Origin of the sequence: Lysinibacillus fusiformis (genome assembly GCF_003049525.1) — a bacterium.
GTDB classification, from domain to species: domain Bacteria; phylum Bacillota; class Bacilli; order Bacillales_A; family Planococcaceae; genus Lysinibacillus; species Lysinibacillus fusiformis.
The window spans coordinates 115,344-230,686 of record NZ_PYWL01000002.1 but is presented as its reverse complement, the minus strand read 5'-3'; the positions used below and the strand labels follow the sequence as shown (position 1 = coordinate 230,686).

Annotated in this window: 104 protein-coding genes, 1 pseudogene and 2 riboswitches (2 of these 107 cut by a window edge); of the genes and pseudogenes, 27 read left to right on the top strand and 78 right to left on the bottom strand. The window is 38.7% G+C overall.

The features are described from left to right. Positions 1 to 145 carry the final stretch of a multicopper oxidase family protein gene (locus C9J29_RS06020; protein ID WP_107921787.1) on the top strand. 1,715 nt of this gene lie to the left of the window's left edge, so the window shows 145 of its 1,860 coding nt (coding positions 1,716-1,860); its start codon lies off the left edge, out of view; its stop codon occupies positions 143 to 145. Between the two features lie 51 nt (positions 146 to 196). On the opposite strand, the gene C9J29_RS06015 is transcribed toward C9J29_RS06020, so the two are convergent. Further along, positions 197 to 1,444, bottom strand: a complete 1,248-nt coding sequence (locus C9J29_RS06015; protein WP_008176514.1) for an MFS transporter — start codon at positions 1,442 to 1,444, stop codon at positions 197 to 199. 190 nt (positions 1,445 to 1,634) lie between these two features. Beyond that, positions 1,635 to 2,513, bottom strand: coding sequence for a LysR family transcriptional regulator (locus tag C9J29_RS06010; RefSeq protein WP_089985128.1), 879 nt, complete (start codon positions 2,511 to 2,513; stop codon positions 1,635 to 1,637). A 127-nt stretch (positions 2,514 to 2,640) separates the two neighbouring features. On the opposite strand from C9J29_RS06010, the gene C9J29_RS06005 reads away from it, so the two are divergent. Then, the gene (locus tag C9J29_RS06005) at positions 2,641 to 3,813 is read left to right on the top strand and encodes an MFS transporter (RefSeq protein ID WP_089985130.1); all 1,173 of its coding nucleotides are present in this window, start codon (positions 2,641 to 2,643) and stop codon (positions 3,811 to 3,813) included. A gap of 240 nt (positions 3,814 to 4,053) precedes the next feature. On the opposite strand, the gene C9J29_RS06000 is transcribed toward C9J29_RS06005, so the two are convergent. The 8 genes from C9J29_RS06000 to C9J29_RS05965 form a co-directional block, all read right to left on the bottom strand. Next, on the bottom strand, positions 4,054 to 5,289 hold the full coding sequence (locus tag C9J29_RS06000; protein ID WP_089985131.1) for a M20 family metallo-hydrolase: 1,236 nt from the start codon (positions 5,287 to 5,289) through the stop codon (positions 4,054 to 4,056). 163 nt (positions 5,290 to 5,452) lie between these two features. Then, on the bottom strand, positions 5,453 to 5,911 hold the full coding sequence (locus C9J29_RS05995) for a nucleoside deaminase (protein ID WP_008176521.1): 459 nt from the start codon (positions 5,909 to 5,911) through the stop codon (positions 5,453 to 5,455). An 18-nt stretch (positions 5,912 to 5,929) separates the two neighbouring features. Further along, positions 5,930 to 6,880 (bottom strand): carbamate kinase, encoded by a 951-nt coding sequence (gene arcC, locus C9J29_RS05990; RefSeq protein WP_008176523.1) that lies wholly within the window; start codon positions 6,878 to 6,880, stop codon positions 5,930 to 5,932. A 2-nt stretch (positions 6,881 to 6,882) separates the two neighbouring features. Continuing rightward, positions 6,883 to 8,361 (bottom strand): cytosine permease, encoded by a 1,479-nt coding sequence (locus tag C9J29_RS05985; protein ID WP_107921786.1) that lies wholly within the window; start codon positions 8,359 to 8,361, stop codon positions 6,883 to 6,885. 31 nt (positions 8,362 to 8,392) lie between these two features. Next, positions 8,393 to 9,820 carry a YlbE family protein gene (locus tag C9J29_RS05980; RefSeq protein ID WP_107921785.1) on the bottom strand — a complete coding sequence of 476 codons (1,428 nt, stop codon included), beginning with the start codon at positions 9,818 to 9,820 and terminating at the stop codon, positions 8,393 to 8,395. Continuing rightward, positions 9,813 to 11,366: an acyl-CoA synthetase FdrA gene (gene fdrA / locus C9J29_RS05975; protein ID WP_107921784.1), complete on the bottom strand. Its 1,554-nt coding sequence runs from the start codon at positions 11,364 to 11,366 to the stop codon at positions 9,813 to 9,815. The genes C9J29_RS05980 and fdrA overlap by 8 nt, the downstream gene beginning before the upstream one ends. Before the next feature lie 2 nt (positions 11,367 to 11,368). Continuing rightward, complete coding sequence (locus tag C9J29_RS05970) at positions 11,369 to 12,247, bottom strand: oxamate carbamoyltransferase subunit AllH family protein (RefSeq protein WP_107921783.1); 879 nt, start codon at positions 12,245 to 12,247, stop codon at positions 11,369 to 11,371. A 31-nt stretch (positions 12,248 to 12,278) separates the two neighbouring features. Further along, the gene (locus tag C9J29_RS05965; RefSeq protein ID WP_008176532.1) at positions 12,279 to 12,887 is read right to left on the bottom strand and encodes an ankyrin repeat domain-containing protein; all 609 of its coding nucleotides are present in this window, start codon (positions 12,885 to 12,887) and stop codon (positions 12,279 to 12,281) included. Positions 12,888 to 13,105: 218 nt separating this feature from the next. On the opposite strand from C9J29_RS05965, the gene C9J29_RS05960 reads away from it, so the two are divergent. The 4 genes from C9J29_RS05960 (at position 13,106) to C9J29_RS05945 (ending at position 18,478) form a co-directional block, all read left to right on the top strand. Further along, on the top strand, positions 13,106 to 14,824 hold the full coding sequence (locus C9J29_RS05960; RefSeq protein WP_008176534.1) for a PucR family transcriptional regulator: 1,719 nt from the start codon (positions 13,106 to 13,108) through the stop codon (positions 14,822 to 14,824). A 134-nt stretch (positions 14,825 to 14,958) separates the two neighbouring features. Further along, positions 14,959 to 16,713, top strand: coding sequence for an ABC transporter ATP-binding protein (locus C9J29_RS05955; protein WP_089985138.1), 1,755 nt, complete (start codon positions 14,959 to 14,961; stop codon positions 16,711 to 16,713). A 17-nt stretch (positions 16,714 to 16,730) separates the two neighbouring features. Then, the gene (locus tag C9J29_RS05950; protein WP_008176538.1) at positions 16,731 to 17,408 is read left to right on the top strand and encodes a response regulator transcription factor; all 678 of its coding nucleotides are present in this window, start codon (positions 16,731 to 16,733) and stop codon (positions 17,406 to 17,408) included. Then, positions 17,405 to 18,478: a sensor histidine kinase gene (locus C9J29_RS05945; protein ID WP_008176540.1), complete on the top strand. Its 1,074-nt coding sequence runs from the start codon at positions 17,405 to 17,407 to the stop codon at positions 18,476 to 18,478. Before C9J29_RS05950 ends, C9J29_RS05945 begins: the two co-directional genes overlap by 4 nt. Before the next feature lie 23 nt (positions 18,479 to 18,501). Here the strand turns inward: C9J29_RS05945 and C9J29_RS05940 are convergent, their stop codons facing one another. Next, positions 18,502 to 19,089 (bottom strand): NAD(P)H-dependent oxidoreductase, encoded by a 588-nt coding sequence (locus C9J29_RS05940; protein ID WP_090001738.1) that lies wholly within the window; start codon positions 19,087 to 19,089, stop codon positions 18,502 to 18,504. A gap of 119 nt (positions 19,090 to 19,208) precedes the next feature. Between C9J29_RS05940 and C9J29_RS05935 the strand changes: the two genes are divergently transcribed. Further along, positions 19,209 to 19,646 (top strand): MarR family winged helix-turn-helix transcriptional regulator, encoded by a 438-nt coding sequence (locus tag C9J29_RS05935; RefSeq protein ID WP_043990151.1) that lies wholly within the window; start codon positions 19,209 to 19,211, stop codon positions 19,644 to 19,646. A 222-nt stretch (positions 19,647 to 19,868) separates the two neighbouring features. Further along, positions 19,869 to 20,615 carry a YqcI/YcgG family protein gene (locus C9J29_RS05930; RefSeq protein WP_107921782.1) on the top strand — a complete coding sequence of 249 codons (747 nt, stop codon included), beginning with the start codon at positions 19,869 to 19,871 and terminating at the stop codon, positions 20,613 to 20,615. 6 nt (positions 20,616 to 20,621) lie between these two features. Here C9J29_RS05930 and C9J29_RS05925 read toward each other — a convergent pair whose 3' ends face one another. The 4 genes from C9J29_RS05925 to C9J29_RS05910 all read right to left on the bottom strand — a co-directional run bounded on the left by C9J29_RS05925 (position 20,622) and on the right by C9J29_RS05910 (position 24,299). Then, positions 20,622 to 21,938 carry an amino acid permease gene (locus C9J29_RS05925; RefSeq protein WP_043990153.1) on the bottom strand — a complete coding sequence of 439 codons (1,317 nt, stop codon included), beginning with the start codon at positions 21,936 to 21,938 and terminating at the stop codon, positions 20,622 to 20,624. 15 nt (positions 21,939 to 21,953) lie between these two features. Beyond that, on the bottom strand, positions 21,954 to 22,889 hold the full coding sequence (locus tag C9J29_RS05920; RefSeq protein ID WP_107921781.1) for an arginine deiminase family protein: 936 nt from the start codon (positions 22,887 to 22,889) through the stop codon (positions 21,954 to 21,956). 144 nt (positions 22,890 to 23,033) lie between these two features. Continuing rightward, the gene (splB, locus tag C9J29_RS05915) at positions 23,034 to 24,062 is read right to left on the bottom strand and encodes a spore photoproduct lyase (RefSeq protein WP_012293725.1); all 1,029 of its coding nucleotides are present in this window, start codon (positions 24,060 to 24,062) and stop codon (positions 23,034 to 23,036) included. Between the two features lie 12 nt (positions 24,063 to 24,074). Then, entirely contained in the window at positions 24,075 to 24,299 is a 225-nt protein-coding gene (locus tag C9J29_RS05910) for a transcriptional regulator SplA domain-containing protein (protein ID WP_008176555.1), read from the bottom strand. Between the two features lie 176 nt (positions 24,300 to 24,475). Between C9J29_RS05910 and C9J29_RS05905 the strand changes: the two genes are divergently transcribed. The 3 genes from C9J29_RS05905 (at position 24,476) to C9J29_RS05895 (ending at position 30,599) form a co-directional block, all read left to right on the top strand. Further along, the gene (locus C9J29_RS05905) at positions 24,476 to 25,864 is read left to right on the top strand and encodes a TldD/PmbA family protein (protein ID WP_008176557.1); all 1,389 of its coding nucleotides are present in this window, start codon (positions 24,476 to 24,478) and stop codon (positions 25,862 to 25,864) included. 3 nt (positions 25,865 to 25,867) lie between these two features. Beyond that, positions 25,868 to 27,211 carry a TldD/PmbA family protein gene (locus C9J29_RS05900; RefSeq protein ID WP_043990154.1) on the top strand — a complete coding sequence of 448 codons (1,344 nt, stop codon included), beginning with the start codon at positions 25,868 to 25,870 and terminating at the stop codon, positions 27,209 to 27,211. A 286-nt stretch (positions 27,212 to 27,497) separates the two neighbouring features. After that, positions 27,498 to 30,599 carry a copper amine oxidase N-terminal domain-containing protein gene (locus C9J29_RS05895; protein ID WP_090001732.1) on the top strand — a complete coding sequence of 1,034 codons (3,102 nt, stop codon included), beginning with the start codon at positions 27,498 to 27,500 and terminating at the stop codon, positions 30,597 to 30,599. Between the two features lie 84 nt (positions 30,600 to 30,683). Here the strand turns inward: C9J29_RS05895 and C9J29_RS05890 are convergent, their stop codons facing one another. The 5 genes from C9J29_RS05890 to C9J29_RS05870 form a co-directional block, all read right to left on the bottom strand. Then, entirely contained in the window at positions 30,684 to 31,193 is a 510-nt protein-coding gene (locus C9J29_RS05890; RefSeq protein WP_301337913.1) for a QueT transporter family protein, read from the bottom strand. Positions 31,194 to 31,342: 149 nt separating this feature from the next. Continuing rightward, entirely contained in the window at positions 31,343 to 32,098 is a 756-nt protein-coding gene (locus tag C9J29_RS05885; RefSeq protein ID WP_008176563.1) for a 3-oxoacyl-ACP reductase, read from the bottom strand. 56 nt (positions 32,099 to 32,154) lie between these two features. Beyond that, on the bottom strand, positions 32,155 to 32,376 hold the full coding sequence (locus tag C9J29_RS05880) for a DUF2829 domain-containing protein (RefSeq protein WP_043990157.1): 222 nt from the start codon (positions 32,374 to 32,376) through the stop codon (positions 32,155 to 32,157). A 33-nt stretch (positions 32,377 to 32,409) separates the two neighbouring features. Continuing rightward, positions 32,410 to 33,291: a GNAT family N-acetyltransferase gene (locus C9J29_RS05875; protein WP_043990158.1), complete on the bottom strand. Its 882-nt coding sequence runs from the start codon at positions 33,289 to 33,291 to the stop codon at positions 32,410 to 32,412. Positions 33,292 to 33,304: 13 nt separating this feature from the next. Continuing rightward, positions 33,305 to 33,853, bottom strand: coding sequence for a histidine phosphatase family protein (locus C9J29_RS05870; protein WP_043990160.1), 549 nt, complete (start codon positions 33,851 to 33,853; stop codon positions 33,305 to 33,307). Positions 33,854 to 34,317: 464 nt separating this feature from the next. On the opposite strand from C9J29_RS05870, the gene C9J29_RS05865 reads away from it, so the two are divergent. Continuing rightward, on the top strand, positions 34,318 to 35,625 hold the full coding sequence (locus C9J29_RS05865) for a Spo0B domain-containing protein (RefSeq protein WP_107921780.1): 1,308 nt from the start codon (positions 34,318 to 34,320) through the stop codon (positions 35,623 to 35,625). Positions 35,626 to 35,855: 230 nt separating this feature from the next. Here C9J29_RS05865 and C9J29_RS05860 read toward each other — a convergent pair whose 3' ends face one another. From C9J29_RS05860 to C9J29_RS24225, 6 genes are all read right to left on the bottom strand, one after another. Further along, the gene (locus tag C9J29_RS05860; RefSeq protein ID WP_090001336.1) at positions 35,856 to 37,319 is read right to left on the bottom strand and encodes a spore germination protein; all 1,464 of its coding nucleotides are present in this window, start codon (positions 37,317 to 37,319) and stop codon (positions 35,856 to 35,858) included. A gap of 150 nt (positions 37,320 to 37,469) precedes the next feature. Next, positions 37,470 to 37,937: a 6,7-dimethyl-8-ribityllumazine synthase gene (ribH, locus tag C9J29_RS05855; protein WP_008176574.1), complete on the bottom strand. Its 468-nt coding sequence runs from the start codon at positions 37,935 to 37,937 to the stop codon at positions 37,470 to 37,472. Between the two features lie 21 nt (positions 37,938 to 37,958). Then, positions 37,959 to 38,573 (bottom strand): 3,4-dihydroxy-2-butanone-4-phosphate synthase, encoded by a 615-nt coding sequence (gene ribB / locus C9J29_RS05850; protein WP_107921779.1) that lies wholly within the window; start codon positions 38,571 to 38,573, stop codon positions 37,959 to 37,961. A 27-nt stretch (positions 38,574 to 38,600) separates the two neighbouring features. Further along, positions 38,601 to 39,239, bottom strand: a complete 639-nt coding sequence (gene ribE, locus C9J29_RS05845; RefSeq protein WP_107921778.1) for a riboflavin synthase — start codon at positions 39,237 to 39,239, stop codon at positions 38,601 to 38,603. Positions 39,240 to 39,486: 247 nt separating this feature from the next. Beyond that, positions 39,487 to 39,612, bottom strand: a riboswitch (FMN riboswitch). Between the two features lie 118 nt (positions 39,613 to 39,730). Next, positions 39,731 to 39,856: riboswitch (FMN riboswitch) on the bottom strand. A gap of 111 nt (positions 39,857 to 39,967) precedes the next feature. Beyond that, on the bottom strand, positions 39,968 to 41,593 hold the full coding sequence (locus tag C9J29_RS05840; protein ID WP_237068758.1) for an ABC-F family ATP-binding cassette domain-containing protein: 1,626 nt from the start codon (positions 41,591 to 41,593) through the stop codon (positions 39,968 to 39,970). Positions 41,594 to 41,838: 245 nt separating this feature from the next. Beyond that, the gene (locus C9J29_RS24225) at positions 41,839 to 42,000 is read right to left on the bottom strand and encodes a hypothetical protein (protein ID WP_008176578.1); all 162 of its coding nucleotides are present in this window, start codon (positions 41,998 to 42,000) and stop codon (positions 41,839 to 41,841) included. A 207-nt stretch (positions 42,001 to 42,207) separates the two neighbouring features. On the opposite strand from C9J29_RS24225, the gene C9J29_RS05835 reads away from it, so the two are divergent. The 3 genes from C9J29_RS05835 (at position 42,208) to C9J29_RS05825 (ending at position 45,411) form a co-directional block, all read left to right on the top strand. Further along, positions 42,208 to 43,332 (top strand): YibE/F family protein, encoded by a 1,125-nt coding sequence (locus C9J29_RS05835; protein WP_089986562.1) that lies wholly within the window; start codon positions 42,208 to 42,210, stop codon positions 43,330 to 43,332. Beyond that, positions 43,329 to 44,093, top strand: a complete 765-nt coding sequence (locus C9J29_RS05830) for a YibE/F family protein (RefSeq protein WP_090001330.1) — start codon at positions 43,329 to 43,331, stop codon at positions 44,091 to 44,093. Before C9J29_RS05835 ends, C9J29_RS05830 begins: the two co-directional genes overlap by 4 nt. A 700-nt stretch (positions 44,094 to 44,793) precedes the next feature. Continuing rightward, a complete protein-coding gene (locus C9J29_RS05825) occupies positions 44,794 to 45,411 on the top strand; it encodes an HAD-IA family hydrolase (RefSeq protein WP_008176581.1) in 618 nt (205 codons plus the stop codon). Positions 45,412 to 45,454: 43 nt separating this feature from the next. On the opposite strand, the gene C9J29_RS05820 is transcribed toward C9J29_RS05825, so the two are convergent. The 3 genes and pseudogenes from C9J29_RS05820 to C9J29_RS05810 all read right to left on the bottom strand — a co-directional run. Beyond that, positions 45,455 to 46,279: a methyl-accepting chemotaxis protein gene (locus C9J29_RS05820; protein WP_008176582.1), complete on the bottom strand. Its 825-nt coding sequence runs from the start codon at positions 46,277 to 46,279 to the stop codon at positions 45,455 to 45,457. Between the two features lie 100 nt (positions 46,280 to 46,379). Further along, on the bottom strand, positions 46,380 to 47,336 hold the full coding sequence (locus C9J29_RS05815; protein ID WP_171365175.1) for a VanW family protein: 957 nt from the start codon (positions 47,334 to 47,336) through the stop codon (positions 46,380 to 46,382). 405 nt (positions 47,337 to 47,741) lie between these two features. Further along, a pseudogene (locus C9J29_RS05810) lies at positions 47,742 to 48,680 on the bottom strand (beta-propeller fold lactonase family protein); the annotation flags it as partial. A 442-nt stretch (positions 48,681 to 49,122) separates the two neighbouring features. Here C9J29_RS05810 and C9J29_RS05805 point away from each other — a divergent pair. Continuing rightward, positions 49,123 to 51,615: a winged helix-turn-helix domain-containing protein gene (locus C9J29_RS05805; RefSeq protein ID WP_089986565.1), complete on the top strand. Its 2,493-nt coding sequence runs from the start codon at positions 49,123 to 49,125 to the stop codon at positions 51,613 to 51,615. Positions 51,616 to 51,775: 160 nt separating this feature from the next. Here C9J29_RS05805 and C9J29_RS05800 read toward each other — a convergent pair whose 3' ends face one another. Continuing rightward, the gene (locus tag C9J29_RS05800; protein WP_043990164.1) at positions 51,776 to 52,384 is read right to left on the bottom strand and encodes a CAP domain-containing protein; all 609 of its coding nucleotides are present in this window, start codon (positions 52,382 to 52,384) and stop codon (positions 51,776 to 51,778) included. Between the two features lie 231 nt (positions 52,385 to 52,615). Continuing rightward, positions 52,616 to 53,242 carry a transmembrane-type terpene cyclase gene (locus C9J29_RS05795; protein WP_008176587.1) on the bottom strand — a complete coding sequence of 209 codons (627 nt, stop codon included), beginning with the start codon at positions 53,240 to 53,242 and terminating at the stop codon, positions 52,616 to 52,618. Between the two features lie 168 nt (positions 53,243 to 53,410). Between C9J29_RS05795 and pgeF the strand changes: the two genes are divergently transcribed. Beyond that, on the top strand, positions 53,411 to 54,172 hold the full coding sequence (gene pgeF / locus C9J29_RS05790) for a peptidoglycan editing factor PgeF (protein ID WP_008176588.1): 762 nt from the start codon (positions 53,411 to 53,413) through the stop codon (positions 54,170 to 54,172). Positions 54,173 to 54,216: 44 nt separating this feature from the next. Here the strand turns inward: pgeF and C9J29_RS05785 are convergent, their stop codons facing one another. From C9J29_RS05785 to C9J29_RS05770, 4 genes are all read right to left on the bottom strand, one after another. Next, positions 54,217 to 55,329, bottom strand: coding sequence for a Ger(x)C family spore germination protein (locus C9J29_RS05785; RefSeq protein WP_008176589.1), 1,113 nt, complete (start codon positions 55,327 to 55,329; stop codon positions 54,217 to 54,219). Beyond that, positions 55,326 to 56,405: a GerAB/ArcD/ProY family transporter gene (locus C9J29_RS05780; protein ID WP_237068757.1), complete on the bottom strand. Its 1,080-nt coding sequence runs from the start codon at positions 56,403 to 56,405 to the stop codon at positions 55,326 to 55,328. The genes C9J29_RS05785 and C9J29_RS05780 overlap by 4 nt, the downstream gene beginning before the upstream one ends. A 10-nt stretch (positions 56,406 to 56,415) precedes the next feature. Continuing rightward, positions 56,416 to 57,825, bottom strand: a complete 1,410-nt coding sequence (locus tag C9J29_RS05775) for a spore germination protein (protein WP_089986566.1) — start codon at positions 57,823 to 57,825, stop codon at positions 56,416 to 56,418. 147 nt (positions 57,826 to 57,972) lie between these two features. Next, positions 57,973 to 59,346 carry an amino acid permease gene (locus C9J29_RS05770; protein ID WP_008176592.1) on the bottom strand — a complete coding sequence of 458 codons (1,374 nt, stop codon included), beginning with the start codon at positions 59,344 to 59,346 and terminating at the stop codon, positions 57,973 to 57,975. A gap of 270 nt (positions 59,347 to 59,616) precedes the next feature. Between C9J29_RS05770 and C9J29_RS05765 the strand changes: the two genes are divergently transcribed. After that, positions 59,617 to 61,008, top strand: coding sequence for a branched-chain amino acid transporter BcaP (locus tag C9J29_RS05765; protein WP_107921777.1), 1,392 nt, complete (start codon positions 59,617 to 59,619; stop codon positions 61,006 to 61,008). Between the two features lie 150 nt (positions 61,009 to 61,158). On the opposite strand, the gene C9J29_RS05760 is transcribed toward C9J29_RS05765, so the two are convergent. The 6 genes from C9J29_RS05760 to C9J29_RS05735 all read right to left on the bottom strand — a co-directional run bounded on the left by C9J29_RS05760 (position 61,159) and on the right by C9J29_RS05735 (position 68,545). Further along, the gene (locus tag C9J29_RS05760; protein ID WP_089986569.1) at positions 61,159 to 61,365 is read right to left on the bottom strand and encodes a hypothetical protein; all 207 of its coding nucleotides are present in this window, start codon (positions 61,363 to 61,365) and stop codon (positions 61,159 to 61,161) included. A gap of 45 nt (positions 61,366 to 61,410) precedes the next feature. After that, the gene (locus C9J29_RS05755; RefSeq protein ID WP_107921776.1) at positions 61,411 to 62,928 is read right to left on the bottom strand and encodes an NCS1 family transporter; all 1,518 of its coding nucleotides are present in this window, start codon (positions 62,926 to 62,928) and stop codon (positions 61,411 to 61,413) included. A 183-nt stretch (positions 62,929 to 63,111) separates the two neighbouring features. Beyond that, entirely contained in the window at positions 63,112 to 64,374 is a 1,263-nt protein-coding gene (gene preA / locus C9J29_RS05750) for an NAD-dependent dihydropyrimidine dehydrogenase subunit PreA (protein ID WP_043990168.1), read from the bottom strand. A 13-nt stretch (positions 64,375 to 64,387) separates the two neighbouring features. Then, positions 64,388 to 65,755, bottom strand: coding sequence for an NAD(P)-dependent oxidoreductase (locus C9J29_RS05745; protein ID WP_089986570.1), 1,368 nt, complete (start codon positions 65,753 to 65,755; stop codon positions 64,388 to 64,390). Positions 65,756 to 65,852: 97 nt separating this feature from the next. After that, positions 65,853 to 67,256: a dihydropyrimidinase gene (gene hydA / locus C9J29_RS05740; protein WP_043990169.1), complete on the bottom strand. Its 1,404-nt coding sequence runs from the start codon at positions 67,254 to 67,256 to the stop codon at positions 65,853 to 65,855. Between the two features lie 44 nt (positions 67,257 to 67,300). After that, positions 67,301 to 68,545: a Zn-dependent hydrolase gene (locus tag C9J29_RS05735; RefSeq protein ID WP_089986571.1), complete on the bottom strand. Its 1,245-nt coding sequence runs from the start codon at positions 68,543 to 68,545 to the stop codon at positions 67,301 to 67,303. A gap of 140 nt (positions 68,546 to 68,685) precedes the next feature. Here C9J29_RS05735 and C9J29_RS05730 point away from each other — a divergent pair, with 140 nt between their 5' ends. The 3 genes from C9J29_RS05730 to C9J29_RS05720 all read left to right on the top strand — a co-directional run bounded on the left by C9J29_RS05730 (position 68,686) and on the right by C9J29_RS05720 (position 72,920). Continuing rightward, the gene (locus tag C9J29_RS05730; RefSeq protein WP_089986572.1) at positions 68,686 to 69,852 is read left to right on the top strand and encodes a PucR family transcriptional regulator; all 1,167 of its coding nucleotides are present in this window, start codon (positions 68,686 to 68,688) and stop codon (positions 69,850 to 69,852) included. 173 nt (positions 69,853 to 70,025) lie between these two features. Continuing rightward, positions 70,026 to 71,387, top strand: coding sequence for an aspartate aminotransferase family protein (locus C9J29_RS05725; protein ID WP_089986573.1), 1,362 nt, complete (start codon positions 70,026 to 70,028; stop codon positions 71,385 to 71,387). A 12-nt stretch (positions 71,388 to 71,399) separates the two neighbouring features. Then, positions 71,400 to 72,920 (top strand): CoA-acylating methylmalonate-semialdehyde dehydrogenase, encoded by a 1,521-nt coding sequence (locus C9J29_RS05720; RefSeq protein WP_107921775.1) that lies wholly within the window; start codon positions 71,400 to 71,402, stop codon positions 72,918 to 72,920. Between the two features lie 97 nt (positions 72,921 to 73,017). On the opposite strand, the gene C9J29_RS05715 is transcribed toward C9J29_RS05720, so the two are convergent. From C9J29_RS05715 to C9J29_RS05695, 5 genes are all read right to left on the bottom strand, one after another. Continuing rightward, complete coding sequence (locus C9J29_RS05715; protein ID WP_008176610.1) at positions 73,018 to 73,350, bottom strand: DUF378 domain-containing protein; 333 nt, start codon at positions 73,348 to 73,350, stop codon at positions 73,018 to 73,020. 172 nt (positions 73,351 to 73,522) lie between these two features. Further along, positions 73,523 to 74,020, bottom strand: a complete 498-nt coding sequence (locus C9J29_RS05710) for a methylated-DNA--[protein]-cysteine S-methyltransferase (RefSeq protein ID WP_089986575.1) — start codon at positions 74,018 to 74,020, stop codon at positions 73,523 to 73,525. Next, the gene (locus tag C9J29_RS05705; RefSeq protein ID WP_089986576.1) at positions 74,007 to 74,921 is read right to left on the bottom strand and encodes a DNA-3-methyladenine glycosylase family protein; all 915 of its coding nucleotides are present in this window, start codon (positions 74,919 to 74,921) and stop codon (positions 74,007 to 74,009) included. Before C9J29_RS05705 ends, C9J29_RS05710 begins: the two co-directional genes overlap by 14 nt. Positions 74,922 to 74,934: 13 nt before the next feature. Continuing rightward, the gene (locus tag C9J29_RS05700) at positions 74,935 to 75,492 is read right to left on the bottom strand and encodes a bifunctional transcriptional activator/DNA repair enzyme AdaA (protein ID WP_008176615.1); all 558 of its coding nucleotides are present in this window, start codon (positions 75,490 to 75,492) and stop codon (positions 74,935 to 74,937) included. A gap of 25 nt (positions 75,493 to 75,517) precedes the next feature. After that, positions 75,518 to 76,285 (bottom strand): isocitrate lyase/PEP mutase family protein, encoded by a 768-nt coding sequence (locus C9J29_RS05695; protein WP_107921774.1) that lies wholly within the window; start codon positions 76,283 to 76,285, stop codon positions 75,518 to 75,520. Positions 76,286 to 76,480: 195 nt separating this feature from the next. On the opposite strand from C9J29_RS05695, the gene C9J29_RS05690 reads away from it, so the two are divergent. After that, a complete protein-coding gene (locus C9J29_RS05690; protein ID WP_237068756.1) occupies positions 76,481 to 78,301 on the top strand; it encodes a sensor domain-containing diguanylate cyclase in 1,821 nt (606 codons plus the stop codon). Positions 78,302 to 78,392: 91 nt separating this feature from the next. Here C9J29_RS05690 and C9J29_RS05685 read toward each other — a convergent pair whose 3' ends face one another. Next, positions 78,393 to 79,691 (bottom strand): MFS transporter, encoded by a 1,299-nt coding sequence (locus C9J29_RS05685; protein ID WP_008176621.1) that lies wholly within the window; start codon positions 79,689 to 79,691, stop codon positions 78,393 to 78,395. A gap of 22 nt (positions 79,692 to 79,713) precedes the next feature. Next, the gene (locus C9J29_RS05680) at positions 79,714 to 81,747 is read right to left on the bottom strand and encodes a CocE/NonD family hydrolase (protein ID WP_096363966.1); all 2,034 of its coding nucleotides are present in this window, start codon (positions 81,745 to 81,747) and stop codon (positions 79,714 to 79,716) included. A 255-nt stretch (positions 81,748 to 82,002) separates the two neighbouring features. On the opposite strand from C9J29_RS05680, the gene C9J29_RS05675 reads away from it, so the two are divergent. Next, complete coding sequence (locus C9J29_RS05675) at positions 82,003 to 82,716, top strand: TetR/AcrR family transcriptional regulator (protein ID WP_008176624.1); 714 nt, start codon at positions 82,003 to 82,005, stop codon at positions 82,714 to 82,716. Positions 82,717 to 82,786: 70 nt separating this feature from the next. Here C9J29_RS05675 and dinG read toward each other — a convergent pair whose 3' ends face one another. From dinG to panB, 5 genes are all read right to left on the bottom strand, one after another. Next, entirely contained in the window at positions 82,787 to 85,558 is a 2,772-nt protein-coding gene (gene dinG, locus C9J29_RS05670; protein ID WP_089986580.1) for an ATP-dependent DNA helicase DinG, read from the bottom strand. A 214-nt stretch (positions 85,559 to 85,772) separates the two neighbouring features. Then, a complete protein-coding gene (locus C9J29_RS05665) occupies positions 85,773 to 87,896 on the bottom strand; it encodes a 5'-nucleotidase C-terminal domain-containing protein (RefSeq protein ID WP_089986581.1) in 2,124 nt (707 codons plus the stop codon). A 272-nt stretch (positions 87,897 to 88,168) separates the two neighbouring features. Beyond that, positions 88,169 to 88,552 carry an aspartate 1-decarboxylase gene (gene panD / locus C9J29_RS05660; RefSeq protein WP_107921773.1) on the bottom strand — a complete coding sequence of 128 codons (384 nt, stop codon included), beginning with the start codon at positions 88,550 to 88,552 and terminating at the stop codon, positions 88,169 to 88,171. Positions 88,553 to 88,554: 2 nt separating this feature from the next. Continuing rightward, the gene (gene panC, locus C9J29_RS05655) at positions 88,555 to 89,409 is read right to left on the bottom strand and encodes a pantoate--beta-alanine ligase (RefSeq protein ID WP_090001312.1); all 855 of its coding nucleotides are present in this window, start codon (positions 89,407 to 89,409) and stop codon (positions 88,555 to 88,557) included. Then, entirely contained in the window at positions 89,406 to 90,245 is an 840-nt protein-coding gene (gene panB, locus C9J29_RS05650; RefSeq protein WP_107921772.1) for a 3-methyl-2-oxobutanoate hydroxymethyltransferase, read from the bottom strand. The genes panC and panB overlap by 4 nt, the downstream gene beginning before the upstream one ends. A 419-nt stretch (positions 90,246 to 90,664) precedes the next feature. On the opposite strand from panB, the gene C9J29_RS05645 reads away from it, so the two are divergent. Genes C9J29_RS05645 through C9J29_RS05635 form a run of 3 tightly spaced genes read left to right on the top strand, consistent with a single transcriptional unit; the run spans position 90,665 to position 92,417 of the window. Beyond that, positions 90,665 to 90,985: a PadR family transcriptional regulator gene (locus tag C9J29_RS05645; protein WP_008181900.1), complete on the top strand. Its 321-nt coding sequence runs from the start codon at positions 90,665 to 90,667 to the stop codon at positions 90,983 to 90,985. Continuing rightward, on the top strand, positions 90,978 to 91,580 hold the full coding sequence (locus C9J29_RS05640; protein WP_089986585.1) for a DUF1700 domain-containing protein: 603 nt from the start codon (positions 90,978 to 90,980) through the stop codon (positions 91,578 to 91,580). Before C9J29_RS05645 ends, C9J29_RS05640 begins: the two co-directional genes overlap by 8 nt. Continuing rightward, positions 91,581 to 92,417 (top strand): DUF4097 family beta strand repeat-containing protein, encoded by an 837-nt coding sequence (locus C9J29_RS05635; protein WP_089986586.1) that lies wholly within the window; start codon positions 91,581 to 91,583, stop codon positions 92,415 to 92,417. Between the two features lie 57 nt (positions 92,418 to 92,474). On the opposite strand, the gene C9J29_RS05630 is transcribed toward C9J29_RS05635, so the two are convergent. The 6 genes from C9J29_RS05630 to C9J29_RS05605 all read right to left on the bottom strand — a co-directional run bounded on the left by C9J29_RS05630 (position 92,475) and on the right by C9J29_RS05605 (position 97,502). Next, positions 92,475 to 93,458: a biotin--[acetyl-CoA-carboxylase] ligase gene (locus C9J29_RS05630; protein WP_008181552.1), complete on the bottom strand. Its 984-nt coding sequence runs from the start codon at positions 93,456 to 93,458 to the stop codon at positions 92,475 to 92,477. Positions 93,459 to 93,601: 143 nt separating this feature from the next. Then, on the bottom strand, positions 93,602 to 94,780 hold the full coding sequence (locus tag C9J29_RS05625) for a CCA tRNA nucleotidyltransferase (RefSeq protein WP_107921771.1): 1,179 nt from the start codon (positions 94,778 to 94,780) through the stop codon (positions 93,602 to 93,604). Beyond that, a complete protein-coding gene (gene bshA, locus C9J29_RS05620; protein ID WP_008181556.1) occupies positions 94,767 to 95,912 on the bottom strand; it encodes an N-acetyl-alpha-D-glucosaminyl L-malate synthase BshA in 1,146 nt (381 codons plus the stop codon). The genes C9J29_RS05625 and bshA overlap by 14 nt, the downstream gene beginning before the upstream one ends. A 33-nt stretch (positions 95,913 to 95,945) precedes the next feature. Continuing rightward, on the bottom strand, positions 95,946 to 96,350 hold the full coding sequence (mgsA, locus tag C9J29_RS05615; RefSeq protein WP_008181558.1) for a methylglyoxal synthase: 405 nt from the start codon (positions 96,348 to 96,350) through the stop codon (positions 95,946 to 95,948). Positions 96,351 to 96,369: 19 nt separating this feature from the next. Further along, the gene (gene dapB / locus C9J29_RS05610) at positions 96,370 to 97,167 is read right to left on the bottom strand and encodes a 4-hydroxy-tetrahydrodipicolinate reductase (protein WP_090001307.1); all 798 of its coding nucleotides are present in this window, start codon (positions 97,165 to 97,167) and stop codon (positions 96,370 to 96,372) included. After that, positions 97,167 to 97,502, bottom strand: a complete 336-nt coding sequence (locus C9J29_RS05605; RefSeq protein WP_008181563.1) for a nucleotide pyrophosphohydrolase — start codon at positions 97,500 to 97,502, stop codon at positions 97,167 to 97,169. The genes dapB and C9J29_RS05605 overlap by 1 nt, the downstream gene beginning before the upstream one ends. 115 nt (positions 97,503 to 97,617) lie before the next feature. On the opposite strand from C9J29_RS05605, the gene C9J29_RS05600 reads away from it, so the two are divergent. Beyond that, complete coding sequence (locus C9J29_RS05600) at positions 97,618 to 98,487, top strand: YitT family protein (protein ID WP_008181565.1); 870 nt, start codon at positions 97,618 to 97,620, stop codon at positions 98,485 to 98,487. Between the two features lie 56 nt (positions 98,488 to 98,543). On the opposite strand, the gene C9J29_RS05595 is transcribed toward C9J29_RS05600, so the two are convergent. From C9J29_RS05595 to C9J29_RS05505, 19 genes are all read right to left on the bottom strand, one after another. Next, the gene (locus C9J29_RS05595) at positions 98,544 to 99,218 is read right to left on the bottom strand and encodes a zinc metallopeptidase (RefSeq protein WP_008181566.1); all 675 of its coding nucleotides are present in this window, start codon (positions 99,216 to 99,218) and stop codon (positions 98,544 to 98,546) included. Between the two features lie 60 nt (positions 99,219 to 99,278). Continuing rightward, positions 99,279 to 99,875 (bottom strand): lipoprotein heptaprenylglyceryl N-acetyltransferase LhaT, encoded by a 597-nt coding sequence (lhaT, locus tag C9J29_RS05590; protein WP_008181568.1) that lies wholly within the window; start codon positions 99,873 to 99,875, stop codon positions 99,279 to 99,281. A gap of 242 nt (positions 99,876 to 100,117) precedes the next feature. Continuing rightward, a complete protein-coding gene (locus C9J29_RS05585) occupies positions 100,118 to 100,885 on the bottom strand; it encodes a menaquinol-cytochrome c reductase cytochrome b/c subunit (protein WP_004232669.1) in 768 nt (255 codons plus the stop codon). Positions 100,886 to 100,926: 41 nt separating this feature from the next. Next, positions 100,927 to 101,601: a menaquinol-cytochrome c reductase cytochrome b subunit gene (qcrB, locus tag C9J29_RS05580; protein WP_008181573.1), complete on the bottom strand. Its 675-nt coding sequence runs from the start codon at positions 101,599 to 101,601 to the stop codon at positions 100,927 to 100,929. A 19-nt stretch (positions 101,602 to 101,620) separates the two neighbouring features. Beyond that, positions 101,621 to 102,127 carry a QcrA and Rieske domain-containing protein gene (locus tag C9J29_RS05575; RefSeq protein WP_025114703.1) on the bottom strand — a complete coding sequence of 169 codons (507 nt, stop codon included), beginning with the start codon at positions 102,125 to 102,127 and terminating at the stop codon, positions 101,621 to 101,623. A 154-nt stretch (positions 102,128 to 102,281) separates the two neighbouring features. After that, on the bottom strand, positions 102,282 to 102,731 hold the full coding sequence (locus C9J29_RS05570) for a DUF2487 family protein (protein WP_008181955.1): 450 nt from the start codon (positions 102,729 to 102,731) through the stop codon (positions 102,282 to 102,284). Between the two features lie 146 nt (positions 102,732 to 102,877). Continuing rightward, positions 102,878 to 103,435 carry a ReoY family proteolytic degradation factor gene (locus tag C9J29_RS05565; protein WP_008181956.1) on the bottom strand — a complete coding sequence of 186 codons (558 nt, stop codon included), beginning with the start codon at positions 103,433 to 103,435 and terminating at the stop codon, positions 102,878 to 102,880. A 14-nt stretch (positions 103,436 to 103,449) separates the two neighbouring features. Continuing rightward, a complete protein-coding gene (locus tag C9J29_RS05560; protein ID WP_107921770.1) occupies positions 103,450 to 104,718 on the bottom strand; it encodes a tetratricopeptide repeat protein in 1,269 nt (422 codons plus the stop codon). Between the two features lie 96 nt (positions 104,719 to 104,814). Further along, positions 104,815 to 106,101, bottom strand: coding sequence for a 3-phosphoshikimate 1-carboxyvinyltransferase (gene aroA / locus C9J29_RS05555; RefSeq protein ID WP_008180386.1), 1,287 nt, complete (start codon positions 106,099 to 106,101; stop codon positions 104,815 to 104,817). Between the two features lie 57 nt (positions 106,102 to 106,158). Beyond that, the gene (locus C9J29_RS05550) at positions 106,159 to 107,256 is read right to left on the bottom strand and encodes a prephenate dehydrogenase (RefSeq protein WP_089986589.1); all 1,098 of its coding nucleotides are present in this window, start codon (positions 107,254 to 107,256) and stop codon (positions 106,159 to 106,161) included. Continuing rightward, complete coding sequence (gene hisC / locus C9J29_RS05545; RefSeq protein WP_089986590.1) at positions 107,253 to 108,353, bottom strand: histidinol-phosphate transaminase; 1,101 nt, start codon at positions 108,351 to 108,353, stop codon at positions 107,253 to 107,255. Before hisC ends, C9J29_RS05550 begins: the two co-directional genes overlap by 4 nt. 18 nt (positions 108,354 to 108,371) lie before the next feature. Beyond that, on the bottom strand, positions 108,372 to 108,740 hold the full coding sequence (aroH, locus tag C9J29_RS05540; protein WP_008180391.1) for a chorismate mutase: 369 nt from the start codon (positions 108,738 to 108,740) through the stop codon (positions 108,372 to 108,374). Then, on the bottom strand, positions 108,737 to 109,828 hold the full coding sequence (gene aroB, locus C9J29_RS05535) for a 3-dehydroquinate synthase (RefSeq protein ID WP_090001296.1): 1,092 nt from the start codon (positions 109,826 to 109,828) through the stop codon (positions 108,737 to 108,739). The genes aroH and aroB overlap by 4 nt, the downstream gene beginning before the upstream one ends. 3 nt (positions 109,829 to 109,831) lie before the next feature. Then, the gene (gene aroC / locus C9J29_RS05530) at positions 109,832 to 111,013 is read right to left on the bottom strand and encodes a chorismate synthase (protein WP_008180396.1); all 1,182 of its coding nucleotides are present in this window, start codon (positions 111,011 to 111,013) and stop codon (positions 109,832 to 109,834) included. A 302-nt stretch (positions 111,014 to 111,315) separates the two neighbouring features. Beyond that, positions 111,316 to 112,089, bottom strand: coding sequence for a CheR family methyltransferase (locus C9J29_RS05525; RefSeq protein WP_008180397.1), 774 nt, complete (start codon positions 112,087 to 112,089; stop codon positions 111,316 to 111,318). A gap of 84 nt (positions 112,090 to 112,173) precedes the next feature. Beyond that, positions 112,174 to 112,404 (bottom strand): hypothetical protein, encoded by a 231-nt coding sequence (locus C9J29_RS05520; protein ID WP_008180398.1) that lies wholly within the window; start codon positions 112,402 to 112,404, stop codon positions 112,174 to 112,176. A gap of 125 nt (positions 112,405 to 112,529) precedes the next feature. Then, positions 112,530 to 114,155, bottom strand: coding sequence for a long-chain fatty acid--CoA ligase (locus C9J29_RS05515; protein ID WP_008180399.1), 1,626 nt, complete (start codon positions 114,153 to 114,155; stop codon positions 112,530 to 112,532). 69 nt (positions 114,156 to 114,224) lie between these two features. Further along, positions 114,225 to 114,992: a 3-hydroxyacyl-CoA dehydrogenase gene (locus tag C9J29_RS05510; RefSeq protein WP_089986592.1), complete on the bottom strand. Its 768-nt coding sequence runs from the start codon at positions 114,990 to 114,992 to the stop codon at positions 114,225 to 114,227. A 15-nt stretch (positions 114,993 to 115,007) separates the two neighbouring features. After that, on the bottom strand, positions 115,008 to 115,343 hold the 3' portion of the coding sequence (locus tag C9J29_RS05505; RefSeq protein WP_107921769.1) for a thiolase family protein. The gene runs 813 nt beyond the window's last position; 336 of the gene's 1,149 nt are visible here — the last part of the coding sequence; its start codon lies beyond the right edge, outside the window; its stop codon occupies positions 115,008 to 115,010.

Sequence of the window (115,343 nt, the reverse complement as noted above, 5' to 3'; positions counted from 1 at the left end):
GGAAGAAGAAATTGTGGATTCACTAGCAGAGGAGACTACACATATAGGAAATAATGATCAACATAGGCCCATCCTGCTTTTCCCAACTCCATCTACACGCACTGATACAAATAGACCTAGACCTCGTAGACCTAGAAGATTTTAGCAAGCCAATCACACAAAGAAAACTACCGTTTAAGTGGTAGTTTTTTTGTGTTCAAGCATGTATACGCCATAATCTATGCGTGAGTAGCGCCAAAAGCAGCATCATAACACAAATCATTAAAATCGGTATAAAGAGGTTGGCACGAAAGATCTCGAACAACAGTCCATAGCCCATTTGCCCAAGAGGTGCCATGCATTGTGAAACAGCCATCATGATCGCCATGACTTTCCCTAAATTTTCATTGGGTGTTTCCTTTTGCACAAGTGTCATTACGTAGATTGAAATGATCGTCATCATCATCGCCATCACAAGCGCACAACCGGTAAATAATAAGTATGAAGCATAATAGCCTATTTGAAGCATGGGCTGAATGACAGCAATGGCCATAGGAATCACCAAAAAAGCAGTCACCAATACCCAAATATATAGCCTGTTAATTTGGAGCTTTTTTGCGAAATAGCCCATCGATAATGCACCAAGTATGGTTGCAAAATCAATAATGCCCATCCCTATTCCGTACAACGAATCACTTACTTCTAACGTGACACGAAGGACGATCGGTACTCCTACGATAAAGAGCGGCGTAAATAATAAATTTAATAAGGCGGCCAGTACCGTACATTTTAAAATAAAGGATTGCTTCACAACATATGTAAATCCTTCTTTTATATCCTTGAATAACGTCATAACTAATTGTCCATCATCATCTCGTTTTACAAATGGAATAGTCATATACATTTCTACGATGGCTGTAACGAAAAATAATAGACCACTTACAAGGACCAGAATTTTGATGCCTAGTAACCCATAAAGAATTCCACCTAGTACTGGTGCAGCAACACCAGCCAAAGCCTGCACCCCATTCACGATTCCATTTGCCTGCTCAAGATGCTGTTCTCTTACTAATAACGGAATACTAGCCATGACTGCAGGTGAATACATAGCGCTAATGATGGACAGGAGCACCATAACTACGCCTATCCCTAACACTGAATGATATTCAGTCCATAATGTGAGATAGAATATCAAGACAACGACACTATTAATAACATCAAATAACACCATTAAATGCCGTCGATTAAAACGATCGGCAAGGGCACCACCGAATGGCGTAAGAAGAATAGGTATGCTTGAAATGGCAAATAGCACGGCAAAAAGATCGGCCCTGCCCGTCATATCTAAAACAAAAAGTGATAGCGCAAACCTTAATAAGGCAGAACCTAAAATAGAAATAATCTGACCAAATACAAGAATTTTAAAATCTTTCGAAAATCCTTTTTCCTTTACGAATGTGTCCATGTACTGTCTCCCCTTTAATAGACCGACTGTCGGTCATTATTTTTGTATAAAAAAAGTGTAGCAATAAGTTTGGATGTTCGTTGTGACTAAAACTTATACCACACTCTTTAGACCGTCTGTCGGTTTATAATTAGTATATGGGAACTCCCCCAAAAAAGGAACTTATATTTTTAGGAAGTTTTCAAAATCCTTATTCTTTTAAATATGCTTTTATTTGTTCTATAAAAGCTGTGGTGGCGTGACTTACATAGCGATCCACTCGGTAAATAATTGACAAACTTCGACTAGGAATAGCGTCTGTTAGACGAATGATACGTAAATCTGAATCATTCATTTGCTGAATTAATGGATAGGGCTGCACCGTAGCTCCTATATTTGCGCGTACTAGATTCATAATTGACGTAACAGAGCTTGTTTCAAGAATAGTATGGAGCTGGAAACCATGCTTTTTCACTGTCTCTTCGACTATTTCTCTTCCTAAAAAGCCTTCAGGATACATGACCAATGGAAGGTCTTTTAATTCAGCAATAGTGACCGCTTCTCGATGCGCCCATGGATGCTCCTTTGAAACCGTTACAACGTACTCCTCCTTTCGTAAAGGAATAATGACTAAACGATCATGGGGCTCAACATTCGTCCCAATACCTATATCCACTTCATTTTCAAGAACTTGCCTCATAATATCGATAGAAGCAAGGATTGTAAGCTTTACCCTAGGGAATTTTTGATGAAAATCAATGACAAGTTGTGTAATTCGATAGTCTAAATCAGATGGCATAATACCAACACGTATTTGACCACCTTGAACCTCTTGTAAATCTTTAATAGCACCTTTGACATTTTGTAGTGTATTAAGCATTGCAGTAGCATAGGTAAACAATAAGGCACCAGCCTCCGTCACCACTATTTTTTTGCCAATACGATCAAATAACGGCATTCCTAGCTCATCCTCAAGCACCCGTATTTGCTGGCTTAACGTTGGTTGAGAAATACCTAGCTTTTCAGCCGCTTTTGTAAAATGTAGCTCCTCACAGACTGCCATAAAATAGTGTAGATGACGTATTTCCATATGAATCACAACCAATCATAGTTTGTATCTATCATTGTAATAGTAATAATAGTATTGTCCAATCATTTATGTTGTTATAGACTTCAACTTAGGATTTATTTATTCAAACTTACGGAGTTGATATAGCATGAAAATGAAGCAAACGATTTTACCTATCATGGCCATTATTTTGGCTTCTTTAAATTTAAGACCTGTCATTACTTCCGTTTCACCTTTGTTAGGAACTATCCGAGAATCATTGCATATGAGTGCGGCAAGCGCTAGTTTATTAACGTCATTAGCTGTCTTATGTATGGGGTTATTTGCACCGATCGCGCTCAAGCTCGCTAATCGTTGGAGTATTGAACGAGCGATTGCCTATTCCCTCATATTAATTGGGCTTGCAACCACTTCAAGGTACTTTGCTTACTCTGCCTGGGTCATGCACGTTACAGCCCTATTTGCGGGTATTGGTATTGCCATTGTTGGTCCATTACTATCAGGTTTTATTAAAGCAAAGTTTGCAAACCCTTCTCGTATCGTCGGTATTTATTCACTCGCTTTAGTTGTAGGGGCTGCCTTAGGTTCAGGTCTATCCATCCCATTAAGCACCATTTTTCATTCTTGGCAAATCTCTGCAGCTTCCTGGGCTTTACTTGCGATCATCGCTTTGTTTTTTTGGTGGAAGCCTATCGAGCGGAAAACACACTCGACAAGTACTACAGGTAATAAAAATACCATCTCTATCAAGCAAATTTTAACAAGTGAAAAAGCTTGGCTATTAACAGGTTTTTTTGGTTTAATGGCCTTCATGTTTTATACGATTATGGCCTGGTTACCACCAATAGCTGAGCAAATGGGCTATAGCAAACATGATGCCGGAATGATGCTCACCCTATTAACGGTTGCCCAAATGCCTGCAACGTTTTTAGTCCCTATTTTAAATAACCGCTTCCAGCATCGAGCTGTTTGGCTAGTAGCTTGTTCATTACTTGAATTAATCGGTTTATCAATGCTGCTATTTTCCATTAACCCTTGGCTAAGCAGTGTCCTTATTGGCATTGGGGCAGGTGGCTTATTCTCATTAGGATTAACTTTACCAATAGATGAAGCCGAAGATATCCAAGAAGCTAGTTTCTTAGCGGCTATGACCCAATCTGTCGGCTTCGTATTTGCTGCTCTTGGCCCCCTATTTGTGGGCCTTGTAAGAGATTACACAGGGAACTTTACAGCTGCCATTATAGGCATGATGATAATCGTAATCGTCATGATCATGATCCAATTAAAAATTGGTAATCAGAAGCCCCATGCTACCCATTAAATTCATACGAAAAAGACGACTACATAATTAAAAGTCGTCTTTCTTCGAATGACCTCATTTCCTTCATTCCTAGAATCTTGTCCAGTCATTTTAAGGTGTGTCGCTTTAGTATTCGTTCTTTTACCCGAGTTTCTACTGACGATTAGCTGTCACCGCATACGCATCAGCTTAGGAAATTAAATAGGTATTACATGCCTGAACGACAAACCATGCTCCCGCTATTGTCTATCACGCATCATGCTAGATAATTATAGCGGATCTTAAAACCGCTTCTTCTAAAACTTCTATGCCTAATAAAATATCTTCAAGGTCTGTATGTTCATCAGGATGGTGACTTAAGCCGTCCACTGATGGGATAAAAATAAGGCCAACTGGTCCGAGTCTAATCATGTTCATTGAATCGTGTCCCGCACCACTTTGCATATATTGATAGGAGAGATTTTTATCTATACAAATACTTTCCAACCCTTTCATTAGACTATGTGAAAGTAGGACAGGCTCCTCCGAGCTAATGACTTTATAGTCAATAGCAAGCAGTCGCTTTTGTTGGACATTTGCGATGGCAGTATAGAATTGCTGAAGAACTCGATCCCTTGATTGTACTGAGGAGGAACGAATGTCGACTGTAAGCTCCACCTGTCCTGGGACAACGTTCATGGATCCTGCAACAACGTCTAAAATACCTACTGTTGCCACTGTTCCAAACTCTTGCTCGGCTATCGCTGCTTTCTCCAATTCTAATGCCAATTCTGATGCCCCTAAAAGTGCGTCCTTCCTCATATTCATCGGTGTTGTACCTGAATGGGAGGCTTTCCCGTTTAATGTCATTAATAAACGGACTGGTGCCGCCACCCCCGTAACAATTCCAATTTTTTTCTCATAGCTAATTAGCATTGGACCTTGCTCAATATGTAACTCAAAAAAGGCATGGAAACCTTCCCCTGCTCTATTTGCCTGATCCACACTACTAAAATCTAGCCCACAGTGGGCAAAAGCCTGTTCCATGGAAATGCCATCGCGATCTACGAGATGACGATATTTTTCTTTATCTATAAGCCCTGCCATTGCTTTACTGCCGACCGTTGATACACCAAAACGAGAAGACTCCTCACAGGCAAATGCAATAATTTCAATTGGATGCTTGGTCACGATTGACTTCTCATTTAATCGTTTGATTACTTCTAGGGCTGCCGTTACGCCAACAACTCCATCATACTTTCCACCTTGATAAACTGTGTCTAAATGAGAGCCCATGACTACAGGCTGTAATCCTGGTACTTTACCTTCTCTTCGAGCAATAAGATTTCCACATGGGTCAATATGAATTTGAAGATGTTCATCTTTACATAAACGAATGAAGGCATGTAAACAAGCCTGCTCTTCATTTGTATAAGCAACTCTCGTAATTCCTTTCTCACCTGAATTATATTGATTCATTTTATTTAGTAATTGTTGATAACGTTCTTTGCCAACCATGTAAACAACTCCTTCTTAAGAATTACGAAGATGAAAATCAAACCAAATTTGCTTTTGCCCTGTATCTATTTTAATTGTACCAATTATTTCATGCTTATTGGATGAAAAGTAGAAAAGGGATTCTCGAAAACGAGATCCCTACTCTAATCTTGATCATAGGCTATTATTTGCTATTAGCCATTTTGTTATTGAAATGATGGAATAGTGCATCACATTCTTCTGGCGTCTCCATTTTATGCATGTTTAGCACACTTTTATCTTTTCCAGTTAAGTAATCACGTATATGCATATCAGAGAAGCCATGTACATGAGCATCTTCTGCTGTATTGCAATAATGCACTTCTTTAATTCCTGACCAAATGATTGCTGAAACACACATCGGACATGGTTCACATGTTGCGTAGATGACACAATCGGATAAATCCATTGTGCCAAGCTTTTTAGAAGCTTCGCGAATAGCTACTATTTCTGCATGTGCAGTTATGTCTGTATCACGCATCATCGTATTTCCGACAACAGCGATGATTTCATCACCTCTTACAATCGTTGCACCAAAAGGTCCACCAATATTTTGATCGATACCGTCTTTAGTTTTGTCAACTGCTAATTGAATATAATCCATACCGTGATTCCCCCTATGTTAATTTATAATATGAGTACCCGCCTGATTATTGATTGCCTCTTTTAGACTCTCAGGATTTGTAATAATAACTCGGTGACCACCATTTTCTAAGAAGCTCAAACTTGCTTCGATTTTTGGTAGCATACTTCCTGGTGGGAATTGATTGTCTAAAACATGTTTCTTTGTTTCTTCAATTGTAATTTCTTCAAGTGCTTGTTGTTCTGGCTTCCCAAAGTTAATGAATACTCGTGGAACGCCTGTTGTAATAATTAATGAATCCGCATTTACTTGAGCTGCTAACAGACTTGTTGCAAAGTCTTTGTCAATAACAGCATCTACACCTTCGTAGATATTGTTTTCTTTTCTAATCACTGGGATACCGCCTCCGCCTACCGCGATGACTACATAGTCATTGTCAATAAGTGATTTGATTGCATCCTTTTCCACAATATCAATTGGTAGTGGTGAAGGCACCACACGACGATAACCGCGTCCTGAATCTTCTATCATTTTCCAATCTGGATGTTCCACTAACATAGCGTCCGCTTGCTCTTTCGTAAAGAATGAACCTACTGGCTTAGTAGGATTAACAAAGTTCGGATCATTTTCATTGATTTCCACTTGTGTAATCACACTAACTACCTTTTTATTAATTTGACGCTTCGCCAGTTCATTGATTAGGGCTTGTTGAATTAAATAGCCAATTCCGCCTTGTGTATCGGCAACACAGTTCACTAAAGGTACCGCTGGCATGCCAGATATTTCATTAGCAATTTCACTTCTTTGTAGCGTAAAACCTACTTGAGGACCATTGCCATGAGTGACAACCACTTTATAGCCTTCTTGAATCATATCTGCAATATGTTCGACAGTTTGAGCAACAGCTTCCTGCTGGCTATGAATAGATTCACTACCGCTATCTTTTACTAACGAGTTGCCTCCGATTGCTACAATTACTAATTTACTCACAACTACACCCCTACTTCATTTTCCACATTATTTTGAATTTTTTGGTTATTAAATCGATATAACACTGTATATAAAATGAACGATACGATTAGTCCGCTAAAGAAGGCGAAATCATTTAGCTTCACTAGGAAAGGCACACCTTTAAGGAAAGCACCTGACATTGGTAGCATAAAACTAATCAATAGCACGACACATGCTACGATGTTATAGCCAGATTTATAAGCCCCATTGTTACCGTCTTCCACATAAATTGTAGATAACTCAATTCGACGTTTACGTTCGATATAAAAACTAGACAACATAATGCCTGCAATTGGACCAAACATAGAGCCGATAAAACTATAGAAGAAGAATAAAGTTTCTGTACTAGATACTAGTTTCCAAGGCAAAATCATTGTTCCAACAATGGCTGTTAAAATTCCTGCTGTTTTTACTGTAAATACTTTAGGGAATAACGTTGTCATTTGTAATCCTGATGGTAGTAAATTACCGAATACGACAAATGAAGTTGCCCCAACATTTAATGCTAAAATTAATACAATAACAGAAAATGGATTTTGGATTTTATCGATTGCATCGACAATATTAAAAATTGGTTGTCCGAATGCAATTTCTGTCCCAGCTATTAAACTAATACAAGTGATGGCAAATAGTAGATACGAACCGATCATGCCAATAGATAAACCATAGACCATAGCTTTTGGTGACTTAGCTCTATTTGTAAAATCTGCAATATTAACAATTGGACCAGCCCAATTGGATACCAATGCGCTGACACAAGCAATAAATACTAGCGGACTTTCCATTTTTGTTGCCGGTGTGTATTCTAAAATTGGACCGATACCACCAGCAATATTGATTGCCCAAATCGCTGCGCCAATGATGAAAATATAAACGATTGGTGAAGAATATTTCCCAAAAACAGTGAGCATATTCATACCGCCTAAAAATAGTAAAACTGTAACTACCCATAAAATACTATAAGAAATCATTGTCGGAACATCTAAGCCAAAAAGAGTAAAGTCCCCACCAATAGACATATAGTTCGGAATAAATCTAGTGAATAAAACATTTAGAGATTGAGCCCCCACTACTGTGGTTGTACCAAAGAAAACAACCCCAGCAATTAATCCACGACATAACGCTGGAATAATGGAACCCTTTACTCCGAATGTATCTCTCAATAATATGGCAAATGGTATACCATATTTAGAGGCAGAATATCCATTTAAGGCGTAGCCTGCAGAAACAATCACTGCTGATAGCATGATGGCTAAGAAAACTTGATTAACAGATAATCCCAAGATAAAAAATCCTGCAACCGTCATATAAGACATAATATTGTGAACTGCACCCATCCAAACTGTGATGTAGTTAGTGATTCCCCAGTCTCTTTCCTGAGGACCCTTTGGTAATAGTTCTTCCGAATAGCCTAGTGCTCTATAGTCTTGATAGGACTGTTCAATTTTTGCATGTTCCATCTAAAGCTCCTCCTACTTATAGGAAGCGGGCTTAAGCCCACTTCTCACTAATTGTGATTAATGCTTTCTCAAAAGCTTCCATTGGAGGGTGAGTAATACCGGCACCAATCATACCAATACCCGCGTCTTTGTGTGCGATCGCTGTATTAATAATTGGAAGAATGCCAGTTTGAATTACTTTACGGATATCAATACCAGTAGCAATTCCCATGAAGTTTAATAATGGAATAGTAATGTTTTGGTTTTCAGTTGTCGTAATTTCTTTCATTTGGCGTGAATAACCAATTGCCTCATCCACTGTTCCACCTACTAAAGCAACGATTGCTGGTGCAGTAGCCATAGCGAAACCACCGATACCGTATGTTTCAGTAATTGCACTATCTCCAATGTCTAGACCTGAATCTTCTGGCTTATAACCAGCAAACATTGGTCCGATAACCTGTTGTGCAGGGCCAGTGAACCATGTGTTACCTGCCATCCCACTAATACGAACACCAAATTCTACACCGTTACGTGCCATTGTTGTCACAACCGTACTGTGCTCAATACCGTGTGCAGCATCTAATGCACATTTACAACAAGCCATCCATGTAGGACCTGAGAAATACTCACTACTTGCTACAAAATCAAATACTTCACGTTTCTGTTCAACAGGGTAATCTGTTTCTAAAATATAAGGTGTTAAAGCTTGAATGAGTAAAGCAGTACCTGCATTGTTACGGTTATGACACTCATCCCCCATATGAAGTGCTTGTGCGAGCATTAAACGAAGGTCGATCCCCTCTTTATTGAGCTTCATAGCGTCACGTAAAATTGGTCCTAAAACATCGCGCATCCATACTAAACGATCAATAACGCTGTCATCGTTTGCACCCATACGTAAAACTTTAGCCATTTGCTCACTTAAGTTTGTAAATGCACGATTACCGTATGTTTTATTTTCAACAATGTGCACAAACATGGAGGCAGATGTAACACCAGCCATAGATCCTACAGCGTTATGCTCATGACATGGTGAGAATACAATCTCTCCTGATGCTGCAACTTCCGCCGCTTCCTCAAGATCCTTTGCCAAGCCTTCGAAAATGATAGCTCCCATAACGGCACCTTTCATTGGACCATTCATGTTTTCCCATGTAATTGGAGGGCCAGCGTGTAAAATTGTTTTCTTCGTCATGCCTGGTACTACATTAATTGCTTGGTCGAAACCAATTAGAACCGGTTGAGAGTTAACAATTTTTTCGACTGCAAGACGGTTTGCTGCTTCAATTTTTTCAGCCAATTCAGTTTTATCGATTTTGTTTAGTGCCGAGATTATTTCTGGTTTCCCTCCACCTGGTGGTGACCATTCTAAGTGTGTAGCACTCGCATTTTGCGCTAAAATATCATTGTTAAAAAGTTCAATACCTACGTTAATTACGTTGATTTTACTAGTAAAAAGTTCATTAATCTTACTCATGATGATCTCCTTTCAAAACCATTTCTCTAGCCAGTAAGCCTGCATTTGTACTGCTGCTTGCATGTGTCACACCTGCATGGACTAATTTTTTCACTTGCTCTTCTAAACTTGGTTTATCTAAATCTGTTCCTAGAACATATCCAATAATCTCTAAGTGTCTGCCTTCTTTTTCTGCCAATTGTTTAGCCTCAACAATAGCCGGAAGCATAACACCAACTGGATCTTCATGTGAACCGAAGCCTAAAACGAAGTCCATTACAATGACACCAACCGATGGATCTTTTGCTTCTTGTAAGAAACGCTCAATACGAGAAGATGGGTCAATCATTGGGTGCGGTTTACCGTTAGTAAAGTCATCATCCCCAAAGTCTATGAAAGTATGTTCCTGGCTCACATTAATATCTCTTAATAGGAAGTCAGGATTTTTTTGGATATTGCTATATACATGATCGAATTTTTCCATTGCTAGATACATAGATTCATCACAAAGCGTTCCACCACAGAATAATCCACGGATATATTTTTGCTCTGGTGATAATTTAGCACGAACTTCTTCAATTAATGGAAGGTTCAGTGCACGTTTGTTAATGCCTGCTTCATCAATACCAGCAAGTAATACCGCTTGTAACGCTGCTTCTTTAGACGTTTTAGCGAAATGTCCGCCAGCTGCTATTACTGCTTCTTCATTACCACCGATAAAGTAAACAACTACAGGTTTGCTACACTCTTTAATTTGTGCTAATACTTTTTTCTCTACGCTAGCTTCAGGTGGCTTTGATACTAGAACGATTACTTTTGTCGCTTCATCGGCATCAAGAGCTTGGATACCATCCAGCATCATAATTCCGCCTACTTCTTTACTTAAATCACGGCCACCCGTACCGATAAGTTGAGTAATCCCACCACCGAAGTCATGAATACGAACGCTCACCTCTTGGCTACCAGTACCAGATGCTGCAACGATACCGATACTGCCTTTTCTTACAGCGTTTGCAAAGGCAAGCCCTATATTACTGATGATTGCTGTACCACAGTCTGGACCCATCATTAATAAGCCTTTGTCATGTGCTAATGTTTTTAATTCCACTTCGTCTTCGACGCTTACATTATCGCTGAATAACATAACATGTAAGTCATTCTCAAGAGCCTTGCGTGCTTCACGAACCGCAAAAGCACCATTCACAGAAATGACAGCAAAGTTTGCATCTGGGATACCTTGTGCAGCCGAATCAATCGTTGCATATTTAATATCGCTTTTTACTTGTGCTGAATTTTTATTTGTAAATAATTCCTCTACCGCTAAGTAAGCGCTTTCTGTTTCATCCGCATTAGCAGTTTTTACAATAATCATTAAGTCCCCTGCTGTTGCTTCTTCTACTTCAGGAGTCATTAAACCAACGTTGCGAATAACTCCCTTGTTCATTTCTGTACCCATACCAATAATGGCTTGCTCGACGCCTTCAATTTGATTCGCTTTTGTTGAAAGTGACATCAATGATACTGAATCAAAATATGTGTTTCGCTTAATTACGACTTTAATACTCATTATTATCCTCCTAATTTTATATTGGCTTCAAAGCCACATATAAGCCCTAAGGCGATATCTGTACCTGATGAAGAGCCGATGGCAAGTACCTTTTTCAGTGCTTCGATCGCTTCACCTTCCGTGCCAGATAGCATGGCAGAGACAAATGCTTGAATAGATTCCCTAACCTGTCCATATGCAGCCTTGTTCAATGTTGTGTAACTAATATCATTGGTTAAAGGCTTCATCAATTTGATGACGCTTTCACACAATGGCTGATAAATAGAACACGGACTCTGTTCTAAATGGATGACCGTCAATAATCCAACTAAAAAGTCATCACCTGATGGCGTTAACCCTGGCCCCAAGCCCACTAAATCAAGTGCATACTGCTGAAAATTATCAAAACGGCGATTACATAATTCTTCATGGAGTAATGCTGTGCGCTCTTTTAGCAATCTCGAAGTTTCTGCCTCAAATGCACTAACTGGTGAATCACTGCGCTTCATCCCCCCACTTTTCCCATATATATCAATAAACTGTTTCACTTGAACGATATTCTGTTTTATCGTTGCCATGTCTAACGGGAAAATAGGTAGATGACACTGCCAAAGAGCGGCTGTTTCTATCGCAATTGTTAATTTATCTTCTATTAATAATTGGTGATGCTTCATCCTTACTTGGTCATCTTGGATTATGTGCAAATTGTCCAAAGTATCAAGATCAATGACAAGCGTATTAGGAGCATTATCCATAGCTTTCGTTGCAAGAGTAAAAATTTCATCATTTGCTGCACTGCGAATATTTAATGCATGCTTAAATACACTATGAACCGTTCCCGTAAACTCCGTCTCAACTAATTGCTGAAGGAAATAGTTATCACCAGATTTAGCGTGTATCATATGTACACCTCTTTAAGTCGTAGGATTGCTACTATTTTGCCCCAGCTTCTAGTAAAATGTTTTCAATAGCCGTAAATCCTTTTTCTCTAGCGATTGCTAGTGGAGTCACTCCATATTGATCGACTAATTGTGTGTCTGCACCATGCTCTACTAATAAACGAACAATTTCTTGTTGCTTCTCTCCACCATCATTCAAAAGGATTGCTTCAATTAATGGTGTCCAACCACAAATATTTGTATGATTAACATTAATATCTGTCGTTGTCACAAGCTCACGAACTACCTCAACAAATCCTTTCTCACTTGCTGGGTGAACACCTACTCCACCAAAACGTGTTAGACGTTCCAAATCTGTGTTTGCTTGGAGCATTATTTTCACAAGCTCTAATTTTCCATTAATACAGCCATATAAAAATGGATTTAAACAAATTTGATCTTGAAGGTTAATATCTGCCCCTTCTTGTATTAGAAATTTCACCGTTTCTAATTGATCGCTCATGGCAGCAAGTAAAATGGCTGTTCGCTTTTGCTTATTGCGAGCATTAATATCTACACCTTGTTGTAAAAAACGTTGCAAAGTATCTATATCTCCCGCTTCAGCTGCCGCTAAAAATTCTGAGATGATAATTGTATCTTCCAATTTCTTTCATTCCTCCATTTTCCCGACCTATTGTTCATTTCAACTAAAGGGAAATGAATCGCGAGAATGTTAGTTTTTTCACATTCCCGTCTTACATGCTTTATTTTATTCTCTTATGCCCTATATATCATTGTTTAGCAATACCAAAAAGAATGGAGATGATTTGGGCAATATGTACAATTTTTTGTGATAAGATTATGGCAAAGGAGTGAAATCATTTGCTAACAATTAAAGATTTATTAGAAATTAAGGCTTTGGAGGGAATTAAAATTGTTGCGGGAGAGCAAGGCATTCACAATAAAATATCACTTGTGAACATTATCGAGAATCCCGATGCATTTGATTGGCTAACACCGAATGAATTATTATTAACAACCGGTTATATCTTCCAAGATGATGAAGAACTACAAAATAAAATTATCCAAGAACTGTCCAAAGTCAATTGTGCGGGCCTCGTCATTAAAATGAGACGTTATCTCCAAAAAACACCTCAAAACATGATTGATATTGCCAATCAATATGGATTACCTTTATTGGAGTTACCTTATAACTACATCTTATCCAAGGTCATATCGATTATTAATGAAAAGGCATCTGGTCGCTATGACTTATTAAATCGAAAATCATTGGATATGCACAATACATTGTTTAAGGTGGCACTGGAAGGAGGAGGCATCGAATCGATTTCCTCAAAATTAGCGGAAACCATTAATAATCCTATTATCTTTTTAGATCAGGATTGGAATTTACTCCATTTCACTGATCTCGATGTCAATCCTGTCCCACTTGCCTATGGCATCGACCTAAAAAAAAATCGTCCGACTTTTTCAAAGGAATTTATCGATTCCATTCCTAAGGATCTCAATGAGATGCAAAAATTGATTACAAGAAATTATCATTTAGAGGATCTTACTGTAAAATGCAGAATTCTCCCTGTAGCAGTAGCCAATTATATTTACGGCTATATCGTCATTTGGCAAACCGTTCATGATCTCAATGAATTTGATTATATTGTTTTAGAGCAAGCCTCCACAATCGTGGCATTAGAGAGGATTAAACAGAAGGAAATTGAGGATGTCCGACTTAAAATCAAACAGGAGTTTTTTGATGATTTATTAACGGGAAAAATCACATCTAGCGAGACGCTTCAAACGCTCTGTGACCTTCATGGCTTAAATGTCCATTATAAATATTACTGTATTGTAATCTCTATGATCCGTGATAACCTGCAGGATCATCATGATTTAATTTCTCGAAAGTACGAATCCGATAATATTGCAAAAAAATGTATGAATTTAATCTATAAACACTCTAGTACCGTCAATGGTGAAATTACATGCCTTTATCGAAACCAGCAAATTATTGTGTTGGTGGGACAACAAGAAGGTAAGCAAGATATGACTGTTAATGAAACGAAACAGTATGCTGAGGAAATTCTGCAATTATTAAGTCAGTATCAAGCAGAAACTTCCTTTTTGATAGGTATTGGAAAAGAATATAAACAAATTCGTTACGTTCATAAAAGCTTTGCCGAGGCACACGAAGCTCTCCGTCTTATGCACCGATTCGAGGAAAGCGGAGCAGTGGCCCATTTTGCCGATCACTCCATCTATCACTTTTTAGATTCGAATATTAATGAGGTTCAATTAAAAGACTTTTTCTTAGAGAGCTTAGGGACTGTCTTTGAGCATGATTTATTACATGGGACGAGCTATTTAATTACATTGGAAAATTATTTTATTTATCATATGAATATTAGCGAAACCGCTAAGGAAATGTTTATTCATCGCAATACATTAATTTATCGTATCGAAAAAATTAAAGAGATTTTAAAGACCGATTTAAAAAGCTATGAAGAGCTATTACAAATACAATTAGCTCTAAGAATTTATCGACTACTCGGTAAGTCTTTATACCATGATGAGTTTGCTGACTAGTCCTATTTAAAAGGTGATGATGAATTGCACATCACCTTTTATTTCATTTCATATTCAGTTCATAAACACATGCTATAGTAAAAGCCATAGGAACGACATACGTTGTTTGACGATATTGAAGGAGGCTTATTTCTTTGCAAGAGACATCAAAAGAAACTACTAAAAAACCAGATTGGCGTCGTTTTATACAATTAGTAAAACGAGCTGAACCACCTATTTGGCTCCTAGTTATAGCTTTAATTATGAGTTTAGCAACTACGGGCGTAGGTTTTATCGTCCCATTATTTACAAAACAATTAGTGGACGGCTTTTCATTAGAATCGCTTAATTATTGGCAGATCATTTTGCTTGGTATTGCTTTTATCGCCCAAGCCATTGCAAGTGGATTATCTATCTATTATTTAAATCGTGTAGGTCAACATGTAGTAGCAAAATTACGTGATCAACTTTGGCGCAAGCTACTGCATTTACCCATCCCCTATTATGATGAAAACGATACAGGTGAAACATTAAGTCGTGTAACAAATGATACAGCGGTCGTAAAGGAGCTCATTACAGAGCATCTAGCAAACTGTTTATCGGGTGTTATTTCTATCATCGGTTCCATTATCATTCTCTTATTCCTAGATTGGAAAATGACATTAGTGATGTTAATCGCTGTCCCACTAGCGATGGTTATTTTAATGCTGCTAGGAAAACGCATGTTTGTGATTTCTAAAGGGATGCAAGACGAAACCGCTAAGTTTACTTCGGTATTAAACCAAGTTTTACCTGAAACACGTTTGGTTAAAGCTTCTAATGCGGAGCAAATAGAATATGAGCGTGGGAAAAAGGGCATTACGAACCTCTTTAACTTTGGCTTAAAAGAAGCTAAAATCCATGCGCTTATTTCACCCTTAATTTCATTCGTTCTAATGTCAGTTCTCGTCGCTATTATTGGCTATGGAGGCGTGCGCGTTTCCTCTGGTGAGCTGACAGCTGGTGATATGGTGGCATTTATTTTATATTTAATCCAAATCATCATGCCCATGACACAATTAACGATGTTCTTTACGCAACTTCAAAAAGCAATGGGTGCCACTGAACGCATTAGTGAATTACTGGACCACGAAGAGGAACATATTGAAGAAGGCATTACTGTTGAAAAAATAGATCAACCGATTTATGTTAACCATGTTGATTTTTCATATGGTGAGGAGCCGATTTTATCCGATATTAACTTCACAATAGAGCCAGGCAAAGTAACGGCCATTGTAGGTCCAAGTGGTGGCGGTAAAACAACCACATTCTCCCTGTTAGAACGATATTACCAGCCAACTAGCGGTAATATTACGCTAGGAGAAACGCCAATCGAGACATTTTCACTTCACTCATGGCGTAGTCAAATTGGCTATGTGGCTCAAGAAAGTGCCCTGCTGTCAGGAACAATTCGAGAAAATATTTGCTATGGTGTTGACCGTGAAGTGCAGGATGATGAGCTAGAAAGAGTAGCTAAAATGGCTTATGCTGATCAATTTATTAACGATCTTCCCGATAAGTTTGACACAGAAGTAGGCGAAAGAGGCATCAAGCTTTCAGGGGGGCAACGTCAGCGTATTTCTATTGCCAGAGCGCTACTACGGAATCCACAAATTTTAATGCTCGATGAAGCTACATCAAGTTTAGATAGTAAGTCAGAAATTTATGTACAAAAGGCGTTAGATAATTTAATGCAAGGTCGCACAACTTTAGTTATTGCTCACCGTCTTTCGACGGTAGTCGATGCCGATCAAATACTATTTGTAGAAAAAGGACATATTACAGGTTGTGGTACACATGAATCACTCTTTGAGACGCATGCCATGTATCGTGAGTTTGCCAAGCAGCAATTACGAATTAAAGAGGACTAACGAAGGGAATTGTTTAGATGACCAAACTATTAATGGTAGATGATGATGCCCATATTCGAGAATTAGTAAAAGTATTTCTACAAAATGAAGGTTTAGATGTTATTGAGGCGACGGACGGTGTCGATGCACTGTCCAAGTTAGCCTCTGAAAAGGTAGATATGGTGATTATGGATATCATGATGCCAAACATGGATGGGTGGGCTTTATGTGAGGAAATTCGCTCATACAACACAGATCTCCCTATTCTTATGCTTACTGCTAAAGGAGAAACCGCTCAAAAGGTCAAGGGTTTCCATTTAGGGACAGATGATTATTTGGTAAAACCTTTTGAACCTGCCGAGCTAATTGTGCGTGTTAAATCGATATTAAAAAGATATCGTATTGCTCTCTCTCAAGTAGTAGAAGCTGGCAATGTTAAACTCGATCGACATACACATGAAGTTGATCTGAACGGAGAAATCATTGTCCTTCGGTTAAAGGAATTCGAATTATTATTTACATTAGCGAGCTATGTGGGCAAAACATTTTCTCGTGAACAATTGATTGAAGAAATTTGGGGCTATGATTATGAAGGAGACGAACGCACAGTAGACGTCCATATTAAAAGAATACGTGAGCGTTTTCCTCAGGAGATTAGCGGCTTTGCCATCCGCACCATTCGTGGTCTTGGCTACCGCCTGGAACTAGCATTATGAGAAAACGAAAATTCTTTGTTAGAATTCTATTTGTTCTATTCCTCTTTCTCATTACGAATACACTATTTGCCTTTATTTCTTATCATGCAACAGGATGGCTATATGGTCAGTTAGGTACAGAACCCCATGATTTTTGGCAGCAATTAGGCACCGTCCTTGGTGTTTTTGTGCTCTTTGCCTGTTCGGCCGCTATTATCTTCTTAATTGGGCTCAATCGACAACGGAATTACTGGGACGCTATTGTTGAAGCATTAAGACAAATGGCAAAAGGGGATTTTAATATCCAATTAGATGTAAAAGGCAATAAGGAAGACCAATTTGGACAATTAATCCATGGCATCAATCATATGGCTGTTGAATTAGGAGAACTTGAAAGAATGCGACAGGAATTTATTTCAAACGTCTCCCATGAGATTCAATCGCCTTTAACATCTATTAATGGCTTTGCGAAGGCTCTTAAGAACATTCATCTACCTGAAGAAAAGCGTCAACATTACTTAGAAATTATTGAATTGGAAAGTAATCGGTTATCAAAGATTAGTGATAATTTGCTGAAGCTTACTTCCTTAGAATCACAGCATCATCCATTTGAAACGACAACCTATCGATTGGATAAACAATTGCGGAATGTCATTTTGGCTCTTGAACCAAATTGGGTAGCTAAACAACTAGATTTTGATCTCCATTTAGACAATATAACGATTACAGCAGATGAAGATTTACTGAATCAAGTTTGGATGAATTTGCTAACGAATAGCATTAAATTCACATCCGACAGAGGTGCAATCACTTTAACTATGACACAACATCTCGATACCATTACCATCATTGTGCAAGATACTGGTATTGGGCTATCCGAAGAGCAGCAAATGCATATATTTGAACGATTTTATAAGGCCGATCAATCACGGACTGCCGCAAATGGAGGAAGTGGTCTCGGTTTAGCCATCGTCAAAAAAATTATTGATATGCACCATGGAACTATCGCCGTCGAAAGCAAGCTTGGAAAATTTACAGCCTTTTTGATTACATTGCCCATCGATACTACAGAAACTCGTGCAAACGATTAAGGATGTCTGCACGAGTTTTTTTATTAGTAAGCAACCTTTCTAAAATACTGATAAACTTTGTTCAACTTTCGCTGTTGCTGCCCTTTTTTACTCTCCATGTTTCCAAACTCAAAAAACTTCACTTTCTTCATTCCTACAAAGCTAAATAACGCTCTTTTCATCAAAATTTTATGAGCATTATTCAGCCAAAGCAGTGGATATTTGGTCGGCCCTTTCATCGTTGACACACAAACAACTGACTTTCCTTTTAAGAGTCCCTCTGGAAATAATCCCTTTGTATCCCGATACGCAAAATTTGATGCAAACAGTTGATCAATATAGCCTAACAGCATAGCGGGCGGTCTCCCCCACCATATTGGATAGACAAATACAATTTGATCTGCCCATGTCAGCTGTTGACGGTACTTTTCCAATTGCGGATCACGATACATATCCCGACGTCGTTTATGCTCATGGAAAATTAAACGAGGATCGAATTCTTCTTCATATAAATCTAGTAGCTGTATCTCTTCAATGGCAGGATTCTCTTGACACCCCTTCACTACTTCCTGTAAAAATGCATAATTTAAGCTCTTATGGTTTGGATATGTATAGACAATTAACGTTTTCATACTACGCCTCCATTACTTATCATTTGATAACTAAATAATAATGGATTCGATTTTTGTTGTCAAATGATAATTGTTTTAAGACAAGTTATTTGTTATCTTGACAATAAGAGGTGATCCGATTGGATAAAAGCAGTTTATTTCATCAATTCGTAACGTTTACAGCTAATGTCCACCAAGTGACACACGAGCTAACACAAAACGTGACCGTTGCCAATATTACACCGCTTCAATATAAAATTCTTGAATATATTAAAGTAAGTCAGCCCGTCACGCCTACCGAAATAAGCGAATGCCAGCATATGTCCTTACCCAACACAAGTCGTGAATTACGAAAATTACAAGACCAAAACCTCATTGAAAAATGGAACGACACGGAGGACCGAAGAAAGCAGTATATTCGCTTGTCTATTGAGGGGGAAAAAATGATGGAGGCGGCCTTTGCATGCATCGAGGAACGCTTTCTACAGCTTATTCAGCATGCGACACAGGAGGATATAAAGGATATTCAACATGCCCTATCTATCCTTGAACAAAAGGTCTTTCAACAAAAAGATTAATATGTGCTGCTTCAATGGTTTTGATTTGTCAGCCATTGAAGCAGCACTGGTTTTCAAAACAATTGTGCTCTAAACAATTCAAATTAAGCAAAACTCTACCATTGATACCATTCATTGAGTGATTAATAATCGATCCATATACCCTTACATATTCATAATGATTTCGTAACCTATTGGCTTTTTCTTTAATAGAATAAAGGTGTATAGAAGGAGGAGACTCAAGTGGACGTAGGAGTATTTGATAGGAAGTGGATTGAGGAACATTTGGACACCCTTCCCATTTGGCAACAATCTGCCTACACGGATTTTGCCGCCACAATTGCCGATAAAGATAATACCTTTCCGTGTGTACCTGCAAGAATGGGGTTTTTATCGAACCATTTGCGCTATAGTTTTATCGGAGATCCACGGAAGGAGCCATCCATTCATGAGCTAGCACAATGTTTAAAGGAATTCGCAAAATCCTCCCAAACTTTTGGTAAATATACGACACTCACTGTTTTCTTTCATAGCCCTCAGGATATGCTCGCTCACTATAAAGTCGAGGATTATCAGCAATTATTTTGGACCATTCTTAACCAATTAACTAAAATCGATGATCTCGATTGGCCTGAAGAAATACCAACTGACCCTAACCACAATGAATGGGAGTTTTGTTTTAACGGGGAGCCCTATTTTATTTCCTGTGCAACACCCGCACATAAATTGCGCAGGAGTCGCCATTTTTCTACATTGCTGATGGCCATTCAACCACGCTGGATTTTTGAAGAAATAAACGACTCTACTGCATTTGGGCGAAAATTAAAAAAGCTCATCCGTCAACGCATTGCCCATTATGATGCACTCCCAGGGCATCCCGATTTAAAATGGTACGGACAAGAAAATAGTTATGAATGGAAGCAATATTTTTTAAGTGATGATAATCAAAGTCCATCCAAATGTCCGTTCTTACGGAGGCAACAAAACTAACATTCATTAGGCTTCCTTATGACTTTGCCTTTTCACAACAATCCAGGTTGCAATCCCTATTAGGACAATAAAGAGCAGGCTCACGAAAAAACCGAGTCTGCTTGTTTTTTCTCCTAACGTACCAGATACCGTAACAGCAATGAGCAGCATCCCCAACCCATTTTTCATATGCTCCCACTTAGATAACTCCATCAGCTTCATATATGTCACTAAAATAAAGAGCCAGTTATAAATCAACATTAAACCCGCTGCCGTCATCAAATATTCAAAGATTTTTTCTGGCATGAGAAAGCCAATAACAATGGTGATGACTAAGCCACAAGTTAAAAATATAAAGGCAGGAATAGGTACTTTCCTTTTCCCTTTCTTCGCTAATATTTTGGGTGCATCGTGATCCTCTGCAAGTGTAATAAGAATGGTAATCACCGCATAGAGAGAAGCGACCATTGTTGAAAAACCAGCAATGATTAAAACACCATTAAAAATATCCGCCACAAAGGGAATGTGATAACCTTGAAGGGCTGTAATAAAGGGACTCTCATCAATCGTAAAGTCTTTCCAAGAGACAAGCGCTAACGCAAGGGCAATAGCCATTAAAAAAATGATCGTAATAACAACTAACATTATTCTTCCTGCCTTTGGTGCTTCTTTTGGATTTTTCAAATCAATGACCATTAACCCCATTACTTCAATGCCTCCATAGGCGTAAAAGGCATACAATAGCCCGAGCCAAATTCCTTTTATACCTTGTGAGAAAAACTGTTCATAATTCGCATAGAGTGAATCCAATGTTGATGCTTGTGAGCCTTTCATGAGGATTACAACAGCTACAATAATAAACATTACAATTGCTGCCGCCTTTAATGCCCCAAAGATGTTTTGGAAGTTTTCAAAACCCTTCATGCCTGTTAGAATCACGACTAGCCCTATAGCAGCATAGATAGAGGCTGCAACCCATAATGGCAACGCCGGAAACCAAAACTTCGTAAAAATACCGAGTGCCATGAGCTGACTCCCCATAATAAGAATCTCAGAAATTAAATAGACCCAGCCATTACTAAATCCTGCCCACCTCCCAAATGCCTGTTTAGCATAAGTACGGAATGAGCCTTTATCAGGATTTTCAACAGACATTTTAACAAGTGCATCATAAACAATATACGTACAAATGGCCGCTAATAAAAAAGGAATTAAAACAGCCGGTCCACTTTTATGAATGGCCATACTTGTCCCAAGAAAGAAACCTGTTCCTAATGTGCAACCTATACCGAGAAGCGAAAGTTGCCACCAAGACAACCTGCCCTTACTTGTATTTGATGTCATGTAATCAACCCTTCACTACTTTCTGACTAAAGGCAATGTCATGCATCGAATGCCTCCCCCACCTTTTTCAAGCTCTGTGACGTCCACTTCTAGTAATTTCTTTTTGTGCAGTAATGGATGCTTTAATAACTGCTGCTTAGATGCCTGCTTACTGATTACTAATGTTTCTGGATCAAGATTAATCAAGTTAATGTCCGGAATGGTTTTATAGGTTTCGAGCCAGTAAACATCAAAGCCATGCCGCTTTAAAAATGGTTCTGGCATATCATAATAATTCCCTTGGGCTGTGAACACCTGTACAGGAAAATAACGCACAAAGCTTTTAGCAATCACTAAGTTATGATGTACAACATTACAATTCATATCTAAATGAAGCGTATCATTGCCCTTCGGTAAATCAATGACCGCAATTTCTGAAAATCCTTGTTGAAAAAAGCGCTCCTTCAAGCTTTCAATAGCCTCTATTGACGTTCTCATCCCTAGATTCATGAGGACTGCATCCTTATTTAATAGCATCACATCCCCACATTCAAGTGATTGAGAAGGCTGTTCTTTACGCATAAATTGTTCAGGAAACCACTTGGCTAAAATAGCATGGGCATGTGGATACTCTGGGCGCCTTAACGAGCTGCCTGCATTTCCAGGTAAAAGCTGCTGTCCCACAACACAGGCTAAATCGCGCACAAAATAACGATTAATGAGCTGCTCACTTAACAGCTGCTGATCATTTGATAATTCTTCGGCATAATCAATCACTCTTACCCCAGCTTTTTCAAGCGTTGTCTTCAATGCCAGGAAATTTTCCATAGCTTTATGATGGTTGACAGGCTCACTCCACCCAACCTGCTCAGCTATTTTTGAATCAGTTACATCTACTATCGAAGGTGCACAAAGCATGACCACCTTTAGTTCCTCATGCTCCGACCAACAATTTACTTGAAATGAGTCCATCCTTGTTCTCCCCTTCTGCTTGTCGTTCTCTGTTAGCGTTACCATTGAAAGGGGGATTATACAATAGGATTAGTCACAAACAATGCCATGAACCATATGTAGCTTAAATAAAAATTTAGAGAGAACGACAAAGGCTCTCTCTCATTACGTAAAATATTCTAATTTTGCTTGTGGGAAGAACTTTTTCATATAGCCATATAAATGTTCTTTAATATCTTCTTCCTCATCTTTTTGATAAATGTATTTACCTATTCCATATTTCCCCCATTTATACCTTCTCACGGTTTCGTCGAGTTCTAGCTTTGTCATAGGATAATTTTTTTCAATCACACGCTTAGCTGGCTTCGTAAAGCGATGCTGGATAAATTCAAACGTAATATCCTCACGCACATCCTTTGGTAATTCAGCATCTAACCGCTCAAACATTTGATAATAGCCCTCCTGCCATCCATCATGCAGATAAATGGGGGCGACGATGAAACCGAGCGGATAGCCAGCCCTTGCCACTTTCCCAGCTGCCTCAATTCTTTTTGCTAATGGAGAAGTTCCTGGCTCAAAATGTTTAATAACATAATCCGCATTGACGCTAAAACGGAATCTTGTCTTACCATTATGTTTAGCATCCAATAGGTGATCCACATGATGGAACTTCGTCACAAATCGTAATTGACCTAACTCACTTTGTCCAAAATGCTCAATAGCACGTTTCAATGTATGTGTGAGATGGTCAATCCCTACAATATCGGACGTACAGGATGCCTCAAAACGTGTGATGTCAGGAGCTCGTTCAGCCATATAATGATCCGCCTGCTCCAATATTTCATCCACATTGACATAAGTACGAATATAAGGCTTGCTCCCCATCGTTGTTTGTAAATAACAATAATGGCAATGGCCCATACAGCCAGTAGCAAATGGAATGGCATATTCAGCGGAGGGCTTGGATGTATCAAACTTTAACGTTTTCCGAATGCCTACTACCAAAGTAGATTTCGCTACGCGATACTTTTGAAAATCATTGTCTCCAGGAAGATTTCTTACTTGATTATGCGAAGTGGTATAACGTATTTCAATCCCCATTTGCTCAAACTTTTCTTTTAACTCCTGACCTAACGGATAGTGAAGCGCATCAGGCTCAAAATAGACGAGCTGAGGGATAAATGGCTTATTCATCATAATCCTCCCTTAATGAAAATACTGATGGTAGGCTTGCTCAGCCGCCATTTCGCTTGAAAAAATTAACATGTCTTGCGTTATCGGGTAATAGGTTTCAAATAGAAATACGGCTAGCTCTTCTGGTTGCTCTGGATGATAAACAACCGCGGCTTCCTGTATATTCGCTACATCCTGAATATGAGGATTCCGATAAAAAATATAAACGATATCTCCGACATTATATGGTTGTTGCATCTTTTCACCTTCCTCTGTCTTTCTGTTAGTGTGGCGAAATGGTTAGAGAAATATGTCATAAAAAATTTTTTATGTACTATACATAAATTTATGTGACCCTATCTTCAAATCTAGGAAAATAGGATAGTACAGAATTTTTTAACTATTTGGTATAATCAAGAAAAGGAGGAAGATATATGATCAAACAATCCATTATTGAAAATGTCCTTGAAGCCGCGCTAGCAACTGGTGGGGACTTTTCAGAAATTTTTATAGAGGATAAATATGTCAATGACTTTGTCTTACAAAGCGGCAAGATTGAACAAAGTATTACTGGGCGTGATTTTGGAATCGGCATCCGTATTTTTTCAGGACTTCAAAGCATTTATACGTATACCAATGATTTTTCTGAGGAAGGTTTACTTGCAGCGGCAGAACGTGCAGCCTTAGCCATCAAAGGCGGTGGATCGGGTACCATTCACCCTCTTCATAAAGAGATCATCACTCCTATTCATCAAATTCTTCACATGCCTCATACAGTGGAGCATGCAAGAAAAACAGCTGTTATGCGACAAGCAGATTCGATTGCCAGACAATATGACCCCCGAATTCACCAGGTAAAAGTTCGATATTTCGATGAACAACAAAACGTACTGATTGCAAATTCAGAAGGTAAATTTGTTGAGGATACGCGTGTTCACAGTAGACTTAGCATGCAAGCGACAGCTACAGAGGGTACTGAGGTACAAACGGGCTTCTATGGCCCAGGTGCACATGCAGGCTTTGAATTTATTGAAAAGCTAGACCTAAACCATTACGCAGGGGAAGCTGCACGTATCGCAGTCACAATGCTTCATGCAGATGAATGTCCAAGCGGTAAATTCCCAGTCATTATTGATAATGAATTCGGTGGCGTCATTTTCCATGAGGCTTGTGGACATGGCTTAGAAGCAACTGCTGTTGCCAAAAATAATTCTGTGTTCGCCAATCGTATCGGTGAAAGAGTCGCTCCTGAAATTGTTACATATATTGATGATGGTACACTTCCGAACGAGTGGGGCTCATTAAATATTGATGACGAGGGAGAAAAAACAAGGAAGAACATTTTAATTGAAAATGGTATTTTAAAGGGCTACTTAATTGATAAATTTAATGCTCGCCGTATGGATGCTCAGCCAACAGGCTCTTCTCGTCGACAATCCTATCGATTTAACCCTACATCACGTATGACAAATACGTATATCGCCCCAGGCTCATCTACGCCAGCCGATATTATCGCATCGACAGAGTATGGTATTTACGCAAAGTATATGGGAGGTGGACAAGTTTCCCCTTCTACTGGCGATTATAATTTTGCGGTAATGGAGGCCTATATCGTCAAAGACGGAAAAATCGAACGCCCTGTTCGTGGCGCTACACTCATTGGCAATGGCGCAAAAACATTGCAGCTTGTTGATCGAGTAGGTAATAATCTCGCTCATGGAGCAGGTATGTGTGGTTCTCTAAGTGGGAGTCTTCCTGTCAATGTAGGTCAGCCAATGATTCGCGTAAGTGAAATAACAGTTGGTGGAACGAAGGGGGAATAATGGATGAACATGGTTAAATACCAGGAAAAACTATTAGATAAGGCACAAGAAGCTGGTTTTATAGAAGCTGAGGTTTATTATGAACAAAATAAATCGATCAAATGCATGCTTTACAAGGGCGAGATTGATAGCTATGAAACGTCTGAGGACGGAGGTCTAAGCCTACGAGGACTTTACAACGGTAAAATGGGCTATTCCTATACGGAAAAGCTAGACGATGAGTCAATTCCCTTTTTAATTAATAGCGCTAAAGCCAATGCAAACATACTTGATGAGGATGAGGGCATAGCTATTTTTGATGGCAGCTCCGAATACCCATCTTATGACTATTACAATGAAAAATTAGAAACGATCGGAATTTCAGAAAAAATAGAGCTTCTTCGTTCCATCGAGGAAAAGATTCATGCCTACGATTCCCGCATTATTACTCTCGATTATTGTTTCATGGAAGAATTTACGGCTGAACGCTCATTAGTGAATAGTAAAAATCTTGCCTTATCCCATAAGGAGAACGGCTTCGTGATTTTCCTCTCCACAGTTGTAAAAGAAGGCGAAGAAATGAAAACAGGCAGTTATTTGAAAATGACACGTGATTTTCATTCTCTTCAGGCGGATGATATTGCAAAGGAAGCAGCAGAGGAAGCTCTTGCGAATTTAGGTGAAAAATCGATTCCAGGTGGTAAATATCCAATCATTCTTCGTTCTGATGCATCAGCCTCATTATTAGAAACGTTTATGCCGATATTGTCCGCTGAAAATGCTCAAAAAGATCAATCTCTATTAAAAGGAAAAGTCGGGCAAAAAGTGGCATCAGAAGCTGTTACATTGCTGAGTACTCCATTCCATCCTGCCGCATTGTCTGGAGCAAGCTTTGATGGTGAGGGTGTTGCAACTAAAGAGCAGGAAATTATTTTAGAGGGTACACTCCAAACGCTTCTGCATAATAGAAAAACGGCTAAAATAGATAACTGCGAAACAACCGGGCATGCCCATAAAGATTCCTACAAGGGAGCGTTAACGATTGCGCCTCAAATTTTATATATTTCAACTGGTGAGAAAACACTAGATGGGTTAATTCACTCGGTTAGGAATGGTGTATTGATTACTGAATTGTCTGGGCTTCACTCTGGTACGAATACGGTTTCAGGTGATTTTTCAGTTGCTGCAAAAGGATTTCATATTGAAAATGGTAAAATTGCCTCCCCAGTTAAGCAAATGACCATAGCCGGTAATTTTTTCGAATTCCTACATGATATTAAAGAAACTAGCTCCGAGCTTTACTTCCTGCCAAAAGGATATGGCTCCTCATCTTTACTTGTAAAGGAACTATCAGTAACAGTGGAATAACACCAAAAAGTAAGCCATTGTAATTTCTCGGCAATTCTTTTATCTATAGTCACCATCCTCTCATTCAGTGGAAGTGACTATGGGTAAGAGCGTTGCCTTCTTTATTTTATAAAGATCAGTGTAATCCTCTATTTTAGTAGATCCTCCTCCCCAGAAAATACCGCTACACAGCCACTAATGGTTAAATTTTCTTTTAGAGGTAAATTGGTGAAACTTTTAGACCTTTGATACGTTAAATTAGTTGTCATGCTGCGTCAGTCATATAGCATGAAGAAGGGTGGAATTTATGAAAAAAATATGGACTTTATTTTTCGCAGCAATGCTTATTGTACCGCTATTGCTGCAACCGGCAACCGCACAAGCGGCAAAAGCCATTACAATTACTGTGGACGGGGTTCAATTGAAGACCGATCAGCCGCCAGCGATGATTCAAGGGCGTGTTATGCTACCACTTAGAGCAATCTTTGAGGCATTGGGTGCTAGTGTAAATTGGGATTCAAGGAGTCAAACGGTAACAGGTTATAAAGGAGATACAACAGTAGTTCTCAAGATGAAATCGAAGGTAGCTACTATTAATGGCCAGTCAGTTACACTTGATGTACCAGCACAAATTTTAAGAGGCAGAACAATGGTACCAGTCCGCTTCGTAAGTGAAGCGCTTGGTCAGGAAGTTGACTGGAACTCAAGAAATCAGACCGTAACGATTATATCTGATGACACACCAAGCAATATTAGTATTTCTCCTGCGAGCAATGTATCGGTTCGCGATGTCAATGATCAGGGAGATGGGCGTGACATGGAGGTTAGCTTTTCCAGATCATCTACAGAATCATACGTCGATCATTATCGGGTAATGGTGTTGAAGGCTTCAAAGAGCTTTAATTTGGCATCTGCCTTGAAAGTCTCCCCTTCTAATTATTCAATGGTGTCTACATCAGGTTCGAACCGTGCTATTACTTTATCGCAGAATTCAAGAGATGTGGACGGGGACTATATTAGAAATGATCAGCCATATGTGGTTCGTATACTTGCTGTTGGGAAAGGTTCTTATTCTAGCGTTTTATCGAGTTCTTCTGCAAAAATTACCTTAACCAATTTGTCGTCTGTTACAGAGGTAACAAATGTGAAAATGAATGATATAAACGATTTTGGCGATGGACGCGATATCTCAGTTAGCTTCACTCGTCCGCAAAATGATAATAATATTTCCAATTATCGTGTGTTTATCGTAAAGACTAGGGATGCTAGCAATTTTAATCTTACCACTGCAAATAATTTATCAAGCAGCTACTACACAACAGTGAATAAATCGGGAAGTAACGGCAGTATTTTGACAGGAACTTTGTCTTCCACTGCACGTGATACTGCCGGTGATCTCATTAAAAACAACGTACCTTATACAGCGGTCGTTCTATCTGTAAGTAATACGAATTCATTAGGAAATAAGCTGTCAACTGGCTCATCATCAGTAACACTTAGTCAAAATACAATGTCTACACCAATTATTACACAAGTGAATGACGTCAATGACTTTGGGGATGGGCGAGATTTGAGAGTGAGTTTCAATAAAGTGTCCGATGAATCTACTATCAACGCTTACCGAATTTTTGTAGTAAGAGCTAACAACTATTCGAACTTTACATTGACGAAGGCGAACAGTTTATCTAGCACTTATTACACACAAGTAAATAAAACAGGCTACAATATTACTCAGGTGCTCTCTTCAGGGGCTAGAGATACTGACGGATATCCCATTCAAAATGGAGTTAACTATCGTGTGTTCGTTATGGCCGTAGCAAATAACTCAGCGAATAACATGCTGTCTTCAGTCTCCAATACGATTACGCTATTTAGCAGCAATGCAGGTGCAGTATCGAATCTTTATGCTAGCGATGTAAGTGATTATGGTAATGGACGTGACCTATTTGTCTCTTTCAATAAAGCTGTAGACGAGTCAATCATTAGTCACTATCGGATTCTAGTTGTACCAACAGCATATTACAATAGCTTCAGTCTGACGGAAGCAAGTAATGTATCCAGCAGCAATTACACGACTGTATACAAATCTGGAAAATCTACGTATGAGCAAACATTATCTGAAAATACTCGGGATGTGCGCGGTAATACGATCAAAGAAGGTACTAGCTACCGTATCTATGTTTTAACTGTCGCGAATGGCATAGGAAGCAATGCACTTTCTGCGCCGACGTCTACAATGACGTTAAATAAGAACTTTAATGTGCAAGCTGTAACCAATCTAAATGTCACAGATATAGACGATAATGGTGATGGCCGTGATGTGCAAGTAACATTTACGAAGCCCTCTAATGAATCAAATGTCAATCATTATCGAATTCTAATCGTACCGACAGCGTATTACAGCAGCTTTAATCTTTCACAAGCCAATAGTAGCAATTATTACATCACAGAAAGCAAAGGTGGGAATACCGCTACAACTAGAACGCTGGATGGGATTAGGGATGTGCGTGGTAATTATATTACGGAAGGAACTAGCTACCGCGTCTATGTACTGACTGTTTCCAATGGGAATTCTCCAAATACCTATGCCCTATCCTCCGCTTCGCCTGTAATAACACTTAGTAAAAGTAAAGCTGTTCAGGCGGTAAGTAATGTTACTGCAAGCGATATTGGTGATTTTGGAGATGGTCGAGATTTACAAATATCATTCTCGAAGCCTTCTGATGAATCGAATATAGGTAGTTACCGCATTCTTGTCGTACCCGCATCAAAAGCAAATGGCTTTGATGTGAACGCAGCTAGTAAAGTAGCTAATTTTACAGATATAAATAAAGGTCAATCTAGTATGAGTTTGGCAACTGATAGTAAAGATATAGATGGAAGACTTATCACGAATGGTGAAGAGTATCGTGTGTATGTATTGTCCGTAGGTAATGGAACTGCCAAGGCCATGTATACCTTATCCTACCCATCTTCTTCTATTACTTTAGTGGATCACTCAGCACCTGTAACGATGGAGAATGTGCAACTGAGTTTTAAAGAGGGTCCTAATAAATATTCCGATATTACAATTAGCTTCAAGGTCAATAACGGACAAAATGTAACGGAATATAGAGTGTTTATGCTACCTAAAAATGAAGCAGATAGCTTCAAAGATAGTGATGCCATTAACAATAATAATAGTACTAGAATTTATCAGAATGGTCTCCCCAATGTAAGTCAAAGTCTAAATATAGAGTTGGATGCATTTGGTAAACCACTCATCCCATCCACAGAATATGTGGCTAAGGTTTTAGCTGTGGGCAAAGGAAATTATATACTATCAAATACGTCCAATTCAGTGCAGCTTCTTGCAAAGCCTGATAATACTAGTGGTGAGACGTCCATAGACGCTCAAGTTAACCAATAGGATAAATAGAAGGGACTCCCAATGGTGCTTTATCGACCAATGGGAGTCCCTTCTTGCTGTATGGATCATGCTATAATCATTCAATTATTTAGACAAATCTATTTTTTTATTTAATAAGTAAATTGTCAGTCCACCAACAGTCATAGACAATAATTCTCCAATTCCCACTGTGAACCATGTAGCCCAAAAAGGAAGGTCATAAAGAATAGTTAATTGCCCAGCAACCGTAAACATAGATACAGCAAATATCAGGGCTGTCACTACCATTTTTCCAATATCATTAGCGATATGCTTTGTAATACTTCTACAAAGTAATAAGACTAGGAAGGTGGCAATCCCACCAATAGGCACATCTACTATCCATGTGGGCGACATGAAATTTGCAAGTATAACGCCTAACGTTACTGCTACTACATAGCGCTTATTGTACAAGGCCAGATAATTAAACATTTCTGACAAACGTAGTTGGACAGCGCCAAAGCTAATGACTGACAATAAAACAGTTACAGCAACATAGAGAGCTGCAACAAGAGCCATCTTTGTCAGCTCACTTACTGACAGACGGCTTGAATCTTTTACAATCGAAGTATTCAATTTTATTCTCCTTTGTAAAATAGCTAATCGCTATTTTAGTAATAACTACGACCAAAGGAAGAGAGCTTAGCGCCCTATATGAAGTGCCGTAGTGCAAGCAATTTTACTTACTTGCGTATTATAGCAGAAGAATAACTGAATGAACAATGCTACTTGGTCAACCAGCCGCCGTCGATTGGCAAGACAGTGCCATGCATATAATCTGCTGCTGAGCTTGCTAAAAATAAGGTTAAATTAGCCACCTCCTGAGGTTGTGCCCAGCGACCAGCAGGTGTTTCCTCTGCCACCCATTTCGCCATTTTCCCATCGCCTTCAAAATCTGCCTGATTCATCGGCGTTTGAATGGCTCCAGGTGCAATTGCATTAGCCCGTATTCCCGCTCTACAGTAATCTAAATCTAGTTGCTTCGTGTAGCCAACAATGGCATGCTTAGAAGCTGTGTAGGCCGCTCCTCCACCACCTGCAACAAGTCCAGCAATCGAAGCCATATTGACAATCGTACCAGCTCCACGTGCAACCATATGAGACAAGATTCTATTAGTCACAAAAAACGTTCCTTTGACATTCGTGTTCATAATTTTATCCCACAGTGCTTCGTCTGTATCTAGCGTTTTTGCAAAGCCGTCTAAAATGCCTGCTGTATTACATAAAATATCAATTTGTGTAAATGAAGAAATAGCAGCCTCGTATGACTGTTCCACATCTTGTTGGCTGCAAACACTTCCTACCATATAGGCAAAATGCTCTGGATATTGCTGCTGCAATTGGACTAACCCTCGTACCTCTATATCAAATCCAAATACATTCGCACCATTTTCTAAAAATGCAAGGGCTTGAGCATATCCAATGCCTGACGCTGCCCCCGTAATGAAAACAGTTTTATTTTTATATTCTTCAAACTTCATACCATGTCTCCTTACAAAAAGAAGCCACCTCAAAATTGAGATGACTTCTCATATTATTATTCAACGACAATCCAATCTTCTGCTAATAAATCACATACTGTAGGCGTGAACATTGTGTACCCTTCTCCGCGTACATTAATTAAAAAATAAGGATTCAAAGTCTCTCCATCGTGTTGGCTTTGACCAACTAGCTTCACATATAGTTCAGCACCGCCCCAGCCTGCACGAATACTTTTTTCTCCTGCTTTTAAGCGTGGTAATATTTCTTCAAACGTCATGTCCTTCATCCTCTATTCCCATTCATTATCGCATTAGTATACTGGATTTTCGTTAGGTTGACAACTATGGTTAGATTTGCTTTTCATCTGTACCTGCTCTGTCGTCACCTTTAGTCCATTTGCCACTAAATAGCTCGTTGCTGGGTTGCTTGCTCGGAAATTAACGGCGGTTATATTCACCTTCTGAGCTGTCACACTGGCTAAGAAGTGTGCTAGTAAATCGACTTTATACTCTTCTAATACTTCCAATTGATACAGAATGACCCGCTCTAACTCACCCTGTTTCCCCCACACTGTTTTATATAACATATAGCCGAGCACATCATTTGCTTCATTATAGAAAACTCTAGCTTCTCCCTGTTTAATGCTATGCCAGCTACATTGCCAAGGAACATCTTCCTGATAAAACGGCACATGAGGTAATTGTTCTGGGCGAATTATTTCAGTCCGAATAGCTGACGTATGTTCTATCTTCGCCTCATATTCCCCACTTAAAAACTGAAGATGATCAGTTATAACATAGCCATATCTTTCATACAAAGCAATTGCTACTGAGTTTTCCTTTATTGCTTCCAGTGTGGCAATTTCAACATTTTCCCGTTCATAGATAGCTAGAGTTTCCTCCATTAATAATCGTGAAACGCCTTTCCCACGATAAGTAGGCGAAATACCCGTGCCCCCATTCCATGCTATTTTCTTGCCACCCATGTGTCGAAAGCCGTTCATGACAATACCAATTGGTTCATGATCGTCAAAAGCGACAATGGAGTGCTCAACTGACAGCCCCTCCCCAACAAGCCGCTGTAAAAACATCTCTGCCGTCATGTCGATGGGCACAATGTATCCTTCAAAGCCTTTGTTCCACGCCCGTAATACTTCCTCTAATGTACATTGTGAAACTGTTTTAATATTCATCGTTTCCCTCATCTCAAATGGAATCTAATTTTGCTAAATCTTCTAATGTCAGTTTCCCCAAAATTTCATATCCTTGACCTAAGCCTTTGGGTTTTATAATAACCGTGCCCATATTCGGGATGACCCCTAGTCCCACATTTTTCGGAAAACTATGACCAATTATGACTCTATTGATTCCCTCTGGTGGTTTCATTTCCAACATAGATTGAAAAGCCATTAAAATTGAATTTTGTTGAACAGTCGAAAGATTTCCATCTAACATAAAAATCTCAAACAAAAAAGGGTCTATTTGTACCTGAACATTCGGAAAAGCCAACTGAGCTGTTTCAATCGTTCGACAAAAAGGACTTGCATTGATAGGCGCAAGGATGGGAATTTGCCAATAACGCAACATTTGGCCATAATATACAGCCTCATGACGGCCTTGTTCGGATAAATTTCTTTGATACTGACAACTTTGAAATAGACCATTTACTTGATCTACACCAACTGTTGCAGTCCCATGTCTTGCATATAAAATAAGTCCTCCCTCTTTTAATAATTTCAGGAGATCCTTTTCCAATTTTTTCATCCCCTTCATTTTATCACTTTATTCTTTGTAATGTATGTCTTACAAATAGAAAAAAGCTCCCTATTTTCACATGGAAATAAATGAACTGTCGATTTCTGCAGGAGTCGCCGATCCTCGTTCCTTTTAATTTTTATATAAAGTACTTTAACTACAAATAGGAGTGAAAAGATTATATATGACTGGGACCCACTCATTTTTTATGTGACCTTTGTTTTAGAAACTTTTTGAATTTTCCATGAGTATAGGAAATGAGACTTAAAATATGCTGTTTCACCTTTTTAGTTTACTTTCTTGTAAAGGATTATTAAACTAGTGTTTACGGTGTGTAATTTTAAAGTCATATTGATTTTGTGTTTTAATTTATGTAGGATAAACAAGCATTGTTTGGTTTACAAACAAAAAATAGAGTTAATTAATATTCTAGAATATTAATAGATGAGGAAGTCCCGAGTAATATGAAAAATCGAAAAATAAAGCTTATATTAATTCTATCCACCATTTTATTATGTTTGTTTACAAGTTTAAACATCATTACATCCTATGTAAAAATTAAAAAGACCGTTGAAGAATCAATTGCTAATCAAAGTCTAGAGGCTGCTAATTCCATTGCTGCTTCCATCGATACAATTGCTTATCAGCAATTTTTGAATAATCCGCAAAAAAATGATTATTATTGGGAAGTAAGAAGTTACTTAAATGATGCAAGGGTAAAGCTAGGTGCATTATTTGTTTATACATTGCAGGTGGATAATCCAAAAGTATCAAAAGCAATGGTGATGGGTCTGCCAAGTGAACTAAAAAAAGGATTTGAAATAGGTGAGGTTTGTACTGTTCCAGCTAAACAAGTAGAAAAAGCCTATCATGGTGAAACCTATGTCACAGAGGTAATCCATGATTCAGTCCATGGTTCTTATTTATCTGTTGGTGCGCCAATTAAAGATGATACAGGCCAAATAATCGGTTACCTAGGCATTGATATAAGTGCAGATACATTGAATGGTATTAAAGGCAAAGTGATTGAAGATAACCTATTTATTTTTATTTTCAATGGTGTATTTATTTTAATTGTTGCTGGTTCTTTTTTATTTTTACAAAGATGGTACCAAAAAGAGGTAGCGAAGGAAGTAGGCGCCACAGAAGACACTTACCAAGCAGAAATCAAAACATTGATTACTTCGGTGTCATCGTTACGTCATGATTTCACGAACCATATCCAAGTTTTACATGGCCTTTTACAATTAGAAAAAACGGATCAAGCAAAACAATATTTAGCATCACTGTCGAAAGAAGTACAAGCGATTAAATCATTAAAATTAAATATTGACCATCCAGGTTTATCCATATTATTACAAACGAAAAAGCTAACAGCACAGAATCATAATATTGATATGGATTTCACCATCTCTCAGGGCGATTTTAATAAAATTAAAACGACCGATTTAATCAAGATTCTATCGAACTTAATTGACAATGCGATTGATGCTGCGAATGAATTGCCTGAGGGGCAACGTAAAATTATGATTTGTTGTCAAGCTGATGAAGGACAATATGAATTTAAAATTACGAATACAGGACCGAATATTGTAGACGCAAACCAAATCTTTAAACAAGGATTCTCTACGAAGAAGCATGAAAATGGGAAAATTCGAGGGCAAGGACTATTTATTGTGAAAGAAATCATCCATAAATATCATGGAGATATTTCGATTGAATCATCGAAACATCTTGAAACGACTGCCATCGTCCATATTCCTTTCAAATAGCTACAAAATGTAGAGAGCTTTAGACAAAAACCATTGAGAAGATAATGACTCTCAATGGTTTTTGTTATTCTTTCTCTTTCATATGCGGAGAAATAGTCGTTCAGCACTACGGAGTTCTTAAAAGTGGATTAGAAACAGCTCATCTCCCGTAGTGGAATTAATTATAAAAAAAGACTATAGGCAAACTCCAATTTTTTTGAGCTTGTCTATAGTCTGATGTCAGGTAACGGTCATACCCCCTGATCTTTTTTTGATTTAATATTTGCCGTTCGTGTCCGGTCCTGTGGTTTTAGGAAGGACGGTCTTAGACTATAGCCCTTCGGCGATAAACGCAGTAAGGATTTTCCAATATTACCCTGTTCAAAATCTGCATTAAAATTAATATAGGGCACACCGAGTACACGCATATTTGCTGCATAGATAATAATGAAAAAGACCGAAATAAAAAATCCAAACAGACCCAAAAAGGCTGAAAATAAAATGATAATTAATCGAAAAATACTCATTGCTGTTACAAAGGCTTGATTGACGAGTGTAAATGCAGCAATGCTTGAAATCGCAATGATAACAATCATCGAAGGGCTTGTCACGCCAGCTTTAATTGCAGCATCTCCAATGATTAACCCTCCAACAACACTGATCGAGCCACTGATGGCACTAGGCAAGCGTAAGTTGGCCTCGCGGAACATTTCAAACATAAATAGCATCATCATGATTTCAAGTATCGTTGGAAACGGTAACCCCGTTCTTGATTCAACCACTGTCGCAAGTAGAAGATAGGGGAGCTGCTCTTGATGATACGTCGTTACGGCTAGCCAAAAACCAGGAAGTAACATACTAATCAGTATCCCAAAAATTCGGAGCACCCGTTCCATTGAACTGACAATGACCGGATATTCATTGTCCTCAGATGTTTTAAAGAGCAGCATAATATTGGCGGGAATAATCATGGCATAGGAAACGCCATCGATCATTATTAGTATTCTTCCTCTCATTAATGCTTGAAGAGCAAAATCTGGTCTTCCCGTATAATCATGTCTAGGTAGAACTTTAGCCGTCTGTTCAATTGCCTCCATCAGTAAATCACCATTGACGACAATATCTGTATCAATTTTTTGTAATTGTAATCGGATTTGTTCTAGCATATTTAAATTCACAATGTCTTCCATATATAAAACGGCTACCGTTGTTTTAGAGCGTTGACCGATTTCTAATGTTTCTACACTAAATGAATTCGTAGGTAAACGTTTTCGTAATAAAGCTATATTAATAAATACATCTTCAATAAAATCATCTCTTGGTCCTTTTACAACTAACTCAAGCGTTGTTTCCCCCGGCTCACGATTAGGTCTATTTGAAATATCACTGGAATAAATCAAATGATCTTCCTCAAAATATAATAAGACATGGCCTTTGTAGACTCTTGTAATCATATCCTCTTTCTTAGTGACCTTTTGTAAATAGGGCACATGAAGATGCTGTTCAATTAGCTCCTCTAACGTTTCATCAGAACCACAGTTAAATAAGGATTGAACACGTTCGACCACAACCGTTTGAAGGAGTTCTTCGTCTATCATAGCATCACAGGTTATCATATGGACTGTATGTTGCTGAAAATTATACTGTTGGAATATTATATCAGCAGAGCGTTGAAATAGTGATTTCAACATTTTCAAATTCATCATTTGTTCCATTGAAATACTTCTCATCTCCTACTGAGCCTGCTCAAATTTAGTACATTTATGAAAACTACGACATGTAATAAATATACTTAGGCATATTTTTCCCATGGACATAAAAATTATTCAAGAAACAAATACTGTGATAACCTATTCAGAATGTTCTTAGCCAATCATTTTTTGTAGATTAGCCATCTCAATTGCCGATATCGCGGAATCATAGCCTTTATTACCTGATTTCGTTCCCGCACGCTCAATCGCCTGTTCAATATTTTCTGTTGTAACAATACCGAAAATAACTGGTACATTGGTCGTTAAGGATACATTCGCAATTCCTTTTGCCGACTCATTACACACATAATCATAATGTGTTGTAGAACCACGAATAACAGTCCCTAAACCAATAATGGCATCATATTTCTTTGTCTCTGCTAATTGTTTCGCAATAAAAGGCACTTCAAAAGCTCCTGGCACCCATGCAACATCAATGGATGCTTCATCTACACCGTGTCTTTTTAATCCATCCATTGCACCATCTAATAATTTGCTTGTAATAAACTCATTGAATCGACCTACGACTACCGCAATTTTTAAATCCGTCCCAATTAATTGTGCTTCAAATGTTTGACCCATTTTTTAAAATCTCCCTCGTTATTAGTTTGTTGTAAATGATTGACTGCGATAAGCGGCTAACGCCTCAATGGAAATCATTTTTAATCCATGATGTGCTGCATACTTTGTCAATTCATCAAAGCGCATCATGTGACCATCGTCCCCCATAATTTCACAAATCACTCCAGCAGGAATACTGTGACAAAGCTTAGCTAAATCAATGCTCGCCTCCGTATGGCCCCTTCGCTCTAAGACACCATTATCCTTTGCGATTAGTGGAAAAATGTGTCCTGGTCGACGAAAATCAGTTTTTTTCGCCTGAGATCCCAACATCTTTTGTATGGTGAATGCCCGCTCAAAGGCACTAATCCCCGTTGTTGTGTCCATATGATCGATACTTATGGTAAATGCTGTTTGATGGTTATCCGTATTGTGCTGAACCATTGGGTGCAGATCTAACTGATGTGCTAGCTTCTGCGAAATCGGCGTACAAATTAGACCTTTTCCATAAGTCGCCATAAAGTTGATCGTTTCCGGAGTAATAAATTCAGCAAGCGCTAGAAGATCCCCCTCATTTTCCCGATCCTCATCATCCACTACGATGATTATTTTCCCTTGCTTTAAATCCTCTATGGCATCTTCAATTGCATGTAGCACTATTTTTCATCTCCTCATTATGTGATTTTAAAAACCATGTCGTGCTAAATAATCTCTTGTAATCATTGACTTGCCTTGCCCATTTTTCAATTCGTTTAAAATATATTTACCGACTAAATCTGTTTCAATATTGACGAAAGCGCCTACTTTTTTCATACCTAAAATCGTTTCCTTGTAAGTATGAGGAATCAGTGAAATCGTGACCTGATTCGTTTCAACATGAAAGATTGTTAAGCTTGTGCCATCAATCGTTACGGAGCCCTTCGGAATACAGAAACTTGTTAGTTCCTCAGACAATTCGATATCAATATAAACCGCGTTGGCCACCGGACGTTTTCGTAAAATCTTCCCAACACCATCGACATGACCAGCAACAAAGTGACCCCCAAATCGCCCATTAGCAGGCATCGCACGCTCCAAATTAACCGGATCCCCTATTGTCAGCTGATGTAAATTTGTAGCTTTGACGGTTTCAGGCATAACATCCATCGTAAGCTCTCGATTCGTAAAATGAGTAACCGTTAAACAAACACCATTGACCGCTATACTATCCCCTAACCCCACATCTTCAGCAACTTTCGATGATTGAACCGTAATTTTCATACTGTTCTTATTGATTTGCAAGGCTTTAATAGTGCCAATATCCTCCACAATACCTGTAAACATTTCTTCACCTGCTTTCACACTGATCTTACGTAGCTTCTATCCGTGGCTTTTGGGTTTCTATCCGTCACTCTTGAGCTTCTATCCGTCACTCTTGCCTTTCTATCCACCACTCTTGAGCTTCTATCCGTCTCCCTTCTTAAAGCTCATATAAAAAGAAAAACCCCTTTGACAAAGGGGTTTTGGGAGTATAAGACATCAATAAATAAGCCTATTTGGATATACATTTTTTCCATAGACTAGTATCTTATTTGTTCTTCTCCCATCCAGACTATCACTGTCGGTTTTGGATTTGCACCAAATCAGCTTGCGCTCACGGACTTTGAATTGCTTCATCACCGCCGATTGGGAATTTCACCCTACCCCGAAGAACATCTTCTATTCAATTGATTGGCTAAATAAAAAAACTTCCCAACATACTTGCGGGAAGTCGTGTCATAAATGCATAGTCAAATAGACCTTCTAAATTACATTGAATTTAAAAAGCTTGCACTTATACCCTTCTCCCATCCAGACTGTTACTGTCGGTTTTGGATTTGCACCAAATCAGCTTGCGCTCACGGACTTTGAATTACTTCATCACCGCCGATTGGGAATTTCACCCTACCCCGAAGGATCATTTTATTTAGCTAGTTCTTACGATAACACTATTTAATTATATTATCTATACTTCTGTCTGTAATTTTTAAAAAAGGGGCCACCTCTTGCTATAGAGGTAGCCCCTAAATCCTTTAATGGCTTATTTTTTGAACATAATCATCATAATTTCCTGAAAAGGCCGTCATCCCAGTTGGTGATAATTCAAGCAATTTATTTGCTAGCTTATTAAGGAAATAACGATCATGAGAAATGCATAATAAGGTGCCGTCAAATTGCAATAGCGCCTCCTCCAAAACTTCCTTGCTAAATAAATCAAGATGATTGGTCGGCTCATCCATAATAAGCACATTGGCTTTTTGCAAAATAAGCTTTGCTAACGCTACACGCGCTTTTTCCCCGCCGCTAAGGGAGGCTATCTTTTTAAAAACATCCTCTTTCGTAAATAAAAAATTACCGAGTACTGACCGTATTCTTGCCTCTTCCATCGAAGGGAAAGTACTCCAAACCTCTTGTAATACCGTATTATTAGGATGTAATGTCTCTTGCTCTTGATCATAATAGCCGATTGTCACACCATTTCCCCATGCGATAACGCCACGGTCCGGAGACAATTCATGTAATAACGCCTTCAAAAGCGTTGATTTCCCAACACCATTTGGACCTACTAATGCGACCCGATCTCCTCTATCCAAGGAAAACTCAATATCTTGCAATAATATTTTCTTGCTATCTTCTAGCTGATAGGAGAGCACTACATCTTTTACCTTCAACACTTCTTTATGAGATCTCTTATCTGTAGCAAATGTCATTTGTGCGTGTTTTAGATCCTTCTGAGGCTTTTCAAGACGATCTATTCGTTCGAGCTGCTTCCTTTTGTTCTTAGCGCTTTTCGAGGAAGTAGCCATCGTAATATTCCGCTCAATATAATCCTCCATTTTGGCGATTTGCTGCTGTTGCATCGTATATTTCTTTTCCATTAATTCGCGATTTTTCACCTTGCTTTCCACATACTTAGAATAGTTACCGCTGTATGTTGTTCCATGGGTGCGTTCAATCTCATAAATTTCATTGACAAGGGCATCTAAAAAATAACGATCGTGCGAAATAACAATAATAGCACCCTGATAGCCACGTAAATAGCTTTCAAGCCAGTTTAAAGTCGCAAAATCCAAATGGTTAGTCGGTTCATCTAACAGCAATAAATCCGGCTGCTCTAGTAAAATTTTAGCAAGTGCCAGTCTAGTTTTCTGTCCACCACTTAATGATTCGATAAGAGTGTTTGTCGGGATGCTACCAAAGCCCATTCCATTTAACATACTATTTATTTTTGCCTCGACATCATAGCCACCTTGCTGTGAAAACCAATCTGATTTGCTGGCATATATCTTCATTACCTGTTCCAGCTTTTCGGGGTTATTGATGCAGGAAGGCTCACCCATCTGCATTTCCAGCTCTCGAAGTTCCTTTTCAGCCTCTTGAAGCTCAGTAAATGCCCCAAGCATTTCAGTCCAAATCGTATGTTCTGGCTGTAACCCACTATCTTGTCGCAAATAACCTAGCTTCATTCCCTTGCCTATAAAAATGTCGCCTTCATCATAGGGAAGATCCCCTGTAATGATCTTTAGTAGCGTTGATTTTCCTGCCCCATTTACACCTATAAGTCCAATCCGATCGCCACGTTCCATTTTCATGGTTATCTTTGAAAGAATCGGATCTCCCAAGTAGCTCTTACTAATTCCATTTAATTGAAGTATCATTTTTTCAATCTCCTTATTTATTTTATCCATTACTACTAAGCGAATTGCTCAAGAAATAAATGGACATATAAGGTTACACATCACTTTTCACTCCTTTCAAACAAACACAAAAAAGGCGCCGTCATAAAACGGCACCTTACAAACATCCCTATGAGAAAAAGGGCATGTTAAATTTTATAATTAAACAAAAAAAGCGCCGTTACGAACCGGCGTCTAGCAATCTATACATCCCATTTAATTGGATGTCAATCAGTAAGAAATAAAGAAGGCAAAAAGCAACCGGAACCTGCATCGATATGAAATTTGCTTAAAAAAGGGCATACTTCTCCCTTAGCCAGCAAATCCCCACAAAGATTGTAAGATTTTACCTCTACTTCGGTTAAACCTTTCGCACAAACAGTTTCCATTACTTCGCCCTCCCTTCGAATTTATAGTATTAAATAATCTATCATATTTTTTTCTAGAATACAAATATCCTGCCGCTTTTTTATAGCATAAATGCCTTGGAATCTATCATTCCTATCGTTAAACTAGAGAATATATTGGAACTTACTATTCTTAAAATCGTTCCTGTACAAGTGACTATTTAGTCCACTAATTTGGAGGTCATTCCATTGCACTATTTTAAAAAAATAACTTATAAACAACGTATTTTCTATGCCTTGTTATTACTTGGCTGTGCCCTATCCATTTTTTTCGTTCACCATAATGAACAATTTTATGATCGACCTATTGCAGAAATTCTGAAAGTCAAAGTAACAGAATCTGAACCAATAACAGATATGTATGAGAATGAAGATATGTTGTATACACAGCAAATTAAAGCCGTACTTAAAAATGGGCAGCACAAAGGAAAAACGATTGATTTGACGAATGACTATTCTTCATCTGGAGCCTTTGATCAGGAATACAATGTTGGCAATGAAATCTTTGTCGCTATAGATGCACATTCAAAACAATCAGAGTTAACGGGCACCATTCTCGATTTGAAACGAGATCAAACAATTATGATGATCGCTTGGATTTTTATCCTTGTACTACTCATCATCGGTAAGAGACAAGGTTTATTTGCCATTATTAGCTTAGTCGTAAATGCCTGCATTTTAACATTGGCATTAGACCTTTACGTAAAGCATGGCAGCCTCAATTTATTATTCATAAGTGGGGTTTGTGTCCTATTATTTACCGTCATTTCCTTGTTACTGATTAGTGGTTTGAATACGAAAACATATGCAGCCATTATATCTACACTTTTAGGGACAATGATAGCCCTCATAATTAGCACTGCTGTGATGTGGTTGACGGGGGAAAATGGTCTACGCTATGAGGAAATGCAATTTTTAACACGTCCCTACCGAACTGTCTTTATGGCTGGTTTATTTATCGGTTCACTTGGGGCTGTTATGGATGTTGCCATTACGATGTCCTCTTCTATTTTCGCCCTATACGAACAGGATTCTCGTATTTCTTTACAAGCTTTGAAGGCATCTGGACAAGAAATTGGAAAAGACATTATGGGTACCATTACAAGCATTTTATTTTTCGCGTATATTTGTGGCTCCATACCAATGGTCATACTCTATTTGAAAAATTCTTCAACATTAGGACTAACACTATCCTTGAATCTTTCATTAGAGCTAGCTCGTGCACTTGCAGGAGGTATTGGAGTCGTCCTCACCATACCGATTAGTCAATACACCGCTATTTTTTTCATTAATCGAAAGCGGGTGAAGGAATGAATGTTATCGTTGTATTGGCAGGAATTTTATGTATATTAATGGTGGTAATTGGAGGAAAGCAAGGACTACGCTCGTTTCTTTCCTTATTTTTAAATTTCGGCGTGCTATTTGTGACTATTTTTCTTATGACAGACCCTAAAAATAGCCCTATTGTCCTGACGTTTATTGCGTGCACTGTTATCAGTTGCATTAGTTTGTTTTATATTAATAAAACGAATAGTAAAACCATTACAGCGTTTATTTCTACAATGGTAACGATTGTTGTTTTATTGCTTTTTATTACGTTTATAACGAAAAAGGCCATGATTCAAGGATTTGGGGAAGAATCAACGGAAGAATTAAGTATCTTTTCTCTCTATATCGGTGTTAATTTCGTGCAGATTGGTGCATCGGTCATTATTATGAGTACGATAGGTGCCATTATGGATGTTGCCATTTCCATTGCTACCTCTATGCATGAGATTTTTTATCGCAATCCTTCGATCAGTAGAAAGACACTTTTTACATCTGGAATAAGTATTGGAAGAGACATTTTAGGAACCGATACAAATACTTTATTTTTTGCTTTCTTTGGTGGCTATTTAAGTTTATTGATATGGTTTAAGGATCTCTCTTATTCGATTGGTGAAATCGTCAATTCCAAAGTCTTTAGTGCGGAAATGATGACGATTTTTTGCGCAGGCATCGGCATTGCCCTCATTATTCCTATCGCTTCCTCCGTCAATGCTTATTATTTAGTTAAAACACGAGAAAAAAAATAGAATAACACTCGCATAGATACCAGACCTATCACCTTAGCGTGATAGGTGCTGGAAATACGCTCCCCCATTAATTCCGGTCCAATTCCTATCATTTTTTCAATAGCTTTCAGCCCAAACATATCATCCTGCATTAGTAGTATGAATGATACAAACTATGTTACTACTTTAGTATCAGAGATATAGCTAAAAAAACATTCCAAATTTGAAATGGCCAAATGCTTTAAAGAAATCGGATATCAATTGACGCACACGTTACAGCAATGAAAAAATACAAAAAATATACCTTCTAACTATAGTTAGAACCTGTCTTGAACGTTAATTAGTCACAGCTTTCACCTTTAAGACTCTTCATTTTATTTCGTCTCACAAACAGCGGAATAGTAAAATATCCAAATTTCAGATTTAAAATCGTACAACACACAAAAAACGGCTTGCAAATTGAATAGGACTAAAATGAAACACTGTTATTTTCGTTATATAGCGTATTAGGTGTCTCAATTGATTTTTGTGACACCTTCTTTTGTTACATGATTTCCGTTGCAAACGCCGCATTTTCTGATAATATTTACCATATGATGATTACAGACCTTTTATTTTGATTGTTATTCCCTGTTTCATGACCCAATCAATTGCCCATTCCATGTAACATTTTTTTGCATAAAACGTCTATACAACTAGATGATAAAGGAGAAAGTTTGCCATGAAGCATATAATTTTTGATTTTGATGGAACGCTTGCGGATTCGACCGCCGTGTTTGCATCAGCATGGAATACGTTAGCACAAAAATATAAATTTAAAGGAATTGAATTGAAGGAAATTGATACATTAAAAAAATTATCGATTTCAGAACGTAGTAAATTATTTGACTTCCCCATGTATAAATTACCTATGATTTTACCGCAATTTTACAAATTATATCGCCAATCATTAAACGATGTTCATCTTTTTGAAGGGATGAAGGAAGTTTTGCTCGAAATTGATAAAAGAGGGTATAAGATTTTAATTATCTCTTCCAATTCGAAGGACAATATTTTAGAGTTTCTCAAAATGAATGGCATTCACTGTGTTGCAGATGTCCTTTGCTCCAATCGTATTTTTGGCAAGGATAAAGTCATGAAGAAGTTTTTAAAAGAATCGAATGTTTCAGCAACTGAAGTGGTATATATAGGGGATGAACAGAGGGATATTGTAGCATGTAAAAAAGCTGGAGTACCTATTATTTGGGTGGAATGGGGCTATGATGCAATTGAAGTTATACAAAATGAAGAGCCCGAATACAAAGTAACGACACCTGAGGAGATTTTAGAGATTATTTAGTAGAAGGATAATAGCCCTTTACTGGCTATTATCCTTTATATGTTTAAGCTTTGATTTCGCTAATATGCATTAACTTTTCAGCAGTATGATTTACTCCTTTATACGCATCGCTTAATTCATACATACTCGTGGCAAATTGCTGGGTAAAGGCAGCCACTTGATTAGCAGAAGCATTCACTTGATCAATCGATTGTTTAATGCTTTCTAATTGTTTCGTAATACTATTTGCACTTTCTGTACTGCTCTGGGACATTTTTTGTATTTCAGATGCGACAACTGCAAAACCACGACCATGCTCCCCCGAACGTGCCGCTTCAATCGATGCATTCAAGCCAAGAATTTTAGATTTCATCGCTAAGTCTTTTACTAATTGAACAATTACATTAATTTGTTCAATATCACCTGCCATTGATTCGGAGAAATTTGATAGTGCCCCTAAACGATTGGAAACATCTATACTGGCAGTAGCTAATCCTTCATTTGTGGCAGTCATTTCTTCTACCGCACTCGAAAGATCCGTCGCCAATAGACGCATATGATCCATTTTTTCATTAGAAATGATGGCACTTACTACACCTATAATTTGACCTCCATCAAAAATAGGCTGTGCCGAGGCGATATAGGCCATACCAAACCCCTCTGCTCCTCGTTCCTCTTTAACGAATCGACCTGAACTCAACGCGATTTCCGTTGCTGTTCCTCGATATTTATGTACTGGCTCACCTACACCTACTTTTAAGTCAACATGCTTCCCCGGTTTATAGGCAAGTACTTTTTCAGTGTCTGCCACTATGACACAAGCATCTTCTGGGTATGTTGCCTGATATAAATCCATCGTCTCTATGACGGCCATTAGTTTTGGATGCATTGTCTGTCCCCCTCCCCAAATATTTACTAACTATTCAATTTTAACTATATCATGACACTTATAAAAAGACACCAACGTCCTATGGTGTCTTTTCGTCGCATTAACCCTTTGTCAATATTTCTACATATTTTTCAGCAGTTCGTATGTCGATTGTCAAAAAATCTTTTCCATAGGTAGTTTGAATTACAAATGGAACATCACTAGTGTTCTGAAACCTAAAATCCAAGCTTCCATAGGCAACCGTCGCATCCCTTCCCTTTGGCACATATCCAATATCCAGAGAATGATGGTGACGTTCTACATACTTGACTTGTAGCTGATCCACTGCATTAAAGAGGGTCGAGGAAGTTTGACAAATACCCCCACCAATCCCCATTACCACTTTCTTATTAATAATTTCTGGTGCAGGCTGATAGCCATTTGCCTCATCTCGAGGTCCAACCATCGTATTAAATGAAAAATGGTCACCACTACCCACGATGACATTATTAATAGCCTTGGCAGAAAGCTCAATATTTTTATTTCTTCCCAAATCAGCGCTATTAAAATACGTCGTATAGGATGCTACAACGACCTCCTCTAAATAAGGAATGTCCTCAAATGAATATCCACTTTGCGTCAAATAAAGAGGTATCTCCACTTGACCACCAGTCGCAGAGGCATCCAGTATTCTCTCTACTAATTCACTTTCTTTTAAAATCATTTGCGGCCTTCCCTTGATTACTTTTCCTTCTTCATCCAATCGATCAAGCATCATTCGCTGGTCATAGCCCTCCATTTCATCCATCCCTCTTGCTAATTCCTTTGCTAACTGCTCGATATGCTGCTGATAGGCTTGCAAATTTGTCTCATAGCCACTATCCTTTGGTGAAATGGTTTCAATAATCTTCTTTGTTTTCGGATCTACAATCTCCACAAGAGCCGGCCCATTTTGTGGAACTTGCTCATAGGTAACTGGCTTTTTCATTTCTTCGACTGGCTGTTTTAATGGTTGATTTTCTTGCTCTAGACTTTGGTCGTTGTTCAAATTTTTTTGACAACCTACTAGTCCCACCATACATAAAACACAAAATGCGGAAACTAACTTCCTTTTCAACATATACACCTACCTCTATGGTCATACTACAGAGACATCTTATTCATATATTGCTTATAGTGTGTGGTTTTTGTAGATATTTATTTGTTTGCCTGACAAAATGAAACTTCCGGATCTGCTTACTCTTGACGATCACAGTTAATAAGGTAGGCTTTTTCTTATGTATCGCAGGGATAGCCTGGCACTAAGACAAGTTAGAAGTAAACGACTGCTACCCCAATATTTTGCTCTTTAATCATGCACAATTGACAGAACGTATCTTACTATTTTTTTCTTTGCAAAGTATTTGAGTACTACGAGTATTTTGTTGAAACCTTTGAGCTACCAGAACATTGGTGGATGAAATTAACTTGTCTTTATTACAGGCTATAGACAAATTACCCCTGTATCTATACCAGTCGGTCCATTAAACCCTGGGATTACATCCACTACCATATTGGTTGCTATATCTATGACAGACACTGTATTGTCCGTTTGATTTGTGACATATGCAAAAGTGCCATTTGGTAAGATCGTTACTTGGTCAGGTGAAGAACCAACAGGGATTGTTGCTATCACCATATTTGTCGTTGTACTGATGACAGATACGGTATCACTCCCTTTGTTGACGATATACAAAAGTGTTCCATCAGGTGTAATGGCTGATCCTACAGGTCCTGTTCCTACAGGGATTGTACCAACTACTATATTGGTTGCAACATTAATGATAGATACATTATCGCTATTTTCATTTGTAACATAAGCAAATTGTCCATTTAATGTGAAGACAATTGATCTTGGGCGAATTCCAACAGGGATAGTAGCAACCACCATATTGGTCGCTGTATTTATAACAGATACACTACCTGAATTTTCGTTTGCCACGTAAGCAAACGCACTATTCGGCGTAAAAGCAATACCTTGAGGTTGAAGCCCTACTGGAATTGTTGCTGTCACGGTATTTGTCGCTGTATCTATGACGGATACAGAGTTAGCGCCTAATCCGTGATTGGAAACATAGGCAAGGGCTCCATTTGGTGAAATCGCTACACCAAGAGGCTCACTTCCAACTGGAATCGTAGCGACTACCGTATTTGTCGCTGTATCAAATACAGTTACATTATTGGAGAAGAGCGCTGGCACATAACCAAACGCACCATTTGGTGTAATCGCTATTTCTAGTGGAGCCGTTCCTACTGGAATGGTAGCGACTATCGTATTGGTTGCTGTATCGATTACTGATACTCTGTTATCAGGAGTTGCTAGCTGTCCAGCGTCTGTTACATAGACGAGATAGTTACAAGTTGGTGGTACTGGTAAAAATGGGTGCTTACAACGACAAGGGCAACAAAAACCGCAGCAATGGCAATGACAACCTGGATTTGATTTAAACTTGATTTTAAAAAATCTTTGTTCTTTTCCCACACTGAACAACCTCCCAGACATATATGACTACTATATGCCCACAAAATTGAGTTTCTTGTATATTTACCTATTTGAACTTGTGTGAAATGTGTAGATTAGTTGTTTACATGAGATACAAGCACTTTTAGTTTTTTTGGGTGATGTAAGATAGACTTTGTACCATGTTGAAATGGATCATGAAAAAGAGGAAGAACGATGGCCTCAGTTTTGAATGTCCACTACCATTAGACACCAAAAAACAATGAAAGATGGAAATGATAGGACTATTAACATACGAAAAAATGATAATAGTTTAGTACAATGAAAATTATGGAACTTTTCTGAACTAAAGGAGGAAATTAAGGTGCCTCAAACATTATTATCTTCTAAAATAACAATGCCACATCATTCACCCACTTTAATAGAAAGAACTCAATTATTCGATTTATTCGATCAACATATACATGTTAAATTAACGATTTTACGAGCTCCAGCGGGTTATGGGAAAACCAGTATACTAACTAGCTGGTTGAAAAATAAAAAAGAAACCACTGCATGGGTTTCCCTAGATGCTGCTGATAATGATCCGATACGTTACTGGACATATATTTTACACGCTATTGCTAGGTCTTCTAAAAGTGAAATAGATCAGATTCTTGCACCGCTACTCAACTCGCAGGACCCTGCAACACTTGAATTTTTTATCTATTCTCTGTTAGAAGAAATGAATGCCATCCAACAGCCCATCTCGATTGTACTAGATGATTATCATGTCATAGAAAATCCAGTGATACATCAACTCATGACACAATTCGTAGAATATTTACCTAGTCATGCACATATCTATATGTCCTCTCGTTCCGTCCCTGCACTACCAATAGCTAAGTGGCGAGTTAAGCAGTGGATACATGAAATCCATTCGGGACATTTACGCTTTACGTTACAGGAGGTGAAGCGATTTTTTTCCTGCAAACATTTACCTGCTCTCAACCACCAACAGTTGCAAGCTATTTTAGATAAAACTGAAGGTTGGGTAGCCGGATTATTGTTAACTAGCTTTGCACATGACCCTGATATAGAAGCTTTGGAAGAAGCTGCACAGCCCTTTATTTCAGAATTTTTATGGCAAGAAATTATTCATAATCTACCTTCTGAAACACAACAATTTTTGCTGCGCACTTCCCTATTGCAGGAGCTGGACCCTGCTATTTGTGATCAATTGACCAAACAGACAAATAGTCTTGAACAATTGGAACATTTAGAAGCAAAAGGACTTTTCACCATTCGGTTGCAATCCAAACAGCCCATATTCCGTTACCATCATTTATTAGCGGAAGCATTGCAAATGGAATTAACAAGACAATTTTCGAAGCAGGACATACGTAATCTTGTTCTCGAAACATCTCAATTCATTTATGACCAAGGGGATTATATTTCTGCTATTGAATTAGCACTTAAACATGGACAATATGACCTAGCGACGCCATGGATGACCGATCATCTTGTTCAGCTTTTTTTATCAGGTCAAACAGCAACGTTTATGCGGTGGTTGCACCAGCTTCGTCGTGACCAATATAAAGTCTCTTATGAAATGCTAGTCATTGGCTTTTTGACATCGATTTCAACCACGGAAGTTGAAGCAGCGTCATCTCTTATGGAGGAACTTGAATTGCGGCAGCTGACTGAACAATGGATGGAGCAAGAGGAGCATGCGGCCATGACCTATATTTATGAAAGTGCAAAGGCTTTTGCTATCGTTGCCGCTGGTGGTGATTTACAGTTAGTGGAACAAATTATGAGAAAACAGCTCGCCAAAGGACATATCCCCTCTAGATGGGATCATGTGCCTATTCCCTATAATAGTTTTGAATATAAGCTTTTACGAACAAGCATTGGCTCAAAAGGAAAACTTCAAACAATGGAACAAGGAACAGTCATAAGTGAGCTTTTTCGAGAAACGTCTTTACAAACAGCTAATGTAACTGCTTTTAGCTATGGTGTTGCCGCCGAATCATTGTATGAACGCAACCTAATACCGTTTACCCATAAAGAAATCGAAATGGCACTTAAGCTTGGCCATCAGTTACAAGATCCTGGATTATGTATCCCCATGTATCTCCTGAAAGCAAAAATCTATATCCAGCAAAATCAAATAAGTTCAGCTGTTGCTATGCTGACCCAGCTATTAGAGGATGTGACGGAAAAGCACTGGCGTACATCTATACAAATTATGCAAGCCTACTGTCATATTATTGCAGGCGATAGTCATCAGGCTGAGTTGATCTTACAGTCTATCCAATCAAAGCAACCATTCTGGCTCTTAGTACATGCCCGTTTACTATTATTGAAGGAAAAGCCGAACGAAGCCTTAACGAGCTTAATTCAGATAAAAATGAAAGGTCAGCAGGAAGAGCAAATTGCTACAATTATTGAAGCCACAATTCTTGAAGCTATTTGTCAATACCGTCTAGGTCACCAAGAACTCGCCTTAGAAACTTTACACGAGGCTTTCGAACTCGCAGCACCCTTCTATTATGTTCGATCCTTTTTAGATGAAAAGGATTTAGAGCCGCTATTAGAAATTTATTTCGAACAGCTTCATCAACGATGGGAATCCATACCGACAGTTTATTTTAGTTACCTAAAAGAAGGGACCGCATTTCCTGCCAAAGCTCCATCAATGCTGACACAACGGGAAAAGGATATTTATGATTTGCTAGTAGATGGTATAACTAATCGTGAAATAGCTAAACGTCTGCATTTATCAGAAGGCACTGTTCGTGTTTATTTATCTACAATTTATAGTAAGCTAGGGGTTAACTCCCGAGCCAAGGCGATTGCCCTCAAAAAACATTAAAGCTCCTAAAAGGCACACTGATGCCTTTTGCTATAAAGATTCATTTATTTATAGTTGTACAAAATAATAATTTACCGCTCTTAGAAGATCTGGATATATTTAAATAAATTCCAAAAAAACTGCCCAAACTCAGTCTTACCTGATTGGGGCAGTTCTTCTTTTATTTTTGTATAAACATTTGCGTCCAGTAGTTGCCATCTGCTACATAACCTATACCGATATGTGTATAGGTTTTGTTGAGAATATTCGCACGGTGCCCTTCACTGTTCATCCAAGCTGTAACGACTTCTTGTGCAGAGCGTTGACCTTTGGCAATATTTTCACCGGCTGATCGATATGAAATACCGAAATTTTTCATCATCGTAAATGGCGTTCCATACGTTGGACTTGTATGGTCAAAGTATTTTTTATCATGCATATCTTGAGATTTGTATTTAGCTACTCTTGATAACTCCCAGTCGTCTTGTAATGCTGAGAGACCTGCTTTGGCGCGTTCCGCATTCACCAGTTTAATGACTTCTTGTTCAACGCTTGCTTGTTCCTTTACAGGGACATTTATTTTTTGTCCAGGATAAATTTGATTTGGATTGGCAAGCTGTGGGTTTACATCCATTAATTCTTGTACACCTGATTCCGTTTTCAATGCGATTTTCCAAAGAGTGTCACCAGATGAGACTGTATAGGATTCAGCCGCCATTGCCCCCACTGGTACTAATAATGAAGCTGCAATAACTGAAGCAAGTGCCGCTTTTTTTACTTTTTTCAACATGTCTATCATCCTTCCTGTTTGCTCTCCTTTTATGGTAAATAGTTTTTGAGCAATAATCATCACAAAATATTTGGAAGGATTTTTACAAATACATGACAGATGAACAACAAAAATTTACGAATCCCAATTTAACACCATTTATCATGATGCACCTTGTCATCAAGTTGCAATCTAATTGTCATTAACAAACATTACCAACTAAATTAGTCTTCCATATTTACTGAAGAAACCCTACTTCGCTACTAATTTCCTCTTCATTTGGTAAATTAATAGAATATAGAGACAGTCATAAAAAAAGGTAGCTATAGAAATAATGGTAATAAACGGCGTACGGAAATAAAGATAAAAGCCAACTGCAGCAAACAATGTTCCAATCATCTTACAGACAGCAATGCCCATGGATTGACCATCTAAATTCCCTCTTCGTAATAATAAACCGATAAATAATCCTGACATCATGAGGTTTTGCATAAACGCTGCGTACTTCCCTTCAAAATCCTGAAATTGATGAATAATCCCTAAAATCATTAACATGCTGAAAATTAAAGTGACCAAAAAAGAGGCATATAATAATTTTTTAGACAGGATTCTCCGATATTCTGGTGGTGCAAAACGTAAAAATTGCATCAGTATAACGACATCTAATATGAGCCAAGTGAGCGTAATCAATCGTTGAAGGTCATTTTGTGGGTAAAGAAAAGTAAAGATAAATTCCCATGCAATATTGGCACAAATAGCAACCATAGGCATGCCGTATTTTTTATCCTTCCACCCTTTGTAAATAACTAATATATATGTAATAATCCAGAAAAGGCCCATGCCTATTTGGCAAATTAATAAAATATCTAGTTGAGCCATTTTTTACTCTCTCCCTCCACATATGATTCCTCATACTATATGTGAAGAAATCTATTCATTATGTCTAAAAGTTTGCTAGTAGAGTAAGGGAAAGTAGTAACAAATATTCAAGGGAATGGAACCTATACATTCGTAGTGGAATCCTATATAGTAAAGCGGGGTGATTGAATGAAATCAAAAATATATGTAGATAATGATCAATTTATCGCTGGCACTACCTTAAAGGATACGATGGAATTAGAGCATAATAATATGGCGTTGCATGTTTGCGATCATATCCATGATGTCATTGACAATCGTCAACAATTAGCAACAGCATTGAACTGCGACCTACAAGATTTTATTTGTACGGAACAAACACATAGTGCCAACTTCCATCGAGTGACCTTAGCCGATAAAGGACGTGGCGCCGTGCAAATGGATACGGCTGTGAAAAACACAGATGCTCTTTATACAGTTGAGCCTAATTTATTATTATGTAGTTTTACGGCAGATTGCGTTCCTGTGATTTTTTATAATGTGGCCAATGGTTTAGTGGGCGTCATTCATTCAGGGTGGCAGGGCACTATTAAAGAAATTACTCCTAAACTGTTCCAGCATCTGTTGGAAGAAGAACAATGTCGACCAGAGGATTTTCACGTTCAAATTGGTATGGCATTAAGCCAGCAAAAATTTGAGGTAGATGCTGATGTGTATGAGAAGTTCCACAGCCTTGGTTATGCAGAGGAATTTATGTATTTGAATACCGAGACGAATAAATACCATATTGATAATCAAAAAACGGTGAAAAAACAATGTGAACTTGCTGGTATTCCATCTGAGCAAATCCAAGTTGATGCCACTTGTACATTCCTTAGCCCTGATGGCTTCTCCTATCGTCAGGACAAACAGGCAGGCAGACATTTAAGCTTTATTATGCGAAAATCTTAAACAAACGAAAAGGACAATCCACTTCAGCATAAGGATTGTCCTGTTTATTTTAATGTACCAGTACTAATAATTGACGTCTCAACATGTACCTCTGTTTGTAATTTACTTATGACTTCCCTCGTTTTTTTGGTCGTCCACTTTCCATGATAGTACATTCTAAATTTTTCACTTAACCCACTAGGATCGACATCCATATTTTTTAGTTTATCTAAAAACTTGGTAATATCCACTTCTAGCTGCTTATTTACATCCTTCTCTAACCGACTAATGCTTTCAATCGTATTCAACTCGTATTCTCTCGCCCCTTTGTATTCACTTAACGTTCCTTTAATTTGTAGGTGAATGATGAGCTTAGGTGAGTCAACATTTTTATTACTTTGCATTTTAATAGAGCTCTCAATTAAATCAATCATTAATTTTTCCTCCCCATATCCCTCATGTAGATCTAAATGGAGAGGTGCTAGACTTTTTCTTCCTAGTAATGCTTGAACAATGAGTGCCTCCTCTGGCTTAATCACTTCATGCATATGGTTCCCCTTAAAAACAGCAACACCTTTAATTTCAATCTTCTCATCGCGTTTTTCAAGATATGGAATAATCGTATCCGTCACAGGATTCGTTATTGTATACATAAAATCATGGATATTCGTATTCGGATTAAATGCTGTATTTATACTGGGTTCCAATAAATCATTAATGTAAATATTAATGTTTGGTTTATCCGGGTAATTTCCCTTTATAATGGCTTCTGCTTTGTCCTTCACAATAGCAATGAGGACTTTATTGCCCACCTCAGCATTTCTGTATAGATGCTGAATGACATTTTGTATCTCACCTTTTCGTGCAAAATCTTCATTAACCAACACAACTCGTAATTGGTTAAAGACAATTTTTTTATCCGAAAGCTTTTCGATTTCTACGATGCCATTCGATACAAGATCTGTAGACACCGAAAAAATTTGTGTGTTTTGTTGTGCCTCTGGTGAATATTGAGGAATAGCGACCGTTAATTTCATTTGATCTTCATCAATATAATCAAACGCCATTGTTCCAACCATCCCTATATCCTCTAAAGGTACCTTCAGCTCTTTTCTTGAACAACCAGCCAATAACAATAAAAGCGCAAGTGTGATACTTAGTAGAAGCTTTCTATTCATTGTTGCACCTTCTTTTTTCGAACTATATAGATCATGCTTAAGAAGATTGGCCAAATAATTAGCATATAACCAATGTAATTACTTGCTGTAAAAAGTTTCTCTTGGAATTCTCGAGAAAATGGCATTCTAATAATCAAAAAAATGATAGCAGCAATCACATATAATTGATAACTATTTTTCTTTTTAAACAGCGTATCCACGCCTAATTTAGCACACCATACATAGGCTGTGGCTGTCGATAATATTAAAAATACCCATAATGTTATACCGATAATATCGATTCGTTCCACGAAGGTAAGTTCGCCGGCTTTAAATAAATTCAAAACGGAAAACTCTACGTTTTTCAACTGCCATTCAGAATAATAGATGACGCTTACTACTGTCGTGAAAAAACAAAGGAAAATACTAATCCAAATACCAATCAATGAATGACGAAAGGCTTTTTTCTGATCGATAATATATGGAAAGTAAAACATAATTAATTCATAGCCAAGGACTGATAAATAGCCTTCTTTAAATGCATTAAAGAAATCTAGCCCACTAAAATTGAATAAAGGGAGTAAATGACTTACCTCCCCTTTTTCAATAGCCCACTGTGTAAAATAGAACATGCCGATTGTAATAAAAAAACTCATCATGCAAAATCTAGCAATGGATTTGATACCACCACTTACAATATATATCAGTAACAGTAAGAAACACAGCACAGGTAAAGTGATGGTTTGCTCTTGTAACGCTGTACTTTGTATGAGATGCATATAGTTGCTAATAATTCCTGCACTAAAGATAATAAATTGAATGACAAACAAGAGATTAAGGCTTTTCCCTAAAACTTTCCCGAAAAGAATTTCATTGATACGAAATAGATGTTCATTCGGGTATTTCGAGCAAAGCCAAATCATGGGCCAAAGAGTTAAGGTAGCAATAATACCGAACAATACGGGCATAAACCACTCGGTATAACCCATAGCACTTAATTTTTGCGGCAATGATAGTATTCCTGTCCCTACCATAATACTCTGGGCCAAAAAAATGACGTGATAGCGATTTAACATCTTTACGTTAGCTGCGCCCAAGTCTTTTACCTCATTTCTCCTCTGTCGGTTTTTTCTGAGCACTTGATATGCCTGATTTTTTCGTTAAATAGTTGATAGGAAATCTGATGACATTATCTAACAAATCTGTTGGATTTCTCGGTATACCTGGTGTCATATAATGAGTTCCTAATGATTTTAAACTTAGTAAATGATGAATTAACCAAGCAAAGGCAAGCATTTGCCCAAATAGACCAAATAACCCAGCGGATAAAATGAAAATATATCGCACAAATCGGCTAGCATTACTCATCAAGAAAATCGGTGGTAGGAAAGATAATAGTGCAGAAGTGGCCACCAACACAATGAGAATATTACTAAGTAATCCTGCCTGCACAGCCGCAGTCCCAATGACAATACCTCCTACGATACCGATTGTTTGTCCTACTTTTGCCGGCATTCGAGAACCCGCTTCCCGTAATACCTCTACAATCAATTCGATAAATAACACTTCGATAAGAGGTGGAAAAGGCACTTTACTTCTCGATTCTTGAAGATTTAACAAAAGCTCATATGGCAATATTTCTGGATGAAAGGTTAAGGCAGAAATATACATGGGCGTAATCATGATCGTTAAGAAAAAACCAAAGAAGCGCAGCATCCTTAGTAATGAGGCTGTTGTCCATCGGTTATAATAATCCTCAATCGACACGAACATTTCAAAAAACGAGGTCGGACAGACAATCGCTAATTGGCTATTATCCATAAACATGACAATCCGGCCGTCAATTAAGTATCGACAAATACTATCAGGGCGTACCGTCATATAATATTGGGGAAAAGGGGATAGCGGATTATCCTCAATTAATTGCTTCAACACCGAAATATCTGTAAATAAAGGGAATTCCACCTGATCAATACGATTCCTAAGATCGTCTAAGTTTTTATGGTTCACAATATTATCCATATACATAATGGAAATTTTAATATTAGCCTCAGAACCAACAATACGATTTTCATTTTTTAGCTGAGCGCTTTGAATTCGTCTTCTCACTAGAGAAATATTGGTCTCCAAAGATTCCGTAAATGCATCCTGAGGCCCTATAACGGTTGATTCTGTTTCAGTATTTGTAATGGCCCTTGTAGGTGCACTATACGTATCCATACTTAAAAGTGCATTGGTTTCATGAAAAAACAGCAGTGTTTGCCCAGAGTTCAATTTTTTAATGACGCCTTGTATATCTTTAGGGTCCACATATTGAGCCATTTGATGAATTTGTTTGATATTATTGGTTAACGGAATAGATACCATTGATTGTAACGTCATTTTTTCTATAAGAGAGGAAAAATATATAAGGGTAACATCCCCTTCTTCTGTTGCAATCATATTTAGCTTTACATCATCTACATCATTTATTTCCTTCTTTAATTTAGCAACAAGCTGTTCAGGTATTTCGTGCATTCCGTTCAACCCCTTTTATTTCAACGAATACCAGTCTCCACACGTAGTTTTTTATAGTTTGGCATGTTTACGAATGTTTATGTAAAAAATATGCTAGCAAAAATATGCAAAAAAGATGCCTCTCTTGTTAAGAGAAGCATCTTTTTGCTATTCGCCTTGATCCGTACTGTAGCGATTTTTGCCAATACCAAATGCATAATAGCTAATAGTTACAATTACTAAAAATACAATTCCTACGATTAATGATATACGCGTATCGTCATTAATCCACATGCCAACCAGCACCATCATTAAGAAGATAATTGTTAAATAATTCGTAATAGGGGCTAGTGGCATTTTAAACGGGTGATTCGCTAATTGTTCACCTTTTACTTTTCTAAATTTCATTTGGCTAATTAATATAATGAACCATGGTATCATTCCTGGTAAAACACTTGCACTGTACACATAGACAAATAAATTCTGTGGTGCAATATAGCTTAAAATGACACCAATCACTAAACCAATTAACACGCCAGCTGTACCAAATAAAGGTACACCATTTTTAGAAAGCTTCGCGAAAAATTTCGGTGCTTGTCCATTCATCGCAAGAGTATATAACATACGTCCTGCACTATAAATACCACTGTTACAGCCAGACATAGCAGCTGTAATAACGACAAAATTAATAATACCTGCAGCAGCTGTAATACCTACCTTGGCAAATGTCGCAACAAAGGGACTACCGATCGTACCCAATTCATCCCACGGATACACTGTCACAATGACAAAAATAGCTCCGATATAGAAAATTAAAATGCGCCAAATAATACTTTGAATAGCATTCGTAATTGTCTTTTGTGGATCTTTTGCTTCCCCTGCTGTAATACCAATAAGCTCTACACCTTGGTAGGCTGCAACTACTAACGATAATGCAAAGAAGAAGCCTGTCCAGCCACCAGTAAAGAAGCCACCATGACTCCATAGATTTGATAAGCCAATCGCAATACCATCATTACCAAAGCCAAAGAAGATCAGTCCAACCCCTGCTACAATCATTAATATAATGGTTACGATTTTAATCATGGCGAACCAAAATTCAAATTCACCAAAAGATTTAACTGAGATAAAGTTTGCCACACCTAATATGATCATTGCAATGAGACCCGGTATCCATGCTGGTAAATCAGGATACCAATACTGCATATACGTTCCCACGGCTATAATTTCAGACATCCCAACAATTACCCATTGGAACCAGTTGCTCCATGCTGTTAAATAGCCTGCTAAAGGGTGAATGTATTTATAGCCAAATGTTGCAAAAGAGCCTGTACTTGGCTCCATATAAAGCATCTCACCCATTGCTCTCATAATGAAAAATATAAAAATACCTGCAATTCCATAGGCAAGGAGTACTGAAGGTCCTGTCCATTGGATGGCACTTGCAGAACCCATAAATAAGCCCACACCAATCGTACCGCCTAGCGCGATCATTTGGATGTGACGTGCCTCTAATCCTCGTTGTAATTCTTTGTTGGCCACTCCATAACGCCTCTTTTCCTGTTGTTCTATCTACGTTGAATATACTTTAAAATCATAATCAATTTTTCTAAAAAAGACAATTGTATTTTTAGGAAAAACAAAAAATAATGTTTTTTTGATAGATTTAGCATATGGAGTAGCTCCCTTACTATTATTGTTCTAAAAATTCTAAATATATTAGTTTTTTCACTTTATTTCGACAAAAAGATTGACCTAATTATCAAAAAAGTATAATATTTTTACATATTTCTAAGAAAAAGAGGATTGAGCGTGAGTAAAATATTATTTAGAAGAAAGAAAATCGAGGAACTATTACAAAATAGCGGGACTATTCAACTAAAGAAAACGTTAGGTGCCTTTGATCTTATATTATTAGGAGTTGGTGCCATCGTCGGCACTGGTATTTTCATCTTGCCTGGAACGGTGGCAGCAACACATGCTGGGCCTGGGATCGTTTTTTCCTTTATTATCGCCGCCATTGTTTGCGCTTTTGCAGGCATGTGTTATTCCGAATTTGCATCAAGTGTCCCCGTAACTGGGAGCGCCTATACGTATGGCTATATTGTCTTTGGCGAGATTATCGCGTGGTTAGTAGGATGGGCTTTACTTTTGGAATATGGACTGGCTGTTGCCGCTGTTGCGACAGGTTGGTCATCTTACTTAACCTCACTTCTTGCCGGCTTTCATATCGTTTTGCCCCAAGCAATTTCAGGAGCCTTTAATCCTGCTGCTGGCACATATATGAATGTACCTGCGATTTTGATTATTTTTGCTACGGCATTTTTATTAACGCTTGGTATTAAAGAATCCACTCGATTCAATACTTGGATGGTTTTCTTGAAGGTCGCTGTCATCTTACTATTTATTGGCGTAGGGGTATTTTATGTAAAGCCTACTAACTGGGAGCCCTTTCTACCATTTGGCATAAGCGGCGTCTTCAGTGGAGCAGCACTTGTATTTTTTGCTTATTTAGGTTTTGATGCGGTATCTTCGGCTGCTGAGGAAGTTAAAAATCCACAGCGGAATATGCCCATTGGCATCATCGGTTCTTTACTTATTTGTACGGTGCTCTATGTTGTTGTATCAATGGTTTTAACAGGTATCGTTCCCTATCATGCGTTAAATGTAAGTGACCCTGTTAGCTATGTGATGCAGATGGTCCACCAAGATTGGATTGCGGGAATAATCTCATTAGGTGCCGTAGTTGGAATGATGACTGTTATATTAGTGATGTCTTACGGAGGAACACGACTACTGTACGCATTAGGCCGTGATGGTTTACTGCCAAAAAGTATGGCTGAGCTCAGTCCTAAATTTAAAACTCCCGTGAAAAACACATGGATTTTCGCAATATTAGTTGCCTTTTGTGCAGGATTTGTGCCACTTTCTAAGCTTGCCGAACTAGTCAATATGGGCACATTAGTCGCATTTACTATTGTATCCATCGGTGTGGTGTATTTACGTAAAAATAAAAATATCCCTTCTGGGGGCTTTAAAGTACCGTTTTTCCCAGTCCTACCGATTTTATCATTCCTATTATGTCTCTTTTTAATATCACAGCTTTCTGTCCTTACATGGGTTGCATGTGGTATTTGGTTCATCATCGGTTTGATTGTTTATTTGGTTTATGGTCGAAAGCATAGCGAAATGAATAAAGAATAAGAAAAAGGTGTCTCTCATAGGGACATCTTTTTTATTTTAATTGATGTCAATTCCCATAAAACTAAAGGCTTGCTCTGTTGTTACATAAAGAACTGGCAAACAAAAAACCTCTATCCATCCTTGGCGAATGAAATAGAGGTTACTTCGTTATTATAGTAAGGTTTGTTCCTGTAATTTTGCTGTGAAATACTTTCGTGCATCTGCCGTTAGAATTTGTAGTAAGGTCACTTCTTCCTGACGAGCAAATTCTACAAACATCCCACTTAAATTTTCGTAGACATATTTGATTTTAAAGCCGCTATCTAAATAAAGATCCACTTTTTGGATTTCCTCTTTGCTTTGTTGGAATTCAGACATGCCATCACCTCACCTTCATTTGAAAATGTCTTGATGTAGTGTCACTTATTCGGCACATTTTATTTCTAGCAGAGGGTCTGGTTGCTCCACTAGCTCATCTTCCTCTTGATCTGTCAGTGGCGCATGTGCTTGTTGGCCAAATAATTCATCCAAATTATGTCCGACTGTAATACCTAAATACTTCGCATCACTTGGATCTACTAGCTCTGCTTGAGGGTATTTTTTAAACCACCAATACTTCGCTAAGACATAATAGACAATTGCTCCTACAAAGAACCCTACTAAAGAAGAATAAGTTGAAAAAATATTGGCGATAGCACCACCGATTACCCAGGCCACTAACCCGGCGATATTAAAACCTTTATAGTATTTAAATTGCCCATCTAATTCATAGAGTTCCTTGACATGTACACGTCGTTTGCGAATGAGATAATAATCCGCAAATAAAATCCCTACAATCGCCGTTAATATTCCACCTATAATCAATAAAACATTGACCATTACATCAAATAAATTCCATGGTTGAGCAAGAATACCAATAATCCCCGCAATAACAACCCCTACCCAAAAAGGTACTTTGGGGCCACCGATATTTGAGAAAATAGTAGCTGCTGGTACGACATTAGCAGACGTATTCGTTGACCATTGTGCTAACACAATCATCAGCAAAAGGATACCTAAAATAAAACCACTCGCACTTTGTTGTAAAGCATTGATAGGGTCAGCAGATGCTACCGCCATATAACAAACTGCACCAATTGTAACAATAAATGTGTTCGTTATTGGCATAACAATTAATGAGCCCACGAGCTGTGTTTTATTCCGTTTGAACCAATTGCGTTCATTTTTAGGTGCTTTAAAAAAGCGAGATAATGATGGCATATCAGCTGCCAGTGTTGACCAAAAGCCCATGTTTGCCATGACCACTACCATAAAAGCTGTAAAGGCAGCAAAGCCCGTTGTTGGCGTTTCTACCCACGTCCATATATTTTTCCCTTGGGACGTAGCATTATCAGCTAATGTGTAATACATCCAGCAAGAAATCAAAATAATGACAGGCGCTGCTAGATCAGCGAAGCGCTCAATGGACTTAATGCCGAGTGATGTATTAAAGAGCTGAAGCGCCGCAAATACAAGGAAACAAATGAACCAATTATCAAAATCAAACAATAAATTTAAAATGCCGTTTATGGCTAATGCGCCAAAATACGTATTAAGACCAAACCAACATGCGGCTGTTATGCCCCTTACAAGAGAAGGAATATGAGTGCCAAATGTGCCGAATGGTGCACGCATATAAACAGGGAATGATAATCCATGCTCAATACCTATATCACCAATTAACGTCATAAAGACACCGATCAAACAGGAACCTACCAACGTAGCTAAAATAACCATAGGTAAGGATAAATTCATAATGGCTGAACCGCCAATTGCAAAAGCCGCTAAAACAATCGCCATCCCTATCCAAATCACCGCAAAACCAAATGTTCCAATATTTCTTTGTTGATGTGTCACTGGAAGTAAATCTGGGGATTTTAAATAATTCCCTTCACGTTCCATAAAGTTTCTCTCCTTTTTTTCTAATTTCCGTGACAACCTACTTGAAGTTTTTCCCTCCTCCATCGCCACTTGATGAAGGAAGGTGGAATTTCGATTTTATTCATTTATCTTCATTCAGTTGGTGTTCGATAGGCTATAGCTCATCCCTATAAATGTCTACTACTGAATAAAGATGAAAAGTCTTTATTTTGAGAGACTGCTAATGAGCGATTGGCGTTCATTCCATGTCATCGGTGGAACGGTTGATTTACGTTCAACCATAGAAATGGCACCATCTACTGGACAAACAATAGAGCATAGATTACAACCAACGCAGTCTTCTTCACGAACTTTTAGCAATGGACGTCCATTTTCTGTATAAAGATCAATACATTGATGTGACGTATCCTCGCAAGCAATATGACACTTGTTACAATTAATACAAACATCATTATTAATTTCTGCGACAATTTTATAATTTAAGTCTAAATCACCCCAGTTTGAATATCTTGAAACGGAGCGACCTACTAAGTCCATGACGGAAGCTAAACCTTTATCGTCTAAATAATTGTTCAACCCATCAATCATATCCTCCACAATACTAAAGCCATGGTGCATCGCTGCTGTACAAACTTGAACGCCTGTTGCACCCATTAATATAAATTCTGCGGCATCCTGCCAATTAGAAATTCCGCCAATGCCCGAAATCGGTACATTGACTAATGGATTACGAGCACATTCTGCTACCATATTGAGTGCAATCGGCTTTACAGCTGGACCACAATAGCCACCATGCGCCCCTTTACCAGCAACATGAGGAACTGTATTCCAAGTATCTAAATCTACACCTGCCAAACTATTGATCGTGTTTATCATACTTATGGCATCTGCTCCACCTCTTTTAGCTGCTTCTGCCGTAACTGTAATATCCGTAATGTTTGGTGTTAATTTCACAATAACAGGTGTACGTGCCGCTTCCTTTACCCAGTACGTTTGTTTTTCCACCAGTTCAGGGACTTGACCAGAGGCAGAACCCATGCCTCGCTCTGCCATCCCATGTGGACAACCAAAGTTAAGCTCAAGACCATCAACCCCCACATCTTCTACACGTTTTACGATTTCATGCCACTTTTCTTGCTTTGGCTCCACCATTAAAGAGGCTATAATCGCGTGATTAGGAAATTTCTTTTTTGTCTCATAAATTTCTTGTAAATTTACTTCTAACGGTCGATCTGTAATTAATTCAATATTATTGAAGCCCGCTACACGCTGGCCGTTAAAACTAACAGCCGCAAAACGGGAGGATACATTTAAAATTGGATCCCCCAATGTTTTCCATACAGCACCACCCCATCCTGCTTCAAATGCGCGTTGTACCTGATAACCAGAATTTGTAGGCGGTGCGGATGCCAACCAAAATGGATTCGGCGATTGGATGCCTGCTAAGTTAATGCGTAAGTCTGCCATGTAAGTTCCCCCTTTATGCAATCTCACTTGGTTTTCTTAAACGTTCGTGAATCTTGTATGCTGCATCTTTTCCTTGCTGTACAGCAGTCACCACCATCGCTTCTCCCTGTCCATTGCCAAAGACAACGTCTCCACATGCAAACACTTTGTCATTGGACGTTTGCATCGTCGTCTCATCTATATCAACAACGCCATTTGTATGGGCTAAACCAAATGCTTCAATTAATGAAACAAAACGAGTTTGCCCAATGGCTTTAATGACCGCATCCACTTCAATAATAAAATTAGAGCCCTGTAATTCCTCTGGTCTTTGTCGACCATCAGGCCCAGGTTCACCAAGCTTCATTTTCACGCATTCAATACCTGTTACCCTGCCATCCTCATTGCCAATAATCTTCTTTGGTGCTGTGAGCCATTTAAATTCCACACCATCCTGCTTCGCAAATTCATATTCAAATTGATAGGCAGTCATTTCTTTTTGCGTTCTTCGATAAAGTATTTGGACATTCTCTGCCCCTAAACGCACTGCACTTGTAGCACCGTCTATCGCTGTATTTCCGGCACCAATAACAGCAACACGTTTTCCTACAATCTCATTTGTAAGCGGCCCCATTTTTGTTTTTCTGACAAACTCAATAGCATCGTGGACACCATCTAAATCTTCTCCCTCAATGCCTAGATTGGGAACAGCCCCCATACCGACAGCTAAAATAACATGGTCATATTCTCCCAAAATTTCATCGGCAGTAATATCGACGCCAACCGTCATATTAGTTTGAATATCCACTCCAAGCTGTTCAATTTGCTCGACTTCCCAATCAACAACATCATTAGGTAATCGGAACGCTACAATACCAAAACTACCTAAGCCACCTGCCTTCGCTTCAGCCTCATAGATAGTTACTTGATAGCCAAAACGACTTAGTTCACGTGCAGCCGATAAACCAGCAGGACCAGCTCCAATAATGGCTACCTTATGACCATTACTTGGCCCCTGTTTAAATAGCTGAGCATTCGTTTCCATTGCCCAATCCGTTGCATAACGCTGTAACTCCCCAATTTTGATTGGCTTTGTTGAAGAATTTAAGACACACGCTCCTTCGCATAATTCTTCCGTTGGACAAACCCTTGCACAGCTTGCACCAATAGGATTTGCTTCTAATATAGTCGTAGCAGAGCCCTTCATATTACCAGATGCGATTTTTTTTATGAAATTTGGAATTTGAATACTTGTCGGACAAGCTTTAATACATGGTGCGTCATAACAATAAAGACAACGATTGGCTTCCTCAATAGCCTCATTCTTTGTCATCTTGTTTTTTAATTCCACAAAATTACGTTTAAGCTGCAAGGTCATCGCATTTTCTTGAATCGGAACCATTCCACATCCCCCTCATGTGTTCTTTTTTCCGTGCACCAATTACGAGACCGATTGTTTTGTTCTCCAGCCAAAACAATCGGTCCTAAACTGAAGGAAGCTAAATCTTCAAGGCTTCCGCAGCTACTGTTTTTAATGGACGTTTAATATATTGTCCGCTACCTAGTACACCAACAAATTCTTTATTTTTAATGACATATTCGCCACGTACTAGCACACTAACAGGCTCGCCAGTCACTTCCCATCCCTCATATGGGTTATAGTCGACGTTCATATGATGTGTTTTAGCCGAAATTTGGCGTTTTGCCTCTGGATCAAAAATAACGATATCTGCATCAGAGCCGATGGCGATTGTTCCCTTTTGCGGGAATAAACCAAATATTTTTGCAGCACTTGTTGAAATCATATCGACAAATTCATGAATCGAAATTCTACCTTTGGCAACGCCTTCAGAATATAAAATACTGAAACGATCCTCAATGAAAGGCCCTCCATTTGGAATTTTTGAGAAATCATTTAGGCCTAACTGTTTTTTACCCTTAAAGCTAAAGGAGCATTGGTCAGAGCCAATTGTCTGAAGCTGTTTCGCCTTTAGGGCATTCCATAAATGTTCTTGATGATATTTCGGGCGAAGAGGAGGTGACCAAACATACTTGGCTCCTTCAAAGCCTGGCTGGGCAAGAGCTGATTGATCAAGTGTTAAATAGGGTGGACATGTTTCACCATAGACGTCATAGCCCTTTTCACGAGCAGCAATAATTTCATCCACCGCTTCTTTACATGTTACATGCACTACATATAGCTTTGCTCCAGCAATATGCGCTAATTCGATGGCACGTTTTGTTGCCTCTCCCTCTAATTCAGCCGGACGTGTTAATGCATGATAAATCGGCTCCTTATGGCCTGCACGTCTTGCTTCCTCGACAAGTTCATCAATCACAGAGCCATTTTCACAATGGACCATCACCAATGCTCCAAGATCTTTGGCAATTTTAAACGCCTTAAAAAGTGTTCGATCTGAAGCCTGGAACTCTTTAGCATATGCCATAAAGACTTTGACAGAGGTAATTCCCTCTTGCTCTAAAATTTGAGGTAATTCGGCTTCGGTTTCAGGCGTTAAATCACCAATCATTAAATGGAAACCATAATCAATAGCAGACTTTCCTTTGGCTTTGTCATGCCATCTTTCTACGGCCGCTGACAATTTTTCTTCACCAGCTGTTAAACAAAAATCTAAAATAGTGGTTGTCCCACCAAAAGCCGCCGCAATCGTTCCTGACTTCCAATCATCATCTGTCACTGTATTATTGAATGGCATATCTAAATGCGTATGAGGATCAATCCCCCCTGGCAACACATATTTCCCAGTTGCATCAATGATTTCAGCGCCATCCTCACTTAAATTTTGCCCGATTTGCACAATCTTGCCATTATCTATTAAAATATCTGCCTCATATGCATCCGCAGCAGTTGCTACTCTTCCACCTTTAATCATTTTTTTCACTGTGCCCCTCACCCTTCATCACAAAATTAGAGAATACTTCATGTTTAATGCAATGTATAAGTTTCGCCCATACTAAATTTTGTTTGTAGCGTTAGAACCGTTTCTAGCAAAATATCTGCTCCCTTTGCACAATCCTCAAAGGTTGTTTTCTCTTCCTCACAATGACTCTTCCCTTGAATACTTGGAACAAAAATCATTGCCGATGGAACCATACTCGCCATATACTGGGCATCGTGTCCTGCTCCACTAAACATGCGATGTACAGTATAACCGAAGCTCTGACAGGCTCTTTCTACCTCATTACAAATAGCTGTATCAAAATACACGGTTTCCCTACCCCATAACTTTACTGGGTGGATATTACATCCTCCTGCAGTTTCGGGTAGCGCAAGAAGAATATCCTCAACTTGTTCCATCACCTCAGGATTTTGATGACGAGAATCAATCGTAAATGTCACCTGATTAGGGATGACTGTGTGAATATTTGGCGAAACATTCAGACGGCCAAATGTAAACACTAATTGCTCATCAATCTTTCCTAATTGCTCATGTAACTCAGTTATGATCGTTGAGGCAACAATCATTGGGTCTTTCCGCATTGTCATGGGAGTCGTACCAGCATGATTCGATTGCCCTGTAATTGTAATTTCGTAGCAAACCATGCCAAGCACACCTTCTACAACCCCAATTTCATGTTGTTTCGCTTCTAACACTGGCCCTTGCTCAATATGCAATTCGATATAAGCAAGTGCTTCCTTCAGACGATTGGCTTGCTCTCCCTCATACCCACTTGCTTGTAACGCTTCGTGGAAACGAACACCATTTTTATCTGTGGATTGTAGCATCTTTTCTTTGTCAAATTTCGAGGTGATAACCCCCGAACTCATCATTGCTGGGTCAAAACGAGCCCCTTCTTCATTCGTAAAATTGACAATCATGAGCGGAATATCCACTTCAATTTCATTTTCTTTAATCGTTCGTATTGCCTCGATAGCAGTTAATATGCCTAATACACCATCGAATCTTCCACCCTTTTCCACCGAATCTAAATGGGAACCCATAACGATTGGTGGCACATCCTTTTTCCCAGCAAGAGTCGCATAAATATTGCCCATATCATCCACATGAATATCCATACCTAAAGCTTCACAACACTCACAAAAATAGTTTCGTGCTAATACATCCTCATCCGAAAGAGACAAACGTGTGACGCCACCATTTTCAGTAGCCCCAAATTGACTAAATTGTTCAATTAACTCTCGCAATCGTCTACTATTACATTTATACATATGCAAGTCCTCTCTTTCACAGTAGTTATTAAACATTCTAAAATAGATAAAATTTGAGAGATATGGATAGAAAACTAAAAAAATATGTGCAACTGCACATCATATATGGTAAGTTATGTTCATAATTAAGGGGGGGGAATATGGGTACGATTCGTAAAATCGTGGAGGGAGTTCAATTCCCAATGCTCACATTAGTCGCTGGACATAGTGGTACGTATCGAAGAGTTACTGGTATTAATGTTGTTGAAAGCAATGATTTAATCATGTTTTGTAGACCCAATGAATTAGTCGTCACAACTGGTATTCATTTAAATGCAGATGTAAATTCATTAGAACAACTTGTGAAACAAGCCTACGCCAAAAAAGTAGCTGGTTTTATTATTAATACAGGTCCATTCATTCCTAATATTCCAGAGGCCGTCATCTCATTTGCCAATCAATATGATTTCCCTATTTTTCAAATGCCATGGAATTATCGAATTGCCGATCTATTAAAAACGACCTTTCAGTTTATCGCCAACCACCATCAGGAGCTATCCATGGAAGAAAAAGTTCTGTTCAATTTATTATTCCATTACAAACAAAACGCTAACAGCATGAAGGATCAACTAGCACAGCTTGGTTTTCCTCAAGGAAGAGAATTAGCCATCATTACTTGCACAACAGTCGGCACTCAAGCCTCCATTGATCGATATGAGGTATTGGTGCAGTTCGCTTTTCAAAATCGCTATCAACGCTTCTTAAAATTAAAACATAAAAACTACCTCATCTTTTTAATTGATAAAACACAGATCAATACACCAAATATACCCTTCTCAAAAATCGTTGAAGAAATCTATGAAAAAATTACGTTAAAAAATGGTTGCTTGGATATGATTATTGGAAAAGGCAACTATCATAAAGAGCTTGAAAATGTCCGAAAAAGCTATGATGAATCATTAACGGTCATTCATTTAGCGCAGCTCCACAACAATCGTTTTTTATATAAATATAAAGAAATAGGTGCCTATAAAATTATTATGGCTGTGCAAAATCAAGCACTCATGAAATCCTTCAGCCAGGATATTCTTGGTCATCTCTACCACTATGATGATGTGCACAACACAGATTATGTACCATTTTTACGCATTTTTCTTGAGGAAAACGGCAGTACAAGTAGGATTAGTGAGCGTCAGTTTATTCATCGCAACACGGTTCTTTATAAAATAAAAAAAATTGAAATGCTTTTAGATATGGACTTGAGTAATCCCTTTACTAAGACAAATTTGTATATTGCCTTTTTAATAGAGGATGTTTTAACACATTAATAATGGCTATGTAGTCATTTAATTATCAGAATTTTCTATCACAAAATATTCCTTCTAAAACTGGTAAGGCATACATATAAAGTACAAATGGGGACGACTTTGCATTTTTATTGTCCACATCTGACTTAAGACGTATGCATGTTCAGCCATTACTTGTTTAAGGAGTGAATGTAGTGACCAATGTAACAAGACCAAATTGGCAAGTCAAAGATGAACAATTTGTATGGCACTCCATGAAGCCATACAACCCAAAAGCAACGATGATTGTCCAATCTTCTAAGGGTGCCTGGATTACCGACACTGAAGGAAAACGCTATTTAGATGCTATGGCAGGCTTATGGTGTGTAAATGTTGGTTATGGTCGAGAGGCAATTGCTAAAGTTGCCTATGATCAATTACTAGAAAATACGTATACACCGTTATCTGTTGGACATATCCCTGCCATTCAATTAAGTGAAAAGATTAGTGAACTATTAGGAGATGATTATGTCGTCTTTTACTCGAACAGTGGTTCTGAAGCGAATGAAGCTGCCTTCAAAATCGCTCGACAGTATCATCAACAAAAAGGACATGTCAATAGAACGAAGATTATTTCTCGTTATCGTGCTTATCACGGGAGCTCAATGGGGGCTTTAGCGGCAACTGGACAAGCTCAGCGAAAATACAAATATGAGCCATTGGCACCTGGTTTTATCCATGTCACGCCACCTGATTCGTATCGTGCCAATGAAGACCATATTAAAAGTAAAGATCCATGTGCATTGCCATCTGTGCAAGCGATCGACCATGTCATGACCTGGGAAATGTCTGATTCTATTGCTGCTGTCATTATGGAGCCAATCATTACTGGCGGCGGTGTGATCATGCCCCATGAGAATTACTTACAAGGGGTTAAAGCAGTTTGTGAAAAACATGGTGCATTATTAATTGTGGATGAAGTGATTTGTGGCTTTGGGCGTACAGGCAAAGCTTTTGGTTTCCAAAACTACGGCATACAGCCTGATATTGTGACAATGGCTAAAGGCTTAACAAGCGCTTATATGCCACTATCTGCTACTGCTGTTCGACGTGAAATTTATGAGGCTTTTGCAGGGAATGACGATTATGATTTCTTCCGCCATGTTAACACCTTTGGTGGCTCGCCAGCTGCTTGTGCCGTAGCATTAAAAAATATTGAAATAATGGAAGAGGAAAATTTATTTAACTATTCCGCTACGTTAGGAGAAACGCTCCTTAAAACTTTACAAGAGCAATTAAAGGAACATCCATATGTCGGGGATATTCGTGGAAAAGGGCTTTTGATCGGTATAGAGCTTGTACAAGACAAAAAGAGCAAAGCCCCACTAGATGTCACACTCGTTAATAAGGTTATTGCGCAATGTAAGGAGCAGGGGCTAATTATTGGCAAGAACGGTGTAACTGTTGCAGGCTACAATAATGTTTTAACGCTATCTCCTCCACTAATCGTCTCCTCTGAGGAGATTAACTTCCTTGTGGAAAAATTCACACAAGCCTTACATGCTATAAAATTGTAGGAGGACAGCTCAATGATAACGAATACGGATATTCAAGAATTAGGCCATTTTATTAATGGACAAACTGTTTTAGGAAAAAGTGGACATTTTTCTGATGTATACAATCCAAGCACGGGTTCTGTCATTGCGCGAGTTCCCCTAGCAACACATGAAGAGGTAAAAGAAGCGATCAATGCTGCCCAAAAAGCATTCCCTGCATGGCGCGCATTATCCGTTGGGAAACGAGCAGAAATAATGCTCAAGTTTCGACAATTACTGACAGACAATATGGATGAACTCATCGATATGATTTGTAAGGAAAGCGGCAAAACCAAAGAAGATGCGAAGGGCGAGATTACACGTGGTTTAGAATCGGTTGATTTAGCCATCAATGCCCCACACTTACTAAAAGGTGAGTATTCCGTTAATGTGGGTGGTCAAATTAATGCTTATTCCACAAAAGCACCATTAGGCATAGTGGCTGCCATTTCACCGTTTAACTTTCCTGTTATGGTCCCACTAGCCATTACAAGCATGGCTGTCGCTGTTGGAAACTGTGTAATTTTAAAGCCATCCGAGCGTGTCCCTTGTTCTGCGCTATATATATCAGAGCTATGGACAAAGGCAGGCTTACCAGAAGGCGTATGGACGGTCATTAACGGTGATAAAGATGCTGTCAATGAGCTTCTATCCAACCCACTAATTGAAGCAGTTTCCTTTGTAGGGTCCACTCCTGTTGCAGAAGCTATTTACGTCACGGCTTCTAAACATGGGAAACGTGTGACTGCGCTTGGCGGTGGGAAAAATAATATGGTTGTCATGCCAGACGCTGATTTAGAGCAGGTCGCAAATGCCTTTTTAGGTGCAGCCTATGGGGCAGCTTCTCAACGGTGTATGGCAATCTCTACCATTATCCCTATAGGGGAGGATACGGCAAATAAATTAGTCACGATCCTAGCTGATAAAATTGCCAAATTAAAAGTGGGACCTTATACAGACCCCGACGTTGATTTCGGTCCAGTTATTACAGAGCATTCGAAGGAAACGATTATTGGCTATATTGATCGTAGCCTACAGGAAGGCGCAACCATTGTTTGTGATGGACGACATCCGAAAATTGCCAAACAATCAAAAGGGTTTTATCTAGGTCCTACTCTCCTCGATCATGTTAAACCAGGTATGGAAATTTATGAGCAGGAGGTTTTTGGACCAGCCCGCAATATGGTTCGTGTGGATTCATTGGATGAAGCGATTGCCTTAATCAATGCACATGAACTGGGTAATGGCGTGACAATTTTTACGAATGATGGTGCAGCTGCTCGTAAATTCACCACTGAAATTGAAGTAGGGATGGTTGGCGTGAACGTACCTATCCCCATTCCAGTAGGCTATCATAATTTTGGTGGCTGGAAACGCTCAAGATTTGGTGAGGGACATATGTTTGGACCAGATCAAGTACGCTTCTTTACAAAAACAAAGACCATTTCAGAAAAATGGATCACACAAGATCATGACACTACATCATCCTTTGCCTTCCCAAGCAATCAAGCATAAAGATAACTTGCGTAGTCATTAAATGGACTACGCAAGTTTTTCACCTATTTGAAAAAAACTGACGAACCAAATATGGCCACCAGTTTTTATCATAAGCTTACATATTGTCTTTCTTGTCCACTTTTTTCACTTCAGTTGTCTTCTTTACTTCAGTGAAATCCGCTTCTTCCCCAGCCTCCATGCCATAGCTAGGATTTCGATCGATACGCGTATAAGTATCTATGTCTTCCTCGTCTTCAAATCGCTTCACCAAAATTGGTAAAGTAATTAAACCAGCGATTCCGACTAGTGCGTAAATCCATCGCGATAAAACCGCTGTTTGCCCGCCAAATAAATAAGCCACTAAATCAAACCTAAAGAATCCAATGAGTCCCCAGTTGATTGCCCCTATAATGACTAACACTAATGCGATTCTATAGAGCACGCTCATGAGTACACCTCCTTTATCATTTTTACTCCTAGCTAATTTTTTAGCAGAGAGGTGTCATAAGAAGCGATAAAATGATAAAGACTAATCATTAAAACCGCCATATTGACGGTCTTATTTTTTGCAATAACCACTTTTTTATACAGGTCGAGGTGGCCAGATGGACTAGGTGTAATTAGCCTTTTTTGGCATTGCCCTTTAATTGATGAGATTGTTCATGTTGAAGAAGCCATTCTTTACGCCACATTCCACCACCATATCCAGTCAAAGATCCATTAGAACCAATAATTCGATGACAAGGAACGACGATACTAATATTATTTTTACCATTGGCACTACCAACTGCTCTCACTGCCTTTTCATTGTGAATAGCCACAGCAATATCTTTATAGGAAGCTGTTTCACCGTAGCCTACGCTAGGTAAAGCATGCCAAACGGCTTGTTGAAAGTCTGTTCCTTTAAAAACATAGGGAAAAGAAAACTCATGTCGTTCACCAATAAAATATTCATGTATTTGCTTAGCACATTCTAGTAGCACTGCAGGTGTGTCTTGTTGAGGAACATGGATGAGCTCTTGTCGTTCTGCAAAATTAATGCCATCAATTGCTTCTTCATTTCCTTCGATTTCAATCATGCCAATCGGTGATTTATAATCTAATTTAAACTGTTTCATATAGTGACCTCCATAAGTAAAAAGTTGCATAAGCCTGCCATCCTTGCCAATGTTGCGAATAGTGGGTAATTTCCTCAATCGTAGGTTTTCGTTCTAACCCTAATTGCCTTTTTAGAGCATTATGTAGACCCACATCTGCAATGGGAAACGCAGATAGCTCTTGGTAAGATTTCATTAACACATAGTCAGCCGTCCATGCCCCAATGCCCCGAATAGCCATTAAACTTTTTTTCATGTCCTCGTAATCCTTTTTTTGGCGTAGCATTTCTTTGGTCAATTGACCGTTTGCTATACTTTTCGCAATATCAATGATGTACTCTGCCTTTTTTTGCGTAAACTGAAGGTTCCTTAAATCCTCCACTTGAATAGTAGCTATTTTTTCGGGTGTTGGAAATAACCAGTGGCTTTCCCCTTCAAAGGTAACACTGTGTCCAAATTGTTCAACGAAGCGCTTTTTAAGTGTATAGGCAAACGTTAAATGAATTTGCTGTCCAATAATAGCCCACACGAGAGCCTCGAATAAGTCAGGTATTCCCAATAAACGTAATCCTCTATATTTTTCTGCCAATGGCTGTAAAATATTATCCTTGTTAGCCATCTGATAAAAACAAGCCAAATCCGTTTCTAAATCAAACCATTCTATAAGATAGCGTACAATTCCTTCTCTGTCATGGAGTGATGGCTGATTCATGGGAAATTCTACTTTCATTTTATAAGCTTGCTCACTTATTCTACATAAAATTAGCTGATCCTTTATTTTTAGTAATTTAAAGAGAACATCCTCTTTTATTTGGTGGAGAATTTCTTGATTGGATCGTTTTAAAAACATCCAACACTCTGTAAAATCAAATTCGGCTGGAGGTTCGATTTCTACAAAATGAGCGTGATTCATCCAGTTCATAGCCTTCCCCTTCCTATGAAAGATTTCGATATTGTGTGGGCGAGCAATTTTTTAATCGTCGAAACACTTTATAGAAGTTAGACGGACTTTGAAACCCAGCTTCATAGCAAATTTCCAAATTTGTATAGTCTGTATGTTTTAAAAGGTGAGCCGCCTTATCAATTCTTATTTTTTCAAGATAGGCTCGAGGCGTCTCCGCTGTCACTTGTTTAAATAGTCGCTCAAGATGGAATGGACTAATACCAACATGCTCTGCCATATCCTGCAAGGTTACCTTTTGTTTATACGCACTAATGATAAAAGCTGTTACCTGTTGAATCAATTGTGTATGCGGTGAACATTCGATTTCAGGCTGACATCGTTTACATGCACGATAGCCCGCTGTCTCGACTTCTTGAATAGATTCATAAAAATCAACATTCATCTTTTTTGGCTTTCTTGATTTACAGGAAGGACGGCAATAAATTTTAGTCGTTTTAACCGCCGTATAAAATAGGCCATCATAGGTTTGATCACAGGCTATAATCTTTTCCCACTTCTCCTCAAAGGATAAATGGATTGCATTGTCCACGAATGGCTCACCTCATTTTCATAGATTACACATATAAAGTAGAAGTATCTTGGTCTTTTACTAATTGTGCAGTATGCGCTGTCAAATAGGCAATGATTTTATCCGAAAGTGCATTGCCAAAACTCATGCGTCTTACCCCTAATTCTTTTAATGTTTGGCAATTTGTTAAACCTGGTAAAGAAAGGAGATTGATCGGTGCATCCACATTGCTTGTGATAGCTCTTATTTCATCCACATTTGTTAAGCCTGGGATAAAAACACCACTTGCTCCGCTCTCGACATAAGCCATTGCTCTAGTCATCGTTTCTTGATATGGCTGTTCAACTTGAAAATACGTATCTGTTCTAGCATTAATAAAAAAATTTTGATAACCACGATTATCTAACATAGACCTCATATTTGTAAGCAAATGACAGTGTTCTGTAAGACTTCTTAAGCCTACTTGATGTTTGAATGAATCTTCAATATTAATTCCTGCTACTCCAACATCAGCCGTCCTTAACACATTGTCAATAATGCTTTGTTCATCATGACCATATCCCGCTTCAATATCCGCTGATACGGGGATATTTACTTGCTCTGTTATAGCTTGAATAATGGCCAAATGACGCTGAAAATCAATCAGTTCCCCGTCTGCATAGCCCAGTGAATTCGCAATCCCCCAGCTAGTTGTACCAATCGCCTGAAAACCTGCTTTTTCTAATATGAGCGCTGATAACACATCCCAAGCATTCCCTAAAAATAAAAGCTCCTGCGATTCATGTAAATCATTGAATTTCTGAATGTTTGACATATTGAAAGCCTCCCTATCATTTACTAGACCTCATATTATCAGGAAGTTTCCATTTATTTCGTCCTCAATCTTGCTGTTATAGTCTATAATAAGGAGGTATCAATTAACTTAAATTTCTAAAAAGAGAAAATTAAACAAATGTTGTAGCTATTCAACTTCACCTAGTAACGGTAGAATGGGAGCAATGAATTTTTGATGAAAAACAAAAGGATCAGAAAAACACTGTTTTTGATTTGTTTTACCCTTTCTTTTATCATCCTTATACCACCTGTAAGTGCTATGAGCCCAACAGATGAGCTAGTAGACCCTATTATAGTAGGAGAGCATTATGAAATTTTTCGAGATCCATCAAAAAAGGTCCCTATTGAAGATATATTGAACGGCACTTATGACCATCTCTTTGTGGCCAGCAATCAACCCTATCCATTCTTTTGGCATACTCAAGATACCATTTGGTTACGCTTACCTATGGACAAGATTTTATTAGATAAAGAGGAACCTTATTGGCTAGAGGTGACAGATAAATTAGATAGCATTGAGTTGTTCTCGGTAAAAGCGGATGGCTCCTATGATGTGCAACGAAGAGGCATTGCTAATCTAGGGGAACAATCTCTTCCATCTCGTTCTAATTTATTTCACATCCAAGACCCTTCTATTCAAGAAATTTTTATTAAGTTAGATGGGACATTACCACTAAGTATTACCTCCTTTTTATATACGGAAATAAGTTTTACAAATAAGATGAGTGAATATAAATTTTTAACTGGCATTTTCTATGGTTTTTTATCAGCTCTTTTAATTTATAACTTATTTTTATTTTTTTCACTGAAGGATAAAGCTTACTTTTTCTATGTTTTATATATGTTAAGTTTTATTTTTTATCAAGCAACGTTAAATTCACTAGACATAGAATTATTAGGCAATTGGTTGTCGCAAGAATTTTTTATTAAATCATTAACAATTAGCGGCAATCTACTGCTTTTATTTATGCTCCTATTTTGTCTTCAGTTTTTGGAGTTAAAAAAATTTCTACCGTCATTCCATACAATCGGAAAACTACTCTTATGGATCACCATCTGTTCTTTAATGGCATCTTTTATACTCCCTGATGTTGCATTTATTAATAATTTCACAACTACCTTTGCGGTAGTAGTCTTTATCTTTCTATGGCTGTCTGGCATTTTCGTTTTCAAAAAAGGGCAAAAGATGGCTCGATACTATATCATTGGCTGGACAGTTTTACTAAGCTCCATCATTGTTCAAGCGCTGGCCTTTTTAAGTATTATTCCATTCCATCCACGAGTTTTTGAGGAAGTACCAGCCATTGGTGCTATTTTTGAATCCATTTTTTTATCTTTAGCATTGGGCGATAAAATCAACATTATAAAAAAAGAGCATCAACTCATGCAAGAAACACTAAATGAAACATTAGAATATAAAGTTCAAGAACGGACAAAAGAGCTTGAAGCAGCCAAACTTGAGCTTGAAGCATTAGCAAACACAGACCGACTCACTCAAATACCAAATCGTGTACGCTTAGATGACGTATTAGAAAAAGAATTTAAGCAAGCTACAGGAAACGGCACACCCCTATCGATTATCTTGTTGGATATTGATCATTTTAAAGCTGTGAATGATGAATTTGGACATCAAGTGGGTGATCTTGTGTTACGTCATGCAGCAGACATTTTAAAAAATCATGTACGAGTAGAAGACATTGTTGGTAGATGGGGCGGCGAGGAATTTTTAGTAGTTTGTCCAAACACTCGCTTAAAGGATGCTGTGCAACTGTCTGAAAATCTACGACAGCAACTTGAACAACATTCATTTCCAGTTGTTCATCAAAAAACGAGTAGCTTTGGTGTGACAAGTTTTGTCATTGGCGATACGATTCATTCCTTATTATCAAGATGTGATAAAGCTTTATATCAGGCAAAGGAATATGGTAGAAACCGCGTGGAATTTTTACAGAATGATATAAATTCAGAGACTAATCAAGAGGCGTCCACCCTGTGATATCTTTTGACGAAAAAGATGACTTCGGCTTATACCAAAGTCATCTTTTATTTCAGTGGAAGACATTCTATGAATTTTTTTTGATGCTAAATTAAGTAAGCACCTGTTCCTTCGCAAGCTTTCTTTGCAATGCAATCTCCTTGCGTTTTTCTTTCGTTACCCGTTGCCAAATGACTACTGTAACGAATCCAATTATAGCTAAACCTAATAATATACCGAAGAATACTTTATAGCCTGCTGTGCCACCCCAATAATCTAAACAAGCGCCTGCAATGATTGGCATAAAGATTTCCCCACTATAGCCAATAATCATTAGCGGCATGGATACTGTTCCTGTTGATTCAACAGGATAATCCCCTTCTACTAAAATAGCAAAATGCATCGCCTGCAAAGCATACATTGATGTATAAATAATCCCGATAAATATTAAAAGCATCAGGATAAAGGAAGCTTTGCCTGGTAATAAGATAAGTCCCACTAAGCCTAGTGCTAATAATATATAGCCGATTAACACCATATTAGACACACCTATCCGGTCACCAATAATGCCTGCACTAAAACTGCCGATTGGTCGACAATACTGAGAAAAGTAGCCTAAAGCAGCAGCAATTAACGTAGATGCACCAAATGCGGCTGTTGCATAAGGTGTGATGTAATAATAGCTAATGATCATCGCATAAGACGTAAAAATAAGAATAGTTGCAAGCCAAGTTGTTGGCATCTTTAACACTTTCCAAAGGACGGCCCAATCAAATGATTTACTACCATCTTTATCCTCACTAGCTACAGTCCCTTGATCGGGGTCTTTATAAAGCATCATAATCATGAACCCTAACAAAAGACAAATGACAGAATACACCGTAATAACCGCTGAGAGTGCCATTTTATCACTCATATGCTTCGCAAAAAAAGCAAATATCCCTAAAATCACAGCAGATTGAATAATATTGGTTACGCCACGGCCACCTTCAAAAAATCCAAAAGCTTTTCCTTGTTCATTTTCAGAACCTAAAGAACGTACTGCTTTTACTAGTGCTCCCCAAAATGTCATAATGGACGTGATTCCCCAAGCAGCATGGATGAGGAGAAGCACTGGATATGGTGGATACAGTAATAATGTAAAACCTAATAACCCTGTGGCCACTAGAGAAATAGTTAATAAATATTTCGTTTTCCAACGATCTGCACAAAATCCTCCAAAAATATAGGAAATTAAACAACAAACACCATATGCACTACCAAGTGTCCCCATTTGAGTATTCGTCAAATGAAATGCATCGAGAAAGACATCATAATAGTAATTTCTAAAATACGGTAATGCATAAATTAATGCACCTGAAACAGCTAAAATAACTAAAGTAGCTGTATTCTTTTTTAACTTAGCTTCCATATGTTTACCCCTTATATGTTATTTACATGCCATGACGTTTAATTTTTTGATCCCATTCCTTATGGAAGACCTGTTTGTCATTTTCTTTGATCGCCATTTCCCCAGCAATTTGGAAGTTTTCTAGAGTAGATGTTTTAGTAACCGTAATATCAGCATCAATCCACCAACCCTCACGACCTATTTTCATTTTTTGATAGATTGTATACTGAGCTGACAATGGATCAGCATTCGTTAAGGTTAATTCCCGCTTCAAATTATGTTCTACCGTGACATCAATGTCATCAAAGCGATATATCCCTTCACCAAAAACGCCTCCAACCCCATCTGTAATACATGTCCATGTATCTGTTAAAATATCGTATGAAATAGAACGATCCACTCTTCCTTCTTGGAGAGTTGTTATAGGTGTTAATGGTGCACTCTCAGGATTCATATTTGGTCCAGCTATTTGATGTCCATGGAAGGTTGGTAATGTGAAAGTAGCTGTTTCAAGATTTAATGTCAATGTAGCATCTTCTGGCATCGGCCAAAACATAGGCCAAAATGTTGTTGCTAATGATAAGCGTAAACGGTGCCCTGCTTTAAATTGATGTCCACAGCAATCTAATTGCACAAAGGCTTTTACTTTTTCACCAGGAGTTAACAGTTCTACATGGTCATGACCATTCAAATGTGTTAAATTCATCACCCCATAGGATACACGAGTAACAGCTCCATTTGGTGCTACATCTGACAACTGCGTAAATAACATCGCATGTGGTTTATCACTCATTAATTCCACTTCAAACTTCGGATAACCCACAATCTCTAGTGGATTCTCTAGCATGTCCGTTTCAAAAACCATAGCCATTCCATCATCAATTCGTTGATCTGCTGGACTTTCACCTAGTACTCCAGCACCCATCCATTCTCCCGATAATAGTCCGTGGTTTTGTGGTGTTTTTAATTGCACCTGTTCTTGTTGATCACTACGATGCTCTACTAATTTCCCGTGTGTCAGTTGATACGCTTTCGTTTGTACCTCTTCCGCTGTTGGCCATGATTCTAGTCCAATCCAATAGCCATGGCTGACTGGTTTCTTAACAGAAGGTTCCATGCTTTCTTCAACCCAAACATTCACCATTGGTCCATCCATTACATCATTGTCAATCCCTTTTAACCAATGATCCCACCATTTCACGGCCTCTTGTAAAAAGCCCATTGCTGGACCAGGAACTCCATCATGTGGGTAAACATGTGCCCATGGGCCAATAATGCCTTTTCTAGGAACAGAAAGCCCTTCCATTAAACTTAAGACTGTGTTCGTATAGGAATCTTCCCAACCATCTAGTGCAAAAACAGGGATTTCGATGTCATCGTAATTCTCACAAACTGAACCATGCTTCCAGTAGTCATCTCTTGTTTGATGCTCCATCCACTGCGCCATCCATAAAGGCATATTTTCTAAGCGCTCCATCCATTTCTCACGCCAGCTATCGCCAACAATGTGAGGATCAATCGGACGGAGTTGATACGCTAACATAATAGAGCCCCACCAGAAATTATCATTTAATAAACAACCACCCTTATAGTGAATGTCATTATTATAGCGATCATCCGTGAAGCCTACTGTAATAATCGCCTTTAATGCCTTTGGTCTGCGAGCAGCTACTTGCAGAGAGTTAAATCCGCCCCATGATTTCCCCATCATCCCGATATTGCCATCACACCAGCTTTGATTAGCGATCCATTCAATTACTTCAAGCGCATCATCCTGCTCTTGCTTTAAATACTCATCTTTTAATAAGCCATCTGACTCACCAGAACCTCGCATATCTACTCGTACAACAGCATAGCCATGTCCTGCAAAATACCCATGCATAGGCTCATCTCTCGCTCTCGTTCCATCTGTTTTGCGATAAGGAATATACTCCAGGATAGCCGGTACTTTTTGTCCTGCCGCCACGGTCGGTAACCAAATTCGGCTAGAAAGCTTTGTGCCGTCTGCTATTTCAATCCATGTGTTTTCAATCGTTTCATATGTACACTCAAATTGTGTCACAATTTTTTTACTCATTAAATAAATCCTCCCCTTGTGTTTGAACTTTTTATTCTTGCATCCACTTCGTCTAATTATTCAGAATCTTAATTATTTAGTAATCATGATTATAAAATAATTGTGATTAGTATATCATCTGAAAATCCAATGTACAACACTGAAAATGCTAAATGCTAATGCTATAATGGGAGATGGAAATAAAAATTGTTATGCTATAATAAGGTTAAACTAGCTTATAAATGGTAAATATATGAATTAAACTAATAATTTTACATGACCATTGTACGTCGGGGGGATATTACTTTGAAAAAAAAGGAAATACAAAGGAGTCGTATGTGGAAATACTTTGTAGACGCCACAGCGGAAATTATTGAAGAAGAAGGAGTGGAAAATGTCACGATTAGAAAGGTTGCCGATAGGGCTGGTTATAACAGTGCAACCATTTACAATTATTTTTCAGAAATCTCTCATCTCCTCTTTTTTGCATCGATGAGATGCATGCAAGACTATACAAACGAAGTTGCTCGTTACATAGAAAGAGGCAAGGACCCTATTGATAAATATTTATTAGCCTGGGAATGTTTTTGCCAATACTCCTTCAAACAGCCACAAATTTTTCATGCCGTCTTTATTATGGATTTAGGGGAAACACCTGAAAAACTATTGGAAAATTATTATAACTTTTACCCCAATGATTTAATTAATATTCCTGAAGATTTAAAGACTATACTGTTTCAGCACAGTCTGACAAAACGGGGACGTTCTATGTTAGAGATCGCTTTAAAAGAAGGCTATTTAACCGAGGGTAATGTAGATGCCATTAATGAAATCACACTCTTAATTTGGCAAGGTATGTTTACTAACCTTTTAAATAATCGAAAAAGCTATGATGCCCAACAAGCAACAGAAATCGTTATGAGCTATATTACTAAGATTGTTCGAAATGCCAATCTTTTTGATGAGGAACATAACAACAAACAGTCATAACCCTCATCATAAATGTATAGGCAACCACTTAAAAAAACCCCCTTCTAGCTCATGCTAAAAGGGGTAATTTTTATTTTTGCCAATGATTCAGTTCTTTTAATAATTCGGGTAGCTGCAATTTCTTTACATCGATTGGCGGTAGTGCTTTAATAAATTCTTTCCCATAGGATTTGCTAGTTATTCGACGGTCTAGGACGATAAATGCGCCTTTATCCTGAGAGGAACGAATTAAGCGACCAAAGCCCTGCTTAAAGCGCATAATAGCCTCAGGCAATGACAACTCTGTGAAGGAATTGCGTCCTTGCGCTGTAAGATGCTTCGCTCTCGCCTTAAAGACAGGCTCTTCTGGTGAAGAGAATGGCAGCCGTACAACGATAACAGAGGCAAGAGCATCTCCAGGAACATCGACACCCTCCCAGAAACTGTTTGTTCCAAAAAGAACAGCATGGCTAAATTTTTGAAATGATTTTAGAATGCGCATACGGCTACCACCTGTAACACCTTGCGCAAAAAGCATATAATCATCTAAAAGTTCACTATCTTGAATGAGCTCGACTGTTTTCCGCAGCATATCCTGAGCTGTAAAGAGCACAAAGCAACGACCTTCCGTCATTCTAACAGTCCTCGTAATCGCATGAGCAACTGCCTCAATGTATTCTTCTTGGCTGACATGCTGAATATCTGGCATATCCGTGACAATAAATGCTTTTGCACCTGCGTAATAGGCTGGCGGTGCCTGTAGTTTTATCACTTCAACGCTATCAGAAATTCCTAATTGTCGTGTAACAAAACGCTCATTGCCTGGTACCATTAATGTACCTGATGTCCATACAATGCTCGCTTGCTTGCGAAGAGGTGCTAGCACTTGTTCAATAATCGGTGTGACATTGGCTGGCTTCTTAAAAACATGTAAACTGCCAGGAACACTTCGAACATCGAATTCTAGCCAAACCGAACTTCCATCGTGCGATGACAGGAAAATGTCTTCCCACTCTGCAATTTTAATTTTCACTTCTCGAATCCAATAATGCCATTCGGATAAAATATACCTATCATTTTTATCTAATTGCTCAATATTATTTTCAAATCCTTGAGCTGCTTCAGTCGCAAGATCAAGCCATTGCTGCGTTAATTTGCTTACTTGTAAAAATGACTCTTTGGCAAGCGTTACATCCTCTATAAATAATGTACACTTACTACTAGCTCGCTTGCCTTTCATCTGTTGTTGCATGCTTTGTGCCGCTCGTTGAATAGTCTCATCAAATGCACGTTGTAACCGTATAAAATGAGCATCCAGTCGCTGTAAACTTTGCATGGACACACGTTGTTTCTTCTTCGCCGCTTCACAAAAAAGTTGATAAAGTCCTGTGTCTTCCATTGTGCCAATTTGACCAAAAATATATTTCCATTGCGTATAGGAGAAGACAATTTCATCCTGTTGCATCGCAGCCTGTATAAATTGATGTGCCTCATCAATGACCCAGCCATCTATTTGTGTAAATATCGGCGTTTGACGAACTAAATCACTTAACACCATAGCATGATTTGTCACTATACAGTCAGCAAATGCGCTGTTCTTTAACGCTTGTTCATAGAAATCAAACCCTTTAGATGGTTTGTCATTTGGTATTTTGCGGATTTTCTCTAAAAACAGTTGTCCCCCACCTGAAACATTCAGCTCACTTAACACACCGGTCTCTGTTTTCGTCAGCCAAACGAGAATCTGTAAAATAGAAAACGTATCATCATAGGATTCGTCCGCATATGCCATGGATTGTTCAAAACGATCTAGATCAATATAATGCTGCATCCCCTTGAGTACACAAATATTTACTTTTGTTCCCAAGATTTTTTCTATCTTTGGTAGCTCTTCCTCTACAAGCTGTTCTTGCAGATAGGATGTATAGGTACTAATGGCGATTTTTTTATGGACAGTACGAGCATATACGATGGCTGGCAGTAAATATCCCGCCGTTTTGCCAATACCCGTAGAGGCTTCAATTACACATTCCTTTTGTTCATGTAGAGCTTGCCAAATCGTATCCATCATCTTAAATTGAGCTGGACGTTCCTCAAAATTGGGGAGGGCCTTTGTCATTAATGCCGTTTTATCAGCCACTGTTTGCGGATAATCAATCGTCTCTGATGCATGGTCATGTTTATTACGACCATTACAAATCGCAAAATTCCGGTAATAATGCACATTCTCATCGCTTGTTTTATGTTGACGTTTTATTTGCAATGCCTCGAAAAAAAGCTGAGAAATATTCGATTTTAAGCGAAATGAACGCTTATGCATTTGTTCTAATGTTAATTGAGGAAGATTTAAAAGCTCTTTCCAACAACATTTGAACAGCTCAGCAGTAGCACGGGCATCGTCGTCTGCTCGATGCGCATTGGCCAACTCTATATTTAAATCTGCCGCCAAGTCTCCTAGCTTAAAGCCGAGTGACATCGGAAACAAAATTTTTGCCAGCTCTACTGTATCCATTTTTTTACCTTGCCACTTTGGAAGGCCAGCCCGTTTAAATTCCGCCTGTAAAAATGATAAGTCAAAATCGGCATTATGGGCTACAAACACACAATCAGCCAGTAGCTCATATATGTAATCCGCATGTTCCTCAAAAGGGTATGAATCCTTAACATCCTCATTCGTTATATGCGTTAAATCTTGAATGAACGATGGAATGGCTTTTCCCGGGTTAATAAATTTCGTATAGGTACGCTCAATTTCCCAATCCTTCATAATAACAATGGCAATTTGAATCATCCGGTCCCCATTTGCTGGTGAATGACCCGTTGTCTCCAAATCCACAATGGCATATTTTTGACTTTCCATCATACATCTCAACTCACAGTCACATTAGATAAGAAGAATTTTATCATATATTTAGTTCAGCGGCATCCTTTCTCCCCTATATGCCGTCTAATATTCAATCCCTTATACTGCCGTACAATAAAAAACCGCAACCTCAGGGTTATCCTTAAGGTTGCGGAAATAGCGATGTGACATAATTTAAAGCGAATGTCGTTTGTAAGCTATTCTTTCGAAGGGATTATTGCTTTTTAGCAACATCAACAATACGACCTTCTGCTGTTGTTTTCACTTCTTTTAATGATAGTAATTGCTCTTGTAGGTTTTCCCAATCAGATAAGCCTAAATCTGTTACACGACCTTCTTCATATGCTTTAGCAAACATATCAAAGCCGTCTCCACCTTTAGCTGTGAAGGCATTTGTTGCCACAGTATATGTTTTACCATCTTCTAGTGCAACATACTTGCCAGTTGCTTTATCTAAATATTCGATTGAAACAACACGTGAGCCTGCTTCTTTTGATGAATCATATTGTAATTTTGCTCCACCAATGTGTAGGAAACCACCATTTTCTTTAGGTGCATTTTTCAAGGAAACTTCAAATGCTGCTTTAAGCTCAGCTCCTGTAGCATCCATTAATGCTAATGTGTTACCGAATGGTAATACTGTAATCACTTGTCCAACAGTTATATTGCCGGCTGGGATCGCTGCACGAATACCACCACCATTTTGTAGTGCCATGACAACTGTTTTATCCGTATATTTTTGTGCTTTTGCCAACATACCATCTGTAATGATATTACCTAGAGCTGTTTCATTGCTACGTACACTTTCTAAGTTTGTTTCAGTTGCACGTGGATTTGCTAACTCTTCAGTAATTTTCACACCAATTTCCTTGTTGTTGACTTCATCAATTTTTGCTTTATATGGCGCTAGTAATTTTACTAATGCTGCATCTTCAGCAACTTTACCAAGGTCGATTAATTCGCCACCGTACTTAGTGACAACACCTTTGCCATCAAATGTTACATCCAGTGTTCCTAAATATTTTACATACTCATTAGCTTGTACGATTAATGTTGCATCTTTTGCTTCGCCTACAGTGTTCGTATCTACAACAAATGGCTCGTCTAATTTTGTATGGTCATGTCCACCAACAATTATATCGATTCCTGGTACGTTTTTAGCTAGTAAAATATCATTATCTACATTTGGATTATCATTGTAACCAATATGCGTTAAAGCGATAATTTTATTAACGCCCATACCCTCAAATGCAGCTACTGCCTTTTTCGCTTCTTCAATATAGTTAGTAAATTTCACTTTACCTGGAGAAGCAATATCCAAAGTTTCTTCTGTTGTTAAACCGAAGATACCGACTTTTTCTCCATCAATTTCTTTTACAATACCTGAATAGATTTTACCGTTTTCAGGCTCACTTGAAACTAAATCTGTAAATAAACCTTTAAATTTATCATCCGCTGAGAAATCTGTATTGGCACCCACAAATGGGAATTTAGCACCTTTAACAAAGTCTGCAAGTGCTTGATGTCCTTCAGGTGATGAACCTAAATCAAATTCATGGTTACCAAATACCATAGCATCAAAGCCAATTTCATTTAATAGCGCTAAATCTGCTTGACCATGGAATTCGTTGAAGTATAAAGTACCGCTAAATGCATCGCCAGCATGTAATGTTAAAACATTTTTCTTTGTTTCACGTTGCTCTTTTACAGCAGTTGCTAGTTTCGGTAATTCATTTGCGCGTGCATGTGTATCATTCACATGTAGAACTGATAATGTAAATGCATCTTCCGGTTTTTCAGGCGTTTCTGTGTTTAATTTTGTGAGAGCTTCTGCAATCAATGTTGCTAGTTGTCCACGTGTTACGCTTTTACTAGCTTCGTGATTTTTAGCACCTTCTAATTCTGGTAAGTTAGGAATAGATGATAAGATTTTTGCCAAATCACCATGTGTAATCGTTTGGTTTGGACGGAATGTGTTGTCTCCATAGCCTGAAACAACTTTTAATCCTACTAATGCAGCGATTGGGCCGTAATACGTATTAGCTGTATCAATATCCTTAAAGTTTGGATTCACAACTTCTTTCGTGTCTAGCTTTAATGCGCCTGCAATCATTTTTGCAGCTTGTCCACGCGTGACATTTGTATCAGGTTTGAATGTACCATCTGGGAATCCACTAATAATACCTGCCGCATAAAGTGTCGAAATGCCCTTATAATCCGCATGACTTTCCTTTACATCCGAAAATGGACTAGCTGCTGATGCTGGTGCCGCTGCTACCGCTGTGATAGCCAATGCTGCTGCAGTAGCTGTTAAAAATTTATTACGTTTATTTTCCATTACAAATGATACCTCCACTAGTAAAATGATGTACTAACAACTAAATTCTACATAAATATCTCATAAAATACTAGAACATTTGTAAAATTTTAATTTCACAAACTAGTTTAATAGTTAGAAAAACAAAATTTTACCAGTACTTTTGTAGTAGTTTTAATCACATAAAAAAGGAGGATGGCTATTCGGCTACACTAATTGAGCCTTGCCATCCTCCTATTTAATTCAATTTCCAGCAACTTTCCTCATTGTTGATTCTGGACAATTCTCTTGTCTTACATCACCGTTGCTTCAGGCTCATAGGAAATCATTTCTTTAATCGTATTGCTTTCTCCCATAATGGCCACAGTCGGTCTATGATTCTTTGCCTCATCATTATCCACATACGCATAGGAAATAATGATGACAATATCGCCACGCTGTACGAGTCTTGCTGCCGCTCCATTCACACAGATTACACCTGAACCACGCTCACCTGCAATAATATACGTTTCAAAACGAGCGCCATTATTATTATTAACAACATGTACCTTTTCGTTTGGCAGCATACCGACTGCATCTAAAATATCCTCATCAATTGTTATGGACCCCACATAATTTAAATCCGCCTGAGTCACTGTTGCACGGTGGATTTTACTATTCATCATCATTCGTAACATATTTATAGTCCCTCTTTCAAAGTAAAGATACTATTATCAATTAAGCGAGTCTGCCCAATATACACAGCAGCTGCCAGCAATACTTGTTGTGTCGTTTCAGTCACTGGTATCAAATCTGGGTAGGCTAATAATTCAATATAGTCAATTCGGCCATGAGTTCGTGCCTGAATATGGGCTTTGGCCTTTGCTAATGCGTACCCAACCTCTCCAGTCGCTAAAAAGCTATCCTGAGCCAATTGTAGTGCTTCTTGTATGGCAGGAGCCTCTTCTCTTTCCGATTCGCTTAGATAAATGTTGCGAGAAGACTTCGCTAGCCCATCTTCCTCACGAACGATAGGTACAACACGCATTTCTAACGGAAAATTAAAATCACGTACCATTGTTGTAATAATGGCCACTTGCTGGGCATCTTTTTGACCGAAATAGGCTCTTGTTGGAAGTGTAAGGTGGAATAGTTTGGCTACAACCTGTAACACACCATCAAAATGACCTGGACGACTCGCGCCACAAAGAATCATGGCCTGTTCACCAGCATGGATACGAATTCCGCCATCCTGCGGATACATTTCTTCTACACTTGGAGCGAAGATAAGATCAACACCGACAGACTCTGCCAACGCAATATCTCTTGGCAAATCCCGTGGGTAACTTTCAAAATCTTCATTTGGCCCAAATTGTGTGGGGTTAACGAATATACTCATAACAACTAAATCATTTTCTGCACGTGCTGTTTGAGCCAATGTTAAATGGCCTTCATGTAAATATCCCATAGTTGGAACAAGGCCAATAGTTTTATGGGCTTGTTTTGCTGCCTGAATTTCAGCTGTTAATGCTTGTATCGTTGTGATGACTTTCATGATTTGATGCCCCCATATAGCTGGTCTAGCGCATCCTCTTTCATTGTGAAGAAATGCTTTTGAGCTGGGAAAGCACCCTCTTTGACTGCTTCCACATAGCGAACCATTCCTTCACTTGCCTCTTTCCCCATATCCGCAAATTGTTGAACGAACTTTGGCACATGGTGTGAGCCATAGCTTAACATGTCATGATAAACTAACACTTGGCCATCTGCTTCGACACCCGCTCCTATACCAATAGTTGGTATTACTAGACTAGTAGACACCATTTCTGTTAGCTGATGTGGGATACATTCTAAAACGACCGCACATGCACCAGCCTTTTCACACTGCTTGGCATCCTCAATCAGCTGCGTTGCCTGTTCTGCCGTTTTCCCCTGTACCTTATAGCCACCAATTACTCCCGCTGATTGTGGCAGCAAGCCTAAATGAGCAACCACTGGAATTCCTGCAGCTGTTAGCTTTCGAATGACCGGAATGACATCACCAGCCCCTTCCACTTTTAAAGCGTCAGCACCTGTTTCTTGCATCATATAAATGGCTGTTTTCAATGTTTCATTGACATCACCATGATAGGAACCAAATGGCATATCCACTACAACAAAAGTGTCCTTTGCCCCACGTCGCGTTGCTTTCGCATGATGGATCATATCTGCTACAGTCACTGGCATTGTAGAATCATAGCCAAGGACAACCATTCCAAGTGAATCCCCTACAAGAATCATGTCTACATTAGCAGCCTCTGCAAATTTAGCGGCTGGATAATCATAGGCAGTCACCATCACAATTTTCTCGCCTGCCACTTTCATCTTTAAAAAATCTGTTGTCGTTCTCATTTTGTAGTCCTCCTTTTTAAGGGAAGAAAACAGAAAAAACCCTCGGTTCCAAAATGGACAGAAGGGTTGTGTTTCATTCGTTAGCAAAAAGCCTCTGCTTAACTCAGCAAGAGGTACTAGCTTCACTTAGAAAGTAAGCTACTTTTTGAACGCATTGTTTTCTTCCGTCCCTGTCATATAGATCAAGGCAGATATTTGTTAGTATGAGATCTTACGTTTTGAAGGTGCCGTTCACAATGGATACTGCCCTTCAGCACATACTATAACAATAAAACTTGTAATCTTCAAATATTATTTTCTAATAGTAAAAACATTTATTTATAAAATTTGACAATCAATGCTATACGTCATATACTATCCACATACTATATGGCATATAATATAAAATGAAGTATAAGTAATGAATGTGAGGTGGAAAGATGACATTTCAGCTTGGCTCAGCTTTACTGGATGCTTGTGTATTGGCCATTGTTGACAAAGAGGATGCTTATGGCTATTCCTTAACGCAGCAAGTACAATCAGTCATGGATATTTCAGAGTCTACATTGTACCCCGTATTACGTCGCTTACAAAAAGCAGATTACTTAACTACCTACGATCAGCCCTATCAAGGTAGAAATAGACGCTATTATCAAATTACCGAGCATGGCCGTATACGCTTATTAGAGCTTTTAAAAGAATGGCGTGTCTATAAGGAAAAGGTTGATTGTGTACTTTTAGGAGGGAATATAGATGGATAGAGCTAGTTATTTGAAAAAGCTACGAGGGAAATTACGGCGCCTTCCTGCGCAAGAGCTAGAGGCTGCTCTTGCCTATTATGAAGAATACTTTGATGAAGCAGGAGAGAATAATGAGCAGCAGGTTATTTCAGAACTAGGCTCCCCTTCTCATGTTGCCTCACAAATATTGGCTGATTTTGCCTTAAAAGATTTAGAAAACACTTCGGAGAAATCGACTAAAAAGAATATGACAGCTTTATGGCTTATTATTCTTGCTATACTTTCTGCACCACTTTCTTTACCACTTCTTGCAACAGCTATCGCCCTTATATTATCATTTGGTGCTGTCATTATTAGTTTGATTTTTGCGATTGGAGCAGGTATTTTAAGTATTTTTATTGGGGGAATTGCAGCCCTTATTTCAGGCCTCTTTATTTTAACAGAGCATTGGCCAACCGCCTTATTATTTATGGGTATTGGCTTAATCATTACAGGGTTGAGTGTCTTACTCTTTCCATTCGTTGCCCGTTTTATTAAGAAAACCGTCCTTCTCTCTGTAGAAACATTGGGCAGATTGTTCCACAAAATAACGAAAACAAGGAAAGGGGGCTTGTAAATGGCTTCTAAAAATTCCCTTATTGCGATGACCATCATTGCGTTAGGTGTTTTACTAGCATTGGTCGGCTATTTTTCAGGCGGTCGATGGTTCATTATCAAAGATGAGGATGGCATTCACGTGCCAGGAAGCAATAAACTAGTTAGTGAATCGTATAACTTAGATAAGTTTACTAGTATAAATATAGCGAATGATTATGGGGATATTACCGTTGTCGCCACTGAAGACCAATATAAACTAGAAACGAATGTACTCGAACAACAAGACGTCTCATATCGTATTGAAAATGGAACTTTACAGATTGAAACAAAGGCTAAGAAAAAAAACGGGTTTGAATTTGGTTTCTCAAGCTTTTCTTCTCCCTCTATCAAAATCTATGTTCCAGCAAATACTAACCTCAAGTCGATTGTAATAGATAGTGATTTTGGCGATACAACACTTCGTGGTTTGCATTATCAACAGCTGAATCTGATGCAAAATTATGGAGATATTACCTTTAACAACATAACTGGAGAGAACACAGAGATTACACAAGACTTTGGTGATTTAACTTTCAAGCAATATTCTAGTAATGGTGTAAACATCGAAAGTGAACATGGTGATATTCATATTGCTGGAACTTTAAATGGGACATCAACCATTACATCTAGCTTTGGGGATGCAACACTTCACTTACAAAATAAACAAAGTGATCTTGGTTATGAAGTAAAAACAAGTTTTGGCGATATAACGGTTAATGGCACAGAAGAAAATGGCTCAATCACTCAGCTTTATAAAGGCGATGACCAGCTGAACGTTTCTTTATCTCACGGTGATGTCAATGTTTCACTCAAATAATAATAACAATTGAAGTCATCAAAAAAGCTGCAGGTACGCACCTTGCAGCTTCTTTTTTTATAGTATTTTGATATCTCCTGCATAAATGGTTCGGACCAATCCATCATCTTGTGTAAGCTGTAGCACCCCATCATCTGTAATTCCACTAGCAATTCCTTCAAATCGCTCTCGTATAGTCGTCACCTCAATACGTTGACCAATTGTACAAGACAGCTGCTCCCATAGGGTTTTAATACTGGCAAAGCCTTCTTCGATATATAACTCTGTAAATTGCTCTAGATACTGTAAAATTAAGGCTACAAGTGCCGCACGATTAATTTCTTCTCCTGCTTCTAATCGTAGTGAAGTAGCAATATCCGCAATATCCGGTGAAAAATCAGCCGCCTCCTGGTTAACATTTATTCCAATGCCAACTAGCAATGCCTGAACCAAATCTGCCTCTGCCTGCATCTCCGTCAAAATACCTGTACATTTTTTACCATTAATTAATAGATCATTTGGCCATTTAATAGTTGGCTCAATATCGCTATATAGTGTTTTAATGGCCATTGTGACAGCGACTGCTACGACAAGCGTAAAAGAGGATGCCTGTTGAGGTGTGACATCAGGTCGAACGATAACGGTCATCCAAATACCACTACCATGAACTGATTCCCATGGACGAGCCATCCGACCGCGTCCTGCTGTTTGCTCTTCACCAATAATGACTGTGCCATGTGGTGCGCCTTCCTGTGCCAGCTTATGGGCAATCGTTTGTGTTGAATCTACGACATCGAAATAATGAATTTCTCTTCCGAAATGCTCTGTTTTTAAAAAAAGTTCAATTTGTGTGGGACTTAAACTATTTGGTACACCCGTTAATACATAGCCTTTTTTCTTTATTGTTTCAAATGTGTAGCCCTCTTCTTGTAACGTCTGCATATGTTTCCAGACAGCCGTCCTTGAGACTCCAAGAGAATCCGCTAATTCTTGACCTGAAACAGCTTCTCCATTGGCAGCTAGTATTCTTTTTAAAATTTCATCTTTCATGGACATTGTCATGTTCACATCAATCCTTTTGTAAACTCTGCTTTTTATGTAACTAAATTTAATCATACTGTAAATCAACTGAAATGACCATCAGTGATATAAAAAACAAGCCGTCCCACACTTTCCTGAGACGGCTTGTTGTAAGGTATATATACTCATGTTTCATGGAAATAGTTATGCTTCAGCCATTTTTTTATCTGCTGCTGATCATTTGCAAGCTCATTATGAATAATCGCTTCGAGTATGTCCTCTAATGCTTCTTTTACCCAAGGGCCTCCTTTTTTGCCAGACCATTTAAGTAAATCCGCCCCATTCACCGCAATTTCTTGCTTTTGTCGAATCGGCAGCTTGTCCTGCAATATACGAATAGGCTCACTTGGTAAACAAACGTCCGCTTGGAGCAGTTTTGCAAAATATATCGCTGCTTCCAGCTCCTGTTCTTTATAGGTAAAATAATGGGAGTTTGTCCAGCCACTTTTTAACGCTTCATATGCTGTCAAAACAGATTTAACAAACGCCATTTCTTTATTGGACAATCGATAATCCCGCAAAATCTCGCGCCAGTTTGCTCCTTGAAGTAGCGCAAAATAGGCCCAGCCCACATGCTTGTCCTCAGTCTGAAATTCATACCAGCGATCAACCTGAAAACTCCCTTGTAAATACGCTGCCAAGCCACTTTCCTCTAATTTTTGTAGGCCACTAAAAACAGTCGTTCCTAGCCATAGCTTATCTAGCTCTGCCTTGATTCGCTCTTTCGCAATAAAAGCGATATCGGCCGCTCTATGTTGTATCGCCATCAATGTATCTTCCGCTATTGTGAAATCAAGCTGCGCTGAAAAACGGATTGCTCGTAACATGCGCAAGGCGTCCTCAGCAAAGCGTTTTTGAGCATCTCCAACAGCTCGAATAATACGAAGATCAATATCTTGACGACCACCATAATAATCAACAAAAGAGCCATCACGTCGCATAGCGATGGCATTCATTGTGAAATCACGGCGTTGTAAATCATCTTGTAGAGAGCGAACGAATTGCACTTTATCTGGTCTTCGATGGTCTGTATATTCCCCATCTGTACGATAAGTAGTTACTTCAACTGGCCCAGCAGGTACGATAACAAGTACCGTCCCATGCTGAATTCCAATATCAACTGTTCGTTGAAAAACTGTTTTTACCTCTTCAGGCAACGCATTTGTCGCTACATCGACATCATGTGCAGGACGATTCAGTAAAGCATCTCTAACAGCTCCACCTACAATAACCGCCTCAAAGCCTGCTTGTTCTAATTGTTCTATTACTGAATAGGCTGTTTGCCATTCTTTATTGTTTTGCATGATTTCTTTCCGCAACCTTCTCGTACAGATTTTCGTATTGTTCTACAATTTTGGACGAGTGGAATTTGTCACTGACTGCATGAATGGCCGCTTCTCTGAAACGCAGTAATTTTTCCTCATCTTGCAATAACTGAACAGCATATTCAGCGACGGCTTCCGTATCTCCTAATTCCACAATAAAGCCGTCCACGCCATGTTCAATGACTTCCGGGATACCTCCTACATTTGTTCCAATACAAGGCACTCCACAAGCCATTGCCTCTAATAAAACCAATCCAAACGATTCCTGCTGAGATAGTAACAGCTTTAGGTCACTAATTGCATATAGTTCAGCTAAATTTTCTTGCTTCCCTAAAAATAGAACATCCTTCATATATGGACTTTCCTTTACTTGGTCCATTACACGATGTTTTTCTGGCCCATCACCTACTAATAAGAGTTTCGCCTTCACATTAGTACGTATTTTCATAAAGGCGTCAATGATATGCGGAAGATTCTTAATTTTACGGAAGTTAGAGACATGGATGAGGACTTTTTCATCTTCTTGTATACCAAATTGCTCTTTTAGGTTTCCTGAATTACGAGGGAAGTACTCACGTTCATCCACAAAGTTATAAATTGTTTCAATGGGCTTAACTGTATCAATTAATTCATAAGTTTGTTCTTTTAATGCATGTGACACGGTCGTCACAATATCAGATTTATCAATCCCATACTTAATGGCCTGTGAAAGCGTAGAATCCTGCCCAAGCACCGATATATCTGTGCCATGAAGTGTTGTAACGATGCCAATATCTCGCCCACTCATTTCACGTGCTAGCACAGCACATACTGCATGTGGAATTGCGTAATGCACATGCAACACATCCAACTCTTCATCCTTGATGACGTCTGCCATTTTACTCGCTAATGCAATATCGTATGGTGAATATTGAAACACTGAATAATTATTAACTTCGACTTCATGGAAAAAGACGGTTGGATAAATTTTATTCAATCGAAATGGTACGCTTGAGGTAATGAAATGAATTTCATGTCCTCTTTCTGCAAGCATTTTGCCTAATTCTGTTGCTATTACACCAGAGCCTCCAACTGTTGGATAACAGGTAATGCCGATTTTTAGCTTTTTCATTCGATGATCATCCTTTCTAAATCACGTCTTTTATTAGTTACGTCTTTCTTGTATCAGTCTCCAATCCACAAAGCCTTCTTGTAGGCCTTTTAATAATATTTCTGCTGTCCCCATATTTGTCGCCAGTGGCACTTGGTAAACATCACAAAGACGGATAAGTGCAGAAACATCTGGCTCATGTGGTTGTGCTGTTAATGGATCACGGAAAAAAATAACCATATCCATATCATTATTGGCAATCATTGCGCCAATTTGTTGGTCGCCACCAAGTGGACCTGAACGAAAACGTGTTACCTCTAAACCAGTGGCTTCAATGACACGCTGTCCTGTTGTACCGGTAGCATAAAGTGAATGTTCAAGCAAAATTTCTTTGTAAGCAATAGCAAACTGTACTAAATTATCTTTTTTACGATCATGTGCAATTAATGCGATTTTCATATAGCTTCCATCCCAATCTTTAGATGATGTTTTCTAAACCATAAACAAGCTGATCCATTTTCATAACCTCTTCTACGCAAAAGGCAATGCCTGACATAAAAGAATTTCGATTCAATGAATCATGGCGAATCGTTAAAAGCTGCCCATCTCCACCAAATAATACTTGCTGGTGTGCCACTAAACCAGGTAAGCGAACAGAGTGAATGCGCATGCCTTCAAAATCTCCACCTCTTGCACCTTCAATGGTTTCTTTTTCTTCTGGATGCCCCTGAGTCTTTTGCGTACGTACCTCTTGAATTAGTTGAGCCGTTTTCACTGCTGTTCCAGATGGTGCATCCAGTTTTTGATCATGATGCATTTCAATAATTTCTACATCTGGTAAGTATTTGGCCGCTTCTTTCGCAAATTTCATCATCAGGATAGCGCCAATCGCAAAGTTTGGTGCAATAATGCAGCCCAACTCTTTTTCTTTAGCAATGGTTGATAATTCTTCTAGTTGTGCGTCAGTAAATCCTGTTGTACCAATTACAGGTCGTACATTTAAATTCAATGCTTCTTTAGTATGATTATATACAGCATGTGGGTTCGTTAAATCCACTAATACGTCTGGAGAAGTTACTTCTACAAGATCATGCATTTCCGTAAATAAAGGTACTGTATAGCTCGCTGGGAACATGTCTAAATCAGCTAATGTTCTTCCTACTTCCTTATAATCTAGTACAGCTACTAATTCCATTTTGTCATGTTTCATGACCGTATGTACAGCCTCAGCCCCCATTTTTCCTCTTGCTCCTGCAATAGCTACACGAATCGACATCATTCTTCATCCTTTCTCGTCCAACGATCCTTATCCCTTGTTTCAAATTTATGTATGACTCTTAATAGAGCTTCATCTAATTTAATGCCCTGAGCATTGGCAAAGCATACTAAAACAAAGAAAAAGTCACCAAGCTCTTCTTCAATACTGTTTATTTCCTCTGTATTCTTTTTCTTTTTTTGTCCATATACATCCTGAACCTCGCGAGATAGCTCTCCTAATTCCTCTGTTAAACGAGCTAGCAGTTCGAAAGGTGGGAAATATCCTTCTTTAAATTGTCCTATATAATTATCAACACGCTGTTGTAATGCTTGCATAGTTAGTTGATCGGTCATTTAAATCACACTCCTATTTACCATCCTATATAATTTACACCGTTGTTGTCAAAACCAATAAAATGTCAGATAATAGATATCACTACTTCATTTGTTTGGAACTACAGGAGGTCAAATGTTAAAACAGATTAAAATACGTAATATTATCGCAATAATGCTCGGAGCAGCCATTTTTAGCTTCGGCTTTGTTCACTTCAACATTCAAAATCAGCTAGGTGAAGGTGGACTAAGTGGAATTACACTCATACTATACTTTACATTAGGATGGGACCCCGCCTTAATGAACCTATTATTAAATATTCCCATGTTTATAATTGGTTATCGATTACTCGGAAAGAAATCTTTTGTCTATACGCTTGTTGGCACTTTATCTGTTTCTCTTTTTCTAAAGATTTTCCAGAAATATCAGTTTACCATTCATTTAGAAGATGACATGTTACTCGTTGCTCTGTTCGCGGGTATATTCGTTGGTCTTGGCCTAGGAATTGTCTTCCGCTTTGGTGGCACTACCGGTGGCGTCGATATATTGGCACGACTTGGGCATAAATATTTTGGCTGGAGTATGGGTAAAACGATGTTTGTCTTCGACGCCATCGTCATCATCCTTTCATGGCTTACATTCTTAGATGCGCGTTCCATGATGTACACATTAGTCGCTGTATTTGTTGGTGCTCGTGTTATTGACTTTGTACAGGAAGGTGCCTATGCAGCGCGTGGTGCTCTCATTATATCCGAGAAGTCAGGTGTTATTGCGGAAACAATTGCCCTACGAATGGAGCGCGGGATCACTATATTAGAAGGTCATGGACACTTTACTAAACAGCCTAAGGAAGTTATTTATTGTGTGATCGGTCGCAACGAAGTTGTACGCCTAAAATCCATTGTTCATGAAGTGGATCCGCACGCTTTCGTTTCTATTATAGAAGTACGTGATGTGGCAGGAGAAGGCTTCACTCTTGATGATCAAAAACAACCGCTTCATTAAGTGTTTGAAGATAAAAAACTTGTTATAGTGGTGTACCACCATAACAAGTTTTTTTCTTAGTCATCGCTACGCATATTCGTAAAAATTAAAATTAAACGTAATAACTCTAGTACAGCTACCGCTGCCGCTGCTACATATGTTAATGCTGCAGCACTCAATACTTTTCGTGCTGGTCGTTCTTCTTCATTTGTAATAATGCCAAGCGAATTCATTTGAACTAATGCTCGCTTTGAAGCATCAAACTCCACTGGAAGTGTCACTAATTGGAAAACAACACCTGCTGCTAATAATATGATACCTAAAAGCAAGAAATTCGTACTACTTGCAAAAATACCAATCATTACAAAAATCCAAGACGCATTAGAAGAAATATTTGCCACTGGGACTAGCTTACTACGTAATGTAAGCATAGAATAAGCTTCTTTATGTTGGATGGCGTGACCTACCTCATGGGCAGCTACCGCAGCACCTGCAACACTCGCTTCATAAAAGTTACTTTCTGATAAAGCAACTGTTTTGGTTGCTGGATTGTAATGGTCAGACAACACACCTTGTGTTGGCACAACTCGTACATCATATAAGCCGTTCGCATCTAAAATCGCACGCGCTACCTCTGCACCTGTTTGGCCCTTCATTGTACGTTGTTTCGCAAATTTATTATACGTGCCTTTTACTTTCATTTGTGCATAAAGTGGCAGCAGCATAATAATAATAAAATAAACAATATACATGCTTGTTGACAATATTCTAACCCCTTTCTACCTCGATACTATAATTCTATAATTTATACCCTAATTCGGCAAATATTTGCGCCACCTAATTGAGAAAATCGCAAGGAGAATACATGCAATTGATAACCAAAATGTAAAGTAGCCAATATAGCTTGTGTACTTGACTAAATCCCCATACATAGGCATTTGTCCAAACACATAGTCAATGACATCATTATGGAGCGTCCAGACAGCTGCTATCACTACATGCCAATAAGTGAATACATATTTCTTCATATATAATATAGCTTGAACGGCCATTGCAAAATGTGAGCCAACTAGCATCCAACCTTGCCAACCGATCGATCCTGTTTCAACTAATGTCCAAATATTCATGACATCAGCCCACAGACCGTATTTCACTAATGTTACAAGCGCTAATACTTCCATTAGCGGCCATCTTTTTCCCATAATCCAAGCCATTAACACAAAGCAAAAGAATAAGCTAGCTGTCGGGCTATCAGGAACAAAAATATAAAAAATAGGCTTAGTCATGGCTAGCTGCCATCCATACCAATAATAGCCATAAATTGTGCCTAATAGATTAATAATAAGTAGCGCAATTAAGAATGACTTATGGTTTAGAAGATACCAAAGATTTGCACGTGTTATTTGCATAAATTCAACTCCTTGCGCTTTACTAATAATTCTTTGTTATGTATAGGGAAAATTCTTATTTCCAGGTGAAATTATTTCCACAACTTCAATATGTGCTAATGGATTGAATTCATTCGCTTTTATCTATTTTTCGACATTTTTCGCTAAATTACTGAGGACAAGGGAACCTTTTCGGCTAGCTTTCAGTCCCAATATTATAACAAGGTCGAAAAAAAAGAGCCAGTTTCCTGACTCTTTTACTATTACTCAGCTTTTAAACTTTCGATAAATTCAGCAAGTTTCTGAAGATCTTCATCTGAACCTGTCCATAATCCTGGTGGCATGTTACCACGACCATTATGAGCAATGTCCTTAATTTCATCAGCTGTTAATCCCGTGTTCATTAGAGATGGTGCACCTGCTCCACCTTCTAAGCCTTCACCGTGACATGTAATACATGCTGAACCAGCGTATAGTTTATAACCTTCTGATTCTTTATCGAATTCAACTGTTTCTACGATTGCACCCATAGCTTTTTGAGCTTCCCAGTCGTGGTTAACAACTGACTCCCAAGTTAGGTAGAACATAGCAGCTAGAGTTAATAACATAAACGCTGTCGGTAATGGACGTTTAGATGGACGACGTTCTGGACCCTTGTCTAAAAATGGCATTAATAATAGCGCTCCAAATGCAAGACCTGGAATTACAATTGCTCCAATTACATTGTATGGACCAGAAGCAAATGAGTATTTTAAAAGTTGATACATGAATAAGAAGTACCAGTCCGGTAGCGGTGTATATGCTCTAGTTGGATCTGCCGGCCCTTCAAGTGGTGACGGGTGAGCGACAGTTAATAATAAGTATCCAATTAAAAATACAGCACCTACCATCCATTCCTTCAGTAAGAAGTTCGGCCAGAAAGCTTCCGTCTTACCTGGATATTCGGAATAATCCTTTGGAACGTTCGGCATTCTGTGATTCGCTTTAATACGAGAATCGCCGACAAATTTCATTCCTTTTCCGCGATGCATAGTGTCCCCTCCTTTTAAAGATCATCGAACCGTCAAGACAATCACAACGGCCCTGAAATTCCTTGACGACGAATCATGATAAAGTGTGCTGCAAGTAACCCAAACAATACTGCAGGCAAGAAGAATACATGAATCGCAAAGAATCGAGTTAACGTTTGAGCACCAAGAATTGTAGTGTCACCCGCTAATAATACTTTAATCATCGAACCGATAAACGGTACAGATGCTGCAATTTCGATACCTACTTTAGTAGCGAATAATGCTTTCATATCCCATGGTAATAGGTATCCTGTAAAGCCAAGACCCATCATTACACCAAAAATACCTACACCAACCATCCAGTTTAATTCACGAGGTTTCTTATAAGAACCTGTGAAGAATACACGAAGTGTATGTAAGAACATCATTACGATAACTAATGAAGCTCCCCAGTGGTGCATACCGCGCACGATTTCACCAAACGCTACTTCGTTTTGTAAATAATAAACTGATTTCCAGGCATTCACAACGTCTGGTACATAATACATTGTTAGGAACATACCAGATAGAATTTGAATTACTGTGATGAAGAATGTTAATCCACCGAAGCAGTAAACGAATGCTGAAAAATGATGTGCAGGGTTAACGTGCTCTGGCACTTCGTGGTCGGCAATATCACGCCAAATAGGTGTAATATCTAGGCGTTCATCGACCCAATCATAAATTTTATTTAGCACTGTTGTCGTACCCCCTTACTTATTTAACTAGAGTATTTGCTTTAGCTGGACCAATCATTAAATAGCCATCTTGTTCTTGTACTTCAAATTCATCCAACGGACCTAGAGGCGGTGTACCTGCAATGTTTTTCCCGTTTTTCTCATAACGTCCTGCGTGACATGGACAGAAGAATTGACCTGGGTGTGCAGAATCTCCATTCCAGTCAACCATACATCCTAAATGCTTACAAACAGGTGAAAGGGCAATGATTTGATCGCCACTTTTATAAACCCAAGCTACATCTGTAACCTGTGATTTGTACCATGCATCCACTTGTTCATATGAAAAGTCAACTTTTACAGGCTCTTCAGTCAAGTCAGCGATTTTATGCTCTGTTTTTACAAAATCTCCACCCTCATGCTTTTGTAGCACAGGATCAATTGCAAAGCGAAGCATTGGCATTAGCATACCTGCCGCCATAAATCCACCTACACCAGTAAGAGTATAACTTAGAAATTGACGACGTGAAACTCGATTATTACTCATTATTTTCCCCCCTCTAACTTAAAGGTCAGTCCAACGGACATACTTTTACAAATAGTAATACTAGGACATATATATGATATATCAAGTCCATAGCTTGGTCAATATAGCATTCTGTGGAAAGCTGGAGAATGTGAACATTTATTGAAACTAATTGTTAAATCTGTGCCCATTTGGTCGAAAGCATCGGAACCACTTGTCGTAATTGATCTTCGAGAATGGATTTTTTCACACCTGCATCCATACTTTCTAACGGAATTGCTGGTAACCAAATAATATTTACTATATCTCCAATATTTGTCCAAGAGTGGTCACAAGTAATGAAGAACACATGCTTAAAGCCAGCATTATGTAATTGTGTTTCAAATTGCTTCGGTAATTCTTCGTTTTTTAAAGAAGCCATATAAGAAAAAGGTGGCATGACTAGTAAACGGCCTTTAAACTGTTGTTCTATGAAAGAAGTTAAAGACATTAGAAAATCTACCTCAGCACCACTTTGTTTCATTTTCTCAGGAGCCAAATCGATGGATATGAGCGGAACTATCGCAGTATCGATGAAATCCTTCTGTCCCAAAAACGATGTCACATCGTTTGCATTAAAGTACATTCAACAAACCTCCTTTGTCGCATAATAAAAAATGCCCTTTTCCACTCTTCAAATAGGATACCCAATTAAAAGTGAAAACAATCATTCATTCACTAGTAATGTTACCATATTGAAGTGGGTAAAGGACATTCAATTTTTACCTATAACTAAGGTAAATTAGCCGTTTCCTTTAATGCTTGTAACAAATTAGACAATTCATAAAAACGTTCTTCATCTCCCTGATCGAGGGCTTCATCAATTTGTGCAAGTAATTTTTCTTCTTGGAATACGAGTAAGCTATTGGAAAGCAGTTCTTCTGCCAGTAAACGATCTTTTTCACTAACTAATAGTGTCTCTGGCATATAAGGGTTTTCTTCTAGAACTGCTAAGTATTGTGCACTTGGTGGTATATTTGGAAAATTCAACTGTATATACATATCTTCTTGCTCGTGTAAGCGTAAATCATGGAAAGACTTTTCGGCGTCTGCTGTCATTACATTGCCTTTATAGAAACGAAAAGGAACACCTGTTGAATCAACTGTTGACATCACCATTGCTCTCGGACAATAGTGAGCTTCTTCCACGAATCGGATTCGTTTTAATAAGTCATCATTGCTAAGTAAGTAATTTAAAATCCAAACACACTCACGACGTTTCAATTGATAATTTTTTAAAAACCATCGAACAAATGCTTTTTTATCAACAACTGATACAGAAGCAGTCATACCCACTCCCTCCTTTACTCAAATTCTAAGGCTTCTAACTTCTCTTGCCATTCTGGTTCACCTGGTTGAATGTTCATTAATTGTTCAAGAACCACTTTCGCCTCTGAACGTTTTCCTTCCTCTAATAAAAAGTACACATATTTTTCTAAAAATGTTGCGTCTTCCTTAAAATCATTATATGCCAAACGGTAAAATTCGTATGCACGGTCGTACAATTCTAAATTTTCATATGCCTCCGCCGCAAATGGGTATAACGTGCTCCATTCAAAATCATTTTGCTGTAGAGTCTCAAATAATTCGATAACATCTTCATTCCGTTCTTGTTGACCTAACACAGAAATAAGTGCTAATACGGCTTCCATATATTCAGGATCTAACGCTATTGCTTCTCGTAAATATTGCTCTGCATCTACTGGCAAACTATTTTTCAATGCCATTTTCCCAGCAAATAAATAGAGTGTTTTATCATATTCATCGCGCTTTAATCCCTCTTGGATTGCCGCATAGGCTTTTGGATTTTCCTCTGTCATCGCATAGCTTTCTGCCAGCAATAAGTAAGCTGAGAAGTAATCAGGATCTAACTCTTTCAATTCCTCTAATTGTTTAATAGCCATCTCGTATTTTTGGGATTGGAAGGCTGAATACGCAGCACCAAATAAAATATCCGGTTTTACCTCATCGTCAAGCGCCTTTAAATAGTAATCCAATGCCGTTTCGTAGGCAGCCCCGGCACGATAAACCTCCGCCAATCGCTCCACAAGATGAATACCAGCAAATTCAGCTTGTTGTTCATATAATTCTTCATACAATCTTGCAGCTTCTAAAAAACGACCTGTTTCAAATAACAGCTCAGCTTTGGCAAAATGCAGTAATGGCTCGTCTGGTAAAATTGCTAGTGCTTCATTTATACGTATCTCAGCTACTTCAAATAACCCCTGCATCTGATAATAATCAGCTAAAACTAATAATGCTTGAGGATATTCTGGTGATGCTTCTTCAATTTCAAGCAATAAATTTAATGCTTCATCTTCATCACCAAGCTCCATTAAAACATTTGCACGATCTATTTTTAACTGTGCCTCTTCTGGGAATAAAAATTGTAAATGCTCCAGAACGCGGTCAGCTTCTTTCATGTACCCATATTGCATAAAAATTTCTGCAAGTGCGTAAATTTCCTCGGGTAGCTCCTTCACTAAAAATGTTTCAAGTAGCTGATCTATTAATGCTAAGTCTCCCTGTTCAAGTGCTTGCATCATTTCAGTCATCGCATTGTTCACAGTCATTCACCTATTCTTTCTTTGATACCTTTATGCTACAAAACATTTACCACCGAAACAAGAAAAAACTCCCCAAAAACTTGGAGAGTCAATCTTCAATTGTTACCTTACTGCCTCAATATGTTCAAAGAATGATGGATACGATACAGCAATACACTGTGCATCATCTAAAGTGACTGAGCCTTCGGTAATTAAAGCAGCCACAGCACCCATCATGCCAATTCGATGATCGCCATATGTTTTGAGACTTGCACCTTTCAATGGTGTTGGCCCTTCAATAATCATACCATCATTTGTTGCTTCGATGTTAGCACCCAGCTTTTTTAATTCAGTTACAACCGCTGTAATACGATCTGTTTCCTTTACTTTTAACTCTTCGGCATCTTTAATAATCGTTTGACCGTGTGCCTGTGTAGCAAGTAAAGCAAGGATTGGTATTTCATCAATTAAACGAGGAATCAATTCTCCCTCGATTGTTGTACCAGATAAAGTAGATGTTTGAATTTGAATGGTCGCTGTCGGTTCAGCTTGACGATCATCATTTGGGATCACTGTCATCGTTGCGCCCATTTTTGAAAGAACCTCGATAATTCCATCACGCGTTGGATTAACGCCAACATTTTCAAGAGTTAATTGACTAGTATTGCAAATTGCCCCTGCCACTAAGAAAAAGGCTGCTGACGAGATGTCCCCTGGTACAGAAACATGGGTCCCACTTAATGTTTGTCCACCCTCTAATGAAACGACTCCATCCTTCACTTCGACATCGGCACCAAATTGACGCAGCATTCGTTCAGTATGATCTCTTGACACTTCTGTTTCTCTAACAATCGTTGTACCCTCAGCACGCAAGCCTGCAAGTAATATAGCAGATTTAACTTGAGCACTTGCTACTGGCATTTTGTAATCAATGGCCTGTAGTTTTGTACCTTGAATGGCTAATGGTGTATATTGACCGTCTGCACGTCCCGTAATATGGGCTCCCATTTGACGCAGTGGATCAATGACGCGTCGCATTGGTCGCTTGCCGATTGATGCATCCCCTGTCATGACTGAATGAACTGTAGAGCCTGCTAAAATTCCAAGCATTAAACGTGTAGTTGTACCAGAGTTACCTGTATATAACACGTCAGTAGGCTCCTGCCAGCTATTCATCCCTGGACTTTCTATCGTTACATTCGTTCCTTCCACCTCAATATGCACACCAAGCTTCTGGAAGCAATCAATGGTACTTAAACAATCTTCCCCAAGTAAAAAACCTTCTACTGTTGTTGTCCCAGTAGCAATGGAACCGAACATCACAGAACGGTGAGAGACCGATTTATCGCCTGGAACAGTTAGTGATCCCTGTAAAGATGGCTTATTGTATTGTAAAACTTTTTCACTCATTAATTTTTCCCTCCAATATGAAGACAGAAAGCGCCGTAAAGCCGACGCTTTCTTTTTCTATGAAATATACGTTTCAAAATTGGCACGTTTTTGAATACATGCTGCGGCACGTTCACGGTCATTTTCGCTTTGGAAACTAATGACCAAAATACCGAAAACATCCTCTCTTGACTCGACAATCCTTAAATTCGTAATACTTATTGCCTCATCAGCCAGCAAACCTGTTACCTCGGAAATGACACCTGGATAGTCTGGAACATCTACGTATAAGTCGAACGCTGTATACATAGCTCCTGCGCTAATTGGTAATTCATCTCTCAGTTCTTTGGCAATAGAAAAATAGTCTTCAATATCCCGAGAAGTACCATTCGTCAGCAATTCCTTAATACGGCCCATTTCTTTTTCCCAGCCTTCTAGCTGAGTCAGTAGCTCATCACGATTTTGTAAAGTGATATCTCGCCATAAAACCGGGTTGGAAGAAGCTATACGCGTGACATCACGGAAACCACCCGCGGCAAGGGAGCGAGTCATAGGGTATTCCCCATTCTCCTCTCCTAATTGATGCACAAGGGAAGCTGCAATGATATGTGGGAAATGACTTACCACAGCTGTCATATGGTCATGCTCATTTGCAGAAACACTAACCACTTTTGCATGCGTGAATTTTAAGAGGCTTTCCAGCTGTGCCATATGAACAATTTCTTCACCAGCAAGCGGTGTAAGCATATAGTATGCATTTTCAAAAAGATGCGCCTTTGCAGCTAATACGCCACTTTTATGTGAACCTGCCATTGGATGTCCACCAATAAACGTAATGCCAAGTTCACGTAATTCGCCAGCTTTTTGCATAATTAATTTTTTTGTACTTCCTGTATCTGTTACGATGACTTTATTTTTTAATGGCCATGATTTTAATTGCTCCATCCATTCAAGCGTTGCATTAACTGGTGTACCGAAAATAATGATATCGACATCACCTGCAATTGCCTGTGGATCCGTTACAGTGTCATGTACAATATTTAATGCTTGCGCATGCTCACGCGTTTGAGCATCCATGTCATAGCCAATAATCCTTGTGTCTGGTGCCTTCTGTAAAGCAAGGGCGATGGAACCACCGATTAATCCTAGCCCAATAACGAGCACATTGCGTGTCATGCAAATACTCCTTGCTCTTTTAATACATTGTCAAGTTGAACTAGCAATGCTGCATTTTGGGCTTCAGTACCGATTGTAACACGGATAAATCCTGGTAATCCTAAAGCATTACCACTGCGCACAATAAAGCCCTTTTTCATAAGCTCTTGGAAAATGACATCACTATCAGCCTTTGTATCAAAGAAAATAAAGTTCGTATCAGATGGGAAGTATTTTAGATTATGTTTTTCACAGAATTCAACATATTGCTTTTTACCATTTTCATTTGCTTCACGACATGCTTCTATATATTCCTGATCGCTTAGTGCAATAGCAGCTACAGCTTGGCTTAAACTCGTATTATTAAACGGACCTCTGACCGGATCAAGCTTTTCAATGACAGTTGGCTGTCCAATCGCATAGCCAACTCGGAACGATGCCAAACCATATGCTTTAGAGAATGTACGTAATAAAAGAACATTTGGATATTGATCGATGATTGGTAGAGTATCCTTATGTTCAGGATGTGTCACGTATTCAATGTACGCTTCATCTAATACGACAAGTACATCATTTGGTACCTTGGCAAGGAAGGCACGTAAAGCCGTATCTGGAATTACAACACCAGTAGGATTATTCGGACTACATACCCATACGACAGCTGTTCGATCATCAATTGCAGCCGCCATTGCATCTAGATCATGTGCACCCTCTACACAAGCAATTTTACGTATTTCAGCACCTTCAATTTCAGCATTATGCCAGTATTGGGAGAATGATAGATCAGCCATAATGGTATTTACCCCTGGATACAACAATGCACGAGTAATAATAGCAATGATATCGTCAGAGCCGTTACCAAACAGAAGCTGTGTCTCTTGAACGCCTAGATGATTTGCAACAGCTGTACGTAAATTTTGTGCATAGCCATCTGGATAAAGGGCATGATTCACTGCATTATTTTGTAAATATGCTGTCACCTTAGGTGAGCATCCAAATGGATTTTCATTTGATGCCAATTTAATCACTTCTTTTAAGCCATATTCACGTTGCACTTCTTCAATTGGTTTTCCTGGTTTATACGCTTGCATACCGTCCAATTGTTGTTTCCACTTCATCTAAAACATCTCCTCTACTTATTTAGCTTGTGCTAAATCTGGTCTTAATTTCACTGCATCATTGAGATACAAGTGCTTCACGTCTTTTTGTGCTACCTCTACATTTGCATGAATTAATACTCGAATACATAATGGTAGTGCATTCGGCACATCCATTTCATGTGTACACATTACTGGAACATATTGCCACCCTTCCATCAAGCGTACTGCACGAGCAGGAAATGCTGAGGTAATATCCGGCGTAGTAGAAATTAAAATGGATGCAATATCATCTATTTCTACATTATTTGCTGCCACAACCTCACGCACTAATCTTGCTGTCTCATCCCATACAAGCTCTGGCTTGTCAGATTCAATTGTAATTGCCCCTCTAAGTCCACGAATCATACAAGCACCTCCGCTAATAACTGTCTATATTCGGCATCTACTTCTTGGCATTCTTCTAAATCAATTGCCCGCACAAATGGTTTACCAATTTTTTCCAATAAAACAAATTGTAAAATGCCATATTCCGTTTTTTTATCTTTCATTAAATAGCTTGTTAATTGTTCAAATGTATAGTCATTAACAGCCTCAAAAGGATAGCCATTTTTAACTGCAAATTGTAAAAACGCTTTGCTAAACGAACGATCTAGCTCCCCATAACGTTCACTCAATAATAAGCAATACACAAGACCAATCATGACTGCCTCACCATGAGCTACTTTTCCGTAGCCTGCAGCTGCTTCAATCGCATGTCCATATGTATGGCCCAAGTTTAAAAACTTTCGAACAGATTGCTCTGTTTCATCCTCGGCTACAATTTTTGCTTTAACCTCAATCCCTTTTTTTAACTGACTCGCTAATTCCTGCCGATTAAAATGTATAACGGAATCTACTGCCATTAATTCCTCTAACCATGCTGGATCAGAAATCATCGCATGTTTGATTAACTCAGCTGTTCCTGAACGGATCTCGCGTACAGGTAAGGTTTCAGAGAAAACTGTATCGTAAATAACACCTTCTGGCTGATAAAATGCACCAATCATATTCTTTCCTAATGGATGGTTAATAGCGGTCTTCCCGCCTACTGCTGAATCATGCGCCAAAATAGTTGTTGGAATTTGAATAAATGGAACTCCACGCATATAGGTTGCTGCAACAAACCCCGTTAAATCTCCAACAGCCCCGCCACCAAAAGCAAAAATAAATGATTTCCGCGAGCATTTTTGCTCTAGTAAAAAAGTTTGAGCTGCATAATATTGCTCAAAGGTTTTGCATGCTTCGCCACCAGGCAAAATAAACACTTCAAAATCATATGGGAAATTTGCCTTGAAATAGTCTCCCTGTGCCTCCCATACATGAGCATCTGTAAAGACAAACAGTTTATCTGCTTTTTTTAGCTGATCCGCAAATGTTTGAATAGCTTTAGTAAGAAATCGATGGCCAAGTACAACCTCATAATGATGTGATTTTGTTGCAACTGGAACACGCATAAATTAGAACCCCTTCGTATATTGACGATGTTCATCAATTTGAGCTTTTAGTTGTGGTAATTGATCACTATGGAATTGCTCCAAAATAACATTCGCTATTTCCCAGGCAATAACATGCTCAGCTACTACTGATGCCGCTGGTACCGCACAGCTGTCAGAACGCTCAACGCTTGCTTTAAATGGCTCTTTTGTTTCGATATCCACACTTTGTAATGGTTTATATAATGTAGGGATTGGCTTCATTACACCGCGTACAACAATTGGCATACCAGTAGACATACCACCCTCTAAGCCACCAAGTCGATTAGTCGCACGTGTATAGCCTTCTTCTTCAGTCCAAATAATTTCATCATGAACTTCTGAGCCTTTACGACGTGCCATCTCGAAACCAAGCCCAAACTCAACACCTTTAAATGCATTGATAGATAGCATCGCTGCAGCCAACTTAGCATCGAGCTTACGATCATAGTGTACATATGACCCTACACCTGCTGGCATACCTTCCACAATGACTTCAACAACACCGCCGATAGAATCGCCAGCTTTTTTTGCTTCGTCAATCGCTTCTACCATCTTGGCAGAAGCGACAGGATCTACACAATAGCAAGGATCCGCTTCTACGATGGCACGAATTTCATCGACTGTTTTCCCTTCCACTAAAGATGTATCAGCCTTAATTCCAACAATCTCCGTAACATGTGCGACAATGGAAATACCTAATTCATTTAATAAAGCCTTCGCCACTGAGCCGACCGCTACACGTACAGTTGTTTCACGAGCTGAAGAACGCTCTAATACATTTCGTAAATCACGATGTCCGTATTTCATGCCACCAACTAAATCCGCATGGCCTGGACGAGGTCGTGAAATTTGACGTTTGATATCCTCAGGATTCACATCTTCTGCTAATGGCTCAGCACCCATAATTTTTGTCCAATGCTTCCAATCATCATTGGTTACAACTAATGCGACAGGTGATCCAAGTGTTTGTCCATGACGAACGCCTGCGACAATCTCTACTGTATCTGTTTCGATTTGCATGCGTCGTCCACGTCCATGACCTCCTTGACGTCGTTTTAAATCGTGATTAATTTTTTCTGCTGTAATGGGTAAGAGTGACGGTAAACCTTCAATAATAGTTGTTAGTTGGGGGCCGTGTGACTCACCCGCTGTTAAGTAACGCATAAACGCTTTCTCCCTTCAACTCGCTAAAGTATGTATTTTTCACTATAACATATATTCTTTAAAAAAACAGTCCTTTTGCAAATGTCTTTTAAGTTCATTCTATTTACATAACCTAAATGCGAATATTCTGAACGACTTGCATAAAACCTTACTACACTACTGAAGTGAAGTGCTAAAATTTATAAAAAATACGCCTTTGCTTAGGATAAGCGAAAAGCGTACGAATTATCTATGTTAATGCTTTAGTTACTATATGTACATGATGAAACCAGTCATTTGTACAAAGCTTTTCATTCATATTATTAACTGTTTTTTCGATAGAAGAATGTATCCTCTACTTCAAATTCGTAACGAGATGGATTAAAAATTTGCTCTGTCGATCCTACAAATAGTATGCCATCCTTGCGTAAGGCTTTACTAAAATCGTTATAAATTTGATCCTTGGCTTCTTCCGTGAAATAGATCATTACATTGCGGCAAACTATTAAATCATAATTGCTATCATAGGTATCATTAAGCAAATTTTGTTTTTTAAAGGTCACACAACGCTTAATCTCATCCTTCACGCGGTAGAAGGAGCCCTCTTGTTCAAAATATTTAGCTTTAATGTCATTTGGCACTTCTGCTAATGAGCGTTCTGGATAGACACCTAATTTCGCTTTTTGAATGACATTTTCATCTAAATCAGTAGCAATAATTTGAATTTGAGATAAAGGCACTAATTGAGATAAGACCATTACTAATGAATACGGCTCTTCTCCTGTTGAACAAGCAGCACTCCAAATTTTTAAACGCTTATTTGTTTGTAATAGCTTAGGTAATATTTTCTTTTGCAATACGTCCCAACGCTTTCCATTACGATAAAATTCAGAAACATTAATCGTCATACGATCTAAAAACTCATTCATTAAATCACGATCTTGTTCAAGTACCTTTAGAAAGTCAACAAAATTTCGATAACCTTTTTTTTCATAAAGTGAGGTTAATCGTCTTTTCATTTGCGCTTCTTTATATAACGCTAAATCTATTCCTGTTTTGCGCTTGATACCTTCTATAAACTGTTCATAATCAGACATATGGTCATCTTCCCCTCTAGCGTCGTAGTTCCATTATAGCGGAAAAGAGACAATCCTGAAATAGTCTTTCTCATGTATACCCATCTACTTGCTTGAGTTTTGTTTTTCCTCTAATAGTAGCACCTTCGACTGTTCTAATTCAAGGCGCATTTTTTCCGTTTCAATCGTATAGGTTTCTAATCGAAGTTTTTCTAATTCCACTTCTTTTTCGATAGCCTTTAATTTAATTTTTTGCTGTCTCGTACGGGAATCTGTAAAAATCCCAGCTAAAGAAATAATAACCCCACCAATAATCGCTACAATGGCAATTGACAATACGACCACTTCCTTTCGTTATTCAAATTATACGGCAAAATGAAAAAAATAGTTTCACTTTTCAGGAATTTATTTCAATTAAAAAAAGAAGGTAGCTTTTCACTACCTTCATTCTAGCTAATTGACTAAACTTGTACACGGTAATCTTTTAAATCTTCTCGTAATTTCGCCTTCAAAAATTTACCTACAGATGTTTTTGGTACTTCCTGAATGAAAACAATATCATCTGGAATCCATGTTTTATGGAATTGCGCTTGTAAATTTTCGATGAGCTCCTCTTTAGAAATGGAATCCTTATATTCTGGCTTTGGCACTACACATGCCAAAGGACGTTCCAGCCATTTTTCATGTGGGATAGCAATCACAGCAGCTTCAAAGACTTTTGGATGAGACATTAAGGCATTTTCTAACTCAACTGACGAAATCCATTCACCACCGCTCTTAATTAAATCTTTTGTACGATCGGTAATTTTTATATAGCCATCCGGCGTCATTACTGCAATATCCCCTGTATAAAGCCAACCATCCTTAAAGGCTTCATCTGTACGCTCATCTTGATAGTACTCATTTGCGATCCATGGACCTCGTATCGTTAGCTCTCCCATTGTTTCGCCATCCCATGGGACCTCGCCATTTTCATTCACAACACGAGTTTCAAGAAGGGGCATGGTCATCCCTTGGGTAATGCGAACATGCATTTTTTCATCAGCCGTGTAGTCCTGCATATGGGTTAAATACGTTGATAAGCTTACAAGTGGAGAGGTCTCCGTCATCCCATACCCAGTCATATAAGGAATCTTCAGCTCCTCCTCGAAGCCCCTTACAAGACCAATAGGTGAGGCAGATCCGCCACAAACAATTAATCGCATTGACGATAGGTCACGAGGGTGTAGACGTTGCTCCTGTAAAACACCGAGCCAAATAGTAGGTACGCCTGCCGTCAAGGTTACTTTGTACACGTCAAAAAGCTCAAGTAAAAGCTGAGGCGTAAACATAGGCCCTGGTAATACCTGAGTGGCACCAAAGGCTACACTAGCAAAGGGGAAGCCCCACGCATTGGCATGAAACATGGGTACAACAGGTAGCACAACATCCGACTCACAAATGGCAATACTATCTGCAAGCCCAGCAGTTAAACTGTGAAGGACGATACTGCGATGTGTATAAACTACTCCCTTCGGCATACCAGTCGTTGCACTCGTATAACACATGCCAGCAGGTGTATTTTCATCTAAATCATCTGGAAATGTGAAATGCTCATTGGCATCTGCAATTAGTGCTTCATAGGACAAAGCATTTGGAATGGGTATAGATTCTAGTGCCACAGCATCTCCCATAATAATAATGTGTTTAACCGTTTTTAACTGTGAAACAAATGGTGCGATAAGGGGCACTAAATTGTCGTCAATTAATAATATTTCATCCTCCGCATGATTAATAACATAGACAATATGCTCTGGTGCCAGTCGAATATTAATCATATGCAGGACTGCTCCTGCACATGGTACAGCAAAATAGGCCTCCAAATGACGATGATGATTCCAAGCAAATGTCCCAACCTTCGTGCCCTGCTGCATACCTAATTTTGTAAGAGCATCCGCTAATTGACGAGTTCGTTTGACATACTCTTTATACGTAAATTCATGAATAGTTGTAGCGCTTGTTCGCGAATATATTTTCTTTGACTGAAAAAATCGTTCTGCCCGATTCAAAAAACTTGTTAATATTAAAGGCGTATCCATCATATGCATGTTACCGCTCCCCTTTGCTGACAAATTTTCGAAACAACCAAGGCTGACTGCTGCTACAATTAAAAAGATTTACTTCGGCTGCATCCGAATGGCTCCATCCAAACGAATGACCTCCCCATTTAACAAACCATTTTGGATAATGCTTTCTACCAGAAGTGCATATTCAGATGGCTTGCCAAGTCGTTTAGGGAATGGCGTCATTTGTGCAAGAGCCGTCTTTGCAGGCTCTGGTAAAGATGCAAACATAGGTGTTTCAACTAAACCGGGTGCAATAGTCATCACACGCACACCAAACTCCGCAAGCTCACGTGCAATTGGTAATGTCATGGCTGCTACGCCACCCTTTGACGCACTATAGGCAGCCTGTCCAATTTGTCCGTCAAATGCTGCCACGGACGCCGTATTAATAATAACGCCGCGCTGTCCATCCTCGTTTGGCTCATTACGCTGCATTTTCTCAGCTACTAGACGGATGACATTGAATGTACCGATTAAATTAACCGTTATTATTTTTTCAAATAAACTAAGTGCATGAATTCCCCGCTTGGAAATTACTTTGCTCGCATCTGCAATTCCTGCACAGTTCACCGCTACATTTATATGGCCAAATGCATCTATGGCTTGCTCAAGACCTGTTGCTACATCTTCCTCCTTCGTAACATCTACTCGTACATAGATTACATTTTCCCCTAATTCCTCTACTAGAGCTTGTCCACGTTCATCATTCACATCAAAGATGATGGATTTACCACCTTGTTCGACGATGTGACGAACAGTCGCCTCTCCTAAACCGGATGCCCCACCTGTTACAACTGCAACCACTTCATGCTTCCTCATTGCACATACCCCCCTTTACATTTTTTCAATAATCGTAGCATTAGCCATCCCCATACCTTCACAAATAGCTAGTAAGCCGTACCGGTAATTTTCTCGTTCCATGCGATAGAGCAAAGTCGTTAACAATTTTGTTCCGGTAGCACCTAATGGATGTCCTAGTGCAATTGCTCCGCCATCTGGATTGAGCTTCTTTGGGTCCCCACCAATTTCCTGCAACCACACAAGTGGCACAGGTGCAAAGGCTTCATTAACCTCATACGTATCGATATCCTCTATGTTCAAGCCAGATCGTTCTAACGCCTTTCGAGTTGCTTCGATTGGTCCCGTTAACATCAATGTCGGGTCAGAACC

Coding starts and splice junctions, on each gene's coding strand:
- C9J29_RS05820 (WP_008176582.1), bottom strand. CDS start 46,279: ATGCATCCAAAACTAATGGCCGTCATAGAGACGATGGATTTATATCAG.
- C9J29_RS05645 (WP_008181900.1), top strand. CDS start 90,665: ATGACATTTCAGCTTGGCTCAGCTTTACTGGATGCTTGTGTATTGGCC.
- C9J29_RS05830 (WP_090001330.1), top strand. CDS start 43,329: ATGAATGTTATCGTTGTATTGGCAGGAATTTTATGTATATTAATGGTG.
- lhaT (WP_008181568.1), bottom strand. CDS start 99,875: ATGCAAATAACACGTGCAAATCTTTGGTATCTTCTAAACCATAAGTCA.
- C9J29_RS05575 (WP_025114703.1), bottom strand. CDS start 102,127: ATGAGTAATAATCGAGTTTCACGTCGTCAATTTCTAAGTTATACTCTT.
- C9J29_RS05910 (WP_008176555.1), bottom strand. CDS start 24,299: ATGCAACAACCATATAATGTCGGAGATATCGTTTATATTTTTTATCGG.
- panD (WP_107921773.1), bottom strand. CDS start 88,552: ATGTTACGAATGATGATGAATAGTAAAATCCACCGTGCAACAGTGACT.
- C9J29_RS05940 (WP_090001738.1), bottom strand. CDS start 19,089: ATGAAAACGTTAATTGTCTATACATATCCAAACCATAAGAGCTTAAAT.
- C9J29_RS06010 (WP_089985128.1), bottom strand. CDS start 2,513: ATGGAAATACGTCATCTACACTATTTTATGGCAGTCTGTGAGGAGCTA.
- C9J29_RS05665 (WP_089986581.1), bottom strand. CDS start 87,896: ATGGAAAATAAACGTAATAAATTTTTAACAGCTACTGCAGCAGCATTG.
- C9J29_RS06000 (WP_089985131.1), bottom strand. CDS start 5,289: ATGGTTGGCAAAGAACGTTATCAACAATTACTAAATAAAATGAATCAA.
- C9J29_RS05680 (WP_096363966.1), bottom strand. CDS start 81,747: ATGAGTAAAAAAATTGTGACACAATTTGAGTGTACATATGAAACGATT.
- C9J29_RS05895 (WP_090001732.1), top strand. CDS start 27,498: ATGAAAAAAATATGGACTTTATTTTTCGCAGCAATGCTTATTGTACCG.
- C9J29_RS05905 (WP_008176557.1), top strand. CDS start 24,476: ATGATCAAACAATCCATTATTGAAAATGTCCTTGAAGCCGCGCTAGCA.
- bshA (WP_008181556.1), bottom strand. CDS start 95,912: ATGAAAAAGCTAAAAATCGGCATTACCTGTTATCCAACAGTTGGAGGC.
- C9J29_RS06005 (WP_089985130.1), top strand. CDS start 2,641: ATGAAAATGAAGCAAACGATTTTACCTATCATGGCCATTATTTTGGCT.
- C9J29_RS05570 (WP_008181955.1), bottom strand. CDS start 102,731: ATGTACTTTAATGCAAACGATGTGACATCGTTTTTGGGACAGAAGGAT.
- C9J29_RS05760 (WP_089986569.1), bottom strand. CDS start 61,365: ATGTCTGAATTCCAACAAAGCAAAGAGGAAATCCAAAAAGTGGATCTT.
- C9J29_RS05755 (WP_107921776.1), bottom strand. CDS start 62,928: ATGGAACGTGAAGGGAATTATTTAAAATCCCCAGATTTACTTCCAGTG.
- C9J29_RS05745 (WP_089986570.1), bottom strand. CDS start 65,755: ATGGTTCCGATTCAAGAAAATGCGATGACCTTGCAGCTTAAACGTAAT.
- C9J29_RS05995 (WP_008176521.1), bottom strand. CDS start 5,911: ATGGATTATATTCAATTAGCAGTTGACAAAACTAAAGACGGTATCGAT.
- aroH (WP_008180391.1), bottom strand. CDS start 108,740: ATGATTCGTGGACTTAGAGGGGCAATTACAATTGAATCTGACAAGCCA.
- fdrA (WP_107921784.1), bottom strand. CDS start 11,366: ATGAGTATTAAAGTCGTAATTAAGCGAAACACATATTTTGATTCAGTA.
- C9J29_RS05785 (WP_008176589.1), bottom strand. CDS start 55,329: ATGAATAGAAAGCTTCTACTAAGTATCACACTTGCGCTTTTATTGTTA.
- C9J29_RS05625 (WP_107921771.1), bottom strand. CDS start 94,780: ATGCAAAACAATAAAGAATGGCAAACAGCCTATTCAGTAATAGAACAA.
- panC (WP_090001312.1), bottom strand. CDS start 89,409: ATGAAAGTCATCACAACGATACAAGCATTAACAGCTGAAATTCAGGCA.
- dinG (WP_089986580.1), bottom strand. CDS start 85,558: ATGATGGAAAGTCAAAAATATGCCATTGTGGATTTGGAGACAACGGGT.
- panB (WP_107921772.1), bottom strand. CDS start 90,245: ATGAGAACGACAACAGATTTTTTAAAGATGAAAGTGGCAGGCGAGAAA.
- C9J29_RS05565 (WP_008181956.1), bottom strand. CDS start 103,435: ATGACTGCTTCTGTATCAGTTGTTGATAAAAAAGCATTTGTTCGATGG.
- C9J29_RS05720 (WP_107921775.1), top strand. CDS start 71,400: ATGATAACGAATACGGATATTCAAGAATTAGGCCATTTTATTAATGGA.
- ribH (WP_008176574.1), bottom strand. CDS start 37,937: ATGGGTCAAACATTTGAAGCACAATTAATTGGGACGGATTTAAAAATT.
- C9J29_RS05825 (WP_008176581.1), top strand. CDS start 44,794: ATGAAGCATATAATTTTTGATTTTGATGGAACGCTTGCGGATTCGACC.
- C9J29_RS05795 (WP_008176587.1), bottom strand. CDS start 53,242: ATGGCTCAACTAGATATTTTATTAATTTGCCAAATAGGCATGGGCCTT.
- C9J29_RS05710 (WP_089986575.1), bottom strand. CDS start 74,020: ATGAAACAGTTTAAATTAGATTATAAATCACCGATTGGCATGATTGAA.
- C9J29_RS05735 (WP_089986571.1), bottom strand. CDS start 68,545: ATGTATAAATGTAATAGTAGACGATTGCGAGAGTTAATTGAACAATTT.
- aroB (WP_090001296.1), bottom strand. CDS start 109,828: ATGCGTGTTCCAGTTGCAACAAAATCACATCATTATGAGGTTGTACTT.
- C9J29_RS05715 (WP_008176610.1), bottom strand. CDS start 73,350: ATGAGCGTGCTCTATAGAATCGCATTAGTGTTAGTCATTATAGGGGCA.
- C9J29_RS05685 (WP_008176621.1), bottom strand. CDS start 79,691: ATGGAAGCTAAGTTAAAAAAGAATACAGCTACTTTAGTTATTTTAGCT.
- splB (WP_012293725.1), bottom strand. CDS start 24,062: ATGAATAAGCCATTTATCCCTCAGCTCGTCTATTTTGAGCCTGATGCG.
- C9J29_RS05920 (WP_107921781.1), bottom strand. CDS start 22,889: ATGGACTCATTTCAAGTAAATTGTTGGTCGGAGCATGAGGAACTAAAG.
- C9J29_RS05985 (WP_107921786.1), bottom strand. CDS start 8,361: ATGGAACATGCAAAAATTGAACAGTCCTATCAAGACTATAGAGCACTA.
- C9J29_RS05875 (WP_043990158.1), bottom strand. CDS start 33,291: ATGAATATTAAAACAGTTTCACAATGTACATTAGAGGAAGTATTACGG.
- hisC (WP_089986590.1), bottom strand. CDS start 108,353: ATGAAGTGGAAACAACAATTGGACGGTATGCAAGCGTATAAACCAGGA.
- C9J29_RS05585 (WP_004232669.1), bottom strand. CDS start 100,885: ATGCATCGCGGAAAAGGAATGAAATTTGTCGGCGATTCTCGTATTAAA.
- ribE (WP_107921778.1), bottom strand. CDS start 39,239: ATGTTTACAGGTATTGTGGAGGATATTGGCACTATTAAAGCCTTGCAA.
- C9J29_RS05605 (WP_008181563.1), bottom strand. CDS start 97,502: ATGACCGATCAACTAACTATGCAAGCATTACAACAGCGTGTTGATAAT.
- aroA (WP_008180386.1), bottom strand. CDS start 106,101: ATGAGTGAAAAAGTTTTACAATACAATAAGCCATCTTTACAGGGATCA.
- C9J29_RS05980 (WP_107921785.1), bottom strand. CDS start 9,820: ATGAGTAAGATTAATGAACTTTTTACTAGTAAAATCAACGTAATTAAC.
- C9J29_RS05600 (WP_008181565.1), top strand. CDS start 97,618: ATGTTAAAACAGATTAAAATACGTAATATTATCGCAATAATGCTCGGA.
- mgsA (WP_008181558.1), bottom strand. CDS start 96,350: ATGAAAATCGCATTAATTGCACATGATCGTAAAAAAGATAATTTAGTA.
- C9J29_RS05880 (WP_043990157.1), bottom strand. CDS start 32,376: ATGACGTTTGAAGAAATATTACCACGCTTAAAAGCAGGAGAAAAAAGT.
- C9J29_RS05640 (WP_089986585.1), top strand. CDS start 90,978: ATGGATAGAGCTAGTTATTTGAAAAAGCTACGAGGGAAATTACGGCGC.
- dapB (WP_090001307.1), bottom strand. CDS start 97,167: ATGTCGATTCGTGTAGCTATTGCAGGAGCAAGAGGAAAAATGGGGGCT.
- aroC (WP_008180396.1), bottom strand. CDS start 111,013: ATGCGTTACTTAACAGCGGGTGAGTCACACGGCCCCCAACTAACAACT.
- C9J29_RS05815 (WP_171365175.1), bottom strand. CDS start 47,336: ATGGTGGGACTAGTAGGTTGTCAAAAAAATTTGAACAACGACCAAAGT.
- C9J29_RS05925 (WP_043990153.1), bottom strand. CDS start 21,938: ATGACATCAAATACAAGTAAGGGCAGGTTGTCTTGGTGGCAACTTTCG.
- C9J29_RS05705 (WP_089986576.1), bottom strand. CDS start 74,921: ATGAACTGGATGAATCACGCTCATTTTGTAGAAATCGAACCTCCAGCC.
- C9J29_RS05690 (WP_237068756.1), top strand. CDS start 76,481: ATGAAAAACAAAAGGATCAGAAAAACACTGTTTTTGATTTGTTTTACC.
- C9J29_RS05860 (WP_090001336.1), bottom strand. CDS start 37,319: ATGGAACAAATGATGAATTTGAAAATGTTGAAATCACTATTTCAACGC.
- C9J29_RS24225 (WP_008176578.1), bottom strand. CDS start 42,000: ATGGAAACTGTTTGTGCGAAAGGTTTAACCGAAGTAGAGGTAAAATCT.
- C9J29_RS05885 (WP_008176563.1), bottom strand. CDS start 32,098: ATGAAGTTTGAAGAATATAAAAATAAAACTGTTTTCATTACGGGGGCA.
- C9J29_RS05900 (WP_043990154.1), top strand. CDS start 25,868: ATGAACATGGTTAAATACCAGGAAAAACTATTAGATAAGGCACAAGAA.
- C9J29_RS05635 (WP_089986586.1), top strand. CDS start 91,581: ATGGCTTCTAAAAATTCCCTTATTGCGATGACCATCATTGCGTTAGGT.
- C9J29_RS05800 (WP_043990164.1), bottom strand. CDS start 52,384: ATGTTGAAAAAAGTAAAAAAAGCGGCACTTGCTTCAGTTATTGCAGCT.
- C9J29_RS05730 (WP_089986572.1), top strand. CDS start 68,686: ATGGGTACGATTCGTAAAATCGTGGAGGGAGTTCAATTCCCAATGCTC.
- C9J29_RS05945 (WP_008176540.1), top strand. CDS start 17,405: ATGAGAAAACGAAAATTCTTTGTTAGAATTCTATTTGTTCTATTCCTC.
- C9J29_RS05675 (WP_008176624.1), top strand. CDS start 82,003: ATGACCATTGTACGTCGGGGGGATATTACTTTGAAAAAAAAGGAAATA.
- C9J29_RS05595 (WP_008181566.1), bottom strand. CDS start 99,218: ATGTATATTGTTTATTTTATTATTATTATGCTGCTGCCACTTTATGCA.
- C9J29_RS05970 (WP_107921783.1), bottom strand. CDS start 12,247: ATGATACACGCTAAATCTGGTGATAACTATTTCCTTCAGCAATTAGTT.
- C9J29_RS05630 (WP_008181552.1), bottom strand. CDS start 93,458: ATGACAATGTCCATGAAAGATGAAATTTTAAAAAGAATACTAGCTGCC.
- C9J29_RS05865 (WP_107921780.1), top strand. CDS start 34,318: ATGAAAAATCGAAAAATAAAGCTTATATTAATTCTATCCACCATTTTA.
- pgeF (WP_008176588.1), top strand. CDS start 53,411: ATGAAATCAAAAATATATGTAGATAATGATCAATTTATCGCTGGCACT.
- C9J29_RS05695 (WP_107921774.1), bottom strand. CDS start 76,285: ATGTCAAACATTCAGAAATTCAATGATTTACATGAATCGCAGGAGCTT.
- C9J29_RS05550 (WP_089986589.1), bottom strand. CDS start 107,256: ATGACACGCAATGTGCTCGTTATTGGGCTAGGATTAATCGGTGGTTCC.
- C9J29_RS05775 (WP_089986566.1), bottom strand. CDS start 57,825: ATGCACGAAATACCTGAACAGCTTGTTGCTAAATTAAAGAAGGAAATA.
- C9J29_RS05515 (WP_008180399.1), bottom strand. CDS start 114,155: ATGCATATGATGGATACGCCTTTAATATTAACAAGTTTTTTGAATCGG.
- preA (WP_043990168.1), bottom strand. CDS start 64,374: ATGGCAGACTTACGCATTAACTTAGCAGGCATCCAATCGCCGAATCCA.
- C9J29_RS05560 (WP_107921770.1), bottom strand. CDS start 104,718: ATGACTGTGAACAATGCGATGACTGAAATGATGCAAGCACTTGAACAG.
- C9J29_RS06015 (WP_008176514.1), bottom strand. CDS start 1,444: ATGGACACATTCGTAAAGGAAAAAGGATTTTCGAAAGATTTTAAAATT.
- C9J29_RS05525 (WP_008180397.1), bottom strand. CDS start 112,089: ATGTCTGATTATGAACAGTTTATAGAAGGTATCAAGCGCAAAACAGGA.
- C9J29_RS05510 (WP_089986592.1), bottom strand. CDS start 114,992: ATGAGGAAGCATGAAGTGGTTGCAGTTGTAACAGGTGGGGCATCCGGT.
- C9J29_RS05840 (WP_237068758.1), bottom strand. CDS start 41,593: ATGATACTTCAATTAAATGGAATTAGTAAGAGCTACTTGGGAGATCCG.
- C9J29_RS05950 (WP_008176538.1), top strand. CDS start 16,731: ATGACCAAACTATTAATGGTAGATGATGATGCCCATATTCGAGAATTA.